Origin of the sequence: Ralstonia mannitolilytica (assembly GCF_905397375.1) — a bacterium.
Lineage (GTDB): Bacteria > Pseudomonadota > Gammaproteobacteria > Burkholderiales > Burkholderiaceae > Ralstonia > Ralstonia mannitolilytica.
Genome location: NZ_CAJPVG010000005.1, coordinates 1 through 113,739 on the forward strand (window position 1 = coordinate 1; position 113,739 = coordinate 113,739).

Genomic DNA, 113,739 nt, shown 5'->3' on the forward strand with positions numbered 1-113,739 from the left:
GCCTGCGCGCAGCCGGTGCGGTGCTGCTCGGCCGCACCAACATGAGCGAGTTCGCGTTCTCGGGCCTCGGTCTGAACCCGCACTACGGCACGCCGCGCACGCCGGCCGACAACGCGCGAGCCGCCGGCGGCTCCACGTCCGGCGGCGCCGTCACCGTGGCGGGCGGCATGGCCGTCGCGGCGCTGGGCACCGACACGGGCGGGTCGATCCGCATTCCGTCGGCGTTCTGCAATCTGACCGGCTTCAAACCCACGGCGCGCCGCGTGCCGATGACGGGCGGCGTGCCACTGTCGACCTCGCTCGATTCGGCCGGACCGCTGGCGAACTCCGTCGATTGCTGCGCCATCGTCGATGCCATCCTCAGTGGCGAGACGCTCGACACCGATGCCGTGCCGCTGGCCGGCTTGCGCCTCGGCGTCACGCAGGACTACGTGGGCGCGGCCCTCGACGACACGGTCGCCAGGGCATTCGACCGCGCCGTGGAACAGCTCGAACGCGCAGGCGCACACATCGTGCGTTTCGAATTTCCCGAACTGCTCGAACTGCCGGAGATCAACGGCGGCGGCGGGCTCACGGCCGCCGAGGCCTGGGCGTGGCACCGTCCGCTGCTGGCCCGCGCCGAGGCCCACTACGACCCGCGCGTGGCCGCACGCATCCGCCGCGGCGAGCAGATGGGCGCGGCGGCGTACATCGACGTCATGCAGGCACGCGCACGCATGATTGCCGCCGCACGCAAGCGCCTGGCCAACTTCGATGCGTGGCTGATGCCGACGGTGGCCATCGTGCCGCCCGAAGTCGCCCCGCTCGAAGCCGACGACGCACAGTTCTTCCGCACCAATGCACTCGCGTTGCGCAACCCGAGCGTGATCAATTTCCTGGACGGCTGCGCGCTGACGCTGCCTGCCCACGCCGCTGGCGAACTGCCGGCGGGCTTGTCGCTGTGTGGTCTCGCGGGCGACGACGCGCGCGTCCTGCGTGTCGGCCGGGCGGTGGAGGCTGCGCTGCGTTGATCGGCTAGCACGAACCTGCCGCCTGCCGCTGGGCCACGCGGGCGGTTCTCTTCAATCACCACGAAAAAGGCGCGCCGCAGACGCGCCCGGCCCTACTCACGCCTGCGTTTCGTCGCACAAAGCGGCACAACGAAGCGCCGGCAAGCTCTCACGCTATCGGAGGAAACCATGTCGCAAACCCAAGCCCTGCCGGCCCACCCCACGGATCCGGCCAGCAGCCCCCCTGAAGACGCCGCGCTGGAGGCCACCTACCGCCGCATCGCCATGCGGCTCGTGCCCTTCCTGGTGATCCTGTTCATCCTCGCGTGGATCGACCGCGTGAACGTCGGCTTCGCCAAGCTGCAGATGCTGCAGGACCTGCAGTTCAGCGAAGCCGTCTACGGCTTGGGTGCCGGCATCTTCTTCATCGGCTACTTCCTGTTTGAAGTGCCGAGCAACCTGCTGCTGGAAAAGATCGGTGCGCGCAAGACGCTCGCCCGCATCACCATTCTGTGGGGCCTGGCCTCGATGGCGATGATCTACGTGAAGACGCCCACGTCGTTCTACGTGATGCGCTTCCTGCTCGGCATCTTTGAAGCGGGGTTCTTCCCGGGCGTGGTGCTGTACCTGACGTACTGGTTTCCCTCCGCACACCGTGCGCGCATCAACGGCCTGTTCATGACGTCGTTTGCGATTGCCGGTGTGGTGGGCGGCCCGATTGCCGGTTTCATCATGAGCCGCATGGAAGGCGTGGGCCACCTCGCCAACTGGCAATGGCTGTTCCTGCTTGAAGGCATTCCGTCGGTGCTGGCCGGCTTCGCGGTGCTCGTCTGGCTGCCCGAAACACCGCGCCAGGCCAAGTGGCTGTCTGCTGCGGAGCAAGACGCCGTCATCCGCGCCGTCGAGGTGGAGAACCGCGACCCCGCAAAGCACGCCTCGTTTGGCGCGGCGCTGGCCAACGCCCGCGTGTGGATCTGCGCGCTGATCTACTTCTGCGTCGTCAGCGGCAACGCCACCATCGCCTTCTGGACGCCGTCGATCATCAAGGAGCTTGGCGTGCAGGGCAATTTCCAGATCGGCCTGATCGCGGCCATTCCGTTCATCGCCGGCACGATTGCGATGGTCTGGAACGGCGCGCATTCCGACCGTACCGGCGAGCGCCGCATGCACTGCGCCATCGCCGCTCTCATCGCCAGCGCCGGCCTCGTCGCCACCGGCGCGCTGCTCGGCACTCCGCTGCTGGCGCTGCTGGCCCTGACCGTCGCCGCCATCGGTATCCTCGCCGCGTTCCCGGTGTTCTGGTCGATCCCCGCTGTCTTCCTGGCCGGCACCGCAGCCGCAGGCGGCATCGCCCTCATCAACTCCATCGGCAACCTCGCCGGCTTCGTCGCGCCGTACATGATCGGCTGGCTGAAGACCAGCACCGGCCACCTCTCCGCCGGCCTCTACTTCGTAGCCGCGCTGGAGCTGGGCGCCGCCGTCCTGGTCATCCTGGGCACGCGCAAACACTAAGCCCCAACAGCAAACAGACCATCGTCGCGCCAACCCCCGCGCCGCGATGGTCTGGCCGTTGACGTTCCTGCCCTAGATGGCGCCTTGAATTTCTGTTGCAGGGAGGAAAAAGGAAGGAGGCCTGTCTGAGCGCAGCGAGTTTGCCTCCTTCCCCTCCCTGCGACAGAAATTCAAGGAGTGGGGCGCCATCTCGGGCACGCCTTTCTTTGCTTACCTTTCTTTGGCAAGACAAAGAAAGTAAGTCGGCCCCGGCAGGGGACGAAACAAGCGATGCACCATCAACAACAAAACCCCGCAAGCGGGGTCCCAAACCCCACCGCGCGTTACGGTCTTCAACTGGCCACCTTGTAACCCATCCGGAACCCACCCCAGTGGCGGCCCCTGACGTAAATCGGTGCCGACACATCCTTCATCATCACGAACGTCCCGTTCCCCATATCCCGCCGATAGGTCTGCAGCAAGAACGCCTCGGTATTGCGCGCAGCCCCCAGCCCCGTGCGGTCAGTAAAGAGCCGCCGGTTGCGGCTGTTCGCAGCATTCCATGCCGGATCACTGCCCTGCGGCTGCGAGAACTTCAGGTTGTGCGTGGGCAGATAGCCGTTGTTGTCCACCGCGGCACAGAACACCACCCGCGGGTCCAGCGCGAGCAGCGGCTCCTGCACCGCAGGCAGTGCGCGATCGGTCAACGCGGTAAAGCGCGTCAGGTACTGCGGCGGGTCGGTATTCGGCACCGGCTGATACGCGCGGTCGAACAGGTCGGCCTCGCTGATATCGCCACGCGCCAGTGCCGATTCAAACAGCACACCGATCTTGCGCGCTGCCGCCTGCACGGCCTCGATGAAGGGCGTGTCGGCGCTCTTGACGCCGGTCGACGCCGTCAGCCGGATCAGCGTTTCCGAAGCGCCCAGCAGACCGGCCAGCTGCTGCTGCGCGCTGTCGATGTTGTGGCTCGACTGCTTGACGCCCTCGGCCATGGCGTCCACCTCGTGCGCGAGTGACGCGCATTCCGCCTCGATGGCGGCGGTGGACTCGGCAATGCTGGTGGCTTCGGCGTCAAAGCGTGCGATGGCCTCGCCGGCCACGCCGATCACCGCGCCGATGGCCTGCGTGCCCGCGTCCACGCGCTGCGCGCGCGACACGTTGGCGCTGCTGTCGCCGATGAGCTTGTCGGTCTGGCCGGACAGATCGGCCAGCGTGGTCTCGATACGCCGCGTGGCGTCGGCCGTCTGTCCTGCCAGCTGCTTGACGGCACCGGCCACCACCGCGAAGCTGCGGCCCGATTCTCCGGCGCGCGCCGCCTCGATGGCGGCGTTGATGGCGAGCAGGTTCGTCTGCTTGGCAATCTGCGAGATCTGTTCTGCAGCCTGGGCCACCTGCGTGAGCGCCTCGCGCAGGGCGGCAACCTGCTGCTCCATGCTGGCCACGCCGACGGCCAGTTCGCGTATGTCCCGCAGCGACGCATCGACCGTGGCCCGCGAGCCGCTCACCTCCTCGCTGGCGTGCGAGGCCACTTCACGCGCGTGGCGCGCTGCCACGGCGATGTCGTGGTTGCCGCGCATGGTGGCATCGGCAGCGGCGCGCAGCTGGTCGAACACGTCGGCCTGGCGGCGCAGGCGCGCAGCCACGTCCTCCACATTGCCGGACACCTCGCAGATGCCGATGCCGACGCGGCCGGCTTCTTCGGCAATGCGGGCCACCAGGTCAGGAGAGGCATTCGGGCCGCGGCCCCAGGCGAATGGCTTCACTTGCGTTGGTCTCCGGTTGTTGTTGTGTCGGCCCCACGATGGCGCGGGGCAACCCTCTACGGGGGTTATCGGCGCCGGCGGGCGCCCACTTGAGTGACGCTACCTGCCCGGGCTTACGCAGGCATTACGCGAGTGCCGCGCGGCCCCGGCGCAGCCGCGCCTCGTAGGCCTCGGCCGTCATGGGCGGCCCGAACAGGAAGCCCTGCAGCTTGTCGCAGCCGGCGGCCTGCAGGAATTCCGCCTGCTCCAGCGTCTCGACGCCCTCGGCGGTGACGCTCATGTCGAGCGACGCAGCCATCGCCACCACCGCGCGCGAGATCACGACCGAATCGCGATGGCGCGGAATGCCCGAGACGAACGACCGGTCCACCTTGAGGTTGTCGATCGGAAAGCGCTGCAGGTACGACAGCGAGGAGTAGCCCGTGCCGAAATCGTCGATGGAAATGCGCACGCCCAGCGCCGTCAGGGCATCGAGCATCGGCATCACGGCGGCGGTGTCGCGCATGAGCAATCCCTCGGTGATCTCCATCTCGAGCGCGCTGGCGGGCAGGCCGGCCTCGTCCAGGCAACGCGCGATGGTCGGCACCAGCCCCTCCCCGAACTGGCGCGGCGAGAGGTTCACCGCCACGAAGAACTCCGGCATGCAGGTGGCGCGCCAGTGCGCAGCCTGGCGGCATGCCTGTGCCAGCGTCCACGCGCCGATGTCGTTGATGAGCCCGGCGTCTTCGGCCACGGGAATGAACTCCGCGGGCGACACCTCGCCGAGTTCCGCACTGTGCCAGCGCAGCAGCACCTCGGCGCCGACGATGTCCATCGCTGTGGCGTCGACGATCGGCTGAAAGCGCAGCGAGAGCTCGCCCGCACCGAGCGCGCGGCGCAGGTGGTGCTCGAGCTGGAAGCGCCGCTGTGCACGCTGCGACAGGCGCGCGGTGTACACGCGGTGCTGGTTGCGCCCGTTCTGCTTGGCGTTGTACATGGCGGCATCGGCGCTGCGCAGCAGCGTGGCGGCATCGGCGCCGTGCTCGGGGTACAGCGCAATGCCGATCGACGCGCCAAGGTAGTACTCGATGCCGCCGGTGGAAAACGGCTGCGCGATCGCGCGGACGATGCGCCTGGCCAGCCGCTCGGCCTCGCCGAGCGAGCGCACGTCGTCGAGCAGCACGACGAATTCATCGCCGCCGAGGCGGGCCAGCGTATCGCTCTCGCGCACGCAGCCCGACAGCCGTTGCGCGACGATGCGCAGCAGGTGGTCTCCGGCCTCATGGCCGGCCGTGTCGTTGACCTTCTTGAAGCCGTCCAGGTCGAGAAACAGCACGGCCACCTGGCGGTGCTCAGACGCGGCCCGGTCCATCACGGCCTGCATGCGCTGTGAGAAGAACGCGCGGTTGTACAGGCCGGTGAGCGCATCGCGCTGCGCCAGGAACGTCAGCTGCTGCTGCGCGGCGCGCGCGGGCCCGATGTCGTTGAACGAGATGAGCACGGCCGATGGAGCCTCGTCGCCGGGGCGGATGATCGGCAGCACGTTTTCGTGCACCCATACGATCTCGCCGTCCACCAGTTCGAGACCGATGGTCAGACCCAGCAGCGGACGTCCGGTGTTGAGCACCACGCGCGTGGGGCGCTCGTCAAACGGGATCTCGGTGCCGTCTTCGCGCAGCGAACGCCGCATCAGCGCGAGATGGCTGGTGCCCACCGGTGAGACGGGGCCCGCGCGCAGGATGCGCCGCGCGCTCGGGTTGCACGCGAGGATGGTGCCGTCGGCCGCCTGCACGACGATGCCCTCGGTCAGGTTGTCGACGGCCAGGCGGTAGCGCTCTTCGCTCTCCTGCAGCTCGCGCGCGATATGCGCCTTCTGAATCGCCACACCGACGATGTCGGTGATGGCGTCGAGCAGGCCCATCGCATCGGCCGTCGGCGCGCGCGGCGTGTCGTAATAGATGCCCATCGCGCCGATCATCTGCGCGTTGTCGCCGCGGATGGGCGTGGACCAGCACGCGCGCAAGCCGAGCGGGACCACCAGGTCGCGGTAGTCGTCCCACAGTGGATCGGCGAGGATGTCCTCCACCACCACGCGCCGGTTGAGGTACATGGCGGTGCCGCAGGAGCCGTGCGCGGGGCCGATCGCCAAGCCCACGAGCCCCTGCGAGAGCACGGACGGCAGCGACGGCGCGACGGCTTGCGTAACGTGCTCGCCGTCGCTGCACAGCAGCACGGAACACATGGCGCCGTCGCCAAGCAGCCCTTCCACCAGCCGGCATACCTCGGCGAGCAGGTCAGGCAGCGGAACATTGCGCGAGCTCAGTTCGAGCACGGTTTTCTCGCACCGCAGCAGTTCCTTGGCGCGCGCGGTTTCCGCGGCCAGGGCGCGGTAGTTGGCTTCCGATTCGCGCAGCGCCTGTTCGGCCTGCTTGCGCTGCGTGATGTCGCGCGCCACGACCTGGATGGCGGTGCGCCAGCCAAGCTGCACCGGGGCGGAGAGCACCTCCACCTCCACCGGCGTGCCATCGCAGCGCAGCAGCGTCTGCTCCACCGGCGGCAGACCCGCGCCGTGTTCGACCATCCAGACGCGCCGCTGGCGGGCCAGTTGCACCGAGTTATCGTGGACGAATTCATCGAGCTCGCGGCCGACGATATCCCGCGCGCTCTGCCCACCCAACAGCCGAACGCCCGCCTCGTTGATGAAAACGATGATGTCGTCCGCCACGATGTACAGCGCATCCGGCATTTGCCGGACGAGTGCCTCGTAACGATCGTCAGCGAGCGGCAGCGGCCTGGGGGCGTCCGGGACGGTCGCATCCTGTCCGGGACGGTCAGGCCGCTCGGTGGAAGTGGCGTCCATATGGCCTGGGCTGTTTTCTGAGATATCGACCAAGGCAGCCGGAAAGTTAAGGCGTTCGGATGGGGCTCCCCACTACAGAGTGGGACAAACGACCGAGGCGCCGACAGCCGGCACGCCGGTTGCGGCACAATGCCGGCACCACACCGAACAAGTGCGCACACCGAAGTGGGCCCTATGCAATCGTTTTCGTCCTCTGTCGGCCACGTGGCCGGCCTCGTTTCGCGCCGCACCCTCCTCGCCGACGGCCTGGCGGAAGCGGCCGTGCAATTCCGCGACGGGCGAATCGTCGCATGTGACGCCCAGCCGACGCGCGGCATGATCGACTGCGGCGACCTGCTGGTGCTGCCCGGCATCGTCGACGTGCATGGGGACGCCTTCGAACGCGCCGTCATGCCGCGCCCCGGCGTGGCCTTCCCGTACGAAACGGCCCTGGCCGACGTCGACGGCCAACTACTGGCCAACGGCATCACCACCGAGTTCCACGGCGTCACGTATTCGTGGGAAGGCGGCTTGCGCGGCCGCAGCTATGCGCTGCGCATGCTCGATACGCTCGACGCCATGCGCCCGCACCTCGGCGCGCAGCACCTGATGCACCTGCGCTTCGAGCTGCACCATGCCGACGGCGTGGCCGACGCACTGGCCTGGATGGAGGCCGGGCGCGTGCATTTCCTGTCGTTCAACGACCACCTGCCCGTCATGCGCGACAAGCTGGGCGACGCGCGCAAGCTCGGGCAGTACGCCGACCGCGCCGAATGCGACGTCGACACGTTCCTTGTCCGGTTCCATGCAGCGGCGGCCAACGCCGGCAAGGTGGACACGGTGACCGCCACGCTGGCCCGGGCCGCCCGCGAGCGCGGCATCCGCATGGCCTCGCATGACGAGCCCGACGTGGCCACGCGCGACGCGTTCCACGCGCACGGATGCACCGTCACCGAATTTCCGCTGACCGAGGCCGTCGCCCGCGCCGCGCGCGCACACGGCGGCCACATCGTGTTCGGGGCGCCCAACGTGGTGCGCGGCGGCAGCCACAACGGCGCGCCGGATGCCACGGCCATGGTGGCTGCGGGGCTGGGCACCGTGCTGGCCTCGGATTACTACTACCCAGCGCTCCTGGCCGCGCCCTTCAAGCTGGCAGAGCGTGGCGTGGCAAGCCTGCCGCAGGCGTGGAAGCTCGTGGCCGCGCATCCCGCCGAAGCGGCAGGGCTGGCCGACCGCGGCACGCTCGCCACAGGCATGCGCGCCGATGCCATCGTCGTGGACGACCGCCGCCCCGGCCTGCCGCGCGTGGTGGCCGCCGTGGTGGGCGGCCGTCTGCGCCACGCCGCGGGGCATCTGCCGCTGATCGGCTGAACGCGATGCCAGCGCTGCCGCCCCTGCCCACGGCCTGGCGCTACGCACTCTATCTGCTGCCGCCCGAACCCTGGTACACGCTCGGCACCCGGTGGCTTGGCCGCTGCGCGCGCAGCAATACCGTCATCGAAGCACACCTGCGCGAGCCCTTGGCCCGCGACGCCGGCATCGACCTCGCCACGCTCGACCGCTGGACAGACGCGCCGCGCCAGTACGGCCTGCACGCGACGTTCAAGCCGCCCTTCCGCCTCGCCGCCGAGCACACCGTGGATGAGCTCGACGCGGCGCTGCGCCGGTTTGCCGCGCAGCAGCAGCCCTTCACGATTGCACCCACGCTGCACACGTTGCGCGGCTTCCTCGCGTGGCGCCTGCGCCATGGCGATCCCGCCCGTGACGCCCTGCACGCCCTCGCAGACGCCTGCGTGCGAGAGTTCGACGCGTTCCGGGCCCCACCCCCGCCCGCAGAACTGGCACGCCGCCGCCGTGTGGGCCTGTCGGCGGCGCAGGAACGCCACCTGCAGCGCTGGGGGTATCCGTACGTCTTCGATACGTTCACGTTCCACATCACGCTGACCGGCCAGCTGGGCCACGCCGAACAGCTTGCGTGCTATCGCGCCCTGGAAGCCACGCCGGTGGTGCTGCCGGCGGCCATGCCGGTCGACCACATCGCCGTGTTCACGCAGCCCGAGGCGGGCGCGCCTTTTACCGTGGCGCGCGTTTATCGGTTCGATGGCAGCGTCGAGTCGTTCGGGCCTGAGCAGGAAGCGGCATGACGCTCCACGACATGGCGCTCCGCATGGCCGCCGCACTGCTGGTGGGTGCGCTGCTGGGGGCCAACCGTAGCCTGCATGGCAAGTCGGCGGGCGTCCGCACGCTTGGGCTGGTGTCATTGGGCGCGGCCCTGGCGGTGGCGTTTTCCGCCAACGGGTTCGGCCCGGACGGCGTGACGCGCACCGTCCAGGGCGTGATGGCCGGCGTGGGCTTCCTGGGCGCCGGCGTCATCATCCACCACCCGCACAACGAACGCGTGCAAGGGCTGACCACCGCTGCCTCCATCTGGCTTGCCGCCATGCTGGGCGCGGCATGCGGCGGCGGGCAATACGCGCTGGTGGCAATCAGCTTCGTGCTGGCGCTGGCGCTGCTGGTGCTCGGCGGGCCCATCGAGCGCCGGATCCAGCGGCCACCGCGCGGCGGCCCGCGCTAGCGCTGGAGATCGACCACATCGATGGTCTGCGTCTGGCCGTGCTGCTCGACCTCCTGCCGCATCACCACGCCGGCTTCGGGGCAGTACCAGTCGGTGAGATGCGCGACGGTCGGTTCCGGCTCGATGGTTTCGTTGCCGAGCCGCAGCACGCCCAGCCTGGCGGTGCGGGTGTAACGGATCGGCCGGCATTGCAGGATGCCGACCACCGTGTTCATCGGCTGCGCCGGCCCGACCTGGCGCTCCGACACTTCCACCCTGGCGTGCGCGGCGCGCATGCGGCCCACGGAAATGCCCAGCCGCGGCGATACCACGTCGAAATCGAAGCTCGACTCGTACGTATCGCCGGGCAGCATCTCGGCCTCGGGTGCAAGCCCGGCGCCGTAGAGGAACATGCCCGAGATGGCGGTGCTCACCGTGCCCACGAGGTCGGCGTGCTCGCTTTGCGCAAAGACGTGCCCGTTGATGCTGACCACGCGGGTGACGACGCCCGCTTCGTCCACGAGCAGTTGGTGATCCTGTACCGTCTCGACCGGCCGCCCGCCAAGCGCCACGAGCCCCGACTTGGCATAGATGTGCAGGCCGATCTCGCAGCCATCCTGGATGTCGTGGTTGACGTCGTGCAGCGTGAACTCGACGATCATCGGCGTCTTGCCGTTGCCGTCCAGGCGCAGCCGGGTGCCATCGTGCACCCACGGCGCCGTGCACAGACCGGCGGCCTGCACGGGCAGCGCGACACACGCGAGGACCGCCGCCGCCCACAAAGAAAAACGCCGATGCATCGGGTGATGCATCAGCGTCTTCATGCACGTCGAGGACACCGGCTTACTTCTTCGCGCCGTCGGTGTACGGGTCGGTGGCCTTGGCACCCTGGCTGTACGGGTCGAACTTGTCGCCCGCCTTGGCACCCTGGGTGTACGTATCGTACTTGCCCTTTTCAACGTTGGCCGGCTGTGCGCCCGGGTTCAGCGCGCTGGCCGTGCTGTCGTTCTTGTTAGCGCCCTGGCTGTATGGGTCGAACTTGTCGCCCGCCTTGGCGCCTTGGGTGTAGGGATCGAACTTGTCGCCAGCCTTGGCGCCCTGGGTGTAGGGGTCGAACTTCTTGTCGGTCTGCGCGTGGGCCATGCTTCCGATGGCTGCCACGACAGCAGCCGCTGCCACGAGGGTGAGACGTTTGTACGGCATCTGAAGCTCCTTTCCTATGGGTCGTTTGGGCTGATCACGTGGTGCAGCCTCGTTTTGAACGTACCCCGATGCCACCTCACGGCCAGACCATGGCGGCGGCGCCGGGAAACCCCCTCTCCTCGTCGTAAGCTATGGCAAGCGCCCAGGAAAGTCAACGAACAGGAATCGCCTGTTTCTTGGGCCGATGCACACCGTTTAACGATGTTCAGGCCGGCGGATCGCATGGGGGCCGGCCACGGCAATCAGCGCCATGGTCAGCGCCACGACCGACAGGCCCCAGCGCAGGTCCGAGCGGTGCGCGATCAACCCGATGATGACCGGGCCGACCAGCAGGCCGACATAGGCAAAACGCGCCACGGCGGCAATGCCCTCGGCCGCCGGCACACCCGGCAGGCGCGATGCGGTGATGAAGAAGATCGGCACCATGTTGGCCGCACCCACGCCCATCAGCCCGAACCCGGCCAGCACTGCCGCCGGCGCCGGCCACAGCAGCGCCAGCAGGATGCCCGCCGTGGCCAGCACACCGCTGGCACGGAGCACGCGCATGTTGCCCCAGTGGCCGCGGGCGACATCCCCGCCGAACCGTGCAAGCGCCATGCCGCCCGAGAACGCTGCATAACCCGCGCTGGCAATGGCCTCGGGCGATTGCGCAATCTCGCGCATGTACACGGTCGTCCAGTCGTACATGGCGCCTTCGCCCACCAGCCCGAAGAAGGCCAGCAGGCCGAGCACGAACAGCGTGCGCCCCGTGGTGGGATGGGCCGGCTCGCCTTCGGCATGCACGTGATCGGGCAGCATGAACGGCCCCGCGCACAGCGCCGTGGCCATGGTGACGAGCGCCATGCCGCCGCAATGCACCGCCGGCGGCACACCAAGCTCGAGCAGCACGCCGCCTGCCGCCGCACCCGCCATGCCGCCCAGGCTGAACATGCCGTGCAGAGACGAAATGATCGGCTTATGGTGGTTGGCCTCGACCGTAGCCGCCTGCGCGTTCATGGCCACGTCGAAACCCGCGTTGGTGATGCCGAACAGCAGCAGCACAGCCAGCAGCGTCGGGTAGGTCGGCATCAGCATGATGAGCGCCGTCATGACGCCGAAGGCCATGCCCGCCTGCACGCTGGCGCGGCGCGTGCCGATGCGCGCGGCCCAACTGCCCGCGAACTTCATCGCCACGATGGCGCCTGCCGCCACCATGAACATCGCCAGCGACAGCGACGCCTCGGACAACCCGAAGCGCGCCTTGACCGTGGGAATGTGAATCCCCCACGTCGCAAACGTTGCACCGTTGACGAAAAAGAGAGCCATCGTCGCCGCGCGGGCCGACAGGGGGAGCCGGCGTGGCGAGACGACGCCGGCGCGTTGCACAAGTTCGGAAGACATGGAAGCGGCTGGAAGACATACGCGCGGCGCCAACCCGTTGCGCCGCCAAGTCGTCATGCTACCGCGCGCCGCCCAAGAGTGTATGACGGCGGGCCGGGCGGCGCCCGCGTCACGAAGGTGACCGATGCGCGGGTATGCCGCTTGCGTCACCGCCCGTGCACCCCCGCATCCTGGAGACCCGCCATGCCTCGCGTGATCTGGAAAGGCGCCGTGAGCTTCGGCCTCGTCCACATTCCCGTCGCGCTGTATCCGGCCACCCGCAGCGACGATCTCGACTTCGACTGGCTCGACCGCCGCACCATGGACCGCGTCGGCTACAAGCGCATCAACAAGGCCACCGGCAAGGAAGTGCCGCGCGAGCAGATCGTGCGCGGCTTCGCCTACGAGAAGGATCGCTACGTCCTCCTCACCGACGACGACATCCGCGCCGCCAACCCGGTGTCCACGCAAACCGTCGACCTGCTGGCCTTCGTGGACGCGACCGAGATCCCGTTCCTCTATCTCGACACGCCATACTTCCTGGCGCCCGACCGGCGCGGCGAAAAGGTGTACGCGCTGCTGCGCGAGGCCATGGTGCGTTCGCAGAAGGTCGGGGTGGCCAACGTCGTGCTACACACCAAGCAGCACCTGGCCGCGCTGATCCCGCTCGGGCCTGTGCTCGTGCTGCACACGCTGCGCTGGTCCACCGAGGTGCGCGACTGGTCGGAACTCGACCTGCCGGCCGAGGGCGCCAAGGCCGCCAAGCTCACGGCCAAGGAGATCGAGATGGCCGAAAAGCTCATCGAAGACATGAGCGACACCTGGGATCCGACGCAGTACCACGACACGTTCCGCGACGACATCCTCGCGCTGGTCGACCGCAAGGTGCGCGAGGGCCGCACCGAATCGGTCGAGCCGATGGAGGCCGAGCACGCACCGCCTGCCACCAACGTGATCGACCTGACCGACCTGCTGCGCCAGAGCCTCGCGCGGCGCGGCAAGGGCAAGGCCGCTTCCGAAGGCGAGGAAGACGAGGCGCCGCCGCGCAAGCGTGCGCCGCGCAAGGCCGCCGCCAAGACGGCACGCAAGACCGCCGCGCGCAAGCGCGCATGAACGACCGGAGCCGACGCCATGCCACGCCATCTCGCCGACTACCGCCGCAAACGCGATTTCACCCTCACGCAGGAGCCCTCCGGCGCGCGCCGCAAGGCCGACGAACAACGCAGACGCGGCGACGACGGCGCGCTGCACTTCGTCATCCAGAAGCACGACGCGCGGCGGCTGCATTACGACTTCCGCCTCGAACTCGACGGCACGCTCAAGAGCTGGGCCGTACCGAAGGGCCCGAGCCTCGACCCGCACGACAAGCGCCTCGCGGTGCATGTCGAAGACCATCCGCTCGACTACGCCGACTTTGAAGGGCACATCCCCGAAGGCCAGTACGGCGGCGGCGACGTGATCGTGTGGGACCGCGGCACGTGGCGCCCGCACGGCGATCCGCGCAAGGCCTATCGCGAGGGCAAGCTCAAGTTCGAACTGGACGGTGAAAAGCTGCACGGCGCGTGGGCGCTGGTGCGCACGCATCTGCGCGCCACCGGCCGGCAGCCGAAGGAGCAGTGGCTGCTGATCAAGGAACATGACGACCACGTGCGCGCCGCGGCCGACTACGACATCACGCGCGCGTTGCCCGGCAGCGTCATCAGCGGCAGGCATGTCGGCGAAGAGGCGCCGCAGGCGCGTGCCGCCAGGACGCCCGCCACCGAAGCCCCCGCCGATACCGCAGTGCAGCCGCCCGCCGGCGCCGTGCCGTCCGCGCTACCGAAGACGCTGGAGCCGCAGCTGGCCACGCTGGTCGATGCACCGCCCGCGCACGGCGACTGGGACTACGAGGTCAAGTTCGACGGCTACCGCATCCTCGCGCGCATCGACGGCGAGAGCATCCGCCTGTTCAGCCGCAACGGACGCGACTGGACGGCCAAGCTGCCGCGCCAGGTGCGCACACTGCCTGCGCTGGGCCTGCGCGAGGCATGGCTCGATGGCGAGGTCGTGGTGATGGGCGAGCGCGGCGTGCCCGACTTCCAGTCGCTGCAGAACGCGTTCGAAACGTCGCACGCCGAGCACATCGCGTATTACCTCTTCGACCTGCCGTTCTGCAACGGCATGGACCTGCGCAACGTGCCGCTGCGCGAGCGGCGCGCGTTGCTGCAGCGCATCCTGGACGCGGCGCCGGGCGACCTGGACCGCGAGGCCGTGCTGTTCTCCGGCGCCTTCAACGCGCCGCCGGAAGACCTGCTCGCCTCGGCATGCAGCATGTCGCTTGAAGGCGTGATCGGCAAGCGCGCCGATGCGGCGTATCGCTCGGGCCGCAGCCCTGCATGGATCAAGCTCAAGTGCGGGCGGCGGCAGGAGTTCGTGATCGGCGGCTACAGCGCGCCCAAGGGCAGCCGCAGCGGCTTCGGCGCACTGCTGCTCGGCGTGTACGACAACGCGGGCAAGCTCCAGTACGCGGGCCGCGTGGGCAGCGGCTTCAACGAGACGAGCCTGCGCGCGCTCCATCACGAACTCACCAGCCTGGCGACCGACACGCCCCCGTTTGTGAACCCACCCACCGGCTCCGACGCACGCGACGTGCAATGGGTCAGGCCCGAGCGCGTGGCCGAGGTCGCCTTTGCCGAATGGACGCGCGAGGGCATCGTGCGGCAGGCCGTCTTCCAGGGCCTGCGTGACGACAAGCCGCCTCGCAGCATCGTTCGCGAAACCGCCAGAGCGCCCCGTGCAGGCGGCCGCAAGGAGAAACCCGCCGTGAGCACCGCCCAGACGCGCCCCGCCGAACGCAAGATCCGCGCGGGCGCGGAGCGCATCGCGGGCGTCGACGTGACGCACCCGGACCGCGTCATCGAAAAGGCCAGCGGCACCACCAAGGCCGATCTGGCGCGCTACTACGCGAGCGTCGCCGACTGGATGCTGCCGCACCTGCGCAACCGGCCCACGTCGCTCGTGCGCGCGCCCGACGGCATCGAAGGCGAACGCTTCTTCCAGAAGCATTCGGCGGCGCTCAAGCTGCAGGGCATCACGCAGCTCGATGCGTCGCTGGACCCGGGGCACCCCTCGCTGCTGGCGATCAACTGCGCGGAGGCGCTGGTCGGCGCGGTGCAGATGGGCACGGTGGAGCTGCACACCTGGAACGCACTCGCCGATCGCATCGAACAGCCGGACCGCATCGTCTTCGACATCGACCCGGACCCCGCCCTGCCGTTTGCACGCGTCATCGAGGCCACGCAGCTGACGCTGGCGATGCTCGACGAACTCGGGCTGAAGGGCTTCCTGAAGACCAGCGGCGGCCATGGCATGCACGTGGTGGTGCCGCTCACGCGCCGGGAGTCGGCCGGCTGGGAAGCGCTGAAAGGCTTTGCGCAGGCCGTGGTCCAGCACATGGCCGCGACCTTTCCGGACCGCTTCGTCGCCAAGATGGGGCCGCGGAACCGCGTGGGGAAGATCTTCATCGATTACCTGCGCAACAACCGTGGGGCGAGCACGGTCGCGGCGTATTCCGTGCGCGCACGCACGGGGCTGCCGGTGTCGGTGCCGATCCGGCATGACGAACTGCAGACGCTGCAGTCTTCTGCGCAGTGGACGCTGCGTACGCTGCCCGACCGCCTGGCCAAGCTCAAGGACGACCCTTGGGCCGATTACGCCGGCACGCGCCAGTCCGTCACGTCGGAGATGCGCAAGCGCATCGGCCTCAAGGCCTGAGCGAGGTGGGCCCACCGTCACAGCTGGGCGGTTGTGCGCGAATTGGCCGGTGAAGGGCCCCGTGCTTGTCGGCCGAAGTGTCGGGCTGCTGCGTTAACATGCCTGCGTCTGCACTTGGCACACGTGTCTTGCGCTCCCCAACCCGCCCCCCCGATGGCCCGAATTCGTCCGACCCGCTTGCTGTTCCTGTCGCGCCGTGTGCTCGCCTGCGCGATGCTCGTTACCGTGGCCGCCGCGCCGCTGGCCCACGCGAAGAAACCGAAACCGCACGGCGCGCATGCTGCGCCGCGGCCCACCGCGACCCAGGTACGCCAAGCTGCGCACAACCCGGCCGGGCTTCCCGCCAACGTTGCCTTGGCGTTTGCGCGCGCCCACATCCCCCTCGATGCGGTGAGCGTGTTCGTTATCCGCACCGGCAGCGACACACCCATCCTGCAATGGAATGCCGACACCGGCATGAATCCGGCGTCGACCATGAAGCTGCTCACCACCTTTGCGGGGCTGGATCTGCTCGGACCGAACTTCCGCTGGAAGACGTCCGCGTACGCCGACAGCGCCCCCGTCAACGGCACGCTCAATGGCAATCTGTACCTGCGCGGACAGGGCGACCCGAAGCTGATTCCGGAAGAGCTCATCAAGCTGGTGACCGATATACGCCGCGCCGGCGTGGACGAGCTGGCCGGCAACATCGTGCTCGATCGCACGTACTTCGAGAACGGCCTGTCCGAAGCCCCGCCGCTCGACGGCGACAGTGCGCGCGCCTACAACGTCGCGCCCGATGCGCTGCTGTATTCGTTCAAGACGCTGACGTTCACGCTCACGCCGGCGGGCGATGACGGGTCGGGCGGAAACGCCGTGAACATCGACGTGTCGCCGCCGCTGGCGCAACTGCAGATCGACAACCGGCTGCGCGCCACGCGCGGCGGCTGCGGCGACTGGAAGACCCTGTCCGGCGCCAGCATCAGCACGCAGCCCGATGGCCATGTGCTCGCGAGCTTCGACGGCCGCTATGCCGCCGCGTGCGGGGAGCGCGTCTACAACCTCGCGGCGCTCACGCATGCCGATTTCATCTGGGGCGGTTTCCTGGCGCTGTGGCAGCAGGCCGGCGGCACGACGCGCTTCACCCCCGGCCTGCGCGAAGGCAAGGTACCGCGCCAGGCCGTGCTGCTGGCCACGCACTACGGCCCCACGCTGGCCGAAGTGGTGCACGACATCGACAAGTATTCGAACAACGTGATGGCGCGCCAGCTCTTCCTCACCATCGGCGCGGAGATCGGCCGCAAGCCCGCATCGGTGCGGCAGTCGACCGAAGTCATCCAGCGCTGGCTCGCGCGGCAGAACCTGACGATGCCCGAACTCGTGATCGAGAACGGATCGGGCCTGTCGCGCATCGAGCGCATCAGCGCGCGCAACATGGGCCGCCTGCTGCAACAGGCCGATGCCAATCCGAACGGCGGCATCCTGCGCGATGCCCTGCCGGTGGTGGGCGTCGACGGCACCATGCGCAACCGCCTCACGCGCGCGGGGGTGGCTGGCAATGCCGAGATCAAGACCGGTACGCTCAATGACGTGCGCGCCATCGCGGGCTACGTGGAAGGCGAAGGCGGCCAGCGCTTCGTGGTGGTCAGCATGATCAACCACCCGAACGCCGGCGCCGGCCAGGCCGCGCACGATGCCCTGCTGCAATGGATCTACCAAGGCGCACAACGATGACGACACACGCGGCACTCCTGGGCATCACCGGCACCTCGGGCAGCGGCAAGACCACCCTGGTCGAGCAGCTGATCGCGCGCTTCGTGCAGGACGGGCGCCGCGTCGCGGCCATCAAGCACACGCATCACGGCTTCGATCTCGATTCGCCGGGCAAGGACTCGTATCGGATGCGCGATGCCGGCAGCGCCGAAGTGGTGCTCGTGGGCGGCGAGCGCCTCGTGCTGATGCGCGAATACACCCACGCGCACGAGCCGGAGCTGGCGGACGTGCTGGCGCTACTGGCGCCCGAAACCGACCTCGTCATCGTCGAAGGCTACAAGCGCAGCACCTTCCCGAAGATCGAGGTCTTCCGCCCGTCGCTCGGCCGCGCCCCGCTATGGCCCGAGATCGGCGGCGTGGTGGCCGTCGCCACCGACGCGCGCGATGCCGTGCAGCCGCCCGCGGGCGTGGCTGTGCTCGACCTGAACGATGTCGATGCGGTGTACCGCTTCGCCGCCGCGCTGGTGAAGTAGTCCACGCGGTGTTGCGCCCAACAAAAAACGCCCGCGGCAATCGCGGGCGTTTCGTTTGGCATGGGGTGTGCGCTCAGTGCACCAGGTTGTCGGCCAGCAGGCGTTGCAGCACGTTGCTGGCAATCAGGCGATGGCCGCCGGTGGTCGGGTGCACGCCATCGGCAAAGAGGTAGGTCTGGTCCGCCCCCGTCGCCACCAGCGTGCTCGACGAGCAGAACAGCGAGCTGCCTGCCGCGCTCGCCGGCATCTTGTTCGGATCGCACGCCGGCGTGCTTGTGTTGGTGAAGCCGAACATCGCGCCGTTCTGGATCACGGCAGTCAGTTGCGAGTTGAAGTCGATCACGCGTGCCGACGTGCCGGCCAGACCGTTCTGCAGCGTCGTGTTGAACACGCCCACCAGCGTATGCAACAGCGCCTGCGCCGCAGGGCCTTGACCCACACCTTGCGGCGTGAGGCTGCTGTCGGGCAAGTTGAACACGTACAGTTGCGTCGCGTTCTTGCTGATCATGTCTTTGATGTAGCCGACAAGTTCCGTGGCGGCCTGCTGCACCTGCGCCGCGGCAACGGTGGGCGTGACGGTGGTCGGGTTGGCCGCCACGGCGGCGGCCCAGTAGAAGATGTCGTTGTTGCCGCCAAAGACGAACACCACGTCGCTGTTGCCGTTGAAGGTGTTGTTGCTGGCCGCGTAGAAGTTGGCCAGCTGCTGCTTGATCGGGTACGTGAGCGCACCAGCGCCGTTGTTGTGGCCGATGCCGTTCGGGTCCGTCACGCGCGAGCCGCCCTGTGCATAGTCGAAGCAGCCGGGTTTCGGGCAGCTCTGCACCTGGTTGGCGTAGCCCATCACGGCCGGCGTGAGCGCGACGCCCATTTGCGAGGCCACGGTTTCCGCCCAGACCGGGCCAGGGTTGGTGGTGAACTTCCCGCCGCCCACAGCCTGCGCGACTGGCGTGTAGGTGCCGGCGTCGCTCAGGCTGTCGCCGAACACGACCATGCGCTGCACCCTCGCGATGTTGCTGTTGCCACCCTGATCGGATTCGCCGCCGCAAGCCGCCAGGCCCAGCGCGAGTGCCGCCGACGCGACGCCCATCCATTGACGCAACTTCATGTCTGTCTCCCGTGTGGATTTTTTTGGTCTGTGGTGCCGCGGTGCAAACCTGCGCGCGCTTGAAGCACGCGGAACGACACACAACGCCCAAGTGTAGCGAGGTTGCCTGGCGGAAGGCGGGACCCCGCCCCGGAAGAATTAGAGGTTGCCTTCGAACGCGGCGGCGGCGCGACGCAGGCGGTCGTTGACGGCCGCCCAGGCGGGGGTATCGGCTAGGGTTTCCACCCAGATGGCGTCGTAGCCGCCACGGTCGAGCTCGCGCAGGAGTGCGTAGAGCGCGTTGGCGTAGGCCGCAGGCGTGGCCGGCGCGGCACGCTGGTCGCAACCCTCGGGCAGCGCCACCGGCGCACCGAGCCAGACGATGCGCTTGCCGGCCGGCAGCGCGGCAAGGCGCGCGGGCACCTCGGCGGCAGAAAGGAGATACAGCGGCGTGCGCGGCGCATAGTGCGCCTTCAGCGTGCCCGACGCGCGCGGCGCGGCAGCATCCGGCAGCGCGGGCACCTCGCCCGTGACACGTTCGATGTCTTCCGGTGTGATGGCACCCGGGCGCAGCAACACGGGGCCAATGCCCTGGTCCAGCCGCGAGAGGTCGATGATGGTCGACTCGATCCCGACGTCGACGCCGTCGCCTTCGAGCACGAACACCGTATCGCCAAATTCATCGCGCACATGCTGCGCGGTGGTGGGGCTCACCTGGCCGAACTTGTTGGCCGACGGCGCCGCAATGCCGCCACGTCCGCGCTTGAAGCGCGAGAGCAGCGCCTGCGCCACCGGATGCGAAGGACAACGCAGCCCGATGCTGTCCTGCCCCCCTGCCACGGCGGCCGGGATGTGCGGCGCGCGCTTGAGGATCATCGTGAGCGGGCCGGGCCAGAACGCTTCGATCAACTGCAGCGCAATGCCGGGCACTTCGTCCGCCCAGTACGAGATGTCTGCGCCGTCCACCACGTGAACGATCACCGGGTGGTTGGAGGGCCGCCCCTTGGCGGCGTAGATCTTCGCGATCGCCTGCGGGTTTTCCGCATCGGCGCCGAGGCCGTAGACGGTCTCGGTCGGGAAAGCAACCAGTTCGCCGGCCTCCAGCCTGCGCGCGGCCTCGTCGAGGCGTTCGCGCGGGGGCATGACGATGGGCGCGGTCGGCCTGTGCATGGCGATGCTCCTGCTCACTCCGCCCGCAGGCCCAGCACATGCGCGGCGTGGCGGAACGCCTCGTCCACCACCTCGGGCGACGTGCCGACGCAGTTCACGTGGCCCATCTTGCGGCCGGGGCGCGCATCGGCCTTGCCGTACAGATGCACCTTCGTGCCGCTGTGGCGCATGACTTCGTGCCAGGCCGGCGTGCGCTCCAGACCGTATTCGAACCACACGTCGCCCAGCACGTTCAGCATGCGGCCTGGCGAATGCTGGCGCGTGCTGCCCAGCGGCAGCCGTGCCATGGCGCGCACCTGCTGCTCGAACTGGCTCGTCTCGCACACGTCCATGGTGATGTGGCCCGAGTTGTGCGGTCGCGGCGCCATTTCATTGGCGACCAGCGAGCCGTCCTGCAGCACGAAGAACTCCACGCACAGCACCCCGACGTAGCCCATCTCTTCGGCGATCATGGCGGCAGCCGCACGGGTGCGCGTGGCAATGTCGTCGGAGACGCTGCGCGACGGCATGATGGTCGAGAACAGAATGCCGTCACGGTGTTCGTTCTCGGCCAGCGGCCACGTGGCGGTGGTGCCGTCGGCGGCGCGGGCAGCCAGCACCGACACCTCGTACGCCAGCGGCAGCCTCTTCTCGAGCACGCACGGCACGTGCTGCATGGCACCCCACGCTGCGCGCAGCTCTTCGACGGTGGAGACACGTGCCTGGCCCTTGCCGTCATAGCCCATGCGGGCGATCTTCAGGATGCCGGGCAGCAGATCAGCGGGCAGCTGGTCGATATCGGCATCGTGCTGGATCACCCAGCTCGGTGCCGGCTGGATGCCCGTGCGCGCGGCGCACAGCGCGAAGAATTTCTTCTCGGCGATGCGGTTCTGCGCGATCGACACGCAGTTGGCGCGCGGAGCAACGAAGGCGCCCAGCTGCTCCAGGCGGTCCAGGGCCTGTGCCGGCACATTCTCGAATTCGGTCGTGACGGCCGGGCACAGCGCGGCCATTTCGGCCAGCGCCGCCTCGTCGGTGTAGCCGGCGCACAGGTGGCGCTCGGCAATGGTGCCGGCGGGGCTGTTCGGGTCCGGGTCGAGCACGCAGACCTTGTAGCCCATCGCCTGTGCGGCATGCGTGAACATGCGGCCGAGCTGGCCGCCGCCTAGCATGCCCAGCCAGGCATCGGGCAGGATCGCGTTGGGAACGTTCAGCGCGCGGGATTCCGGCGTGTGGGCTTGCGCCAGGCGCGGGTTCAGGTCGTCGGCCATGAATCGGGTCGTGGTTGGCTTAAGCACCGTGCACCGGCAGCGTCATGCCGCGTGCCACTTCGGTCTGCTGCGCGCGGAAGGCTTCGAGCTTGTCGGCCAGCGCCGGGTCGGTGGTGGCAATGGTCGCGATGGCGGCAAGCGCTGCGTTGGCCGCGCCCGCTTCGCCAATGGCGAACGTCGACACCGGGATGCCCTTGGGCATCTGCACGATGGAGAGCAGCGAATCTTCGCCGCGCAAATACTTGGACGGCACCGGCACGCCGAACACCGGCACGATCGTTTTGGCGGCGATCATGCCGGGCAGGTGCGCCGCCCCGCCGGCACCGGCAATGATGGCGCGCAACCCCCGGTCGCGTGCGGCTTCGGCGTAGCGGAACATCTCGTCCGGCATGCGGTGCGCCGAGACGACCTGCGCCTCGAACGGAATGCCGAACTGGGTGAGCATGTCGACGGCGTGGCGCATCACGTCCCAGTCGGAACTGGAGCCCATCACCACGCCAACGAGCGGAGCAGATTGCTGTGCGGTCATCGTCATGGCTCCAGGATCAGCGCAGCGACTGCCCGGTCAGGCGGGTCAGCGCTTCGCGGTACTTGTCGGCGGTCTTTTCGATCACGTCGGCGGGCAGTTCGGGCGCCGGCGCCGTCTTCGGCCAGGGCTTGCCGTCGATGCGCACGGCCTCGAGCCAGTCGCGCACGAACTGCTTGTCGAACGACGGCGGGTTGGTGCCCACCTGGTACGAATCGGCCGGCCAGAAGCGCGACGAATCGGCGGTGAGCGCCTCGTCCATCAGCGTGAGCGTGCCGTTCTCGTCGAGGCCGAACTCGAACTTCGTGTCGGCGATGATGATGCCGCGCGTAGCGGCAAAGTCGGCCGCCTCCTTGTACAGGCGGATGCTCACGTCGCGGATCTGCGCGGCCAGTTCCTTGCCGATGCGGCGCTCGACTTCGTCGAAGGCGATGTTCTCGTCGTGCTCGCCCACGGCGGCCTTGGCGGCGGGGGTGAAGATGGGCTCGGGCAGCTTCTGCGCATTCTGCAGGCCGGCCGGCAGCTGGACGCCGCAGACGGCGCCCGTGGCCTGGTAGTCCTTCCAGCCGCTGCCCGCCAGGTAGCCGCGCACCACGGCTTCCACCAGGATCGGCTTCAGGCGCTTGACCACGATGGCGCGGCCGCGCACCTGGTCGACTTCATTCGGGGCGACCACGGTTTCCGGCGCGATGCCCGTTTCGTGCGTCGGCACGATGTGGCGCAGCCTGTTGAACCAGAAATCCGACATCTGCGCGAGCACGCGGCCCTTGTCCGGAATCGGCTGGCCGAGAATCACATCAAACGCCGACAGACGGTCGGTAGTGATCATCAGCAGCTTGTCGTCGCCGACGGCGTAGTTCTCGCGCACCTTGCCGCGGCCGAGCAACGGCAGGCTGGTGATCGACGATTCGTAAAGGGCGGAGGCGGCTGTGGGGTTGTCAGATGCGGCGGACACGGCGGAACCCAGTGGAAGGTCAAAAAACGTGGAAGGCCGACATTATACGTGTGGGCCCCATGCAAAACGGCTGGCGCACTGCCAGCCGTTTCACTTTGACGCGGCGCGCGTGCTTATTGCACCACTTGCGCCAGTTCGCCGTTCTGGTACTTCTGCGCCATCACGGACAGGCTGACCGGTTTGATCTTGCCGGCCTGGCCTTCGCAGCCGAACTGGATGTAGCGCGCCTTGCAGACCTGCTTGGCGGCTTCGCGCGCGGGCTTGAGCCATTCGCGGGCGTCGAACTTGTCCGGGTTTTCGGCCAGGAACTTGCGCACCGCGCCCGTCATGGCCAGGCGGATGTCGGTGTCGATGTTGATCTTGCGCACGCCGTACTTGATGGCTTCCTGGATCTCTTCGACCGGCACGCCGTACGTTTCCTTCATCTTGCCACCGTACTGGTTGATGATGGCCAGCAGCTCCTGCGGCACGCTCGACGAGCCGTGCATCACGAGGTGGGTGTTCGGGATGCGCGCGTGGATTTCCTTCACGCGGCTGATCGCCAGGATGTCGCCCGTGGGCTTGCGCGAGAACTTGTACGCGCCGTGGCTCGTGCCGATGGCGATGGCCAGTGCGTCGAGCTGCGTCGCCTTGACGAACTGGGCGGCTTCTTCCGGATCGGTCAGCAGCGCCGAATGGTCGAGCTTGCCTTCCGCGCCGATGCCGTCTTCCTCGCCGGCCATGCCGGTTTCCAGAGAGCCCAGGCAGCCGAGTTCGCCTTCCACGGTCACGCCGACCTTGTGCGCCATCTCGACGACCTTGCGCGTCACCTCGACGTTGTAGTTGAAATCGGCCGGGGTCTTGCCGTCTTCGCGCAGCGAGCCGTCCATCATGACCGAGCCAAAGCCCAGGTCGATGGCGCCCTGGCAGATCGCGGGGCTCTGGCCGTGGTCCTGGTGCATGACCAGCGGGATTTCCGGGTAAGCCTCGACAGCCGCCTGGATCAGGTGCTTGATGAACGATTCGCCGGCGTATTTGCGGGCGCCCGCGCTGGCCTGCAGGATCACCGGCGCGCCGGTTTCCTTGGCCGCTTCCATCACGGCCTGGACCTGTTCCAGGTTGTTCACGTTGAACGCCGGCAGGCCGTAGCCGTTTTCAGCGGCGTGGTCGAGCAGTTGGCGCATCGAGACGAGTGGCATGGTTTTCTCCTATGGGTCGATCTGTATTCGGTCTCAGGAACGCATCTTGTTTGCGTAGCAAGCAGCGTTCCGTGGTGTGCGTCAGTGCATGCCGACGCGGACAATCTTGAGCGTGTTCGTGCCCCCCGCCTGCCCCATCGGCTCGCCGACGGTCAGGACGATGAAGTCGCCGCGCTGCACGACGCCACGCGCGACCAGCAGTTCTTCGGCCTGGTGCAGCGCTTCGTCGCGGTCCATGCTGCTGGCCAGCGGCAGCGACTGCACGTTGCGGTACAGGGCCATCTTGCGCTGCGATGCCACGTTTGGCGTCATCGCATAAATGGGAATGTTGATGCCGTGACGGCTCATCCAGAGCGCCGTGGCGCCGGAATCGGTCAGCGCCGCAATCGCCTTGACCTGCAGGTGGTGCGCCGTGAACAGCGCGCCCATGGCGATCGACTGGTCGATGCGGGTGAAGGTCTGGTCGAGGAAGTCGGCGTCCAGATGCACCGGCTGCGACTTTTCCGCTTCCACGCAGATGGCAGCCATGGCCTCGATCGTCTCGACCGGATAGCGGCCGGCAGCGGTTTCGGCCGACAGCATCACGGCATCCGTGCCGTCGAGCACCGCGTTGGCAACGTCGGACACCTCGGCGCGCGTCGGCACCGGGTTGACGATCATCGATTCCATCATCTGCGTGGCGGTGATCGTCAGCTTGTTGGCTTCGCGCGCCAGCTTGATCATGCGCTTCTGTAGCGCCGGCACGGCCGCGTTGCCCACCTCCACGGCCAGGTCGCCGCGCGCGACCATGATGCCGTCGGACGCGGCCAGGATCTCCTCGAGCACGCCGGGGCGGATGGCCTCGGCACGCTCGATCTTGGCGATCATGCGGGTCTTGTGGTTGTGCGGCGCGCCGGCCACGGCGGCCAGCTGGCGCGCCATCTCCATGTCGGTGGCGTTCTTCGGGAAGCTGACCGCGACGTAATCGGCGCCCAGCGCCATCGCGGTCTTGATGTCTTCCATGTCCTTGGCCGTCAGCGCCGGCGCCGACAGGCCGCCGCCCTGGCGGTTGATGCCCTTGTTGTTGGAGAGATCGCCGCCCACCTTGACGATGGTTTCGATCTCTTCGCCCACCACGCGCTCGACCTGCAGCACGATCAGGCCGTCGTTGAGCAGCAGCAGGTCGCCGGGGCCGACGTCGCGGGGCAGTTCCTTGTAGTCGAGGCCGACGCGCTCCTGGTTGCCGAGTTCGCAACGCGCATCGAGCGTGAAGCGATCGCCGGGGTTGAGCGTGATCTTGCCGTTCTCGAACTTGCCGACGCGGATCTTCGGGCCCTGCAGGTCGGCCATGATGGCCACTTCGCGGCCCACCGAGCGCGCCGCCTCACGCACCAGCTCGGCGCGTGCCACGTGGTCTTGCGCGGTGCCGTGCGAAAAGTTGAGCCGCACCACGTCCACACCGCCCGCGATCATCCGCGTGAGGATTTCCAGCGTGTTGGATGACGGGCCGAGGGTGGCGACGATCTTGGTGGCGCGGGTCATGGGCGGCGGTGTCTCGTTGGTGGGATGGGCGAAGGAAGCGAGGGGCCCTCAGGCCTGCGCGGTCTGGCTTCGGGCACGCTGCTCCAGGATCTCCACGGCCGGCAGCGTCTTGCCTTCCAGGAACTCCAGGAATGCGCCGCCGCCGGTGGAGATGTAGCCCACCTTATCGGCGATGTTGTACTTGGCGATGGCCGCCAGCGTGTCGCCACCACCCGCGATCGAGAAGCCCGACGAGGCAGCAATGGCCTCGGCCAGCACCTTGGTGCCGTTGCCGAACTGGTCGAACTCGAACACGCCGACCGGACCGTTCCACACGATCGTGCCGGCGGACTTCAGCTGCTCGGCGAGCCGCGCGGCCGTCTTCGGCCCGATGTCGAGGATCATGTCGTCGTCCGCCACATCCTTCACGTCCTTGACGGTGGCGGCTGCCGTGGCACTGAATTCCTTCGCGCAGACCACATCGACCGGGATGGGCACCGACGCGCCGCGTGCGGCCATCAGGTCGATGATGGCCTTGGCATCGCCCACCAGGTCCGGCTCGGCGAGCGACTTGCCGATCTTCAGGCCCGCCGCGAGCATGAACGTGTTGGCGATGCCGCCGCCGACGATCAGGTTGTCCACCTTGTCGGCCAGCGACTTGAGAATCGTGAGCTTGGTCGAGACCTTGGAGCCCGCGACGATGGCCACCAGCGGGCGGGCCGGCTGGCCCAGCGCCTTGCCCAGCGCGTCGAGCTCAGCCGCCAGCAGCGGGCCGGCGCAGGCGATGGGGGCAAACTTGGCAATACCGTGGGTGGTGGCTTCCGCGCGGTGGGCGGTGCCGAACGCATCGTTGACGTAGAGATCGCACAGCTTGGCCATCTTCTGGGCCAGTTCGTCGCTGTTCTTCTTCTCGCCCTTGTTGACGCGGCAGTTTTCCAGCAACACGACCTGGCCGGGCGCGACATCCACGCCGTCGACCCAGTTCTGGACGAGCTTCACGTCACGGCCGAGCAACTCGGACAGGCGCTTGGCGACCGGTGCCAGCGAGTCTTCCGGCTTGAACTCACCCTCGGTCGGGCGACCCAGGTGCGAGGTGACCATCACGGCGGCGCCAGCGCCCAGGGCCGCCTGGATGGCCGGCACGGAGGCGCGGATGCGGGTGTCTTCGGTGATGTTGCCGGCATCGTCTTGCGGCACATTCAGGTCGGCGCGGATGAACACGCGCTTGCCGGCAAGCTTGCCTTCGGAGATGAGATCGGACAGACGCAGGACGTGAGGCATGGCAGCTACGGAAGAATCGCGGAAAACGGCGATTTTACCCGATGCGCCTGGTCAAAACGTGCGTTTCGCGGCGGCGTCCTGCCGGCTCCACCGTCCTGCCGAGGCCGATCGGCCGGGAGCCTGCAGGACGCTATGCCGGCAGCGGCGTGCGGCGGCGCAGCCACATCCAGCTTTCGGCGGAATACACGGCCAGGCCGATCCAGATCAGCACGTAGCCCGTCACCTTCGGCCCCGCGAAAGGCTCGTTGTACAGCCACACGCCGAGCAGCAGCTGCAGCGTTGGGCTCACGTATTGGAGCAGGCCCAGCAGCGACAGCGGAATACGCCGCGCGCCGGCGCCAAACAGCAGCAGCGGCAGCGCCGTCAGCGGGCCGGCCAGCGCCAGCAGCAGCTGGACGTGCGGCGATGCGGCCAGAAAGGCGTTCTGGTGCTGTGCCGCCAGCCAGCCGAGGTAGGCCAGCGCCAGCGGAAACAGCAGCAGCGTCTCGAGCGTCAGCCCTTCGAGCGCACCCAGTGGCGAGGTCTTGCGCAACAGGCCATAGAAGCCGAATGAAAATGCCAGCGCCAGCGCAATCCACGGCAGCGTCCCAGCCTGCCAGGTGAGCCACGCAACGCCGGCCGCGGCCAGCGTCACCGAGATCCACTGCACCGGCCGCAGCCGCTCGCCCAGCACCAGCGCGGCCAGCATCACAACCACCAGCGGGTTGATGAAGTAGCCGAGGCTCCCCTCCAGCACGTGGTCGTGGTTGACCGCCCAGATGTACGTCAGCCAGTTGGCCGCCAGCAATGCCGTGCTGGCGGCATACCGCCCCACCACGCGGGGCTGCGCGCGCAACGCCCACAGCCACGCCCAGTGCCGTTTCACCAGCAGGATCACCACCATCACCGCCAACGACCAGATCACCCGGTGCGACAGGATCTCCACCGGCGACACCGCCTTGAGCAGCTTGAAGTACAGCGGGAACAAGCCCCACATCGTGTAGGCCAGGAAGGCGAAGATCACGCCGTTGCGGGTGGAAGCGGGCACGCTTGTGTCTCCATGAGGGTCGGTTCACGTCGGAATGGACGCGTTGATTGGGCGCAGCTTCTATCCCCAGAGCCGCAGCACGGTAAACACGCCCATCCCGACGAAGATCATGCCCAGCATGCGCCGCGTCGCCACGTAAAACACCGTGGCTGCAATGCCGGCCATCAGGCGCGGGTTGTTCCAGCTCGGATCGAAATGGCCCTGGTTCCACAGCAGGTCGGGCAGCACGATGGCGATGAGCGCGGCCGCCGGCGCAAAGCGCAGCGCGTGCTGCAGGCGCGTGGGCAGCGCCATGCGGTCGCCCACCGCCAGAAAAAGCGAGCGCGTGAAAATGGTCACCACCGTCATGCCCAGAATGACCAGCCAGATCTCCAGCGTGCTCATGCGTCCTCCCGCTCGCCGCTCGCCTGTGCGGCGCGGCGGCGCTGCCATTGCAGGCGTGCCGCGGCTTCGTCGCCCGCCAGACCGGCCGCCATCGCGCCGGTGACGGCAATCACCAGGCTCAATCGATATGGCAGCTTGAAGGCGATCAACGCCAGCACCGCGGCCACGGCCACCGCCATGAGCGTGGCACGGGAACGAATGGTCGACACCATGACAGGAATCAGTGCGAGCGTCCCGGCCAGCGCCAGGCCCCACGCATCCGGAAAGAGGCTCGCCGCGACGATGCCCAGGATGGACGACACCTGCCACACCACGAAATTCAGCAGGACCATGCCCCAGTAATAGCCTTCCTTACCGGCTTCCCGCGCGGCCGATGGATACCGCTGGGTGAACAGCACGAACGGCAGGTCGCCGTTGAACGACCCGAGCACCACGCGCCGCACAAAGGGCAGATGGCCGAAATGCTGCATCAGCCCCGCGCTGAAGATGATGAAGCGCACGTTGACGATGAACGCCGTGAGCAGCACCGTCCAGATCGGCAGCCCGGCCGCCAGCAACGGCAGTACGGCCAGCTGCGACGAGCCTGCATACACCAGCAGCGACATGCCGATCGCCTGCGGGATGGTCAGCACCGACTTGCTCATCGCCACGCCCGTCACCGCACCCCACGCAAAGACCGGCAGTGTCGAGGGCGCATAGGCCCGCAAGCCGGCAATGAAACCGGCGCGCTCGTCGGCGTCGATCGCCAGCCAGCGGCGTTGCAGCGCCGCGCCCCACCGCACTAGCGCCATGATGCCCCCAAAAGCGGCGAATGCATCTCTTTTTGCGCGACCGTACTGCGCGCGCAGTCAGCGCCTGAATGCACGGGAAAAGGCGGGAACGTCGGGGGCGACATGGAAGGCTCGGAGGAAACACGCGATTATACTTTTGATGTTAAGCATCTGCTTAACGCCGATGCGCAGACGCCCCCCGCGCGTGACGATTCACGCCGTGCACCACGCAGTGCAACAATCGGCGTTGGCGGGGCCGCGCCCACCCCTTACAATTTCGCCTTTGTCGGCACTTCAAGCGTGGCTGACTCCCGTCAGACCACGCCGGCACTCCTCACTCACCATGACGACGCAAACCGCTTCCACGATCGAAATCGGCGCAGACGACCTGCCGCTGCACTGCCCGACCGCCAAGACGCCGGCCTGGAACTACCACCCGCGCGTGTTCCTCGACATCGCCGATACGGGCGAAGCCAAATGCCCGTACTGCGGCACCGTCTACAAGCTGGCTCCCGGCGTTGAACTGAAGGGCCACCATTGAGCCGTCTTCCCCTGCAGCACCTCCGGCGCGACGTGCGTCCGGCAAACCGTGTGGCGAACGGATGATGCGCAAGATTCTCGTCATCGCCCCCAACTGGATCGGCGACGCGCTGATGGCGCAGCCGCTGCTTGCGCAGTTGAAGGCGCGGCACCCGCGCGCGCAGATCCACGCCGTCGCACCGAAGTGGGTGGCGCCCGTGCTCGCGCGCATGCCGGAAATCGCGCGTGTGCTGCCGACCGACCTGGCGCACGGCAAGCTGCAGCTCGGCAGCCGCACGATGTTTGCGCAGCAGCTCAAGAACGAAACGTTCGACGCGGCCTACGTGCTGCCGAACTCGTTCAAGAGCGCCCTGATTCCGTGGCTGGCCGGCATTCCACTGCGCATTGGCTACAAGGGTGAATCGCGGCTGGGCGTGCTCAACGTGCGCTACCCGAATCCGCCCAAGGCCGAGCGCCCGCCCATGGTCCAGCACTACGCGGCGCTGGCCTTCAAGCCTGGCGCCAAGCTGCCCGACACGCTGCCCGATCCGAAGCTGAATGTGGATGTACAGCGCGTGGCGACCACGTCGGCCAAGTTCGGCATTCCCGGCAATGCACGGCTGATCGCCTTCTGCCCCGGCGCGGAATACGGCCCGGCCAAGCGCTGGCCCGCCGAGCACTTTGCTGAACTCGCACAGATGCTGCGCCGCTCGTTCCCGTATGCGCAGATCGTCGCGCTCGGGTCCGGCAAGGATCGCGAAACGGCCGACGCCATCGTCGAGCGCGCCCCGTTCGTGCGCAACCTCTGCGGCGAGACCTCGCTCGACGAGGCCATCGAACTGCTTGCCCGCGCCGAGGCCGCCATCTGCAACGACTCCGGCCTGATGCACGTGACCGCCGCCCTGGGGCGCCCGCAGGTTGCCGTGTTCGGCTCGAGCGACCCGCGCCACACCCCGCCGCTGTCACCGGCTGCGAGTATCATGTGGCTCCATCTGGAGTGCAGCCCGTGCTTTGCGCGTGAATGCCCGCTGGGCCATCTGCGCTGCCTGCGCGACATCGGCCCCGAGATGGTGTTTCATGAACTGCGACGGCTGCTGCAGCCGCTTTGACGCCATTGCATACGGCCTTTCCGCACGCCTCCTTCCACGCCACCACCATGCCACGATTTGCCCGCCTGTTCGAAGCCGCCGAGGACATCCTCGAAGCCTATCGCGAAGCGCTCAAGCGCCGCGATGCCGATGGCGCGCTCAAGCTGTGGCTGGACGAAGACTCGGTGAGCTTCATCCTGCCCGACGGCCAGCGGCTGCACGGCCATGAGCAACTGCGCGGCTGCCTGGATGCGCTGGTCGAAAAGAACCCGGTGTGGATCGAGTGCCTCAGCCAGCAGGTGCATTCGTCGCTGGGCGTGTCGATCTTCGAGTCGACCGAGGCGCTGCGCTTCTCCGCCACGGCCACCGAAGCCGACCTGTACGTGCATACGACGTACGTGCTGATGCAGAACCACGAAGGCTGGCGCATCGCGCACGTGCATTCCAGCCAGGCCGCTGAAGAGCGCGTGGCGGCGTCCATCTCCAGCGTCACGCACTCCCTGCACTGAGCCGGCCGCGCGCGGTGTGGCAGCCGATTTCTTCCGATGAGTCCCCCGTCTCGCCACGCTGCTCCCCTTGAGCTGGATCTGGGCGCCCTGCTTGCGGGGCCGTTCGAGCCGCACGCGTTCCGCTCGCCGTGGTGGCTGATCGGCGGCAATGCGCAGACGATCGTGCCGGCGCGCCTGTGGCGCTTTCCGCGCATCACGTATCGGCGCGAGCGGTGGGACACGCCGGACCACGACTTCATCGACCTCGACTGGACCACGCACGGCACGGATGCCCATGCGCCGCTGGTCGTCATGTTCCACGGCCTCGAAGGCGACTCGCGCAGCCATTATGCGCGGCTGCTGATGGACGCGCTGCGTGCGCGCCGGTGGCCGGGCGTCATCCCGCATTTCCGCGGGTGCTCGGGCGAGATGAACCTCGCGCCGCGCATGTACCACTGCGGCGATGGCGCGGAGATCGCGTGGATCGTGGAGCGCCTGTATCGGACGGTTTGCCAGCCGCAGGGCCGCAAGCTGCTGGCGGTGGGCATCTCGCTGGGCGGCAATGCGCTGCTGCGCTATCTCGGCGAACACGGTGCCGATGCGCGGTGTGTGAGCGCGGCGGCGACGGTCTCTGCGCCGCTGGACATGCGCGCTGGAGGCGCGGCGCTGTCCAAGGGCTTCAACATGGTCTATACGCGCATGTTCCTGCGTACGCTCAAGGCCAAGGCGAATGCCAAGCTGGAGCAGCACCCGGGCCTGTACGACCGCGCCGCCATGATGGCTACACGCACGCTCGGCGAGTTCGATAACCTCGTCACCGCGCCATTGCACGGCTTCCGTGATGTGCTCGACTACTGGACGCGCGCGTCGTCCAAGCCCGTGCTGCGCGACGTGCGCGTGCCGACGCTGGTGCTGAACGCGCGCAACGACCCGTTCCTGCCCGGTCGCCACCTGCCCGGCCCGGCGGACGTGTCGCCGGACATCGTGCTGGACCAGCCACTGCACGGCGGCCATGTCGGCTTCCTGCTGCGCGACGGCCGCGGAGGCCACGCCGGCCGCATCGACTGGATGCCTGCACGGCTGCTGCGTTTCTTCGATGACGTGCTGGGCCGGCAGCCCCATGCGGGAGAAGCCCATGGATGAGATCGTCCGCCAAGCCATGGCCAAATGGCCCAACGTGCCGGACTGCTTCGGCTGGCTGGCGCTGGACCGGCGCGGCCAATGGCGCATGCGCAACGAGTTCGCGCAGGCCAACAAGCTGTCGGGCGACCCGATCCGCCACGCGCCGCTCATCGACTTCATCGTACGCAACTACACACACGACGAGGCCGGGCGCTGGTTCTTCCAGAACGGGCCGCAGCGCGTATTTGTGGAGCTCGACTACACGCCGTGGATCGTGCGGCTGTCCGCCGACGGCGCCGTGCCGACCTTCACGACCACCACTGCCGCCGCCTTCACGCCAACGGGCTGCTTTGCCGACGAGGGTGGCAACGTGCTGCTGTCCGGCCGTGTGGCCGGGCACGACGCAGAAGACACCATCGCCCTGCTGCACGACCATGACCTGGAGCCGTTTTCGTCGCTCGCGCAATGGCATGGCGACGCCTGCGGCGCCGCGCTCGGCACGCTTTCCATCAACCACGCCACGTTCGACATCGAGCCGATCCACAGCGCCGACGTCGCGCGGCGCTATGGGTTCGTCCAGCATCCGGCCGGCTAGCGTGGCGCCCTACTTGGGCAGCGCCTTGTCTTCGACCTTCTCTTCCTTGTATTGCCGCTCCATCTGGTGCAGGCGCGCGTCGACCTCGGAGAGCGTGTAGAAATCGGCATCGCCCGCGTCGCGCGCCAGCTTCAGCTGCTCGACCGCAGCGCCCCAGGCACCGTCGCGCGCGTATTTCTCGGCCAGCGCCCGGTGTTGCTCGACGCGCTTGCCCTTGTCGGCATAGGCGCGGGCGAGCAGATCCCACCAGATGGACTGCGCGGTCTCTTCGCGCGTCTTGTCCTTGAGATAAGGGATGGCGTCGTCGGCGCGGCCGGCGGCCAGCAACGTCTGCGCATAGGTGATGCCCACCGCGCGTGAGAGCGGATATGCAGCCAGTGCGGCACGCGCGAGCGTCAGCGCTTCCGGCATGCGGTTGCGGGCGCGCGCGAGCTCGATGGCCGTGACATCGAGCTCGACGCTGCCCGACGTGATGCCCGGGATGTTGCCGTACAGGCGGCGCGCCTCCTGCAGCGCCTGTTCAGCGGCGTCCAGCCGACCCGCCATCTGGTTGGCGACCGCAATGCCGTACCACAGCGCCGCGCGCTTCTCCACCGGGGCATCGGGCGCCGATGACAACTGCGAGCGCATCGCGTTGCTCACGTCGATATAGCCGCTGGTGGACGTTTCTTGCAGCACGCGCGCGCGTGCCCTGGTGAACCCGAACTCCGGCCGGCGCGGCTGGCGCGGGTGCGGCAGGCCGCGCGCGCGGTCTTCCATATCGGCGATGCGCTCGCCGGTCAGCGGGTGGGTGCGCGCATAGCCGGGGATCACGCCGGTATCTGCGATGTTCGTCACGCGCTGCAGCCGGCGGAAGAAATCGGGCATGCCCTCTGGGTTGTAGCCCGCGCCGGTCAGCAGCGTAAAGCCGACGCGGTCGGCCTCGCGCTCGGCGCCGCGCGAGAATGCCAGCTGATTCGAGACCGCGGCAGCCTGCCCGCCCATCGCCACGGCCTGCGCCGCATCGCCGCTCTTGGTCGCGGCCAACCCGGCCAGCAGGATCGACGCCAGCGCGATCCACATCGACTCGCCCGACTTGTCGATGCCGCGCGCAATGTGCCGCTGCAGGACGTGGCCGATCTCGTGGCCGAGCACGGAAGCCAGTTCGGATTCGCTCTCCGTGGCCACCAGCGTGCCGGTGTTCACGCCGATGAAACCGCCGGGCAACGCAAACGCGTTGATGCCTGGGTCGCGCACGGCAAATAACTCGAAGCTCGACGCCGACGTGCTGCCCGCCACGTGCTGGCGGCGCGCGGCGTCGATCAGCTTGTAGCCGATGGCGTTGAGGTAATCGGTGATGAGCGCATCGGGCACGTAGTCCGGATCGCGCCGGATCTGCCGCATGACGCGGTCGCCCAGGCGGCGCTCCATCTCGGGCGACAACGACGCGGTGGACGGATCGCCCATGTCAGGGAGCTCGTACGTCGGCGCATCGACGACGGCGGGCTCTTTCGGCAGATACGGCGACTGCCGGCCGATCTGCACACTGCGGTTCAAATTGCTCTGGACCTGGTCAGCGGCCGCCGCTGAGCCCAGGCCCGGATTGGCCGTTGTGGCAGGCGCTGGCGCGGCCCCTTGCGCCAGGGCCTGCAGCGGCAACGGCAACGGGGCCAGCCAGATCGACAACAACACGGCAGCCGTGAGCTTGCGCGCTCGCGGACGGGACAGAAAAGGCGTCATACGGAAAGCACAGTGCGCGGAATCCGCGTGGCGAAGTCGCCAGCGGCTGGGTGCTTGCTATCATAAAACGCTTCGCATTCTGCCCCGCAAATCGGCGGTTTCCACCATGTCGCAACTCACCCACTTCGATTCCGCCGGACAAGCCCACATGGTCGACGTCGGCGACAAGGCCGTCACGCATCGCGTGGCCGTCGCCACCGGCACGATCCGCATGCTGCCCGAAACGTTCGCCCTCGTCCGCGACGGCACCGCCAAGAAAGGCGATGTGCTTGGCATTGCGCGCGTTGCGGCCATTCAGGGCTCCAAGCGGACGTCGGACTTGATCCCGCTGTGCCATCCGTTGGCACTGACGAAGGTTGCCGTCGAGTTCGAGCTCGATGAGGCCGCGCACAGCGTCCGCTGCACCGTGCGCGCGGAGACGCGTGGGCAGACCGGGGTGGAGATGGAGGCGCTGACCGCCGTGCAGGTCGGCTTGCTCACGATTTACGACATGTGCAAGGCCGTGGATCGGGGGATGGTGATTGGGGATGTGCGGCTATTGGAAAAGCATGGGGGGAAGTCGGGGGATTGGGTGGCGAACTGACACACAAAAAAAGAAGCGCCGGGTGAGCGCTCTTTTTTGTCGCGTTAGGTTTCGGTATTTTCCCTAGCCGGTACCCCAGTCTTCGATTGGCTGCACGGCTTGGTGCCTGTGCCAGCAAGGACCCACGTTATTACGTTCGGACTCGTCGTACTGTCAGGCGTGGCCGTGACCGTGCAGCTTCCCACAACGGCTGATCCGCTCATGGTGATGACGCCCGAGGCACCCAGACTTAGCGTCACATTCGGGGGCTTCGGAAGCCCTGTGTACCCCGTGTGCTCCTTTAGGAGGTCCTCGGTATCGCATGTTCCCGCAATCGTCCCGCTATTCTTCTGGGCACATTCGGCAATTGCAAGCTTCAATGGTTGAATTTGCGTATACACGTCCGCCCACCTGGAACGCGTCACGTAGTCTTGATACTGTGGGACCGCAATAGCGGCCAGAATTCCGATAATCGCCACCACAATCATGAGCTCAATCAGCGTAAAACCCCGCTGGTGCCGAGAAACGTTTTGATATTTGACTCGCATCGATACTCCATCATCAGTGAGTTTCATCTCGCACGGAGGAGATGAAGCGAGTCGAGATTAATGGAAGTCGCGCTGGTCTATTTCACTCACAACGAATTTTTACCAACACGTAGTCCGATTCTTAAAAAGAAAAGCGCCTGCATGAGGCGCTTGGAAAAAACGGGTTGATCGCCACCATTGCTCAGCTTGAGCCAGTAAGCAACCCATCAGACTTCAGGCGCGAGCAAAACGTTTTCAAGCTTTCGGCATAGCGCAGGCAAGCCTGCCTCAGGGTCGGAGTTTGCGCGGGAAAATCCGTCCAGTAGTGGTGATACAGGCGGTGAACTTGCGTGACGGCCTCGTCGTTCTTCCCTTGAAACGCCAACGCAAGTGCATAGCGCTGAACCGGCGCTGGGCCGGGATAGAACTGTGCCGCCTGGCGTTCAAGCGCCGCCATGACAGGCGCCATCTCCGGACTAACTGAAGCATTCATGGCGATGGCCAATGTCGCGTAGGGCACCAGCAACAGTTGCCCGCTACCCTGGTATCTTGCCAACTCTTTCGCGACGCCATCCTGGGTGAAATAGAGCCGCTCCACCCCCTTGTAATCTGGCCAAAGACGGACGACTAACGCCATGCCGCAAATGACGATAAACCCGGACAGCATCCTGGTCATTCCCGGAGAGGGAAACCGCAGATCGTTGCCGTCCAAGTATCCCAGCACAAAGGCAAAGGGGAACAAAAAGAAGACGTAATGCAACGGGTACTCCAATAAGGAATGTACGAGCATGACCGCAACCAGAGCAAACAAAAACGCCGTATCCGGTTCGCACAAGCGCTTACGGAGGCCCAGCACCCAGAACCCCAGCGGGATCAACACCGCGAGCAGACCCGCCAAGCCGACCTTCGCCAGGAGATCCAAGGCGATATTGTGTGCATTCATCGACATCTCGACGTGGCCCAGCGTCTCGGTTTGCACGAACTGGTTCCATGCATAGTCGCCCCATCCGCCTCCTAGCCATGGGTGGGCAAGAAAGATGTGCCAAGCATGCTTCCAAAGTAACGGGCGCAAACCCACCCCCGCCTCAAAGCGCTCCCCCATCGAGCCTGGGAGATCGAAGGTCCAGATGCTGTTGGCTGCCGCAATCACCCAGTTCCAGCCTTGGAACGCCACCGCCAGCATGAGCATCGGGCCAACTAAGATGAGTAGCCGGGCCGGCCAGATGCGAGTTCGGGATTCCGCATTAAGTGACATGCCCGCAAGGAAACCGACCACAGCAATATGCAGCCAAGCCATTCGCGAAAATGTCAAAGCCATACCGAGCAGCAACAGCAGCACGGCCAGCACCAGAAATGCTCGCCAGCGCGGATACCGATACGCCAAGAACAAGCAAGCGGCCAACCCAAAGCTCAAATACGTTGCGACCTGGTTAGGTTGGTTCAGGTTGCCCCACATACGCCTGGCCGTGCCCGATGGCAGCATCGAAAAAAACGCGCTGGGCAAGTTCGGAACGCGGAACAGCTGAAACAGTTCAACGACGACAGTTAGCAAACCACCAACGATGACGGCAGTTCCTACAGCAACCAGCACGCCCTGCATACTGCGGCAGCGTGCACCCAACCCACAAATGACGACCGATCCAAGCAACACGACGATGGCGCCAAAGGAAAAAAACGGATTCAAGGGCGGGGCAACAGCGAGCTGGGCAATCAGCACCACGATCAGCGCTAACGGCGCCAGCGCAATGCTGGGCAACCCGGTCGGCCGCTTCCACGCGACGGACAGCACCAGCACAGCCACAACAATCCAGCAAGCTGCTGCCGCGGATTCTGAATAGAACGTTGGAACAGGGTAGGTGTGGGGCGCTACCAAGAAAGGGATGCTCCAGCACGCTCCGAGAGCGAGCCAGATCGGGCACAGGAGAATGGGGAATCGACGCATTCGGAATGCCGCCAAGCAACGCTGCAAAAAAAGAGCGCCCGGAGGCGCTCCTTTTATTTTAGGCCGAGTAGTGTAGTTTAACGGCACTCAGCCGGTGCGTACTTGCTGGCCAGACTGCCCTTCTGGACGTTAGTGACGCTTGTGGAATTGGCCGTTTGGCAAACCCACTTGATAGGATTGGTGGGCGGTGTGGTCGCGGACACAGCACTCGTGCCATCCAGCGGCGTCAAGATAACCACGTTAGCGCCCGAAGCAGCCACGTTGCTATTGTATGCGATGGAAATCGCGCCGGTATTCGAAGCAATAGAGATGCTGCTCACGTTTTTCATGCCGCTCGGCTGAGTATAGCCATTGGACAGATCTCCCGTAGCATTGGCAGCATTGTCTGCCACGACTACCTTGGCCGCTGCAGCCAACGACAACCCTTCCGTCACACGCGCACGGATCGTGTAGTCCTGATAAGCCGGAATGGCGATAGCAGCCAAAATACCGACGATCGCGACCACGATCATCAGTTCGATCAGCGTGAAACCCTTCTGGACACGCTTGTTCAGACGACGCATCGACTTCATGAATTTTCCCCCGGAAAAATTTGGTTAAGGATGATGCGGGCCTATTAGAGCAGGGACTGTGCCAAGCCGAATTCACGAATTTCGACTGGAAAACTGACGCTATTCCGGCGATTGCCGGCGCGTGGCGTGACATTTTTTGACACATCATGACGGGGATCGTCAATTTTTATGGGCGTCACACCACATCTGCGGTGTCAGCCAAAAAGACAAGGCGCCCGCAGGCGCCTTCCACTGAGCCCCTAATGCGCTAGCGGCATTCGGCAGGCGCGTATCGAGCCTCGAGCGTTGGCGTGGCAGTCCGGGTGACGTTGAGCGGCATCTGCTTGCCCTTCGCCGAACACGCCCACATCACCAGCGTCGGAGGTGGTGCGCTGGCGCTCAGGTTGACGTACGTGGACGAAGCCGCGCCCGAATACGGCGTAAGGATCAACTGATTCGACCCCGCTTGGGCCACCGCTGATGAGAACTGGATCGTGATCTCGCCGTTCCCGCTATTCACTTGCATGCCGGAGACGTTCTTGCCAATAGGCAGCGAGGCCCATCCCAGCGATAGATCGCTCTGTGAGTTGGCGGCGTTCTCAACCACCAAAGCCTTGGCTTGAACCGCGACAATCAATCCTTCAGTCACCCGCGACCGAATCGTATAGTCCTGATACGCCGGGATCGCAATCGCCGCGAGAATCCCCACGATCGCCACGACAATCATCAATTCGATCAAGGTAAAGCCGTCGTCAGACCGGCGCCTTGTTCCCTTGCAGTGCTTGAAGCCCATGACCTCTCCCAAAGGCATTTTGTTATCCGAACACCCCTGTGCACACACTATGCCAACGCGTACACCATACTTGGGAGGAAAGAACTGGCGCGCCTTGTTGAGAACTCGGGCCAAATCTGACGGTTGTTGGCAAGAGTTGCGACAAATCCCGTCATCACCTACTTTCGTGGGGAATTGTTTGAACTAGGCCTGCCGTAACGCCCGCCGACTCAGCCACCACCCCACCAGCACCACCACCAACGCCCCAGCACAACCGACCACCACATCCGCATGCGGCACGGCACTCTCAAACCATGCTGCATCCACCGGATCGGTCACGAGCATGTCGCCGGCCAGGTACCCCAGCAGCGCCGCCCCCAGCGTGACGATGACCGGAAACCGCGCCATCACGCCCACCAGCAGCGTGCTGCCAAAGACAATGAGCGGAATCGACAGGCCAAGCCCCAGCACCAGCAGCAGGAACGTCGTCCCCGGCGGACCCTTCTCCGCCGCGGCGGCCACGGCGACGACGTTGTCGAGCGACATAACAAAGTCGGCGATCAGGATGGTCTGGATGGCGGGCCACAGGCCGTCGCGCGGGTGCCGGTCAGCGGCTTCCTGCTCCGCCTCGGTCAGCAGCTTTACGCCGATGTAGACCAGCAACACGGCGCCAATCGTTTTCAGGTACGGCAGCGCGAGCAGCTTGACGGCCAGCACGGTCAATACGATGCGCAGCACGATGGCGCCGGCGCTTCCCCAGAAAATGGCCTGCTTCTGCTGGCGCTTGGGCAAATTGCGCGCGGCGAGCGCGATGACGACCGCGTTGTCGCCCGACAGCACGATGTTGGTCAGGATGATGGAGCCGAGGGCGAACCAGAATGCGCTGGAGGTGAGCGCCATAGTGTTCCCGGATTGTGCTTTGTTGATGGACGGGGACCTGCCTTGAGCCCGCTGCAGTTGAGCTTATACACATGTCGTGCCCGCTACGCACGGCGCGATGACGGTGCGGCGCACAAACAAAAACGGGAGGCCAGGCCTCCCGTCTCCGTGTTACCGCAAACCTTGCCGATTACAGCAGCGACTTCAGCAGTCGGCCCATTTCGGACGGGTTCTTGGTGGTCTTGATGCCGCACTCTTCCATGATGTCGAGCTTGGCTTGCGCAGTGTCGGCACCGCCCGAGATCAGCGCGCCGGCGTGGCCCATGCGCTTGCCCGGAGGCGCGGTCACGCCAGCGATGAAGCCCACCACCGGCTTCTTCATGTTTTCCTTGATCCAGTAAGCCGCGTTGGCTTCGTCCGGACCACCGATCTCACCGATCATGACCACGGCGTCCGTTTCCGGATCGTCGTTGAACATCTTCATCACGTCGATGTGCTTCAGGCCGTTGATCGGGTCGCCGCCGATACCGACTGCCGACGATTGGCCCAGGCCCAGCGCGGTCAGCTGGCCCACGGCTTCGTACGTCAGCGTGCCCGAGCGCGACACCACACCGATGCGGCCCTTCTTGTGGATGTGACCCGGCATGATGCCGATCTTGATTTCGTCCGGCGTGATCAGGCCAGGGCAGTTCGGGCCCAGCAGCAGCGTCTTGCTGCCAGCCTTACGCATCTTGTCCTTGACCATCATCATGTCGCGCACGGGGATGCCTTCCGTGATGCAGACCACGAGGTCCAACTCGGCTTCAACGGCTTCCCAGATGGCGTCAGCGGCGCCTGCGGGCGGCACGTAGATCACCGACACGGTCGCGCCGGTCTGCGCCTTGGCGTCCTTGACGGTTGCGTAGATGGGAATGCCTTCGAAGTCTTCGCCGGCCTTCTTCGGGTTCACGCCGGCGACAAAGCAGTTCTTGCCGTTGGCGTAGTCGCGGCAGCCGCGCGTGTGGAACTGGCCGGTCTTGCCGGTGATCCCCTGGGTGATGACCTTGGTGTCTTTGTTGATCAGAATCGACATGCTGTAATCCTTTTATGCAGCGAGCCGCGCTGTCGTACTTTTCGTACTTGGGCGCCGCTCACGTTCGCGTAGGGTTCGTTCAGCGGGCGGCTTACTTGCCGGCGGCTGCGGCCACGACCTTCTGGGCGGCCTCTTCCATCGTGTCAGCGGCGATGATGGGCAGACCCGAGTCGGCCAGCATCTTCTTGCCGAGGTCTTCGTTGGTGCCCTTCATGCGCACGACCAGCGGCACCGACAGCGACACAGCCTTCGACGCAGCGATCACGCCTTCGGCGATCACGTCGCAGCGCATGATGCCGCCGAAGATGTTCACCAGGATGGCCTTCAGGCCCGGGTTCTTCAGCATCAGCTTGAAGGCTTCGGTCACCTTCTCGGTGGTGGCACCGCCGCCCACGTCGAGGAAGTTGGCCGGCTCGCCGCCGAACAGCTTGATGGTGTCCATCGTGGCCATGGCCAGGCCGGCGCCGTTCACGAGGCAGCCGATGTTGCCGTCCAGCGAGATGTAGGCCAGGTCAAACTTCGAGGCCTCGATTTCGTTCGCGTCTTCTTCATCCAGGTCGCGGTAAGCCACGATTTCCGGGTGGCGGAACAGCGCGTTCGAATCGAAATTGAACTTGGCGTCCAGCGCGATGACCTTGCCTTCGCCGGTCAGGATCAGCGGGTTGATTTCCGCCAGCGACGCGTCGGTTTCCCAGAATGCCTTGTACAGGCCTTGCAGCGCCTGGCGCGCTTGCGGGATCGAGGCGTCAGGAATGCCGATCTTCTTGGCAATGTCGTCCGCATCGGCGTCCTGCAGGCCGGCTTGCGGGTCGATGATCAGCGTGTGGATCTTCTCCGGCGTGTGGGCAGCGACCTCTTCGATGTCCATGCCGCCTTCGCTCGAGGCCATCAGGGCGACCTTCTGCGACACACGGTCCACCACCAGCGACACGTACAGTTCCTTCTTGATGTCAGCGCCCTCTTCGATCAGCAGGCGGTTGACCTTCTTGCCTTCCGGGCCGGTCTGGTGCGTCACCAGCTGCATGCCGAGGATGTTGGTGGCGTATTCCTTGACTTGGTCGATGCTCTTGGCAACCTTCACGCCGCCGCCCTTGCCACGGCCGCCCGCATGAATCTGCGCCTTCACGACCCACACCGGGCCGCCCAGATCTTCAGCGGCCTTCAGAGCCTCGGCCACCGAGAAGGCCGGAATGCCGCGCGGAACCGGCACATTGTATTTGCGCAGGATTTCCTTGCCTTGGTACTCATGGATATTCATGCGTGTTTCCTTTGCTAGGCTGGATGAGTGTGATGAATGTTGAAAACGCGAGCGGTGCGGGCTTTGTCAGGACGACGGCTCCGACGACGGCTCGGTGACTGGCGGTAGGATCTTGGCTTCGGGCTGGTAGGCGAACCAGCGCGGATAATGCTTGCGGACCACCTCGCCCTCGAAATGCAGGGCATGGCAGCCGTGAAGTTGGTATGGCGGCGTTTCACCGGGCTCGATGGGCCGATGGTCGTTGGAATTGTCGCGCACCGGAAAGACATCGCCCGCAAACGCCTGGATGGCGGCAGTCGGCAGCACGCCGCACAGCTCGGTCAGATGCGTACAGCCCGCCACGCCACCCAGTCTCTCACGCGCGGCCTTTCGGAAACCCTTCATCAGGTTCAGGCCGATGAGCTTGCGATAGGCCGGGCCGATCGTGTCGCAGTGTGTGGGATACGGCACCCAGTCGGAGCACGCTTCGGCATCCACCACGTTCATGCGGGTATCGATGGTCACGCGCAGCCACAGGTCGTGCAAAGGCTCGCCTTGAGGACGGATGCCTCCGCTGGCCAGCGGGATGTCGCGCGGTTTGGTGTCGGTCAGGCGCGCCTCGATGTCCCACAGGCCGTCTTCCCGCAAATAGGCCTCCACCGTGATGGCACGGCGGTGGCGCATGACGCGCGGGACGGGGGCAGACAGAGGCATGGACCAGACAGACCGATAGGACCGATGGAGCAGGCGCGCGCGGATCTCGCGCATCACCCACGGGACGTGGACGGCAGCGCATCAGCCGCCATACACGAACACAACCCGCCCTGCCACCGGAGTAGAGGGCGGTATCGAAGCCCGGGATTTTAACACGTCGTCACGACCGGACTGGACCGCGTGCTGCAATGCAATGCCAGAAGCGTTGCAACAACCCGCCGCGGACGCCCCCCCTGCTTGATGGCGCGGCCAGATTGTCCGGCCGGATTGTTGCACGATCAGCGACGTTCAGGACGAATCGTCACCGTCGTCTAGCAATTCGTCTGCGCCGGCGATGATGCGTGACACCACCGACCGGGAAAACCCGCGCGCCACCATGTAGCGCACCTGTTTTGCCCGTTCGGCCGGATCGCCAGGCGGCCGGCCGAAGCGCTTCTCCCACAGCGCCCTGGCCCGTTCGGCCTCGGTACTCTGCAGTTGCGCTTTCACTTCACCGAGCGTCTCATCGCCGAGTTGGTGTGTTTTCAGTTCCTGCATCAGCCGCGCTGTTCCATAACGGCCAGCGCGGCGGTGCACCAGGCTCTCGGCGAAGCGTGTGTTGGACAGCCAGTTTTCGCCTTCCAGCCAATCCAGCAGCGCATCCACTTCTTCGGCGGTTTCCGCATGGGGCGCCAGCTTGCGGCGCAGTTCGGCCCGGCTGTGCTCCCGCCGGGAGAGGTAGCCCAGCGCACGCGCCTTCAGCGACAGGGGTTGACGCGGCAACGGCATCGGTTTCACGCCCAAAGAAAAACGCCCACCGTTGGGGGACGGCAGGCGTGTCAAATCTCGATAGGACCGCCGATCTGCGCCGACGGCCAACCCAATTACTCTTCCTCGACTTCCTCGGCCACCGCGACGGCGCCCATCGGCGTCACGCCCAGATGCTCACGAACCTTGTTTTCGATCTCGCGGGCCAGATCCGGGTTCTCGCGCAGGTATTCGCGGCAGTTGTCGCGGCCCTGGCCGATGCGCTCGCCGTTGTAGCTGTACCAGGCGCCGGACTTCTCCACCACCTTGGCTTCCACGCCGAGGTCGATGATTTCGCCCTCGCGCGACACGCCCTGCCCGTAGAGGATGTCGAAGATGGCCTCGCGGAACGGCGGCGCCACCTTGTTCTTGACGACCTTGACCTTCGTTTCGTTGCCGACCACCTCGTCGCCCTTCTTGATCGAGCCGATGCGGCGGATATCCAGGCGCACGGAGGCGTAGAACTTGAGCGCGTTACCGCCCGTGGTGGTTTCAGGCGAGCCGAACATCACGCCGATCTTCATGCGGATCTGGTTGATGAAGATCACCATGCAGTTGGTGCGCTTGATGGTGCCGGTCAGCTTGCGCAGCGCCTGGCTCATCAGGCGGGCCTGCAGGCCGGGCAGCGCGTCGCCCATTTCGCCTTCGATTTCCGCCTTCGGCACCAGGGCAGCCACCGAGTCGATGATGATCAGGTCGACCGAGCCCGAGCGCACCAGCGCGTCGGCGATTTCCAGGGCCTGTTCGCCCGTGTCCGGCTGGGAGATCAGCAGGTCCGGCACGCTCACGCCGATCTTGTCGGCGTAAGTCACGTCAAGCGCATGTTCGGCGTCGATGAACGCGCAGGTGCCGCCGAGCTTCTGCATCTCGGCCACCACCTGCAGGGTCAGCGTGGTCTTGCCGGACGATTCCGGGCCGTAGATTTCGATCACGCGGCCGCGCGGCAGGCCGCCGACGCCCAGCGCGACGTCCAGCCCCAGCGACCCGGTGGACACCACCTGGACCGGCTCCACTTCGGCATCGCCCATCTTCATGATCGAGCCCTTGCCGAACTGCTTTTCGATCTGCGCGAGCGCGGCAGCCAGCGCCTTCTGCTTTTCTGCGCTCATCGTGGCCGCCTTCTTGCCGTCTTCCATGGTCGTCCTTCGTGCAAATTGGTGTATAAATGGGCCGCGAGGCTTGTGATTCCAGCGGTTGTCTGCAACAGCGGGCCGCAAAACGCAGCCGACTTCATGACTCTAGCGCCGCCAAGACTACAGCACGGCGAATTCGGGATACTGTATAAAAAACCAGTGGTTTTGACAAGTCTCCCGACGTTCGTGTCGCGCAAAAACCATGTGGCGGGCGGCATGGGCGAACAGACACGTCGCCCGAGCATCGCGGGGAGACACGCATGCGCATCCTGATTGCCGAAGACGACGCCACGCTGGCCGACGGGCTCACCCGTTCGCTGCGCCAGGCGGGCTATGCCGTCGACCGCGCCGCCGATGGCGCCGCCGCCGATGCGGCGCTGTCCGCCCAGACGGCCCAGACCTATGATCTGCTGATCCTCGACGTGGGCCTGCCGCGCCTGTCGGGGCTGGAGGTGCTCAAGCGCCTGCGCTCGCGCGGAGCGATGCTGCCGGTGCTGATCCTGACGGCCGCCGACAGCGTCGAGGAACGCGTCAAGGGCCTGGACCTGGGCGCCGACGATTACATGGCCAAACCCTTCGCCCTATCCGAACTGGAAGCGCGCGTGCGGGCACTGGTGCGGCGCGGCACGGGCGGCGGCGCCACCCTCGTGCGGCATGGACCGCTGGCGTTTGACCAGGTCGGGCGCATTGCCTACATCCATGACCAGGTGGTGGAGCTGTCGGCGCGTGAGATCGGGCTGCTGGAAATCCTGCTCGCGCGCGTGGGGCGTCTGGTGTCGAAGGAACAACTCGTCGACCACCTGTGCGGCTGGGGCGAGGAAGTCAGCAACAACGCCATCGAGGTGTATATCCACCGGCTGCGCAAGAAGATCGAGGTGGAGGGCGTGCGCATCGCCACCGTGCGCGGGCTGGGCTATTGCCTCGAGCGCATGGCCAGCCCCACCACCACGGCCGCCGCCCATGGCTGACCGCCTGGCCTGGCCGTGGCGCCGCTACCGCTCACCGCGCGCCCCGCAGGCCAGCGCCAGGCCCGAGGCTGACGACCGCGACCTCGCCGACACCCTCCCCCACCTCGAAGACGACGCCACGCGCCCGGTCGCCCGATCGCTGTTCGGCGAAATTCTGGACTGGATGCTCGCGCCGCTGCTGCTGCTCTGGCCGATGAGCATTGCGGTGACGTACCTGGTGGCCAAGTCCATCGCCAACGCGCCGTACGACCGCGCCCTGGAATCGAGCGCCATCGTGCTCAGCCAGCAATTGCGCGAGGTCAACGGGCGCATCACGCTGCAGTTGCCGATTTCGGCACGCGAGATCCTGCGGGCCGACGAGACCGACAACATCTACTACCAGGTGCTCGGCACGAACGGCGAATTCGTCTCCGGCGACCGCGACCTGCCGCTGCCGCCCGAAGAGGACGCCAGCGCCGGAGGCCTCGTGCAACTGCGCGACGACCGCGTGCACGGAGCGGACATCCGCGTCGCCTATACGTATGTGCAGAAGCCGGGCGGCAAGCCCGCGCTGGTGCAGGTGGCCGAGACGCTCGACAAGCGCGCGCAGCTGGCCAACGAGATCATCAAGGGCGTGATCCTGCCGCAGTTCGTGATCCTGCCGCTGGCGGTGGTGCTGGTGTGGTTCGGGCTCACGCGCGGGCTGGCGCCGCTCAACGCGATTCAGGAGCGCATCCGCGCGCGCAACCCCGGCGACACGAGCCCGATCGACGAAGGCGCCGCGCCGCAGGAACTCACGCCGCTGGTGGCCTCGTTCAACGAGCTGCTGGGGCGGCTTGAGCAATCGGTGCAGACACAGAAGCGCTTCATTGCCGATGCCGCCCACCAGATGAAGACGCCGCTGGCCGGGCTGCGCATGCAGGCCGAGCTGGCACAACGCGAGCAATCGCCCGACGAGCTGCGCCGCACGCTCGCGTACATCGCCGACAGCTCGGACCGCACCGCCCACCTCGTCAAGCAGCTGCTTTCGCTGGCGCGCATGGAGAACATGGGCGCGACCGACGGCCTGGTGCCGCTCGACATCTGCGCGCTGTCGCGCCAGGTGGTGGCCGACTGGCTGCCCAAGGCGTGGGCCAAGCGCATCGACCTCGGCTACGAGGAGCCCGGGCCGCCGGTCATGACCCCGGGCAACGCCACCATGCTCGCCGAGATGCTCAACAACCTGCTCGACAACGCGATCCGCTACACACCCGACGGCGGCCGCGTGACGGTGCGCGTCACCACCGCGCCGTTCGAGCCGTTCGTCTTCATCGACGTGGACGACACGGGCCCGGGCATCCCGGTGGCCGAGCGCGAACGCGTGATGCAGCGCTTCTATCGCATCCTGGGCACGCAGGCCGAAGGCAGCGGCCTGGGTCTGGCCATCGTGCGCGAGATCGTCCAGCAGCACGGCGGCGACATCGAGGTGCTGGACAACGTCTATCAGAGCGCGCCACGGCTGGCGGGCGCGCGCTTTCGCATCACGCTGCATCGCTGCGCGCCGGGCGAGGAGCCCGCCGCATGAGCATCACGCCCGGAACCCCCGCGCGCCGACGCTGGATGACGAACATGCGCTGGGTTGCCGCGCTGCTGGCGATCTGGTTTGTGGTGACTTACGTCGTGGCGTTCTTCGCGCGCGACCTCACCATGCGCTTCTTCGATTGGCCCTTCGCCTACTGGGTCGCGGGCCAGGGGGCGCCCGTCGTCTATGTGCTGATCACAGTGCTGTACGCGTGGCGCACCAACCGCGCCGCCGATGCTGCAGCGCAAGATACCGAGGCGCCGCAGCACGACGCCTATGCGCCGCCTCCCCCACCTTCCATTTGACGCGCTGAGGCAGCCCTGGCTGGTTGCACTGGCTGGCGCACGCAAGCGCCGCAGCCTCGCGTATACCCCGATGAAATTGCTGCGTTCGCTGGGGGTGCATGTCAGAACGCAGTAAGTTTCGCTTCCCACAATCGTTCACAATTCCGCGGGCGACTGTGTTGCGTTGTCATGTCCATGCCCAGCGGGACGACCTATGAAAACAGGAGACAACATGGCAACCGTGCAGAGTGCACCGAACGCGCCCGTCGGGCGTGTGCAGCCCGCACCCATGACGAAGGAGGAGAAGAAGGTCATCTTCGCCTCGTCGCTGGGGACGGTGTTCGAGTGGTACGACTTCTATCTCTATGGGTCGCTTGCGGCCATCATCGCCAAGCAGTTCTTCTCGGGACTGGATCCAACGGCGGGTTTCATCTTTGCACTGCTCGCCTTTGCGGCGGGCTTTCTGGTGCGCCCGTTCGGCGCGCTGGTGTTCGGCCGCCTGGGCGACATGATCGGGCGCAAGTACACGTTCCTGGTCACCATCGTCATCATGGGCACGTCGACGTTCATCGTCGGCCTGCTGCCGTCCTACGGCACGATCGGCGTATCCGCGCCGATCATTCTGATCGCGCTGCGTCTGCTGCAGGGCCTTGCGCTCGGCGGGGAGTACGGCGGTGCCGCCACGTATGTCGCCGAACACGCCCCGCACGGCCGCCGCGGCGCCTACACGTCGTGGATCCAGACGACCGCCACGCTGGGCCTGTTCCTCTCGCTGATCGTCATCCTGGTGGTGCGCGAACTGACCGGCAAGGCCTTCGACGACTGGGGCTGGCGTATCCCGTTCCTGGTGTCGATCCTGCTGCTCGCCACCTCGGTGTACATCCGCCTGTCGATGAGCGAGTCGCCGGCATTCCAGAAGATGAAGGCGGAGGGCAAGACCTCCAAGGCCCCGCTGACGGAAGCCTTCGGCCAATGGCGCAACCTGAAGATCGTGATCCTGGCGCTCGTCGGCCTGACCGCCGGCCAGGCCGTGGTGTGGTACACGGGCCAGTTCTACGCGCTGTTCTTCCTCACGCAGGTGCTGAAGGTCGACGCGTTCACGGCCAATGTGCTGATTGCCGTGGCGCTGGCCATCGGCACGCCGTTCTTCGTGTTCTTCGGCGCGCTGTCCGACCGCATCGGCCGCAAGTGGATCATCATGGCCGGCTGCCTGCTGGCGGTGCTGACGTACTTCCCGCTGTTCAAGGCGCTCACGCACTACGCCAACCCAGCGCTGGAGCGTGCCCAGCAAACGGCGCAGATCGTCGTGAAGGCTGATCCGAAGGAGTGCTCGTTCCAGGGCAGCCCAATCGCGCGGGAAGTCGATTTCCGCTCGTCGTGCGACATCGCCAAGCGCACGCTGGCGCAGTCGTCGGCCAGCTATGAGACGGAAGAAGCCCCGGCCGGTACGGTCGCCACGGTGACGATCGCCGGCAAGGAGATCGCCTCGCTCAACGCCGGCCGCACGGCTGACGGCCAGAGCTTCGACGCCGAAAGCAAGGCCAAGATCGCCGACTTCAAGAAGCAGGTGGCGGAATCGCTCAAGGCCGCGAACTATCCGAGCAAGGCCGATCCGGCGCAGATGAACACGGTCATGGTGCTGGTGATCCTGGTGATCCTTGTGATCTATGTGACCATGGTCTACGGCCCGATCGCGGCGATGCTGGTGGAGATGTTCCCGACGCGCATCCGGTACTCGTCGATGTCGCTGCCGTATCACATCGGCAACGGCTGGTTCGGGGGCCTGCTGCCGACCATCTCGTTCGCCCTCGTGGCCCAGAACGGCAACATCTACCACGGGCTGTGGTACCCGATCTGGATTGCGGCCATCACGTTCGTGATCGGTGCGCTGTTCGTGCGGGAAACCAAGGACGTGGATATCTATCGCAACGACTGAGCGCAATCAGGGGCTTGACAACCTCGCCGAAGACGGTACAATCCCGCTTCTTCGGCGAATTAGCTCAGTCGGTTAGAGCGACGGAATCATAATCCGCAGGTCCGGGGTTCGAGTCCCTGATTCGCCACCAATACCCAAAAGGGCTTTGCAATCAATAGGTTGCAGAGCCCTTTTGCCATTCGGTGGGTCACTTGGTGTGTCACATGCACAAGTTGCCCCGCCTCTATCAGTCCCGTCATGGGGTCTACTACTTGCGAATCATTCGCAACAAGGTCAAGACCCGCCTCTCTCTGGGGACAAAGGATTTCCGCGTTGCTAGACTGTTCGCCTTACGGTTGAACATGGAACTAGCAATGTCCACCCCCGACTTTGATCCTGACAAAATCCGCAAACTAGACATTGAAGTCAGCCCAACAGGTGGGGTGAATTTCAAGGACGTGAAACCTCACGACCTGGACACCATATCAGCCGTACTGGATAAGCTGGGCCTGCGAGAACAATATGCGCAGGAGGCGATCAGCTCTGTACTCGCTCACTCGGCGCGAGCCTCTTTGGAAAAGTCTGCCGTTGGCATGCCCCAAGGGGAACGGGTTACACCAAAGAGCAAATCATTCAGCGAAGTGGTGAAGCTCTATCTGGTTGAGAAGAAGCTGGACAATGTCCCCAAGACACTCTATGACAAGGAACGCATTTACAATGAGTTCCAAGGGTTCTATGGGGACTTAGATATTAACCAGTACACCCCCAATGAAGCAGTGAGCTACAAGAACCGCCTATTGGCTGAAGGCAGCTCTGCCAGCCAAATCAATTCCCGCCTCTCATTCCTACGGTCCCTGTTTGAATATGCGGTAGGTAACAATCTCTACTTTTCCGCCAATCCGTTTGAGAAGGTCAAGATCTCAAACAAGACAAAGCTCAAACAACAGGTTCGGTCATACAAGGAATTGACCACTGAAGATCTGCAATCGATCTTCAATGAGCCGGTCTATCGTGAATTCATGCATAGCCCGGACTACTACTGGCTACCTTTCCTTGCTCTCTATACAGGCGCACGTCAAAACGAATTGGCGAGCATGACTTTTCAGCATATCTACCAGCATGAGGGAGTTTGGGTCTTCGATATCACCGCCGACATAGCCAAAAACAAAAATTCCATTCGCATGATTCCGATGCACAAAGCCATTCTGGAATCTAAGTTCCTGGAATATTTGGATGAAATCAAAGCCACCAACAAAGTGGGATATGACATGGTATTTTTCCCAGACAAGCTACCCACCGAAAGTGGAAAAAATGGCTTCGGCAAAAATATTTCCCGGCGCTTTGGTGACTACTTGGACCTGTTGAAGATCACAGACGATAGAAAGACTTTCCACTCGCTTCGCTCAAATTTTATCAATGGAATGACAAATTTGAACATTCACCCAGCCATTATTATGGGATTGGTTGGACACTATGAGCAGGAAAAAGTGGACCTATCCTCCCCTCACTTTGAGAACTACCAGAAAAAAAAGCCAATTCATGTTCTCAAAGACGTGATCGATAAATTGGAATACCCGCTCAAAAACTGGCACTAACCTCTAATCCAAAATAACGAAAGGAGTTAATTTTGTCACACGGCGATTGGGATAAAGAACTTGTGGCGCTGCGAACTCGCCTTTGGAAAAAAAGAGTCAAAGAAGAGGCTGGATTTGAAGGAAAGAGAGATCAGGATTTCATTGATGCGTGCAAGTATGGAAACACCAAGCTCGTTGAGCTGGGTGAAATGAATTGGGATGGATACCTCTCTGGCAGGAACAATCCTGTCTATAAAACTGTGGACGCTGTAGAGAAGGTATTGCCAGGTACAGCACTCAACTTCTACTTCGGTCCCAAGCGATTGTTCCTTTGGGGAATTCTTCACGGTGATGGCGAGGACAATTTAATCGAAGCGCGGAAGCTCTTGGAGAGCGCCCTCACCAACGAATATGGTTCCGGTCATGTGCAGCAGTGGGATCTCGGTCAGAAGGTGTTTTGGTTTATTCTGCCTATACTTGCCTTCCCAGTGGCTCCATTCGTGGAACAAATGACCAAGGAAAAGAAAATCGTTGACGGTGAAGAAAAACCTCTTATCCGATTAGATGAGGAGTTACCATGGTCTGATATCCAGCACCTTGTAGATAGCGGCGCAATCAATCCACCAATGAATGGTGAGGAAATTTTCCTATCCTCGCTGCTGGCTGTCTGTGACGACACCAGAAAGCTCTACACGCTAGAAAACATATTCACCACCTTTGGTACCAAGCTGGTGGGTTACGCGTTTGATCAATACAAGCGAGGTCAAGACTTAAGCTTTTCGGCAGAATTCATTGTGACAGCACTTGGTTTACTGCCACTAGCCAAAGCAGCAAACAACAATAGAATCAAATCCATTGCCAAAACTCTCATTGAAGGATTGATGCTCGGCGCTATCGACTACGAGATCCCAGAATTGGCACCTGACCTGACCGATTTTGTAAAACGAAAAATTATTTCGTAAGTCAAACTGACCAAGATAAATGCCACCCCGTGTGGCATTTTCTATGAGCCTTCAGGCTCACTTGTTTTTTTCTCCCTTGTAGTTCCAAGTGCCTTTCCTCTCATTGGCCTCCATAAGGGTTCCAAGGAAGCGCCGTTCAGTAGCATTCAGCTTAAGATTGCCGCCTTTTTCCTGAAATGTCGTCACAAACTGGGCTAGTGTCTTGATCAACCGATGGAGGTCCAAACGCTCCATTTCCAAGAAAGCCATGACCTGGTAGTGAGCATTCACAATCTGATCGTCGTCTTTCTTCTTCCGGGTTCGCTCATATGAGTAGAGGTATGTGACGTATTGATTCATGGACTGAAATCCATGCCTCTTTGATTCCTCGATTAGAAAACGATCTATTCTGACTGATTTTGTCTCCATAATTTGACTCCCAATAGATAAATCTTAATCTGTATTTTTTGGAAGTCAAATTGTGACCAGGGTGTCCTAGCATTGAAGCCTTTTAATATAAGGCTTGGAGTGCGTTAGCACATAGGGAAAAGTCGCAGACTATTCCGTGTGTGCTTTGTTTTTCTGGGGTTGGATTTTTCTTGTAAAAGTAACGTCATCTCTACGATAGGCTCCATTCCAGAACCCATCCATACGATACGAGAAGGAACCCATATTTTTTCTCTGTTTTTAGGCTCTCACATGACTCTCTCGAAGAGGTTGAAAAGTGGAGGTCGCTCATAGGTTGAAATATGGAACCCATAGATAGACTCCAGACTGGAATCTAGCCACGCGATACTGAACACCTCCCGCATAGAGTTGACAAAATGATTTCTCTTGATAGGTTATTAAATAGACCACATTCAGGAGACCCATTATGGCAATACAACGAGTCGGTGAAAAACTAATCAAAAGAAGTGTTTTTGTAGAGAAGGATGACTATGAACTGATAGTGAAGTATTCAGAGCTAAGAGACCAGTCCATTTCAGCCGCCTTCAGAGAACTGATGTCGCAATCAAGAATGTATATTCTTGGCAGGATTGAGAAAATTGAGCAAGAAAAACTTCTAATCCAAGAGGCAATCAGAAAACATGAGGCAGTGGTATCAATTAAGGACGATACAAAGCTTGAATCGAAACCAGACCAGTTCGCAGACTATCGAGCACCTGGGCAGGCCGATAGTCTCCCCTCCGAAAATAACCAGTTCTAGGCTAATGAATAGAATAACAAAAAAGCACCCTTGGGTGCTTTTTTGTTAGAACGATCTACTTCTATTTAAAATATCCCATACTTCCTTCAAAAGCCTGCCATTCCATAGGGGGAACCACCCTAGCACCTTCCTCGTTCAGATAGAGGTCTGTATAGCCCTCAAATGAGCGCGTAGGGGTATAAATATGGATATTGATGGTGCCACCTGCTTTGAAGTCCTCTCCCTTGTTATTTTCCACCAACAAGAGAATCAGGTGAGTGGCATTGATACTAGCCAAGGTTGACTGAATGTCGTCAAGGTTTGCCGTAGTGAAATAGTCTGCACGACAGGCATAGTAAGTCTCACCCCTGACGTCCACACCCTCATTGATTCGATTAAGGGTCTGCTGCTCAAGGCTGCCGACAAAATCTTTGATGTGCTCAAAGATAGGAAGGTCTGGGGTATACATTGAAATTCCGACCAAAGGAATAGGTTTCCCTAGCTTGCCAATTACAAACTATACCGCAAATTTTCCAAAAAATCTAAAATTTGATCACTAAAATTTCCAAATCACCGCAAACGCGTCGATATACCAATATTTCGCCGCTCACTACATTTATGAACTCGGCTATCGATTATTATTATAAAGCAATATTCATCAAGATCAAGTCGAAGTAGTTTGCGGAAGCTTTACTCTAAACTACAAGCCAAATTCAGCAACCGACACGGACAAAACCACTGGTGGCACCAATCAATTTTGATAGCTTCTCTGCCTCCCAGCTCATCAACGAACACTTGCTTTCGGAATGGCTAGATCAACCAGTATCTACGCTTCAAAAATGGAGAGTGAGTGGCATGGGACCGAAGTACGTGAAATTTAAGAATGGCTCTGTTCGCTACCAAGTTGGCACGATAAGGAAGTGGATTGAGGAGCAAACCGTTTCCCATACCACCCAGCGGAAGCCCCCAAATCACAAGTAGTTAGATCCCACTCCCCTCACGCATTTGACAAGTTGACTCTTTACGCGAGAATTAAAAGTAAAGAGGTCAGATATGAAAGAAGAGCCTGAGTTGGTGGTTCAGCTAAATGGAGACAAGCATTGGGTACTTAATGGAGAACTTCACAGGGAAAATGGTCCGGCTATGGAGTTAGCCAGCGGAACCCAAAAATGGTATCTAAATGGAAAGATGCACCGTGAGGACGGTCCTGCCGCGATATATAGCTACGGTTCTCAACAATGGTGGATTCACGGCGAGCCACACAGAGAAGATGGACCTGCCGTGGAATATGATGATGGCAGTAAAGAATGGTACATATATGGAGAGCAATTGACCGAAGAGGAATTTAACTCTTGGGTTCTCCAAAAGAGGCTCCACGCCAACCTGTTAGATAGATCCACAAAAGGCAGAAAAATTAAGGTTTAAGTGGGAATCGCCAATTTTTTTCGCTATTGCTCCTTCTCCAAGGAGTGCCGTCATTTTGATGATGCGCTTCGCGTATATTTCTTAAATTTTGACCCTGCGGGACCAGTTTTACTAGAACCCCATGAAGGGGTAATTATCTGATATACACCATAGTGAACCCAGACGTCTAGTCATGTAGTTATGATTTAGCTATATGCCTTGACCCATTTTTCAACCAAATCACGGTGCTTGGATTGGGTTGATCGAGATAAGCCAAATTTTTCAAGTTGGACCATGGTAAAAGATCTACCTGCTTGCTTGGCTCTATGGATGGCCAACTTGATCTTCTCTTCTACTTTCTGCGTTCGTTTCTCATGGCTATAAGTAGCTCCTTCTCGCTGCTTTTCTTGCAGAAGCATACCTTCAGGAAGGTCCATAACTCCTCTATTCTTGAAATAGTCACCTTTATGCCTCCAAGTCCAGTCAGCGATAGACCTCGCTGTTGATAGAACTTCCTTGGCGGGCAACATACCTCCCGGTAGATCAAAGAACTCTTGATTAACCTCATGAGCCTTGAAAATAACCTGCTCGAAAAAATCAGAATAAGAGCGATTCATTTTCACCGCCATGTATGCCCATAGCCTTACGGTGTCAAATAGAGTGGAGTTTCGCCCCTCTATGTTCCAGGCAAGGTCTATTCTCTTGCGAGCAGGAGTAAGGTCGACATATTCCCCAAAATCAGCTAAATCGTAGCTGACCTTGTGAATGATGGTGCACCAGTAGGTATGTAGTGGATTCCTGGTGAACTTGCCTACATAGGCAGGATCAGCACCGGGTATAGCATGAGTCAAGGCACTATCTACGTTCTCATAGAAGCGCTTTGGGTGGGCTCTCCCCGCTTCCGTGAAGATAACGGGGGTTTTCAGTTCCCAAAGATAGTGGCTATGAGTTGTGGCTGGATTGACGGTTACGATAGTAGGTGGTGGAAGCCCCAAATCCTCCCATAGATAGGCACTACCGGGCTTGTCTACGTCTATAACAATGTACTTCCTGTAAATCTGGTTGTGTTCAATATACCTGAAACCAAGGGCACTATTCTTTGACCTGAATTTAGTTCCCTCTTCAAAGGAATCGGTGCTTCTAATTTTCTCTGGCAAGCTTAAAACAAACTCTTCAATCATAAATTCTCCAATCGTTTTGACTGATTGAAGAATCTATGGATTCAGATACTTGACAATTTCTTTGAAATACGTAATATTGTTTATCGTAGTATCTGGTTGCCGCTCTGGAAAAGCTAATTCTTCAACCAAAATCAAATGCTCAAGTTAACCGCTTGGGCATTTTTCACTTGTACATACGAAATAAAATCCCTCCTGTCAAATCAAACCGATCAAAAAGAAAAAGCCAGCAAACAAGAAGTGCTGGCTTTTTTTGGTGCTGACACAACAAATTAGCACCGGATGATTATCTAATGCTAACAGGTCCAATTGAGTTGTCAACTCCACTTTGACAATTAAAAATTCCCTTGTAACCTATATAGATAAATACAAAAACAAGGGACGATATGAAGAAAATAACAAGAACAATGATCGCATTGCTTGCCGCACTACTACCAGGCATGGCAATGGCAGCAAATCTATTTGATGTCCCACAAGGCGATATTTCCATTAAGGTCCTTGGGGCAATCTTTGGGAGTTTGGTTGACTCTGGCAATGGGGCTTCCGGCTCAGATCCATTATTGAACGGAATCAAGATCTTCAATGGCGGTTGTTTGATTATCGGGGGTATTTTAGCTGCGTATACTATATTGGCCGGGACCTTGAACACAGCACATGATGGAGAGATGTTGGGGAAGAAATTTTCATCTGTCTGGATTCCCGTTCGTTATTCAATAGGTACAGCCCTCGTCCTTCCCGTAGTCGGTGGTGGTTATTGCGTCATGCAGGCGCTTGTTATGTGGTTGGTTGTTCAAGGTATCGGTTTAGCTGATGGTGTCTGGTCAGCCTTCATGAGCAATCCTACTTCTTCCGCCAACACCAATATCACTGCACAAAGAGAGAAGATTCTAACCGTAGCAAAGAGTGCTTTCCAAAACTCTGTTTGCTGGCGTGCCTATGCGAGAGCAATCAGTGAATCAAACTCGATCTTGAAGTGGGGTAAATACAATTACACCATGACACCAACTTCAAAAGGCTATGTCTATGGTGACAGCACTTCGGTTTGGAATGTTAACGGGTGCGGAGAAGTTAATTACCCTCAACCTATCAAGCGAGACACCACAATAAGCAATAGCCGAATCCCTTCAACCAATAGCGGATACCTGGGGGATCTTGGAACGATATTTGCCCCTATGGATATAAGCCCTATCAGTCAGGCGCAAAACTCCCAATTGGATATCCTTGTGAGTTCCATGGATAAATTGGCGGCAAAAGTCATTGCTACAGCCCCAAAGCCAACGGCAGATGGCATGTACGGTGCTTCAATGACACCAAGCGAAGCTCAGGCTTACTATAACGAGATTGAGGCAGCAACAGATGACTATATAAAAGGAATAAAATCAACAGCCAATGGCTTATCTACCGGTGATGCCTACAGCAAAATTCAAGCAACAGCAAACAATCAAGGCTGGATTTTAGCAGGAGCCTGGTTCACCAGAATCATTCAAATGAATGACTCAATCAACAAGGCAGTGAATTCCATGCCAACCAGCAAAGCTGGATCAGGGGGTGTGAAAGATAGTGCTATTTTTGGCGACGCAGAAAAGTACATGGCTGCCTCAAATATGGTATTTCGAGCTGCCCCTAATGCACCAAGCGCAACCTCTCCCGATACCAATTCTGATTCGAACAATACAACTGGCGTAGAGCAATCAGACAAAGTGGGGGAAATTGAAGCAGTAGTCACCTCATGGCTTACCACTATCAATCTCTATGAATTGAAGAACGATTCACGCCACCCTCTTATCATCATGAATGAGCTTGGCAATAGATTGGTGGCACTATGCTTCTCAATTATGGGTGGTTTGGTCGGATTGGTCACACTAGGCAGCTTCATAGGAAAATTCTTTGGTGCTGCTGGGGCTATCAACAACGCAATAGGAATCATGAGTTGGTTTGTGGACGTTCCAGTGAAAATTCTCATGGGAACAGCCATGATGACTTCCTACATACTACCCAACATGCCTTTCATAATTTGGATAGGCTGTATTACAGGCTGGGTATTGTTGGTAATCGAAGCGATTATTGCAGCGCCTCTATGGGCAATCATGCACCTTCATCCAAATGGCGATGATCTAACAGGTCGCGGTGGTAACGGGTACTCCTTAGTTCTGTCATTGCTTCTTAGACCAGTGCTTATGGTGTTTGGTATGGAAGCTGCAATTATCATTTCTTCCGTCATTGGTGAGTTTATCAACAAGACCTTCTTTGAAGTGTTCGCTCAGAATACAGGAACCTTCACAGGCTGGTCGGCTATTACAGCCCTAGCAATGGGCACCGTCGCCTACTGCATCATAATGTTCATTTTCATTCGTAAGTGCTTTGGAATCATTCACCAACTTCCTGATCAGTTATTACAGTGGTTAGGTGGGCCTACAGGTTCTGCTCTAGGACAGTTCGCAGGTGAATTCTCTGGTGCCGCTGATAAAGGCAGTGCTGCTGGAAGTGCGGCTGCTGGCTTTGCAACCAGTGGGGCAGGCAAGTTAGCTGCGGCTGCTGGAAAGAAAGTTGGAGATAAAATAGGAAAGGAATTCAATGACCGTGCTAATGATGTTGCCAGAGAAGATGAGGGGTTTAAGGCAGAGAATGGTGCTAATGCTTTAGCAAAGCGAAACAGCAACAAATCTATGCGTCCAAACGTTGATCTAAATGCCACCTTCAAAGATAACTGGTCTGCATTCAAGAGGGCTGAAACCAATAGGGAAGCATACAACGAGGCCTTTGATAAGGTAGGTTCAAGCTCACCTGATAAGGAAGCGGCTCAAAATGAGTTTGCTGATCTATTCAGCAAATCAGAGCAAGACAACCATAGAGCCTATGGAGGCTCTGCTATTAAAGCAGCAGGTAGGATCGGTGAGAAGCTTGTAAAGCAGAACTTGGACCGAAATCTAAGCAATAACCCAGACAACGAACTTCCACCAGAGAAGAAACCCGATTAAACAAAAAGCACCCAATTGGGTGCTTTTTCCTCTTGACAAATCAGATACGAGTGTTATCTGTTAAATGTCAATAGGGAAATTGAAATGATCGAAAGAAAGACTAATGTTGTTATGGGAATGCTTCATTCGTTCGCTTTGGAGGCAACGCGAATGAAGGCAATCGAAATGATAGCCAACGCCCAATGCGTTCAGGAGGAAGAGCGAATTGATATTGAGGCGATCAAAAAAACAGCAAATGAATTTCTATCGGAGTTGGAAAAAATCCCATTCACCTCAAGAGATATCGAGTTGTTGTTTTATCAAGGGCGCTCAGGCGGCCCTATTTGATTAAATTTCCTTTTGGGCGTTTTGAATTATCTTCGTTATTTCGCTTAGAACCTCGTTGACAACGGCAAATTTCCCATTGGCCTTTGCGGCGGTGTTTTGCCAACTACCGGACTCACAAGAGATCGTTACGGTGTCGCCCTCCCTAGGGGTTACGGAAACAGTGTTCTGAACTTCGTTGAATTCAATTTTCATATCGGCGTCCTCAAATTTTCTTGATTACCTGTTCGCTTGGTGTGCTGCATGCCTCACACCATTCTACAAACTCTAGCACGTCCAGGTACTGCTCACCACGCTCCACCTTGGACACGTAGCTCTGCCCCTTGCCGAGCTTTTCAGCAAGTTGTACTTGGGTCAGGCCAGCCTCACGGCGCACCTTCCTGAGCACCCTGCGGACAGCCTCATAGCGTCGACCATAGATCATCAACCCATGCTATAGTCTGAACTAGAATAGTCGATTTGAGACTATTTGCGGTGCCGCTAGGTGCGTTGGGAGAGTATTGACATGCGCAATTTGTTTTCTTACCTCATGAGTAAAGGTAGGAGAACTTTATGGACGATTGGGAAGAGCGATTGATTGATTGGTTGCTGGATAAAGCTGCCTGGTGGATCAAGGTCGTTATTACGGCATTGTGTATTTCGTGGTTTGCATGCGGAGTTTCGATTGCTGCCTTTGGGGCTCTAGCACTGCTGACTTCTAATAAGGGGGTGGATTTTTCCGCATGCGGCTTCCTTCTAGGTGGCTTGGGATCAGCAGCCTTCGTGCTTATTTTTCTTTTTAGAACATGGGCTGGTTATTGGCCCTTCTATACGATCTGGAAAGAGAAGAGGAAGATCAGAGCCAAGAATTTTCTGCCAGTCGCCAAGAGAGAAAACTCAGATCAAGTCTAAATATTTGATTTTTTTGGAAATGTACGCTAGCGTACAATTAACACTTGACAAAAAGGTCTAATTATGAGTGATTTCTTGAATTATACTGCTGGCTTGCATGCCTTGGAGAAAATAGGCGAACAAGGACGTGCCATTGATAAACAGAATCGCGCCCTTCGTGAAGCCAATGATGATCTCCACCGTGCCAAATATAACGAAGATATTTCACGCATTGAGGCTGATCGCATAAAGAAAGAGAATAACGAGTACAAGGCTCTGCTATCCAAGCCCTTCGCTGAAATTGCGGCCAAAGATGGGCGTTTCAAAGAGAACTACGAAAAGCAACAGGAGTTGTTGGCAGCATGGATTGTTTCCCAGCGTGCTTTCAAAGAGGTGGCCATGAAATACGGTCAAGCCATGGGGAAATCCAGTGAAGAGGTCCTTTCCGAATTTCAGGCAGCCAAAGAGACTGTGCTCAATGATCAGTCTAACTTCGGTAATACTGTGGACGAAACCGAGAAGAAGGCCTACAAGCGCTATCTGGACAAAGAGCAAGGATAACGAATTGGAAGACAACCAAACTGAACCACCTCCCCCAGATCAAGCATGGGAAGCATTGCTCAGCACACCAGAAAGCGAAATTTTCCTAAATTATGAAATTGAAAAAGCAAAGCAGTTTATTGATAACCCGTCGAAACAATAAAAGCACCTTTTGGTGCTTTTTCTATTTCGGGAAGGGTTTTTGTCAACTATAAAAAGTTACAGTTGACTTTTCTGCCACCACTGATGCAGCATTACTTTGTCGTTACAATCCAAATACCTCTTCATGTCGAGATACCAATGAAAACAGAGGCATACGTAGAACACGGGAAATGGGTTACTGACCATATCGCACCTATCAATGCGATCATGACTATATCCACAGCTATCCTCATACCTATCCTAGACTTCTTGCGCCCCTACTTTCCCTACATTGGTTATGTGGCCGGCCTAGCAGTGCTTGTGTTCCTCGCACTGCTGATCATGAAGGTGCTGGGGTTTCCAAAGGAGCGCCAGCTACATTCCAGTATTGTCCTCTGCTCTGGTGTATGTGCAGCAGCTTTTAGTGTAGGGGCTATTGCCAGTGCTCGCCATGCTGATCAAGGCGGGGCAATAGCAGCCAGTGCTCCTTGGGCCGCGCAGCTCCAACAGACCTTGTTGGATATCAAGAATGGCAAGAGTGACGATCCTCGTGTGGAACTCAAAAACATAGGTGTGGAGTGGAAATCAGGAAACCTACTACAAGCCTCCAAGGACGGAGATTTGCGTGTAGTTGAGTTGTTCCTGAAAGGTGGTATGCCGGTTTCTGCTGGCTTCAGTGATGGCGGACAGCTACCGTTTTATGTGATTATGAACAACTATCCGAAGGCGAAGGAACAGTTGGCTCTATTCAAAAAATATGGGGTCGATTTGAATGATAAGAATCTTGCTGCCCCATATAGCCCGCATTTTGTCGCTCCAATGGAAGATTGGAAGCATATCGAAAAGGCTCCAAATCTGTATGCCGTTGCCAAGATTGAAGGACATGAAGAAATGGCCTCCTACCTTGAAGAACTGGGCGTGCAGACTGATAGCTATCCAGATTGGAAGAAAAAACAAGATTATTACAAAAGACGGTATAGCAAGTGCTCCGTATTGGGTGGTTGCACAATAGTTGAACCTTAATCCGTCTTCTCAACAGCAGCAGAAGCTGTAGAATTTTTTACTCAACAAAAGCGATCTATATTTGAGGTAGCTATGCAAGTCTACGAGGGAGTGTTAGCAGAGCTTGGGCCCAGTGAGCCCACAAACCGTGGTGGTAGGCGTTACCTTTCCATAAAGATTGGGAATCATGTCATTAAGAATGTACAGGTAAACCCAATGCTTGACGCCATTCTTCGTGGCGAGGTAAATGCTCGTGGAGACCAGAAAATCTATGTGGCACGGTATCAATTCAAGAATGCAATAATTGGAATTGAAACCGCAGAAAAGAAAGTTTATAAGCTGAAATTCTCGTGGTTCTGGTGGCTAATCTTAGCCGCTTGTGGAGTTGTGCTGACACCCGTCTTGGTAGGTTTCTTGATTTTGTTTTTCGCTATCACGGCATTTCCATTAGGACGAAGCCTTAAAGAAATCAAGGCGGACTATGAGGTATAAAAAAGCACCCATTGGGTGCTTTTTTATTGTGGGGGCGGTGATTTATATTGGAAGCCGCGAAACACGCCTTACGATAATCCGAGCTTTTCTTTAAATTCATTTATCTTATTTTGTATTTTTTCAATTTTCCCTTTATCTTCCGCCGATAGTTCTCTTTGCTTCTCCACAGATCTCCAATTTTCCAAAACTCTTTCGAAATCCCTCAAATTTTCCTCATCCGCCTTTCGTTGGACTTCATTTCTCTTGTCTTGGGTTTTCTGCGTATAGCCCAATACCCCCTTGATTTCAGCGTCCAAGTTATTTCCAAATTTGCTGTGGCCGTCTTTTACTAATTCTTGAGTCTGCCTTGCTTCGGAGGTTACTTGATCAGGTGTTTTTCCCAATGCTTGACCATATTGCATAGCAATCTCTGCAAATGCCTTTTGGGCCAAAATACACTGCGCGAAAATTTCCCGCTCTTTCAAGTAGGTATCTTTGAAGGCGGGAATTCTTTGGGCGATTTCTGCCATGGGACGAGATAAGAGAAATTCAATGCTCTCAAGCTCTTGAACCCTTCTCTCCAAATCCATTTCTCTGCCAGAAGGAGCAGGAAGATAGTTATCTTGTACTCTGGCTCTTCGTAGCTGCTCTTCAAGGTCAGCAATGCGGGAATTTTGATCGTCTATCGTTCTATTCTGACGATCCTGAATTCGTTCGCTTTCCCCAAGCTTCTCCAGAGCGTGAAGCGTTGCTGCCGTCTTGAAAAATTCACTCATGGGCTGTTCCTTTCACTTGGGTATATGATCAATGGAGTCTGCGAGTTGAATACCTAACTTGGTACGCTCCTCTTTCTCCCTGGCAGCCATAGCATGTCCACGGGCTACGAGTTCTGCCCTGCCTTGCTCATAGGTGATCAAGCCTTCCTCCCTACGCCGCAGTAGGTCATAGCCAAAATCAGACACCTTGATATTGTCCACAGCAAGTATGGCTACAGCCTGACGGGCCGCCCATGACTTCAATGGTTTGTGTTCTTCGCTCATGGCCATTTTCGAATAAAGTCACTCATCCATAGCCCTTAGAACTTTATTCAATGCCTCTTCTTTCTTTTTTCTGAGCGACTCATCTTCTTCTTTTTTTGATTCACTATAACCCAGAACGCCCTTAGCCTCCGAACTCAAATTATTTCCAAACTTGCTACGACCATTTTTTATAACTTCCTGTGCTTGCTCTGCCTCAGCAGCTACTTGTTCGGGGGTTTTACTCAATGCTTTACCGTATTCCATAGCAACTTCAGAAAATGCTTTTTGCTTCAAAATCCATTGGGCGAGGATTTCTTGCTCTCTCAAATAGGTATCTTTGAAGGCGGGATGTTTTTTGGCAATTTCCGCCATGGGGAGGGATAAGATCTTCTCAATCCCTTCAAGCTCCTGAACTCTTCTTTCCAAATCCATTTCCCGACCAGACGGCGCAGGCAGGGAGTTATCTGATGGCTTGGCCTTTCGTAGCTGCTCTTCAAGGTCAGCAATGCGGCTATTTTGCTCGTCTATCGTCCTATTCTGGCGATCCTGAGTCCGTTCGTTTTCCCCAAGCTTCTCCAGAACGTGAAGCGTTGCTGCTGTCTTGAAAAATTCACTCACGGTTTGCTCCTTTCGCTTGGGTATTTGTTGTGCTTAAGATAACAGGATCTATCGTCCTCAGGTGCCTTCACTTGCTGTTTGGGGGCGAACGTGTGACACTTGGTGCGTCACTTTTTCATTCGCAACCCCACTCACCAGAATGGCAAGTTGTTGATTTATCAGGGAATTCAAAAAAAGCCCGGAGTTTCCCTGATTCGCCACCAAATACCAGAAAGCCCTGCTTCAGCAGGGCTTTTTGCTTTTCTGCTGCCGTATCGGCAATGTCTCTCCCCTCCGTGTCCTGGCCTCCGATGTGCTCTGGCAGGCCCACGCGCAGTCTGGCGGGCGGGCATGGCCGCGCCGATACTTCAGCGTGCGAGGAACACTACCGAATGGAGGTCGCATGATGCGGTTCGCAACGCTGGTCACCACCCTTGCCGCCGCCGGCATCACGGCCTGCACGACGGCAGCCTCGGGCCCCGCGCAGAACGCAAGGGACGCCCCCACGGCCAGCCAGGCCCAACCGGGCAGCAGCTGCCGCGCCCCGTTCTCGGACGATGCACTGATCGGCAAATCGGAACAGGCGGCGACCGCGCTGCTGGCCGGCTGCCTGTGGCGCGTGAGCGAGCGCGACGGCGAGGCGCTGCCCGGCACGATGGACTACCGCGAGGAGCGCCGCAACCTGGGCATCCAGGGCGGCAAGGTGATCTGGGTGCGGCGCGGCTAGGCTGACGCGGCGGCCTCGGCTTGTATGGGCACCGCGGCGGCCACACCGAGTATCCAGTCCGTCGTCAGCGCGGGCTGCGTCACGGGCAGCATGTGCCCGCCGTCCACCACCCGCAGGTTCACGCGCTCGAGCTTCTGCTTGAGCGCTTCGCCCTGGCGCTTGACGTTCAGGATGCGGTCGCCCCGGCCGTACAGCACGTCGACGGGCACCGTCATCGAGGCATAGCGGCGTTCCATGTCGGGCAGGTCTTCCGGCGCGGCCACGAGATCCGACGATGCCGCATAGAACACGTGCGGACGCAGCCCCAGCAGGCCGCCGCCCTTGAACGGGAAATCCTCCGGCATGGCCTCGGGCGCAAACACGGCTGAAATCGCCTTGCGCGAGTTGAGGATCGACAGCGGAACGGCCAGCGTCCACGACACCAGCCTGCGCGCCAGCGGCGACGTCAACGCCAAGCCCTTGAACGCACCGGGCGGCGCGTGCTCGTTGTGCGTGAGCGGCGCAATGAGCGCAAGCCGACGAACCGACTGCGGATGATTCAGCCCCACCGCCAGCGCGATCGCACCGCCCAGCGAGTGCCCGACCAGCACCGGTTGGTCGAGGCCCAGTTTTTGGATGCACTGGGCGACTGTGCGTGCCTGCGCGTATATGTTCGCCGTCGAGGCCGCCCCGCGCAGCGAGCGTCCGGAGCCGGGCCGGTCGATCACGATCACGCGGTGCGATTGCGCCAGCCGCTCCAGATCGAGGTAGGCGAAGTTGCGCAGGTTTCCGCATAGGCCATGCACGAACACGATGGCAGGACCCTGGCCGCGGTCGGTGTAGTGTACGCGGTCGGCCCCGATATCGATGAACTTGCCTTCGGGCGGAAACGCCTTGGTTACGCGACGTGCGATGACAAAGGTGAACGCCACCGGCGCTGCGATCACGAGCGCGACGGCAATCAGGACGGTCTGGATCACGATGCCCCCGTGACGTTAAGCGGCTTGTGCCGCGCCCATCGGTTGCGCGCGGCGCTCGAACTGCATGGCGCTGTCGGCCAGCGAGCCGAACTTCAGCATCATCAGGTCACGCGCGTAATTCTGATACGACTTCCACGGCTGCTTCGTGCCCTGCTTGGGCAGGATGCTGGCAGCACGCTGGATATAGCCCGACGTCAGATCGACGGCCGGTTCGCGGCCCATGGCCTCATCGTCCAGACGCGGCATGCAGGTGTCGAAGCCGCCCGAGCGCATGTGGTTGAGCAGCCGGCACACGTACTGCGCGATCAGCTCGGCCTTGAGCGTCCACGACGCGTTGGTGTAGCCGAACGACGACGCCAGGTTCGGCACGCCGCTGTACATCATGCCCTTGTACGACACCGTGTCAGCCAGGTTCACCGCACGTCCGTCGACGCTGATGGACGCCCCACCCAGCACCTTCAGCTTGAGCCCCGTGGCCGTGACGACCACGTCTGCATCGAGATGCTCGCCGCTCTTGAGCTGCAGGCCGGCGGGAGTGAAGCGGGCGATTTCATCGGTGGCGATCGACGCCTTGCCGGCGCGGATCGTCTTGAACAGATCGCCGTCCGGGACGAGGCACAGGCGCTGGTCCCACGGGTTGTAGCGCGGCGTGAGGTGCTTGCGTACGTCGAATTCCGGGCCGAGCTGTTTGCCGGCCATGCGGATGATGAAGTGCTTGAATGCCTGGGGCTTGCGGCGCGCGAGGCTGTAGAAGTACATCGTGAGCAGCACGTTCTTCGCGCGCACGAGCCGATGTGCGAGGCGCGCAGGCAGCCACCTGCGCAGCTGGTTCGCGACGGCATCCCGCTCGGGCCGCGACACGATGTACGTGGGCGAGCGCTGCAGCATCGTCACGTGCCCGGCGGTCTGGGCCATCGCTGGCACAAGCGTGACGGCCGTTGCGCCGCTGCCGATCACCACCACGCGCTTGCCTGCGTAATCGAGGCCCTGCGGCCAATGCTGCGGATGCACGATGCGCCCGCGGAATGCGTCCATGTCGGGCCATGTGGGTGCATGGCCTTCCTCGTAGTCGTAGTAACCGCTGCACATGTACAGGAACTTGCACGTGAACTGCACCGGGTCCTCGCGCGTGCCATCGCTGCGCAGCGCCCGCACAGTCCAGCGCGCGGCGGTGGAATCCCAGCTCGCGCCCGTCACCTTGTGACGGAAGCGGATCGACTTGTCGATACCGAACACACGCGCGGTGTCGCGGATGTAATCGAGAATCGTCTGGCCGTCGGAGATGGCCTTGTTGCTGTGCCACGGCCGGAAGCTGTAGCCCAGCGTGAACATGTCGGAGTCAGACCGGATGCCGGGATAGCGGAACAAGTCCCACGTGCCGCCGATCGTCTCGCGCGCTTCCAGGATGGCAATCCGCGCCCATGGGCAACGCTCGCGCAGGTGATATGCGGCGCCCACGCCTGACAGGCCCGCCCCGACGATGAGCACGTCGAGGTCGGTGTCCGAATCAGATGGGTGGCGGGTGCGCTGTTCAATGGGCTCCATGCGGTCTCCTGTTGGCGGCACGGCGGCTTCCGCCTTAATCTGGTGTGCATTGTCACCACTTTAATTTTCGCGCGCGATATCGTCAAATAGCGGAATGGAGAAAACACTTGAAACGCCCAGGAAAGGTCGCCCATACGCGGGTGTGGCGCCCGAGGCACGTGCAGCGGAGCGCCGCGACGCGCTGATCCGTGCCGCCACACGGGTGTTCGGAACGGTCGGCTTCCGCAAGGCCACCGTGCGGGCCATCTGCCAGGAAGCCAAGCTCAACGACCGCTATTTCTATGCCGCCTTCGACAGTACCGAGGACCTGCTGCGCGCGACATACCAGCAGCACGCCGACGACCTGCGCGCCCGAGTGGCGCAAGCCACTGCCGCCGTGGACGGCACCCTCGAAGCGCGCATCGATGCCGGCCTGCATGCATTCTTCGCGTTCCTGAGGGACCCCTGCGCGGCGCGCGTGCTGCTGCTCGAAGTGATGGGCGTGAGCCCCGAAACGGATGCGACGTATCAGCGCAACCTGCTCGAATTCGGCAGGCAGATCATGGAGAACGTTCCAGCCGCCGCCCCTGACGATGCCGACCGGCGTGCCGACCAGCGCATCATCGGGCTGGCCCTGGTGGGCGCCATGACCAACGTCGGGGCAGCGTGGCTGCTGACCGGCTATCGCGATCCCGAAGAGAAGATGGTGCGCAACTGTCGGCAAGTCCTGCTCGGCACGTTGCGCGCAATGACGGGCGCATAGCACACGCCGCGCGATCTTTCTTAACGTGCGTGCCGTATCGTTATCATCTCGAGCAAACGATCCGCCACGCCTTCATGACCGCACCCCGCTCGCTGTCCATCGGCATCGCCGGCGCCGGTAACGCCGGCCTGGCCGCCGCCATTGCGTTTGCCCGCCACGGACACGACGTGCACGTCTTCGAAAAACACCCGCAATTGACAGCGATGGGTGCGGGCCTGCTCATCCAGCCCCAGGGCATCCGCGCGCTCGAGGCACTCGGCGTGGGCTGCGCGCTCGAAGGCATCGGGGCGCCGATCGACCGGCTGATCGGCCTGAGCCATCGCGGCTGGCGCCTGCTCGACATTGACTATGCCGAGACGCCGGGCCGAGCCGTCACGCGACACGCCCTCTCGTCGATGCTGTACGACGCCGCGCTGCATGCCGGCGCCACGTTCCACTTCGGTTGCGCGATCGCACAATTGCAAGCAGACGGCCCGCGCGCACGCGTGGCGCACACGCACGGCGAATCGGCGTTCGACCTGTTCGTGATTGCGGATGGCGCCGCTTCGGCATTGCGCGAGCCGGCAGGCCTGGCCGGCCCGTCAAGCACCTATCGATGGGGCACGCTATGGTTCCAGGGCTGGGTCGACGGCTGGAACCCGCGCGTGCTCCAGCAGCGCTTTCGCGGCACGCGCGAGATGATGGGGCTGCTGCCTACGGACGTCGACGGCAACCGCACGCGCCTGTCGATGTTCTGGAGCCTGCCCGGCGATGCCGTGCACACCTGGCGCCAGACCGACATCGCGCACTGGAAGGCCCATGTGCTGAGCCTGTGGCCGCAAGCCGCGCCGATGGTCGAGCAGATCGGTTCGCATGACGACCTGCCGTTTGCCGTCTATCGCCACACGTGGCCGCGCGCGCTCGCCAAACCGCCCTATTGCGTGATCGGCGACGCCGCGCACGCCATGAGCCCGCAGCTCGGCCTCGGTACGACGCTGGCCGTGCAGGACGCACTGGCATTGGCATCGTGCGTGCAAGCCCATGGTCCGACCGACGGAGCCCTCGCCTACCACGCGCGCCGCCTGCGCACCGTGCAGGCGTACCAGACGCTCAGCCGCGCGCTTACACCGTGCTTCCAGGCGCAATACGGCGGCTGGTTGCGCGACGTGGTGTTCACCACCGGGCTGCGCATCCCCGGCGTCAGATGGTTGATGAAGCGCAGCCTTGCGGAACCGCCCGCGCGCGACGCGGCCTTCGCGCCAGCGCCGGTCACCTCACCAGCCAGCGGAGAGCCGCAGGCCTGAACAGCTTTTGCCCTGTCACCATGGGCCTGCTGCCCACGTTCCTCCCCGAGCACCAGTTCAGCGAACAGCATCGCATCGGCATCGATGCGGCGCCCGGCTGCGTGCTCGATGCCGAACGGATCGCCGAGGCGCCCGACGTACGGCCTACACGTCCAGAATGACCAGCGTGCCTGCGCTGCCGGCATCGACGCTGTGCGGCACACCGGCGGGCACCACGTACAGTTCTCCAGGGGAAACCATCACTGCCTCGCCGCCAATGCGCAGCCGCAGTTCGCCGTCGAGCACGAGCAGGCCTTCGGCGTAGTCATGCGCTTCGTCGGGGTATGGCGTACCGTCCATGCGCAGGACCTTGAAGTTGCCGCCGCCAAACCGCTCCACCACGTGGGAAGACCATGCATGGGGCAACGCGTCGGCAACGGCATTGAGATTGATGAGCGGCACGTCGACCTCGGCACGGAAGAAGAAGCGCCGAGCATAGCAGCCACCGCAGAAACAGCAAGGGCGGCGCCGCACGTCTTGCGGCACCGCCCTGGCGCGACAGCCAGACCGGCCGGCGCCTACGCGTCGTATGCCTCGACGCCGATATCGGCCATGGTGCCGAAGCCCTCCGCGGCCTTGAGGTGATCCACACGATAGCCGTGCTTGTACACCGCCACCAGGCGCACTTCGTTGGTTGGCTCGATGTTCAGCTTCATGCGGATACGCGAGACGTGGCTGTCGATCGTGCGCGTGTATTCCGATGAGTTGCGGCCCCACACCTGGCCAAAGATGTGGTCTCGCGACAGTGTGCGGCCCACGTTCGAGAACAGCAGCAGCGCAAGCTGGAACTCGATGGCCGTCAGCGCGACGGGCTGACCGTGCAGCGTGACCTGCTGGCGCTGGGGGTTGAAGTGATACGGCCCCAACTCGAACGGCAGGCGGCCATACGGAATCGGATACGCGCGACGCAGCAGCGCATCGACGCGCGCACGCAGCTCAGAAATGCGGAACGGCTTGGCGATGTAATCGTCAGCGCCCTGCGTGAGCGCGCGCACCAGGCTCTTTTCGTCTTCCTCGGCCGTCACGAACAGAATGGGGAGCACCTCCTTGTGACGGCCCCGTACGACGCTCAGCACATCGATGCCGAGCATGCCCGGCGTATGCCAGTCGAGGATCAGCATGTCGTACGAGCAGCGCCCGAGCATGCGCAGCAGCGTGGTGCCATCGGTATACGTGACGACTTCGTGGTCGGATTGGGACAGGATCTGGACGATGACTTCGCTTTGGAAGGGGTCGTCTTCGAGCAAGGCGATTCGCATGTTCGGTTCCATGAAAGTTTGCCCACATGCGCGCCAGAATGGCGGCGCCCCTGGCCGGCGCCCGGTCCGCCGTGCTTTCACGCGATCCGTTGCATGTGTTACGTGTTTTCGATTTTCATGGCGAGGTCTGCCACGGACCATGAGAAAAGTCCCAATTTGTGAACATGCTTGCAGACCATTTTCGAGCGTGTCTTGCGCGGGAGATGCGAAAAAAAAGCCCGGACAACGGGGTCCGGGCGGCGGTGTTTCTCACATGTGACGGGATCAGAAACACCCAAGGGTCTCGTATGCCAGACACGTGCAGCACACCGGGGGACGCGCTGCAACGTCACGGGGTAACGTCAAGGAGGGGATTCCGACGTATTTGTCCGGCAAACGGGAGTGACATGATGCCTCGCGCAGCCGGCAAGCGCGTCGCCCGTGACAATATTTGACATGTCCTTCCCCCGGGCGGCGAACCGGGCATCACGTCGGATCTGCGTTCTCAAGCTCCTGGCGGATCGATTCGGTCAACATGTCGATCAGCAGGCGAACGCGCTTGGGCACGAAGCGAGCAGACGGCGTAACGAGGTGGATCGGCTCCCCGCTCGTGGCGTAATCGGGCAGCACGCGCACGAGGCGTGGCAGCGGCGCATTGGCTCGGGCCACGGCGCTTGCATACAACGGCAGCGGGCCGATGCCGGTGCCGGCCGCGATCAAGGTCTCGAGGTACGAGAGGCTGTCGGCGTTCAGGCGGGCGCGCACGGCAACCGTCTTCAGCCCATCGGGGCCGACGAGGCGCCATTGCGTTTCGCCGCGCCCGCTGCCGCGAAAGTCGAGGCAGCAGTGATCGGCCAGGCCTTGCACGGTCTGCGGTGCGCCGCGGCGCTGCAGGTAATCCGGCGAGGCGAACAAGCCGATACGCAGCACGCCGAGCGGGCGGGCCACCAGCGAGCTGTCTGCCAGGCGCCCGACACGCACCGCCAGGTCGAAGCCCTCCTGCACCAGGTCGACATTGCGCGGGGTGAGCACGACGTCGAGGTCGATGTCCGGATACTGCTGCATGAAGCGTGCGGCCACAGGCGCCACCAGCAACCGCCCGACGTCTTCCGACGACGTGAGACGCACTTTGCCGCGCGGCACATCCTGGAGCTCACCGGCGCAGGTGGTGGCGCGTTCGATCTCTTCCAGTGCGTGCGACGCCACCTGATACAGGCTCTGGCCCGCATCCGTCAGATGCAGCGTGCGTGTGGTGCGCTGTAACAGTCGAACGTTCAAATCCTGCTCGAGGGCCGCAATGCCGCGGCTGACCGACGACTTCGGCAAATCGAGCCGCGCCGCCGCCGCGGTGAAGCTCCCCGCCTCCACGACGCGCACGAACAGCGCCAGCTGATTCAGATCCATGGGTTTCCTCCTGATTGGGGCGCCCGCCGGCTTGTGGTTTTCATTGTCTCGCCGTGAGCAACATTTTTTCCCACAATAACCGACTAGTGCAAACAGGGCAACTACCCTACATTCGGGATATGACAAATCCCCAAACCCAGGAGAACGACATGGAAACCCTCGTGCAAGCCCAAGTGCAGCGCGGCCGTCGGGTGGAGCGCATCATCACGGGCCGGCCGACCTCGGATGGCGCCGGCGTGAAGCTCACCCGCGTGCTGACGAACAACCTGCAACGGCGGCTTGACCCGTTCCTGATGCTCGATGCATTCCGCAGCGATGACCCGAACGACTACCTGGCCGGCTTTCCCGACCATCCGCACCGCGGCTTCGAAACGGTGACGTACATGATCGCGGGCCGCATGCGCCACCGCGACAGCGCCGGGCACGAAGGCCTGCTGCAGCATGGCGGCGTGCAGTGGATGACGGCAGGCAGCGGTGTCGTGCACTCCGAAATGCCCGAGCAGGAAGACGGCGTGATGGAAGGCTTCCAGCTATGGCTGAACCTGCCCGCACGCGACAAGATGACGACGCCGTGGTACCGCGACATCCCGTCCGAAGAGATTCCGGAGTTCACGACGCAGGACGGCGTGGCCGTGCGCGTGATCGCCGGGGAGTCGCAAGGCGTGCGAGGCGCGATGACGCGCGAAGCGACGCAGCCGCTGTATCTGGACATCACGCTGCCGGCCGGGGCGTCGTTCGCGCAGCCGCTGCCGGAAAAGCACAACGCGTTCGTCTACGTGTTCCGCGGCAGCGCGATGGTGGGCGATGCGAAAGCGCCGGGCAACGCCGGCCTGCAGCGTGTGGACGACAAGCAGATGGCCATCCTGGCCAACACGGAAGGCAGCGACGGCGTGGACATCCGCGCGGACGATGCGCCGGCGCGCGTGCTGCTGATCGCGGGCAAGCCGCTGAACGAGTCGATTGTGCAGTACGGCCCGTTCGTGATGAACACGCAGGAAGAAATCTTCCAGGCCGTGCGTGACTTCCAGGCCGGCAAGTTCGCCTGAGCCTCAAAGAAAAACCGCCGCTCGGTTTCACCAGAGCGGCGGTTCGTCCAGCAGCGCGATCTGCTCGCGCAATTCCAGCACCCGGTCCTGCCAGTAACGTTGCGTGTTGAACCACGGAAACGCGGCAGGGAACGCCGGATCATTCCAGCGACGCGCCAGCCACGCGCTGTAGTGCAGCAGGCGCAGCGTGCGCAACGCTTCCACCAGATGCAGCTCGCGCGTGTCGAACTCACAGAAGTCCTCGTAGCCGGCGAGCAGGCTGGCCAGCTGCGACTGCATCAATGCGCGATCGCCTGAGAGCAGCATCCACAGATCCTGCACGGCCGGGCCGGTGCGGCTGTCGTCGAAATCGACGAAGTGCGGGCCGGCCGAACGCAGCGGGTCGCCTTGCCGGGCGTCGTCTTCTTCGATCCAGAGGACGTTGGAGGCGTGGCAATCGCCGTGCAGGCGCAGCAGTGAGACGTCGCCCGCGCGGTCGTAGCAGCGGCGCACGCCATCAAGTGCGGCGTCGGCGACGCTGCGCCAGGCGGGCAGCAGATCGGACGGGATGAAATCGTGTTCGAGCAGCCAGTCGCGCGATTGCACGCCGAAGGTGTCGATGTCGAGCGCGGGCCGCGCCATGAACGGACGCTGCGCGCCGACGGCGTGGATGCGGCCAAGGAAGCGCCCCATCCATTCGAGCGTGTCGTCGCGGTCGATGGCGGGCACGCGGCCGGCGCAGCGCGGGAAGATCGCGAAGTGCCAGCGCCCAAACGCGTGCAGCGTGCGGCCATCGATTTCCAGCGGCGCGATCACAGGGATTTCCGCCGCCGCCAGTTCCGCCGTAAAGGTGTGCTCTTCGACGATCTGCGTGTCGGTCCAGCGGCCCGGCCGGTAAAACTTGACCACCACCGGGGCGCCGTCTTCCACGCCGACCTGGTACACGCGGTTTTCGTAGCTATTGAGCGCGAACATGCGGCCGTCCGGCATCAGCCCGACCTCCGCCAGCGCATCCAGGATGCTGTCGGGCGTCAGGCCGCCGTATGGCGCTTCGGCGGATGCGGGCAGGCCGCTGTCGTCGCTGCCGTGCATGAACGTCAGCCTTTGCGGCCGCCGAGCAATGCAGCGGCCTTGGCGAACAGGCCGTTGAACGGCTGCTTGGCCGGCTGTGCGGTCTTCTGTGCAGGTTGCGCGGCTTGCGTGCTCTGCGCACGACGCGGATGGCCGCCCTGCCCGTTGCCTTGCGCCTGCCCTTGGCGCTGGCCGCGCGCCTGCGATTGGCCATTGCCGCCGTTGCCGCCCCGCGGCTTCGGTGCCGCCTGGCCGTCGCGCTGACCTTGCGCCTGGCGCTGGCGGTTTGCGCCGCCATTGCGGCCTTGGCCTTGGTTCTGCCCCTGGCCACTGCCGGTCGATTCACGGCGCGGCTCGCGGGGCTCTCGCGGAGCACGCGGTTCGCGCGGCGCGGCATTGCCGCCAGCGGCTTGGCGCGGCTGGCCGCGACCACCGCCCGGGCGACCGCCACGCGCGTTGTTGCGCCCATTCGGAATCGGCTCCGGCGCAATCGTCGGGTCCGGCTCGAAGCCTTCCAGCACGGTACGCGGCAACTCGCGCTTGATCAGGCGTTCGATGTCGCGCAGCAGGCCGTGCTCGTCCACGCAGACCAGCGAGATCGCCTCGCCCTGCGCACCCGCGCGGCCCGTGCGGCCGATACGGTGCACGTAGTCTTCCGGCACATTCGGCAGGTCGAAGTTGACCACGTGCGGCAGTTGGTCGATGTCGATGCCGCGCGCGGCGATATCGGTGGCGACCAGCACGCGCAGCGTCCCGGCCTTGAACTCCGTCAGCGCGCGCGTGCGTGCCGATTGGCTCTTGTTGCCGTGAATGGCCAGCGCGGGGATGCCGTCGCGGGTGAGCTGCTCGGCCAGGCGGTTCGCGCCATGCTTGGTGCGCGTGAAGACCAGCACCTGGTGCCAGTCGTTGTCGCGTACAAGCTTGGCGAGCAGTTCGCGCTTGCGCTCGCGGTCAACCGGATAGATGCGTTGCTCGACCGTCTCGGCCGTCGTGTTGCGGCGCGCGACTTCAATCAGCGCCGGCTTGTCGAGCAGACGGTCGGCCAGTTCGCGAATGTCGTCGGAGAACGTGGCCGAGAACAGCAGGTTCTGACGCTTCGGCGGCAGGATGTTGAGGATCTTGCGGATGTCGTGGATGAAGCCCATGTCGAGCATGCGATCGGCTTCGTCCAGCACCAGCAGTTCAATGTGCGACAGGTCGATGGTGCGCTGGCCGACGTGGTCGAGCAGACGGCCCGGCGTGGCCACGACGATATCGACGCCGCGCTTGAGCGCATCGATCTGCGGGTTGATGCCGACGCCGCCGAACATCACCATCGACTTCAGCGGCAGGTATTTGCCATAGGCGCGCACGCTTTCTTCCACCTGCGCGGCAAGCTCACGCGTGGGCGTCAGCACCAGCGCCCGGATCGGGAAGCGCATGCCCTGCGGCGTCTGCACCTTGTTGGGCTGCGATGCAGACAGGCGGTGCAGCAACGGCAGCGTGAAACCGGCGGTCTTGCCGGTGCCGGTCTGTGCGCCGGCGAGCAGGTCACCGCCCTTGAGGATGGCGGGGATGGCCTGGCGTTGAATCGGAGTGGGTTCTGCGTAGCCGAGTTCGGCCACGGCACGTACCAGCTTGTCTGACAAGCCGAGTTCGGAAAACGACATGGAAAAGCGATTGGACCGGCGTGTCCCGCGCATTCGTTCGTGCGCCAATCGTGGACAAAGCCTGGGTAGGTGACGGGGCGACTGGACCCCGGGGACTGCGAGAAGGGGCGTAGTTTAGCAGGATGCGGGGTGGGGGGTTTTGTTGGTGTTGGTTTTCGGGTTGTGGTGCATCCGTTGTTTCGTGCCCGGCAGGGCACGAAACACGGATGGACCAGCGCCCCCCTTCATCCCCCCCGCAAAGCCGCCAAGGGCGCATTCACCACATCCCCCAGCCGCTCAGCCAACGAATACCTGGCCATATAGCGCCGAAAGTGCGCCAGAAACGCCGTCTCCGCTGGCGTCAACCGCCGCTCCTTGTGCCACAGCAAGTACAGGTCGATATCCGCCACCCCTTCCTCCGGCGGCAAGCGCCACAGCCTCTGCTGCGCGAGATCGTCCGCCACGATGTGTTCCGGCAAGCAGCCGATCCCGTAGCCGGCGAACACCAGCCGCTTGATCTCGTCCAGGCTCGGCGAGGTGGCGACGATACGACCGGTGAATCCCTTCTGATCGCGAAACACCGCCAGCGGCGAGAGCGCATCGCCGAGCTGATCACTCATGAAGGAGACGAAGTTCTCGCCGAGCAGGTCGTCGATCGACAGCCCGGTGCGCCCGAACAACCGGTGGTGCCGTCCGCAGAACACGGCATAGCGCTGGCGCAGGAACAGTTGCCGCTCAAGCTTCTCGGCCGGCGTCCGGCACAGGCTCAGCCCAATGCCGGCGCGCTTTTGCGCCAGTGCATCGAGGATGTCCGCGCTGCGCATCACGTCCACCTGCAGATCGACGCGCGGGTGATGCCGATGAAACGCCGCGAGGCATTCGTCGTACACGCCCGATTGGATGCGGCTGACGGTCAGCAGATGCAGCACGCCGCTTACATCGTCCTGCGGCTCGCCGAGTTCGGAGCCGAGCCGCGCGACGTTGCCGTAGACATCGGTGGCAATGCGCAGCACATCTTCGCCCGCGCGCGTGAGGCGGAAGCGCGAGCCGCGCCGTTCGATGAGCGTGTGACCGAGTTGGCCTTCCAGGCGCCGTAGCGCGAGGCTCACCGCCGGCTGGGTGATGTGCAGCCGTACCGCAGCCCGGCTGATGCTGCGCTCGTGGACGATGGTGAGGAACGTGCGCAGCAGGTTCCAGTCGAGCCGGTCGCTGACGAGTGCGGGGTCGAAGGCAGACGGTTCCATGATGGCCGGTCGTTCCTCTGAATATGAGTTGAATTTATGCGAAGAATAAGTATTCAGAATTTGACTAATACCCGTCAACCGGCAATAAACACGCATCGCCGCCTCGATGCGGCGAGTAAAAAAACTTGCGAGGAGCACCACCATGCAACTGTCTCAACCGAGCGGGCGCCAGCCTGCGCGCGCGGCCACCGCCGCCTTTGTCGGCACCATGATCGAGTGGTACGACTTCTACATCTACGCCACCGCCGCCGCGCTCGTATTCGGGCCGCTGTTCTTCCCGGGCGGCGATCCGTTCCTGAGCACGCTCGCGTCGTTCGGCACGTTCGCGGTGGGCTTCTTCGCCCGGCCGCTCGGCGGCGTGGTGTTCGGCCACTGGGGAGACCGCATCGGCCGCAAGAAAGCCCTGATGATCACGCTCACGATGATGGGCCTGGCGACCATCGGCATCGGCCTGCTGCCGACGTACGCCACCGCCGGCGCCATCGCCCCGGTCCTGCTCGTGGTGCTGCGCGTGGTGCAGGGCATTGCGGTCGGCGGCGAATGGGGCGGCGCGGTGCTGATGGCCGGCGAGCATGCGCCCCAGGGCCGGCGCACGTTCTTTGCCTCGTTCGCGCAGCTGGGCAGCCCGGCCGGGTTGATCCTCTCGCTGCTGGCGTTCCGCCTCGTCACGTCGATGGAGAAAGACGCGTTCATGGACTGGGGCTGGCGCCTGCCCTTCCTGGCAAGCGCGGTGCTGCTGCTCGTGGGCGTGGCGATCCGCCTTGGTGTGAACGAATCGCCCGAGTTTGCGCAGATGCAGGCGCAACGCAAGACGGCCAAGCTGCCGATCGCCGAGGTCTGGCGCACGGCGCGCGTGCCGCTGCTGCTGTGCATCGGCGCCAACACGATCGGCATCGCGGGCGTGTACTTCACCAACACGTTCATGATTGCGTACACGACGCAGTACCTGTCGCTGCCCAAGACGCTGATTCTCGATTGCCTGTTTGCCGTGGCGATCATCCAGTTCCTCGCGCAGCCGCTCGCGGCGTGGCTCTCCGAGAAGCTCGGCGGCGCGCGCTTCCTCAAGCTGATGGCGCTGCTGGCGATGGCCTCGCCGTATCCGATGTTCCTGCTGGTGCAGACGCGCCACGCTCCGCTGATGGTGCTGGGCATTGCGCTGGCCGTGGTGTGCATGGCGAGCTTCTATTCGGTGATCGCGGGCTTCGTGTCGGGTGTGTTCGAGACACGCGTGCGCTACTCGGCGATCTCGCTGTCGTACCAGGTATGCGGTGCGGTGGCGGGCGGGCTCACGCCGCTGGTCGGCACCGTCCTCGCGCAGCGCTTTCACGGCCAGTGGTGGCCGCTGGCGGTGTTCTACACGCTGCTCGCCGGTGTGTCGCTGCTGTGCATCGCGGCCATCGATGCACGCCAATGCGGCCGCGCACCGGCTGCCGATGCGGTGAACGCGTAACGATCTCCATCCACCTGCTTCACCATGCTCACGTTTTTCCATCCTGAACAGCTCCTGCACCACCCGCAGAGCTACTACTCGCGCGGCAAGATGCGCACGCCGCAAGAGGTGCCCGACCGCGCCATCCACCTGCTGCAGGCGGCGCGCGATCTCGGCTTCACCATCACGCGACCCGAAGACCATGGCGTGGCGCCGCTCACCGCGGTGCACGGCGAGCCCTACCTGCGCTTCCTGCAGAACGCCCATGCCGAATGGCAGCGGCTGCCCGAAGACTGGGGCGACGAGGTGATGTCCAACATCTTCGTGCGTGAACCGAACGCGCTGCGCGGCGTGCTGGCCCAGGCGGCACGGTACCTGGCCGACGGCAGTTGCCCCGTGGGGGAGAACACGTGGCGATCGGCCTACTGGTCTGCACAGAGCGCAGCGGCCGGTGCGCAGGCCATCCTCAACGGCGAGCGCATGGCGTATGCGCTGTGCCGCCCGCCGGGGCATCACGCCCGACGCGAGGCCGCTGGCGGTTTCTGCTACCTGAACAACGCTGCCATCGCCGCGCAGGCGCTGCGCGGGAGGTTCCAGCGCGTCGCCATTCTCGACACCGACATGCACCATGGCCAGGGCATCCAGGAAATCTTCTACGACCGCGCCGATGTGCTGTACGTCTCCATCCATGGAGACCCGACCAACTTCTACCCCGTCGTCGCCGGTTTTGACGACGAGCGCGGCACCGGCGACGGCCTGGGCCTGAACGTGAACCTGCCGATGCCGCATCGCTCGCCGGAATCGGTGTTCTTTGACAAGCTCGACCAAGCGCTGGCCGCGCTGGCACGCTTCGAGCCTGACGTGCTGGTGCTCTCGCTCGGCTTTGACATCTACCGCGAAGATCCGCAATCGCAGGTGGACGTGTCCACCGAAGGCTTTGGTCGTCTTGGGCAGGCCATCGGCGCGACCGGCTTGCCGACGCTGGTGGTGCAGGAAGGCGGGTATCACCTCGCCACCCTCGCACAGAACGCCGCAGCATTCTTTGGCGGGCTTCAAGCGCCGCTTCGGCCGGCCGGCTGACCTCCCGCCCGGGCGCAAGCGCTTCGGCCCTGCGCCGAATGTTTGCGCCCACTCTCCATGCGGGGCCCGTCCCACCGGCGTCCCCGCCGAAACCTCTCCCCCTCTAGAGTGCTTGCTCGAATCGCACGCTTGGCGTTTTCAAACGTCTGTTCCTAACATGCCCGAGCAACACAAATACACATGTTTGAATCGTTCGTTCGAGCGCTGCAATGCAGCAATCGCGCGCCGGTATCGGACCAAAACAAGAGGTTGGAGACATGGGACGTCCTGGAGCAGGAGACACCAAGGGCCGCATTCTGGAAGCCACCGAACTGCTGTTCATCGAGTTCGGCTACGAGGCGATGTCGTTGCGGCAGATCACGGCGCGCGCCAAGGTCAACCTGGCCGCGGTCAACTACCACTTCGGCAGCAAGGAAGCGCTGATGCAGTCGGTGCTCGGACGCCGGCTCGATCCGCTCAACACGCGCCGGCTCGCCCTGCTGACCGCCTGCGAGGAGCGCTGGACGAAGGAGCAGCTTTCCTGCGATCACGTGCTGGGCGCGCTGTTCGTGCCGGCCTTGCAGATGGCGCGCAATCCGGAAACGGGCGGCCCCGCCTTCCTGCGCCTGATGGGCCGCGTGTACTCCGACACCTCGCCGTTCGTGCAGAACTACCTGCTTGGCCACTACGCGCCGGTCTTCGATCGGTTCTTCGAAGCCTTCTCCCGTGCGTTGCCGCACGTGCCGCGCCCGGAACTCGGCTGGCGCCTGCACTTCGCGCTCAAGGCGCTGGCAGGCGTGCTGGCGGGTGACGACCTGAACAACCTGCTGCCGCTGTTCACGCAGGGCAAGCCGATGAACGATGCATCGCTGCTGGCACGCCTGACCGCGCTGGTGGTGGCCACATTGAATGCGCCGTTGCCGGGCGAGGCGGGAGCGCTGGACCAGGTGGTCGAGCTGGCCGAAGCGCAGGTGCCCACACCGGTGGCACATGCCGACGACGCGGCCGGCGGCAACGATGGCGGCCACGGCGGCGCCGGCCGTCAGGGCGGCCGCCTGACGGAGCGCAGCGCCACGCCGGCCACCGCATCGCCATTCCCGGGCGATCTCTTTGGCCGCACGCCTGGCGCACGCACCGCCATGCAGCAACACGACGGACTGAACGCCGATGAACACGGCGATCACGACGACGAGGCCGACACCTCGGCTGCACCGACCGCACGCACACGGGCCTTGGCCATCCGCCGCAGCAACGCGGCGCGCGCGATCTTTCCGGCCAACCCGATGCGCCCGTGGCGCAGTCCGGGAGCCTGACCGCCCCGGTACTCGCCGCGCGGCGCCGTCGCGCCCAGGCACGGCAGTCGCTCGGGCGCTGGCGTGATGCCGCCCGCCGACACGTACGGCACATGAACGCATCCAACGGAGACCCTCATGACGACGATCTGGATCGTCCTGCTTTGCATCGCCGCGCTCGGGCTTGCCAGCATGGAAGCCTCGGCGCTCGCCTGGCTGATCATGACCGGCGTGTGGCTGGCCGCCGGCGCGTGGCTCGGCCTCGTGGGCCCGGCGGCGACCACCGTACTCGCCATCGTCTTCGTGCTGCCTGCGCTGGTGCTCGCGATCAAGCCGCTGCGCCGCGCTCTGATCACCCGGCGCGTGCTGGCGATGTTCCGCAAGATCATGCCGGAGATGTCGCAGACCGAACGCGACGCCATCGAGGCCGGCACGGTCTGGTGGGATGCCGAACTGTTCTCGGGCCGGCCGAACTGGTCGCGCCTGCTGTCTTCACCGCAGCCTCGCCTGTCGCCCGAAGAACAATCGTTCCTCGACGTGGAAACCGAGAAGCTCTGCGACCTGGCCAACGACTGGGAGAGCACGCAGATCTGGCAGGACATGTCGCCCGAAGCGTGGGCGTACGCCAAGGAGGCCGGCTTCCTCGGCATGATTATCCCGAAGGAGTACGGCGGCAAAGGGTTCTCGGCCTATGCGCACTCGCAGGTCGTGATGAAGCTGGCAACGCGGTGCTCGGCGGCCACCGTGTCCGTCATGGTGCCCAACTCCCTGGGGCCGGCCGAGCTGCTGCTGCACTACGGCACCGAGGCACAGAAGAACCACTACCTGCCGCGCCTCGCCCGCGGTGAGGAGATTCCCTGCTTTGCGTTGACCAACGCGTATGCGGGATCCGATGCGGCGGCCATCCCGGATGTCGGCGTGGTCTGTCGCGGCATGCACGAAGGCCGCGAGACGCTTGGTTTTCGCGTGACCTGGAGCAAGCGCTACATCACGCTCGGCCCCATTGCGACGGTGCTGGGCCTGGCCTTCCGCGCGGTCGATCCGGATGGCCTGCTCGGCGGCGACAAGGAGCCCGGCATCACGTGCGCGCTCATCCCGACCCAGCATCCGGGCGTGAACATCGGCCGCCGCCATTGGCCGCTGAACGCGGTGTTCCAGAACGGCCCGAACTGGGGCAAGGATGTGTTCATCCCGATCGACTGGGTGATCGGCGGGCAGGCGCAGGTCGGCCGCGGCTGGCGCATGCTGATGGAATGCCTCGCTGCGGGCCGCGCGATCTCGCTGCCGTCGTCCAACGTGGGGCTGGCCAAGCTGGCGGTGCGCAGCACGGGCGCCTATGCCGCCGTGCGCCGCCAGTTCCGCACCCCCATCGGCAAGTTCGAGGGCATCCAGGAGGCGCTCGGCCGCATGGGCGGCAATCTCTACATGATGGATGCGGCGCGGCGCCTGTCTGCGCTTGCCGTGGACCTCGGCGAGAAGCCTTCGGTCATCTCCGCCATTGCCAAGTACCACGTCACCGAACGGGCGCGCGATGTGGTCAACGATGCGATGGACATCGTCGGCGGCAAGGGCATCTGCATGGGGCCAAACAACTTCCTGGCGCGCGCGTATCAGCAGGTGCCGATCGCGATCACGGTGGAAGGCGCGAACATCATGACGCGCTGCCTGATCATCTTCGGGCAGGGCGTGATCCGCTGCCATCCGTACGTGCTGCGCGAGATGACCGCCGCGCAAGGCGCCGACTCGCCCGAGACGCTGCGCGCGTTCGATGCAGCGCTGTTCGGCCACGGCGCCTTCATCGCGGGCAACTTCGTGCGGGCGTTCCTGCATGCGCTGTCGGGCGGCCGCGTGGCGCCGGCGCCAGGCAACGCCGCGCCCGAGATGCAGCGCTATTACCGCGCCGTGAACCGCTTCTCGACGGCGCTGGCACTGCTGTCGGACGTGGCGATGTTCACACTGGGCGGCACACTCAAGCGCCGCGAGAGCATCACCGGGCGCCTTGGCGACATCCTTTCGCAGATGTACCTGGTCTCGGCTGCACTCAAGCGCTTCGAAGACGAAGGCCGCCCGGCCGAAGATGCACCGCTCGTGCATTGGTCGGTGCAGGATGCGCTGGTGCGTGCGCAGGACGCGCTCGACGGCGTGCTGGCGAACTTCCCGAGCGCGGGCATCGCCGGATTGCTTCGCGCGATGATCTTCCCGTTCGGTGCCCCGTATCGCAAACCGTCGGATGCGCTTGCGGCGCAGGTGGCCGAACTGATGCAGACGCCGGGGGCCGCACGCGATCGCCTGCTGGCCGATTCGTACTGCCCCACGCCCGACATCGACCCGATCGCCTACGGCGAAGAAGCCTTCCGCCTGCAGCCGACCGTGGACGCCATCGAGCAGCGCCTGAAACCCGCCATCCGCGAGGGGAAGCTTCCGCCCGTGCCGCAGAGCCTCCCCGACTTTGAAGCGTGGACCGCACAAGCCGTGGCACAGAAGCTCATCGACGAGGCGGAACGCAAGCAGTTGTGCGACTACGCGCGCTTCGGCGAACACGCCGTCGCCGTGGATGACTTCCCGCCGGACTTCAACCTGCTGGCCGACCTGCAGCGCCGCAAGGATGCGCTCGACGCGTTGCAGACCACCGAGCGCCGCGCGGCGTAACACCACCAACGCGCCACCACACAACCACAACGATGCAAGACAAGTACCTCGATTTCGTCGGTTCCAGTTTCGGCAAGTGGCTCTCGGCCAACCTGGGCCTGCCGCAGCCGGTGCCGCTGCGCCGCTATCGGCCGGGAGAGCCGGAATTCGTCGGCCCGTTCCTGGTGGGTGCGGCACCGGGCGGCGCGATGCGCGAGGTGCTCGCCGCGCTGTTTGCCGGGATTGGTGTGCCGACACGCTTTCATGAAAGCGATCCGGAATGGCTCGGCGCGGCCAACCGGCATGGGCAGATCACAGGCCGCTTCGTCGCGCCGACGGGCAAGGACGGCGATGCGTTCGACCGCATCGGCGGCATCGTCTTCGATGCAACGAGCATCACCTCCATTGACGGGCTCGACGCGCTGTACCACGTCTTCCACGACGGTGTGCGCGCGATCGGACGCTGCGGCCGCGTAGTCGTGATCGGACGCCCACCCGAACGCTGCAGGACACCGGAGGCCGCCATTGCCCAGCGTGCGCTCGAAGGGCTGACCCGTTCGCTCGGCAAGGAAATCCGGCGCGGCTGCACGGCACAGCTCGTCTACGTTGCGGCAGGCGCCGAAGGCGCGGCGGAATCGACGTTGCGCTTCCTGCTGTCGGCGCGCTCGGCCTATGTGTCGGGGCAGGTGGTGCGCGTTGGCGCCGCGGTGCCGCGCTCGGTGGATTGGCAAAAACCGTTGGCCGGGCGCACCGCGCTGGTCACGGGCGCGTCGCGCGGGATCGGTGCTGCCATTGCGCACGTGCTCGCGCGCGACGGTGCGCGGGTCCTGTGTCTCGACGTGCCAGCCGCGCAGGACGGGTTGAACAGCGTCGCCCAGGAGATCGGCGGCGAAGCGCTGGCGTATGACATCGCCGCGCCGCAGACGCCTGCCCTGCTCGCACAGCAGATCGCCGCGCTCGGAGGCATCGACGTCCTCGTGCACAACGCCGGCATCACGCGCGACAAGACGATCGCCCGCATGACCGAAGCCGCATGGCGGGCCGTGCTCGACATCAACCTGGCAGCGCAGCTGCGCATCAACGAGGCGCTGCTCGCGGCCAACGCGTTGCGCTCGGGCGGCGCCATCGTCTGCGTGTCGTCCATCAGCGGCATTGCGGGCAACCTCGGGCAGACCAACTACGCGACGTCCAAGGCAGGCGTGATCGGCCTCGTGCAGGCGAGCGCGCCGCTGCTGGCCGAACGTGGGATCACCATCAACGCCGTCGCGCCCGGCTTTATCGAGACGCAGATGACGGCGGCCGTACCGTTCGCAATCCGCGAAGCGGGCCGCCGCATGAACGCGATGAGCCAGGGCGGCCAGCCGGTCGACGTGGCCGAAGCGATTGCGTGGTTTGCAAACCCCGCCTCGAACGGTGTGACCGGCAACGTCGTGCGCGTGTGCGGCCAAAGCCTGCTCGGAGCCTGAGACGACCATGCGCGCCACCCCCACCGCACGCCTGCCCGCCACGCCGTTCACTGCCACGCAGACGCTGGTGACGGAAGCGCCGTCGCCCGGCACGCTGGCATGGCGGGCGCTGCTGTCGCAACGCAAGGGCAAGCGCGGCGGGCCGCTGCCGCGCCGCACGCTGGTCCGCCAGGAGGTGCCGCTCGATGCCGCGCACATCGCGCAATACGGGGCGGTGTGCGGCTTTTCGCCGGCGCACGGCGTGCCGATGACGTATCCGCATGTGCTGGGCTTTCCGCTGCAGCTCATGCTGATGACGGAATCGGCGTTTCCGTATCCGGTGATCGGCCTGGTGCACCTGTGCAACACGATCCGGCAGCACCAGCGCCTGCAGATCGGCGAGCGCGTGCGGGTGGAGGTGCGCCCGCGGCGGCTGTTCCAGCATCCGCGCGGACAGGCGTTCGCCATCGAGACGGCCATTGTCCGGACGGGCGCGGTGGTGTGGGAATCGCTGTCCACGTATCTGCGCGTTGGCGTGCAATCGCCGCAGGGGGCGCCGCTGATTGCGCTGCCCGCGGCGCAAGGTCTGTCGCCCGACGGCCACTGGGACGTGCCTGCCGACACGGGCCGCCGCTACGCGGCCGTATCGGGGGACTGGAACCCGATCCACGTCTCGGCCATCGGCGCGAAACTGTTCGGCTTTGCGCACCCGATCGCACACGGCATGTGGACGAAGGCGCGCGCCGTGGCGGCGTTGCTGCCGGCCACGCCGCTCACGGCAGGCGAGGTCGTCGCCGAGTTCAAGACGCCGCTTTCGCTGCCGGGCGCGGCCACGCTGTGGCAGGCCGAAGCCGCGACACCCGGGCGCGCCTTTGAGGTGCGCAACATCGCGGGCGACAAACCCTATTTGCGCGGCGTGCTCACGCTGCTGCCGGCACAACAGGAACACACCGGAGACTGAACCCATGCTCGTGAATGCGCAGGGCAGCGCGCAGGTGCGCCGCGTCGCCATCCTCGGCGGCAACCGCATCCCGTTCGCCCGCTCGAACACCGCCTACGCCACGGCATCGAACCAGCAGATGCTGACCGCCGCCATGCAGGGCCTGATCGACCGTTTCAACCTGCATGGCCAGCGGCTTGACGAAGTGGTGGCCGGCGCGGTCATCAAGCACGCACGCGACTTCAACCTGGCGCGCGAGACGGTGCTCTCCACCACGCTGGCCAGGCAGACGCCCGCCTACGACGTGCAGCAGGCGTGCGGCACCGGCCTCGAAGCCGCCATCCTCATCGCCAACAAGATTGCGCTGGGGCAGATCGACGTGGGCATTGCCGGCGGCACGGATACCACGTCCGACGCGCCCATCGGCCTGAACGAAAAGATGCGCAAGGTGCTGCTGGAGGCCAATCGCGCCAAGTCCACCGGCGCACGCATCAAGGCGCTTGCCGGGCTGCGGCCGTCGATGTTCGTGCGCCCGCTGCTGCCGCGCAACAGCGAGCCGCGCACGGGCCTGTCGATGGGCGAGCACTGCGAACTGATGGCCAAGCGCTGGGGCATCCGCCGCGAAGACCAGGACGCCCTCGCGCTGCGCAGCCACCAGAACCTGAGCGCCGCCTACGAGCGCGGCTTCTTCACCGACCTGATGACCGCCCACCTCGGGCTCGACCGCGACAACAACCTGCGCACCAACCTCACCATCGAACAGCTGGCGAAGTTGCAGCCGGTGTTCGACCGCAGCGAGGCCGGCACGCTGACCGCAGGCAACTCGACCCCGCTGACCGACGGCGCATCGTGCGTGCTGCTCGCCAGCGAGGAATGGGCGCGCACGCACAACCTGCCCGTGCTCGCCTACATGACCTGCGCCGACACGGCCGCCGTCGACTTCTTCAGCGGCACCCCCGAGCAGAACGAAGGCCTGCTGATGGCGCCGGCCTATGCCGTCTCGCGGATGCTGCAACGCGCGGGCCTGACGCTGCAGGACTTCGACTACTACGAGATCCACGAGGCCTTTGCCGCGCAGGTGCTGTGCACGCTCGCGGCGTGGGAGTCGCCCGAGTACTGCCGGGAAAAGCTCGGCCGCAGCAGCCCGCTCGGCAGTATCGACCGCAGCAGGCTGAACGTGAACGGCAGCTCCCTCGGCACCGGCCACCCGTTTGCCGCCACGGGCGGGCGCATCGTCGCCACGCTCGCCAAGATGCTGGCGCAGCGCGGCAGCGGGCGGGGGCTGGTGTCGATCTGCGCGGCAGGCGGCCAGGGCGTGGTCGCCATCCTGGAGCGCCCCGAAAACATGTCGCATTGAACCGACGGGCCTACGGGAACGGCCCGCTCATCCAACCCGCGCGGCACATAACAAAACCATGCCGCGTTTCATGGACGGAGACACCATGAACACCGTTGCCGACCGCAGCAATCTGACCGACCGCATCTGGCTGAAGTCGTATCCCGAAGGCGTGCCCGCCGAGATCGACCCCGACCGCTACCACTCCCTGGCCGAGGTGTTTCGCGAATCGGTGGAGAAATACCGCACCCGCGTCGCCTACGTGAGTGTCGGCACGGAGATGACCTACGACCAATGCGAACGCCAGGCGAAGCACTTCGCGGCATGGCTGCAGTCACGCGGCGTGAAGAAGGGCGACCGCGTGGCAATCATGCTGCCCAACAGCCTGCAGTACCCGGTGTGCCTGTTCGGCACGCTGCTGGCCGGCGCCATCGTCGTCAACGTGAACCCGCTGTACACGGTGCCCGAACTGGCGCACCAGTTGCGCGATTCCGGCGCGCAGACCATCGTCGTGCTGGAGAACTTCGCGCGCACGCTGGAGCAGGCCTTGCCTGGCACCCAGGTGCGCAACATCGTCATCACCGGCATTGGCGACCTGATGGGCGGCGCGCTCAACCTCAAGGGCCGCGCGCTGAACTTTGTGATGCGCCACGTGCAGAAGCAGGTGCCGCCGTACACGCTGCCCTCCCCCGTCTGGCTGCGCGATGCGCTCGCCACGGGACGCTCGCGCACGCTGCAGCCGGTGCAGCTGGAACCCCAAGACATCGCCTTCCTGCAATACACCGGTGGCACCACGGGCGTGGCCAAGGGCGCGATGCTGACCCACCGCAACATCATCGCGAACCTGCTGCAGGCGGAAGTGTGGTCCAAGGGCATGCTCTCGGATGAGGCGGAGACCAACGTCACGCTGCTGCCGCTGTATCACATCTTCTCGCTCACGGTGAACCTGCTGATGTTCATGACCATGGGCGGGCGCAACATCCTGATCGCCAATCCGCGCGATACCAAGCGCGTGCTGTTCATCCTCCGCAAGGAACGCTTCTCGGGCATCGCGGGCGTCAACACGCTGTTCAACGCGCTGCTGGAAGACCCGGAATTCGCCAACCGCGACTTCTCGGCCATGAAGATCACCATCGGCGGCGGCATGGCCGTGCAGCGCGCGATTGCAGAGCGCTGGAAGAAGGTCACCGGCCACACCATCGTCGAAGGATATGGGCTGACGGAATGCTCGCCGGTCGTGTCGATGAACCCGCCGGACATCACCGAGTTCAGCGGCACGATCGGCCTGCCGGCACCGTCCACGGAAGTGCGCTTCAAGCGCGACGACGGCACCATCGCACCGATCGGTGAACCCGGCGAGCTGCAGGTGCGCGGCCCGCAGGTCATGCGCGGCTACTGGCAGCGCCCGGACGAGACCGCGAAGGTGATCGACGCCGACGGGTGGTTCTCCACCGGCGACATCGGCGTGATGGACGCCAACGGCTACATCCGGCTGATCGACCGCAAGAAGGACATGATCCTCGTCTCGGGCTTCAACGTGTACCCGAACGAAATCGAGGACGTGGTGGCGCTCCATCCCGGGGTGCTCGAGGTGGCCGCCATCGGCGTGCCGGACCCGGTGGCGGGCGAACGCGTGAAGATCATCGTCGTGCCACGCACCGGCGCGCTCACGGAAGCCGCGCTGCTCGAACACTGTCGTGCGCATCTGACCGGCTACAAGATGCCGCGCATCGTCGAGTTCCGCCACGAAGAACTGCCCAAATCGACCGTCGGAAAGATCCTGCGCCGCGAACTGCGCGATGCCGACCCCGACATCCAGCGCGCCCGGGCCGCGCAGGCACAGCAATGAGTACAACGACCATCGCACGGGAGACCCGCATGCAGCTGCGCACCCTCGTCCTGGTGGCCGCACTGGCCTGGAGCGCGGCGGCCCAGCCGCAGACGCCGGAGGCCTCTGCCCCAGCCGCCGGCACCGCAACGCCGTCCGCCGCCATCGGCAGCTTTGCCGCCATGGACGTCGCCAGGCAGACGGCATGGCTCGGCAGCCAGGTCCACGCCAATGCCTTCGCCAACTGGTCCGACGAGGACATCCTCGCCATGGCCCAGGCCATGAAGCCCGAGACGCTGGTGCGCTGGCTGCGCGCCGAAGTCGCCAAGCTGCCCGAGTACGAATACCGCATGCGCCGCCAGGAGCGCGTGAAAGAACAGTGGCAAAGCCAGCCCTCCCTCATGCTGGTGCGCTACCGCAACGCGCCGCGCCAGGTGTATGCGCGCTGGCTCAAGGGCGGCGCGCATGCCGGCCAGGAAATCCTCTACGACGAGACTGTGCGCAAGGACGAGATGTACGGCCACCTGGGCGGCGTCTTCGGCTTTGCGGCCATCTGGAGTGCGCTGGATGGCGCGCTGGCGAAATCGCAGTCCAACCACACGGCGCGGGAGCTGGGCCTGCAGTTCATCGTCGATTCCGTCGAGCGCGACGGACGCGCGCATGTCGCGGCCGGCGGCACCGGCAAGTTCAACGACGCCCGGGTCGTCACCGAAAACGGCGAGCGCATGCTGCGGCTGACCTGGGATGCGCCCGGCGGGCCGCCGGCGTTCTACGCCAAGCGCGTGAGCCTGTATTTCGACCTCCGGAACCCATGGGTTCGCATAGAAGAATCGTGGGACGAATCGGGCAACCAGCTCGAGAAAATCGTCATCGAAAGCGTGACGCGCAAGACGTGGAGCGACCAGACCTTCAACCCCAAAAACCCGGAATACAAGTTTTAGTGCACCGCCCGCGGACCGTTGTGCACCAAGGCACCGCCGGCCGGCGGACGGTATGAAACGAGACTAGGGGAAACCCCTTGTTGCGTGCGTACCAGCTAGAGGAAAGCTTCGGTCAATCCGGCGAAAACGCTGCGTTATGCTGCGAAAACACAAATCGCCCCACCCGGCGAAATAACAATCCCATCCAGAGAGACAACCACATGAACCGCACTGCCCGCCGCTTTGCCGCAGCGCTTGCCTGCGCTGCCGCCAGCACCTTCGCTGGCTCCCTGGCCCATGCCCAATCCACCGCCGAGGCCAATGTCGCCGCAAGCGCCAGCACGGGCGCCGAAGGCTCCGGCGGCGGTGGCGGCGGGTTCGGCAAGTTCATGGACGACTACGTCTGGGGCCGCAACGTGATGGCGATGGGCTGGTTCTACATCCGCCCGATGGACTCCGCCACGCCGCTGACGACCACCACCAGCGCGCTGGGCCTGGGCACGTACCAGTCGCCGGGAACTGACGTGAAAGTCAGCAACGCCAACACGCTGTCGCTCACGTTCACGCACTTCTTTACCGACAACCTCGCCGGCACGTTCGTGGGCGGCGTACCGCCGAAATTCAACCTCTACGGCAGCGGCAACGTGATCGCGCCGGTGCCCGTCGTCGGTCCGCTCACACTCATCAACCTGGGCCTGCCGCAGAACAACCCCGTCGCGACCGTGCGCGAGTGGAGCCCGGCCATCGTCGCGCAGTACTACTTCGGCACCAAGGAGAGCAAGTTCCGCCCGTTCCTCGGTGCCGGCGTGAGCTACAACTTCTTCACCAACCTGCGCCTGAACTCGAACTTCGTGAATGCGCTGCAGAACCTCGGGCAGGTCCTGCAGCTCGGCATGGGCCAGGTCCCGACCGGGCCGGCCAAGGTGACAGCGGAAACGTCGAGCTCCTGGACGCCGGTGGCCAACGTGGGCGTGTCGTATGAATTCGCCAAGAACTGGACTGCCATCGGCACCGTGTCGTACCTGCCGCTGAAGACGACCTCGACGATCACGATCCGCAGCCAGCAGGGCCAGGTGCTGGCCGTCAACAAGACCGACATCAAGGTCGACCCGATCGTCTTCGGGCTGGCGATCGGTTACAAGTTCTAAGTGGCCGACCGGCCGGCCGGCCGTGCTGGCCGGGCCATTGATCCACGGCAAACGCCACCTCCGGGTGGCGTTTTTCGTTGCGGCGCGACCCGATATGATGGCGGGAGTTTGCTGCCGCCCTTCTGGCCAGCCGTCCCACCTTTCCTGCCCCGCCCATGACCCAGCCTTCCATCGCCATCGTCGGAGCCGGCATTGCCGGTGTTGCCTGTGCCAATGCGCTCGCCGCGGAGGGCATCGCCGCCACGGTCTACGAGCGTGCCGGCGGCGTGGGCGGCCGGCTGGCCACCACGGTGCTGCCCGAGGGGGCGCCCGCCTATGCGTTCGACCACGGCGCGCAGTCGTTCAACGTACGCAGCGAGGCCTTCCGCCGCGCAGTGGACGCGGCCCGCCGGCAGGGCTCGGTGATGCCCTGGCCGGCACGCTGGGGCCATCGCACCGCAGACGCGCTGCAGCCCGACACGCGCGACGAAGCCCGCTACGTCGGCCTGCCCGGCATGGGCGCGCTGGTGCGCAGCCTCGCCACGCCGCTCGACGTGCGATTCGGCCATGCCGTCACGCGCGTGGCCCACGACGGCCGCCGCTGGACTCTCGAGCGCCACGGCGCGGAAGCCGTCCACGCCGACATCGTCGCCCTCGCCCTGCCGGCGCCCGAGCTGCCGGCGCTGTTCCATGGCGCAACGCCGGCCTCGTTGCAGGAGACCATCGCCCCGGTCGGCTACGCCCCGTGCTGGGCGCTGATGATGGGCTTCGCCCAACCGCTGAGCGTGCCCTACGACGGCATCCGCATCGACGATGACATGCTCGCCTGGGCCGCCCGCGACAATACCAAGCCGGGCCGCGTGATGGTCGACGAATCGTGGGTCGTGCATGCGTCGCCGGGCTGGTCTGCCGCGCACGCGCACGACACCCCGGAGCAGGCGCTGCACGCCATGCATGCCCGCTTTGCCGAGGTCTTCCCCGGCATGCCGGAGCCGGACGTGATGGCCGCGCACCTGTGGCCGCACGCGCTCGTGGAGCAGCCCGCCGGCGTGCCGTGCCACTGGGACGCCGCCACCCGCCTGGGCGCCTGCGGCGACTGGTGCGAAGGGCCGCGCGTGGAGGCCGCCTTCCTCAGCGGTGTCGCGCTGGCCGCACAGATTGCCGGGGCGCGATAGGAACCTACCTGCCGGCGTTACAATGTCGGGTTGTCTCGTGTTTCGTGTGCCGGGTCGCTCACCCGGCGGTGGCTTTCCCCTGACGACGCCATGCGCACCCGACGCCAAGTCCTCGCCCTAGCCTTTGCCGCCGCCGCTGCAGCGGCAACGGTTTCGCTGTCCGCCCGTGCGCAGGTGCTGCGCAATATCCCGGCGACGGCGCCGGCGGCCCAGTTGACCGTCAATTCGGCCAACACCGGCACGCTGAGCACCGGCAGCACCGGCCTGGTCCGCATCCTGCTGCTCGGTTTCGGCAGCAGCAGCGCCGATATCCGCTTCGCTCCGGGTGTGCGGATCCTGTCGCTGGACGGGCGCCTGCTGCCGCCGGGTTCGGTGGTCGGCCAGACGTTCAAGGTGCGCTACCAGCTCGACCTGTATCAGCAGCTGCTGACCGCCTGGGTGGTCAGCGACGAGGATTACAAGGCCGCGGTGGCCGCGCAGGCCCAGAGCCCGTCGCAATAGCGCAGTCCGCAACCCCACGAAATACGTGCCCCCAGGTCAACCACTGTGAACGGCACATGAAAAAAGTCTTCATCAAAACCTACGGCTGCCAGATGAACGAGTACGACTCGGACAAGATGTCCGACGTGCTCAATGCGGCTGAAGGCCTCGTCCCCACCGACACGCCCGAAGATGCGGACGTGATTCTCTTCAACACGTGCTCCGTGCGCGAAAAGGCGCAGGAAAAGGTGTTTTCCGAACTCGGTCGCGTGAAAGCGCTCAAGGCGCTCAAGCCGGACCTCGTGGTGGGCGTGGGCGGCTGCGTCGCGAGCCAGGAAGGAGCGTCCATCGTGGCGCGCGCGCCTTACGTGGACGTCGTCTTCGGCCCGCAGACGCTGCACCGCCTGCCGGAGTTGATCGCCGCGCGCCGCCGCACGGGCCGCTCGCAGGTCGACGTGTCGTTCCCCGAGATCGAAAAGTTCGACCACCTGCCGCCGGCGCGCGTGGAAGGCGCCACCGCGTTCGTGTCGATCATGGAAGGCTGCTCGAAATACTGCAGCTATTGCGTGGTGCCGTACACGCGCGGCGAGGAGGTCTCCCGCCCGTTCGACGACGTGCTCGCCGAGGTGGCCGGCCTGGCCGAACAGGGCGTGCGCGAAGTCACGCTGCTGGGCCAGAACGTCAACGCCTACATCGGCAAGATGGGCGACACGAACGAGCGGGCCGATTTCGCGCTGCTGCTCGAATACGTGGCCGAGATTCCCGGGATCGAGCGCATCCGCTACACGACGAGCCATCCGAAGGAATTCACCTCGCGCCTGATCGAGGCGTACGCGACCAACCGCAAGCTGGTCGACCACCTGCACCTGCCCGTGCAGCACGGCTCCGACCGCATCCTGATGGCGATGAAGCGCGGCTACACGGTCCTCGAATACAAGAGCATCATCCGCAAGCTGCGCGCGATCCGGCCGAACATCTCCATCGCCACGGACTTCATCGTCGGCTTCCCGGGCGAGACCGATGCGGACTTCGCCAAGACGATGGACCTGATTCACGAGATCGGGTACGACAACTCGTTCAGCTTCATCTACAGCCCGCGCCCCGGCACGCCGGCGGCCAACCTGCAGGACGACACGCCGCACGCGGTAAAGCTCGAGCGCCTGAAGCTGCTGCAATCGACCATCGACGCCAACATGGTCCGCATCAGCGAGGGCATGGTCGGCAGCGTGCAGCGGATTCTCGTGGAAGGCCCGTCGCGCAAGGACCCGACCGAACTGCACGGCCGCACCGAGAACAACCGCGTGGTCAACTTCGCCCTGCCCGATCTGCCGCAGGCGCGCCGCGACCAGCTCGTCGGCCAGATGCTGGACGTGCGCATCGTCCATGCGTATCCGCACTCGCTGCGCGGCGAAGTGGTGGCGGACGCGGTCAACTGATCATCGACACAGACCGATTTGATGAAACCGACCCTCGCTGAATTCACCGCGCCCAAGAACGACAACGCGCGCCTGCAGAACCTGTGCGGGCCGCTCGATGAGAACCTGCGGCAGATCGAGCAGGCGCTGGACGTGACGATCAACCGGCGCGGCAGCAAGTTCACCGTGCGCGGCGCCAACGCGCAAGGCGCAGCGAATGCCCTGGAAACGTTCTACAACGCCGCGCGCGAGCCGCTGTCGGTGGATGACATCCAGCTTGGCCTGGTCGAGACGCGCCAGGTGGCCGCACACGGCGCACACCTGCCGGCGTCCCACCTCGAAACGTCGGACGGCAACGACCTCTCGCCGGTGCTGCATACGCGCCGCACCGACCTGCACGGCCGCACGCCGATGCAGCGCCAGTACCTGCGCCACATCCTCTCGCACGACCTGTCGTTCGGCATCGGCCCGGCGGGCACGGGCAAGACCTACCTGGCCGTTGCCTGCGCGGTGGATGCTCTCGAGCGCGACGCCATCAAGCGCATCGTGCTGACGCGCCCAGCCGTGGAAGCCGGCGAGCGGCTGGGTTTCCTGCCCGGCGACCTCGCCCAGAAGGTGGACCCGTACCTGCGTCCGCTGTACGACGCGCTGTACGACCTGCTCGGCTTCGACAAGACGCAGAAGATGTTCGAGCGGCAGATGATCGAGATCGCGCCGCTCGCCTACATGCGCGGCCGCACGCTCAATCACGCATTCATCATCCTCGACGAAGCGCAGAACACCACGCCTGAGCAGATGAAGATGTTCCTCACGCGGATCGGCTTCGGCTCCAAGGCCGTCATCACCGGCGACACCACGCAGATCGACCTGCCGCGCGGACAGAAGAGCGGCCTGGTGGAAGCGCAGCATGTGCTGCGCGACGTGCGCGGCGTGGCAATGACCCGCTTTTCCAGCATCGACGTCGTGCGCCACCCGCTGGTGGCCCGCATCGTCGAGGCCTATGACGAATTCCATGCCCAGCATAAAGATGCATAAGGACGCCTGAACGTGGCCAAAGCGAACACCAAGACCAAAAGCAAGAAGATCCAACCTCAAGCCACCGGCCCGCGCGTCGACGTATTCGACGCCAAGGGCAAGCCGAAGACCGTGGACGCCAGCGCCCTGCGCATCGCGTTCGCCGACGGCCGCAGCCTGATCGTGAGCCTGCCGGACACGGCCGACGGCGCCATCACGCTCGTCGCCGAGCACTCCGATGCCAACACGCATGCCATGCTGTCGCTGCGCCCCGAGCACCACGACAGCATCACGCTGCAGATCGAAAGCGTCGAAGCCGATGCGACGCAGCCCGCTGAAGCCGAAGACATCGACGAGGCATTCGGCGGCGCAGAGATGCTCACGCTCGACCTGACCGTGCAGCACGGCGATGAACTGAAGGCCGCCGCCCGCAAGGCGCTGCCCAAGGAGCAGGACATCGAGGCGTGGATCGCGCCGGCGCTGTTTGCCGATGCGCAGCTCAACGTGCGCTTCGTCGGCGAGGAGGAGGGCCGCACGCTCAATCGCACGTACCGCGGCAAGGACTACGCCACCAATGTGCTGACTTTCTCCTACGCAGAGAACGAGGATGACCCGGTCTCGGCCGATATCGTGCTGTGCCACCCGGTGGTCGTGAACGAGGCGAAGGAGCAGGGCAAGCCGGTGCTTGCCCACTACGCGCACCTGATCGTGCACGGCGCGCTCCACGCGCAAGGGTACGACCACGAAGACCCCGCCGATGCCGAAGAGATGGAAGGCATCGAAACGCAGATCCTCGGCGAACTCGGTTTTGCCGATCCGTACGCCGATCGCTGAAGCGCATCGCCCCCCTGCAACGCCGGCTCCATGCCGGCGTTTTGCTTTGCGGGCCCGGATGTTTCAGTCCTGAATCGTCTCCCGGTTTGCCGCGCGTCCAGCCCTGACACCGGTTGGCGGCCGGTCCTCCGCCATTTGGCGCATGGGCGCGCCCGTCAAACCGCGCATGCGTACGGCTTTTGGCATCGGTCATTCGACACGTGCGCCGTGTCCGTACGGCCCATGGGCTCGCGCGACGTCGATTCCTATCCTCGACGCATAAGCCGCCACTCGAGCGTGCTGAATCCATCGGCGCGAACGAGCGCCATCGGGCCAACCCGCGCACAGACCGGCACGGCCCAGCGGGGAGGTCATCATGCGTCAACGCTTCATGGACAGCATTCCGTGGACCACGCTGCTCGTCGGCGTGGGTGTCGGCACCGCGCTAGCCGTCACGCCCGGAACGGCACGCGCCGATCACCGGCAGTCATGCTACGCAGGCATCGTCGTCGTATTCGACGGTGCGTGGCATCCGGGCGCCGTGGTGGGCTGCCGCACGGTGAACGTATCGGACAGCAACAATGTGGTCGGTGCGGAAATCAACCTGATGGTTGCGCAAGGGACGATCCGGCCGCGCGTGCAGGCCGTCGTCGGCAGCACGAGCGTGCAGGCACTCATCGGCGGCGGCTATGACTTTGCGAGCAGCAAGGCGCTGATGGGGGTGGGCGTCACGGGCGACCACTGGCTGGCGGGCCTCGACAAGGAGCTCGCCGGACGCTGGACAGCCTACGGCGGCGCGAGCACGCTCGGCCGGTATCACGGCAACTCGCACCCGGTGGCCGCCGCACCGGCTACCGCACCGACAAGCAACAACACCAGCCCGCCGCCCAACGACAACAACGCACCAGGCAAGCCCAGCCCGACGCCCGCTCCCGCACCCGGCACATCGCCGAGCCCCGGCCCGACGCCAGCACCCGGCCCCGGTGCGACGCCGACGCCGACGCCGACGCCGACGCCGACGCCGACGCCGACGCCGACTCCGACGCCGACTCCGACTCCGACTCCGACTCCGACTCCGACACCAACACCAACACCAACACCAACACCGACGCCGACGCCGACCCCGGCACCGGTTCCATCCCCGTGCGGAAGCTGCCACGGCGGGCATCATCATGGCGGCCATCACCATGGCCACGATCACGATCATGGCCACGACGGCGAGCACGGTCACCATGGCGGCAGCGGCGGCCCACACGGAGGAGACCACGGTGGGGACGGTGACCATGGCCGCCACAGTGGCGACCACGACCATGGCGGCGACGGCGACCACGACGGCCAAGGCCACGACCATGGCGGTCATCATGACCGGGCTGGCGATGGCGACCATGACCGCAGCCGCCATAGTGACGACACCGGACAAGGCGGTCGCAAAGGCGGCGACCACGACGGCGGCCATCATCGGGGCGACGATTAGCACCGCACTCGGGCCGGCCTCCGGAAGTGAAAATCCACGCACTTCCATAGAGCCGGCTGCCACCGGCTGTCATCTGGGCGCGAGGTCTTTTGGTGTATGCTGGCCCGATGTTTAACGACGCGCGACCGCGCCATGAATGATCCGTATCCCAGTCCGAAGCCAGCCGACAAACCTCGCTCGCTGCTGGAACGCCTGACCGACCTCATCTCGCCCGAGCCCGAATCGCGGGCCGAGCTTCTCGAAATCCTCCAAGACGCCCACGCGCGCAATCTCATCGACGCCGACTCCCTGTCGATGATCGAAGGCGTGTTTCAGGTCTCCGACCTGTGTGCGCGAGACATCATGATCCCGCGCGCCCAGATGGACGCGATCAACATCGCCGACGCGCCGTCCGAGTTCATTCCCTTCGTGCAGGAAGCCGCGCATTCGCGCTTTCCGGTGTACGAGGGCAGCCGGGACAACATCATCGGCATCCTGCTGGCCAAGGATCTGCTGCGCTTCTATACGGACGAAGGCTTCGACGTGCGCGACATGCTGCGCCCGGCCGTGTTCATCCCGGAGTCCAAGCGGCTGAACGTCCTGCTGCGTGACTTCCGCGTCAACCGCAACCACATTGCCATCGTCGTCGATGAATACGGCGGCGTGGCCGGCCTCATCACCATCGAAGACGTGCTCGAGCAGATCGTCGGCGATATCGAAGACGAGTACGACTTCGACCAGGAAGAAGACAACATCCTGCCCACCGCCGACGGCCACATGCGCGTGCGCGGCCTGACCGAGATCAGCCAGTTCAACGAGGCGTTCGGCACGCAGTTCTCCGACGAGGACGTCGATACGATCGGCGGGCTGCTGTCCAATCACCTGGGCCGCGTGCCGCACCGCGGCGAGAAGATCGTCATGGGCTCGCTGCAGTTCGACGTGCTGCGCGCCGATGCGCGCCAGGTGCAGGTCCTGCTCGTGCGCCGCGTCGCCTCGCCGGCCGGCGGCAGCGCTGCGGCCGCGTCTTCCGGTTCCAACCCCGCCTGATCCTTTCCGTGCCCGCTCTGTTCTCTTCGCCTGCCGCCGATTCGTCCCGCCGGCAGGACACCCCGGTCGTGCCGCTTGCACGCTTGCGTCTGGCCATGCCGCTGGCGGCGCTGCTCGGCGTCATGCACACGCTGTCGTTCGCGCCGAACCATTGGTGGTGGCTGCAGATCCTGTCGCTCGCGGGGCTGGCGGCGCTGGCCGAGCGCGCACCGCGTCTGCGTGATGCCGCGTGGGTCGGCTATGCCTTCGGGCTGGGCTGGTTCCTGTCTGGCATCTGGTGGCTCTACATCAGCATGCACGTCTACGGCGACATGCCGGCGTGGATGGCCGCGCTGGCGGTGCTGCTGTTCTCCGGGTACCTGGCGCTGCATCCCGCCCTGGCGGCGTGGGCCTGGCAATGGCTCACCCGAGGTCGACGCGGCGGCCAGTGGGCGGGTGCCGCATCGGCGCTCACGTTCGGGGCGGCGTGGGCGGTGACGGAATGGCTGCGCGGCACCGTGTGGACGGGCTTTCCGTGGATCAACGGCGGCTACGCGCATACCGATGGCCCGCTGGCCGGCTACGCACCGCTGGTGGGCGTGTACGGCATCGTGCTCATCGCCGCGGCGCTGGCGGGCCTGCTGTGCGTGGCCGCCGAGCGCCGCCTGCCCTGGCTGGCCGGCATCGCGGCCGCGATCGTGCTGGTCGCCGGCTGGCCGCTGCACGGCATTGCGTGGACGCAACCGGTGGGCAGGCCGATCTCCGTGCGCCTCCTGCAGGGCAACGTGCCGCAGGACGTGAAGTTCCAGCAGACCGGCATCGAGCGCTCGCTGGCGCTGTACACCAAGCTCGTCACCGAAAAGCCCGCGCAACTGGTGGTCACGCCCGAGACGGCGTTCCCGATCATGATCCAGGAGATGCCGCAGGAGATTGCGCTGGCCCTGCGCACGTATGCGGACACGACCGGCTCCAGCATCCTGTTCGGCGCCGCCAGCGAGGATTCGCGCGTCGATTACACCAACAGCGTGTTCGGCATCGGCCCCGACTTCCATGGCGTGTACCGCTACAACAAGCACCACCTCGTGCCGTTCGGCGAGTTCATCCCCTTCGGCTTCCACTGGTTCGTCAACATGATGAACATGCCGCTGGGCGACTTCCGCCGCGGCCAGCGCGTGCAGCCGCCCATGACGGTCGCGAGCCAGCGCGTCGCGCCCAACATCTGCTACGAGGATCTGTTTGGCGAAGAGATCGCTGCGTCGCTGCGGCACGCGGACCACCCCGCCACGATGCTCGCCAATGTGACGAACCTGGCATGGTTTGGCGACACGATCGCGCTGGACCAGCACCTGCAGATCTCCCGCATGCGAGCCCTGGAAACCGGCCGCCCGATGCTGCGCGCGACCAACACCGGCGCCACCGCCGTGATCCGTCCGGACGGCACCGTGCAGGCGCGCCTGCCCGCCTTCACGCTGGGTACGCTGCAGGCCGATGTGCAGGGCATGCAAGGCCTGACGCCGTTTGTACGCGCCGGCAACACGCCTGCGCTGGGCGTGAGCCTGCTGGTGCTGCTGGTTGTGCTGGCGCGCCGTCGGCGGGCGGCAGCGCACTGATCGACGACGGCCCGGAGGGCTTTGCAGCCACTTTCCGGGACGGCCGACAAAAAACGCTAAAATTCAACGTTTTACGGCGGGCACCGCAGCAAAACGCGCGGTGCCCGCCGCTGCATTCCACCGCCGCGCAGCACTGTGCTGCCTCGACGGACCTTCGGGACCACCATGCTTACTTTCCAGCAACTCATTCTCAAGCTGCAGTCGTACTGGGACGCCCAGGGCTGCGCCCTGCTGCAACCGATTGACCTCGAAGTCGGCGCCGGCACCTCGCACGTCCACACCTTCCTGCGCGCCATCGGCCCGGAACCCTGGCGTGCGGCCTACGTGCAACCGTCGCGCCGCCCCAAGGACGGTCGCTACGGCGAGAACCCGAACCGCCTGCAGCACTACTACCAGTACCAGGTGGTGCTCAAGCCGGCACCCGAGAACATCCTCGACCTGTACCTGGGCTCGCTGGAAGCGCTGGGCCTGGACCTGAAGCAGAACGACGTCCGCTTCGTCGAAGACGACTGGGAGAACCCGACGCTCGGCGCGTGGGGTCTGGGCTGGGAAGTCTGGCTCAACGGCATGGAGGTCACGCAGTTCACGTACTTCCAGCAGGTGGGCGGCCTCGACTGCAAGCCCGTCACGGGCGAAATCACGTACGGCATCGAGCGCCTGGCGATGTACATCCAGCAGGTCGAGAACGTCTACGACCTTGTCTGGACGGAATGGGAAGAGCCGGGCCCCAACGGCCCCGTCAAGCGCCGCCTGACCTACGGCGACGTCTACCACCAGAACGAAGTCGAGCAATCGACCTACAACTTCGAGCAGGCCGACACCGCCGTGCTGTTCCGCCGCTTTGCCGAGCATGAAGCCGAGGCCAAGCGCCTGATGGGCGTGCGCGAGGAAGGTGCGGCGGACGACGGCGCACCGGTCGTGCAGCTCGCCCTGCCCGCCTACGAGCAGGTGCTCAAGGCCGGCCACACGTTCAACCTGCTGGATGCACGGGGCGCCATCTCGGTGACGGAGCGCGCGGCTTACATCGGCCGCATCCGCAACCTGTCGCGTCTGGTCGCGCAGGCCTATTACGACTCGCGCGAGCGCCTGGGCTTTCCGATGTGCGGCACGGCCGCGGCCGGTGCCAAGACCGCGGAGGCCGCATGACCGCCGTCCGTGCACGGCGTGGATTGGCGCTGCTGACGGCCGCGGCCGTTGCTGCGCTGGCGCTGCCGACAGGCGTGGCACAGGCCGCGCGGCACCGCACTTCCAAGCCAACATCGGCCGAGAAGATCTTTGTCGTGCCCAGCAGCCTCACGCAGCTGTGCGTGGCCGATTCCAAACCGCTGCAACAGGCGCTGAGCACGGCATGGACGCCGCCGCCGCCCTCGCTCGACCAATGGACGAGCCTCGCGCGCACCATGGCGTGCGACCTGTCCGGCGCGCGCGATCTGGGCTGGCACCGCGTGCCGCTGCGCACGTATGCGACGGCCCTGCGCTTCCCGTTCACCTGGGTGGAATGGCAAGGCTCCGGTGCAAAGGCACAGCGCCGCGCGCGCGTCTTCCGCTCGTTGGGACAACTGCCGAGCCGGCTGGAGTTCAACGTATCGGGCACGCTGCAGGAAGTGCGCTACGACGCCCGCCGCGGCACGCTTTCCGCCCGCTTCCTGCGCCGCGACGCCGCCACGCCCGGGACCAACCCCGCGCCGATCGCGCCGCCGCCCCCGCCGGGCCAGTGCGCGGGCACGCAGTTGCAGTTCCAGCAGCAGAACGGCGTGTGGCTGCTTTCCGCCGTGGAACCCGTGCCCGGATCGCCTTGCTGAGCCCCCATTACGTAATTGCCGCCCATGGAACGTGAGCGGCGCAGAACAACGACGTCACCGATTTTCAACGCTATGTCCACCCTCCTGATCGAACTGCTGACCGAAGAACTGCCGCCCAAGGCGCTGGCCCGTCTGGGCGACGCGTTTGCGCGCGGCCTGTTTGATGGTCTGTCGGCGCAAGGCCTGCTTGAAGAAGGCGCTGCCGTGGAAGGCTTTGCCACGCCGCGCCGCCTGGCGGCATCGATCACCGGTGTGCGCCGTGCGGCGCCCGATCGCGAACTGCGCGAGAAGGTGCTGCCCGTGACGATCGCCTTCGACGCCGAGGGCAAACCCGCCGCGCCGCTCATCAAGAAGCTGGCTGCACTGGCCAAGACGGTCGGTGTGGAGACGATCGCTCCCGAGTCGCTCGAGCGCGCGCCGGACGGCAAGGCGGAGTCGCTGTTCTACCGCTACACCGCGCGCGGCGCCGTGCTGGCCGATGGGCTGCAGACCGCGCTGTCTCAGACCATCGCCAGCCTGCCGATCCCGAAGGTGATGACGTACCAGCGCCCGAACGGCGAGAACGTCCAGTTCGTGCGTCCGGCACACAAGCTCGTCGCCCTGCTCGATAGCGAGATCATTCCCGCGAGCGTGCTCGGCCTGCAATCGGGCAACGTGACGCTGGGCCACCGCTTCCTGTCGGCCGGTGAAATCGTCATCAAGGACGCTGCGTCCTACGCGAGCACGCTCGAAGCACAGGGCAAGGTCATCGCGAGCTACGCCAAGCGCCGCGAAGCCATTCGCGCCGAGCTGCTCAGGACGGCCGGCAACGATACGGTGGTGATGCCCGAAGCGCTGCTGGATGAAGTCAACGCGCTGGTCGAATGGCCCGTGGTCTACCCGTGCCACTTCGAGGAAGCGTTCCTCGCCGTGCCGCAGGAATGCCTGATCCTGACCATGCAGACGAACCAGAAGTACTTCGCGCTGACGGACGCCCAAGGCAACCTGCGCAACCGCTTCCTGATCGTCTCGAACCTGGCCACGAGCACGCCCGAAGCCATCATCGAAGGCAACGAGCGCGTGGTGCGCCCGCGCCTGGCCGACGCCCGCTTCTTCTTCGAGCAGGACAAGAAGAAGCCGCTGGCCGACCGCGTGCCGCTGCTCTCGCGCGTGGTCTATCACAACAAGATCGGCACGCAGCTGGAGCGTGTCTCGCGCCTGCAGGCGATCGCCGGTCAACTCGCAGAAAAGCTGGGCGCCGATGTCGCGCACGCCTCGCGAGCTGCGCTGCTGGCCAAGGCCGACCTGCTGACCGACATGGTCGGCGAGTTCCCCGAGCTGCAGGGCACGATGGGCACCTACTACGCCCGCCACGACGGCGAACCCGACGACGTGGCGCTGGCCTGCTCGGAGCACTACCAGCCGCGCTTTGCTGGCGACGCGCTGCCCAGCTCCGCCACCGGCACCGTGGTCGCGCTGGCCGACAAGCTCGAAACGCTGGTCGGCATCTGGGGCATCGGCCTGCAACCGACGGGCGAGAAAGACCCGTTCGCGCTGCGCCGCCACGCGCTCGGCATCCTGCGCATGCTGATCGAGAAGCCGCTGACGCTGACCATCGACGACGCGTTGCAGACGGCTGCCGCGAGCTTCGACGGCATCGCGGCCGTCAAGCCGGACCTGGCCGCCATCACGGACTTCCTGTACGACCGCCTGCGCGGCTATCTGAAGGACAAGGGGTACAGCACCAACGAGGTGGAAGCCGTGGTCAGCCAGCGCCCGCAACGCCTCGATGACATCGTCGCGCGCCTCGAAGCCGTGCGTGCGTTTGCCGCCCTGCCGCAGGCCGAATCGCTGGCTGCCGCCAACAAGCGGATCACGAACATCCTGAAGAAGACCGACGCGGCCATCGGGGCGGTGCAGCCGCAGCTGCTCAAGGAAGACGCCGAGCGCGCCCTGCACGATGCAGTCGCCTCGTCCGAGCCGCAAGTGGACAATGCCTTTGCGCGCGGCGATTTCACCACCGCCCTGAAGACGTTGGCCGGCCTGCGCGAAGCGGTCGACACCTTCTTCGACGGTGTGATGGTGATGGCCGACGACACCGCGCTGCGCAACAACCGTCTCGCGCTGCTGGGCCAGCTGCACGGCCTGATGAACCGCGTGGCGGACATCTCCAAGCTGGCCGCCTGAGCCTCGTCCGGAGCCTGCCATGCCGCATGTCCCCAAGCTGGTGATCCTCGACCGCGACGGCGTCATCAACCTCGACAGCGATCAGTTCATCAAGTCGCCCGACGAGTGGATCGCCATCGACGGCAGCCTGGAAGCCATTGCCGAACTGAACCAGGCCGGCTACCAGGTCGTGGTGGCGACCAACCAGTCAGGCATCGGGCGCGGGCTGTTCGAGGCCGCCGCACTCAACGCGATGCACGAGAAGATGTACAAGGCGCTCGCCACGTTCGGCGGGCGCGTCGATGCGGTCTTCTTCTGCCCGCACACCGCCGCGGACGCGTGCGAATGCCGCAAGCCCAAGGCCGGCATGCTGCGCGAGATTGCCCGGCGCTTCGACGTGGACCTGTCGGGCGTGCCCGTGGTCGGCGATTCGCTGCGCGACCTGCAGGCCGGCGTGGAGGTTGGCGCCGTGCCGCATCTCGTGCTGACCGGCAAGGGCGCCAAGACGCGCGATGCCGGCAACCTGCCGCCCGGCACCCAGATTCACCAGGACCTGCGCGCGTTCGCGCGCGCGCTGCTTTCGCCCGCACCGCACGGCACGCCGTCACGGGCACCCTGAACCCGCACCATGACCTTCATCCGCTCGCTGCTGTTCCTGGTCTACCTGATCGTCTATACGCCGCTGCATGCGGTGTTCTGCTTCATCACGTTTCCGTTTCTGAATCCGCATCGGCGTTTCTGGGTCGCGGCCGCGTGGACCAAGATCACGCTGTGGGTGGCAAGCTGGCTCGTCGGCATCCGCTGGAAGTACGAAGGCTGGGAACACGTTGAGGCGGCCGTCGCCAGCAACAAGCCCATTGTGCTGCTCTCCAAGCACCAGTCTGCGTGGGAAACGCTGGCGTTTCCGGCCACCATGCCCCGGCCGCTGTGCTATGTCTTCAAGCGCGAACTGCTGTACGTGCCGTTCTTCGGGTGGGCGCTTGGCATGCTGAAGATGGTGCACATCAACCGCAAGGACGGCGCCAACGCGTTCGCCTCGGTGGCGCGCCAGGGCAAGGCGCGCATGGCCGACGGCGCGTGGATGATCATGTTCCCTGAAGGCACGCGTACGCCGGTTGGCGCACCCAATCCGCGCTACAAGAGCGGCGGCGCGCGCTTTGCCGTCGACACCGGCGCATGGGTGCTGCCCATCGCGCTCAATTCCGGGCGGCTGTGGCCGCGCAACGCGTTCCTCAAGCATCCCGGCCTGATCACGGTGTCTGTCGGCCCCGCCATTTCGAGCGCCGGCAAGACAAGCGATGAGCTCAACCGCGAAGTCCAGACATGGATCGAAACCGAAATGCGTAGAATCGACGCCGACAGCTACCGCGAGCCCGCATGAAACTGCTGCGCCCACCGACTTCGCCCACCGCCGCCGACAGCGCTCAGCTCGAGCTGCCGTTGCTCGCGCCCGAGGCGCCGTCGGAGCCTGGTGCGCCGTCGGACGCCAGCCTGCTCGCGCCGCCGGCATTCGACCCTTCCACCGTGCCGTTGGGCCCCAACCAGCGCCGGCTGGCGCTGGGCGAACGCGCGCTCGTCTACAACCTGAAGCGTTCTTCGCGGCGCACCATCGGCTTTGTCATCGATGACCGCGGCTTGTCGATCACGGCGCCGCGCTGGGTCACGCTTGCCGAGATCGAGCACGCCATCGCCGAAAAGCAGAAGTGGATCTTCGCCAAGCTGGCCGAATGGCGCAGCAGTGCCGCACGCCGCGTGCTGCCGCCCATGGCATGGGAAGACGGCGCAACGCTGCCCTTCCTCGGCAAGACGATCACGCTCAAGCTGGAATCGCCCATCGGCGCGCTGATGTTCGATGCCGACACGTGCATGCTGCACCTTGGCCTGCCGCCCTCCGCGACCGAACAGCAGATCAAGGACCGCGTGCAGGGCTGGCTGCAGACGCAGGCGCGGCGCCTCTTCGGCGAGCGCCTCGACGTGTATGCCGAGCGCCTGGGCGTGCGGCACAGTGCGTATGCGCTGTCTTCGGCTGCCACGCGCTGGGGAAGCTGCACGGCCGACGGCAAGATCCGCCTGAACTGGCGGCTCGTGCACTTTCCGCTGAGCCTGATCGACTACGTGGTCGCGCACGAACTCGCGCATCTGAAGGAGATGAACCACAGCCCCCGCTTCTGGGACACGGTCGAGTCGATCTTCCCCGAGTTCCGCGAAGCGCGCGAGCAGCTGCGCTCGCATCCGCCAGAATACCTGCCAGCGTTTTGATTCGCTGGCGCAGGGGTGGTCGGACCGGGGGGCTCTGCACGTTGGGCAACACCCTCCTACAATATCGCCTTCCCCCGCAGTCCCCACGAAGGAAATCCCATGCGAATGCTTCACACCATGCTGCGCGTCGGCGACATGCAGCGCTCGATCGACTTCTACACCAAGGTGCTCGGCATGCAACTGCTGCGCACCAGCGACAACCCCGAATACAAGTACTCGCTCGCCTTCGTCGGCTACGGCCCGGAAGCCAGCAACACCGTCATCGAACTGACCTACAACTACGGTGTGAGCGAGTACGAGCTCGGCACCGCGTTCGGCCATCTCGCCATCGAGGTGGAGAACGCCGCGGAGGCCTGCGAGCAGATCCGCAAGGCCGGCGGCAAGGTCACGCGCGAAGCCGGCCCCGTCAAGGGCGGCAGCACCATCATCGCCTTCGTGGAAGATCCGGACGGCTACAAGATCGAACTGATCCAGGCCCGCTCGATGCCCGATGGCAACCGCCACTAACCTCACGCGCCGGCCCCTGGACGCCACCGCCATCAGCCTGATGGTGGTGCTGTGCATGTGCTGGGGCTTTCAACAGGTTGCCATCAAGGTGGCGGCGCACGACGTCGGGCCCGTCATGCAGGCCGGCGTGCGCTCGGCGATTGCGTCGGTGCTGGTGCTCGCCTTTGCAATGTGGCGCGGCACGGCCCTCTCGGTGCGCGACGGCACGTTGCCCGGCGGGCTCGTGGCGGGCCTGCTGTTCGGCGTCGAGTTCCTGTGCATCTTCATCGGCCTGAGCTACACCACGGCCTCGCGCATGGCGGTGTTTCTCTACACCGCCCCGATCTTCACCGCGCTCGGCCTGCACTTCTTCGTGCCCGGCGAGCACCTGCGCCCGCGTCAGTGGACCGGCATCGGCATCGCCTTTGCAGGGATCGTGCTGGCCTTTGCCGACGGCATCCTGCACCCTGCCGCCGGTCCGTCCACGTCGTTGGGCGATGCGCTCGGCGTGGCGGCAGGCGCGCTGTGGGGCGCGACGACCATCGTCGTGCGGGCGAGCAAGCTCTCGGAAGCGCCGGCCGCCAAGACACTGCTGTACCAACTCGCGGTGTCCGCCGTGATGCTGATGGTGATGGCCGCCGGCACGGGGCAGATCGCCACGGCCAACCTCACGCCGACCGCGCTGGCGAGCCTGGCCTACCAGGCCGTGCTGATTGCGTTCGCGAGCTACCTGACGTGGTTCTGGCTGCTGCGCCGCTACCTGGCGTCGCGCCTGTCGGTGTTCTCGTTCCTGACGCCGCTGTTTGGCGTGGCCTTCGGCGTCTTGCTGCTGCACGAGCCGGTGGGCCTGCGCTTTGCGCTGGCCGCGGTACTGGTGCTCTCCGGCATCCTGCTCGTCAACCTTCGGTGATATCCGGGAAGCTGCCGGCGATGCGCTCGGCCGGCAGCGCGTTGGCCACCGCCACGAAGTCCTCCACCGGCACCTCTTCGGCGCGCCGTCCCAGATCGAAGCCGAGCGCATCGAAATCGACCACGTCGCGCAACGCGCCCAGCGTGTTGCGCAGCACCTTGCGCCGCTGCGAGAACCCCATCGTCACCACCGTGCCGAGGGCGCGCATGTCGACCGGCGCATACGGCGATTTGCCGGCCGGCCACGGGATCATCCGCACCACGGCCGAATCGACCTTCGGTGGCGGATTGAACGAGCCCGGCGGCACATCGAGCACCGGCTCCATGTAGTACCGCACCTGCAGCATCACCGACAGCCGGCTGAACGCCTTGCTGCCCGGCGCGGCCACCATGCGGTCGACCACTTCCTTCTGCAGCATGAAGTGCTGGTCGCGCACGCGGTCGGCAAACGCCGCGAGGTGGAACAGCAGCGGGCTCGAGATGTTGTACGGCAGGTTGCCGACGATGCGCAGCGGCCGCCCCGCCTCATGCAGCGCGCCAAAATCGAACGCCAGCGCATCGCCGGCATGCACGATCAGCCGATCGCCGAAACGCTTCTGCAGGCGCGCGACGAGGTCGCGGTCCAGCTCGACCACCTGCAGCGTGCGCACGCGGTCCATCAACGGTATGGTCAGCGCGCCGAGGCCGGGGCCGATTTCAACGAGCACGTCGTCGGGCTGCGGATCAATGGCGGCAACGATGGCGTGGATCACGCCGTCGTCGACCAGGAAGTTCTGGCCGAAGCGCTTGCGGGCCTGGTGCCCCTGGTGTACGCCGGTCGTGGATCGTGCCATCGCGAAACTCGTGTCGGGAAAGGTGAAATCAGGAACGTAGATCGTGCCGGGCCATGGCAATGGCAGTGTCGATCGCCTCGATCATGCTGCCGAAGTCGGCGCGGCCGGTGCCCGCGAGGTTCAGCGCCGTGCCGTGGTCGACCGACGTGCGCACGAACGGCAGCCCCAGCGTGATGTTCACGCCATGGCCGAACGTGCCGTACTTGAGCGGCGCCAGGCCTTGGTCGTGATACATCGCCAGCACGCAGTCGGCATCGGCCAGCAAGCGCGGCTGGAACAGCGTATCGGCCGGATACGGGCCCCGCGCGTTGATGCCGCGTGCCAGCGCCCGCGCAATGGCCGGCTCGATCACCTCGATCTCTTCGCGGCCCAGATGCCCCGATTCGCCGGCGTGGGGGTTCAGCCCGGTCACGAGGATGCGCGGGGCGTTCAGCCCGAAGCGCGCACGCAAATCACGCGCGACGATATCGAGCGTCTCGTCGAGCACGGCCGGCGTGATCGCGTCCGGCACCTCGCGCAAGGGCAGATGCGTCGTCGCCAGGGCCACGCGCAGCATGGCGTTGCCGTGCGCCGGCTGCGGGCCGGCCAGCATCATCACCACACGCGGCGTGCGGCTGCGCTCGGCGAGATATTCGGTGTGGCCCGTGAAGGGCACCCCGGCATCATTGATCGTGCTCTTCTGCACCGGTGCCGTGACCATTGCGTCATAGCGCACGCCGTCGGGCGCGGGGGCCAGGCAGCCGTCAATGGCGGCATCGAGCAGCTCCAGCACGTAATGCCCGTTGGCGGCATCGAGCACGCCCGCTCGCGCCGGCGCGCCGAGAGGACGTTCCACGATCGTCAACGCCGTCGACGCCACGCGCCAGAAATCGCCCTGCCCGAGCGCGTCTGCACGCGCCTGCAGCAAGGCCGCATCGCCGATCACGTGCCAATGCACGTCGGCATAGCGCGCCGGGCCCTGCCGCGCGATGTGCAGCAAAGCCGCCACGGTGATGTCGGGACCGATGCCGGCGGGCTCTCCGGTGGTGATGGCGATGTTCAGCATGGAACGTTCATTGCAACGTGTTCGGTCGGTAAAAACGCCACGGCCGCCCGCAGGCGGCCGTGAGCGATGCGGACATCCGCCAGCTTACTGCTGACGGTTCACGCGATACTCCACGTGCGCCGTATCGCGCAGCTCGCGGAGCCAGTCTTCGTACGCAGCCTGGATCTTCTGCTCGCGGATCACCGAGCGCGCATAGTCGCGCTGGCGGTCCACCGGCACTTCAGCCTCGCGGCGGCCCTCCACCTGGATCAGGTGCACGCCGAACTGGCTCTGCACCGGCTGCGAGATATCGCCCGGCTTCAGTTCGTTCATCGCGTGTTCGAACTCCGGCACGAGCTGGCCCGGCGACACCCAACCCAGCTCACCGCCCGCGCTGGCCGAGCCATCCTGCGAGTAACGGCGCGCCGCATCGCCAAAGTCGTAGCCGTGGACGATGCGATCACGCAATCCCGCCAGCTGGCGGCGTGCATCGTCTGCCGACATGGTCGGCCCGGTCTTGATCAGGATGTGGCGCACCTGCGTCTGCTGGACCTTGGCGGCGATGGCCGTGCTCGGGGCGCGCTTCTCCAGCAGCTTCAGCACGTGGAAGCCGGCGGGGCTCTCGACGACCTGGCTCGCCACCTGGCCGGCCTTCATGTCGACGACCGCGTTGGCGAACACCGCCGGCAGGCGACCGATCGGGCGCAGCCCCAGCTCACCACCTTGCGCGGCATCCTGGGCCGCGGAATTGTCACGCGCCAGTCTGGCGAAATCTGCGCCGCCCTGGGCTTGCCTGAGCAGGCCTTCTGCCTTGCTGCGAGCCGCCGCCTTCTGCGCATCCGTGGCGTCTTCGGGCACCGGTACGAGAATCTGCGCGACGTTGTATTGCTCTTCGCCGGCGGGTGCCGCGCCACCGCCCTGCTGCGCGAGGTAGTTGTCGATCTCGCCGTCGTAGACCTGCACCTTGGAGTCGACCTCGCGCTCGCGCAGGCGCGCCAGCAGAATCTCCTGGCGCAGGTCGGCGCGGTATTTGTCGTACGGCATGCCTGCCTCCGCCAGCTTGCCCTTGAGCTGCGCCACCGACAGGTTGTTGCGCTGGGCCACGCTTTCCACGGCGCGGTCCACGTCGGCGTCGGACACGCGGATGCCGCTCTCCTTGGCTGTCTGTGCCTGGACGCGCTCCAGGATCAGCTGCTCGAGCACCTCACCGAGCAGGTTGGCGCGCGGGGGCAGCGGACGGTTCTGCGCGCGGAAGGTCCGCTCGACGAGGTCGGCGCGGTTCAGCAGTTCGCGGCGGGTGATGACGTCGGTATTGACCACGGCCGCCACCTCGTCGACAAGCTGGCTGCGCTGCGTGCCCGCGGCGGTCGGGCCCGGCAGCGTGCCCTGCAGCAGCGGCTGCGTCGGCGACGAGCCCGGGTTCGCAAAGATGCCGCGCACCGCGGGCGCACCCTTCTTTGTCGATTGCGCCTGCTGGGCATGAGCCGCGGGCGACAGCATGGTCCCGGCCATGAGCGCGACCAGCACGCCAGTCGCCACACGCAGGCGGCCCAGTGGAGCCACGCGCGTGGCAAAAGCGGTCGATTGGAAAGCCATGATGTCGTTATTCATATTGATCCAGCACGGACGGCGTAATCGGCTGCGCGGACACCGGCTGGTAGCCGGGCACGTTCAAACGGATCACATCGATCGGATTGTTCCCCACCTTCGACAGGCCCTTGAATTCGATCTGGGCGAAGATGTGTGTCGTGTAGCCCGATACGGCATTGCTGTAGCGCTGCACGGCGAGCCGGCCCACCCAGCAGTCGGCCACGTATTCGAAGCCAAGGAGCATATCCGACGGCTTCTTCGCATCCATGTCGTAGCCGATGCGGCCCAGGCCGTACAGGCGCCGCGTGATCGGCCACTGCGCAGAGATATCGGCCTGCTCCAGCGGCAACTGACCGGTGTTGGCGTCCTGCCGGTAATAGCGGTAGCCGAGGTTGATGACCTTGTTGGCCTCGGGTTTCCAGCTGAACGCCACGGTCGAACGCATGATGCGGTCGATGTCCTGATTGTACTGAAGGTTCGTATCGAAAAAGATGCCGCGGAACATCTGGATCGTGGTCGCGCCCAGAAGGTCCGAGTAGCGGCGCACCGACGTCGGCGCCGCGCCTGCCAGCGTGACGCGCTGCCCCTCGAAGTCGATCCGCTGCGCAATGGTGGCGCGCAGGCGCTCGATGCCGGATTCGGCCTCGATGAAGCGCGTGGTCACACCCGCGGTCAGCTTGTTGTTGTCGGCAATGCGGTCGTAACCGGTGTACGGGTTCTCGGTGAAGATCTGGCCGAGGTTGTAGTCGGACTGGCCGGTATCGAACAGCGGAATCTGCGACTGGTCACGGTACGGCGTGTACACGTAGAACAGGCGCGGCTCCAGCGTCTGGATGTAGCTCACGCCGAAGAGCTTGGACACCATCGGCGCATCGCGCTCGAACGTCATGCCCGAATCGAGCGAGAACGTGGGCAGCGTGCGGTTGATCTGCGTGTCCTGCGTGTCGCCGGCGGGGCGATCGAGGCGGTACGCCGTGGTGTTGAGGATGAACTTCGGCGTGACGTACCAACCGGGGCGGACGATCGGGTAGCTGATCGTCGGCTGCATGAAGAGGCGCTCGCCCTGCACGGTGTTGGCCGTGGGGATCGAGAATCGCGTGTAGTCGGTCTGGAAGTTGATGTCGAACCCGCCGATGTCGTACCGGTTGTACATCAGGTTCAACTGCGGCAGGCGCTCGTACGGCGGGGACAGCGGCGTGGTCTCGGTCGACAGCGTCTGGAACTTCTGCACGCGCGCCGTCGCGAGCCAATCACCGATGGAATACGTGACGCCGCCTTCCTGCGTGTACTGGCGCTGCGTCGCCGTGACGATGCTGCGCCCGAGGTCATCCGGATACGTGTTGTCGGAGACCTTGTTGTAGTTCACGTAGGCGTTCAGCCCCGGCGCCAGGCGCTGCGTGTGCTGCAACGCGATCGACCAGCGGTCGCGGTCGGCCTCGCGATCGTTAGGCAGGAATTCGCCGCGCAGGACGCCGCCGTAGCTCGAGCCGAGATAACGGTATTCCGCGCCGAGCTGCAGGCCGCGCTGCGTGAGCAGGCGCGGATACAGCGTCAGGTCACGGTTCGGCGCGATGTTGAAGTAATACGGCAGCGTGACGTCTGCGCCGCTGCGGCTGTTGTAGCCGAACACCGGCGGCAGGAAGCCGCTGCGCCGGTCGTCGTTGAGCGGAAAGTCCATCACCGGCGCGGCGAACACGGGCACCCCAAAGAAGTGCAGCACGCCGTTGCGGCCTGTGCCGACCTGGCGGTCGCTGTCGATGTCGATGCGGCTTGCGCTGAAGTACCAGTCGACGTTGTCCGGCGAGCACGTCGTGTACGTGCCGCGCGTGATGCGGCTGTTGTCCTTGTCCAGGAAGTCGATGCGCTCGGCCGTGCCGTGGCCGCCCGTGGTGTGAAACTCGTAGGCCGGCGTGCTGATGGTGCCTTCGTTGGCCGTGACCTTCAGCTTGGCATCCGGCCCGGTGACGAGCGTGCCGTCGCGGAAGATGCGCACGTTGCCGGTGGCGGTGGCGACGTCGGTGTCCTGGTTGTAATCGAGGGTGTCACCCTTGATGACGGCACCGTTGCGGCGCAGCTCGCCGTGGCCGCGCAGGTGGATGTCCTCGTTCGTGCGGCCGTCCATCGTGTCGGCCGCCGTGAAGGTGGGGACCGTGTTGTCCGGACGCTTGATGGGCTCGGCCATCTTGGGCACCAGCGGGCTGCCGCCCGGGGTGGTGGGCCCGGACGTGGCCAGGGCCGTGACGGATGAAGCCGGTGTCGCCGCAGACGCGGTCGATTGCGTCGGGTCCGCACTCTGCGCCGCGGACGTCGCCGTCCAGACACCGGCCACGGCGAACACCAGCGGGCGCAATGCCAGCGTGTTGCGCCGGTGGGCGGTTCGCTGGTCGGGCGCGGCAACAGCAGGGCGCTGCCGGTTTTTCCTGGCTCGGTTCGGTTCGGTCATGCAGATCGGGAACAGGGCTGCGCGCGCAGGCGCGCACGGGGGCACATCATCGTCGGTGTCCCGCCGCTGCGCGCGGCCCCGACAGGGCTGGCGCTCGCTCGCGGCGAAACTCGGTCGGGTATTATACGGGGCTTCCTTCCAGCCCCATTCCAGCGTTCTCTCAGCATGGTTTCGACCCCTGGCGCCACCACCGGCGCGACCGACGCACGCCTGACCCAACTTCGCGACTGGCTCGGCACATTGCCCGCTGCGCACGGCCTGCGCATCGACACGCTGCAACCCGCTTCGGCCGATGCCAGTTTCCGCCGCTATTTCCGCCTGGAAGGCGCCGGCGGCACCTTGATCGTCATGGACGCCCCGCCGCCGCAGGAAGACTGCCGACCGTTCGTCCACGTGGCCGGCCTGCTCAACGGGGCTGGCGTGCGCGCGCCG

Annotated in this window: 110 protein-coding genes and 1 tRNA gene (1 of these 111 only partly in view); 64 read left to right on the forward strand and 47 right to left on the reverse strand. The window is 64.1% G+C overall.

The window, feature by feature from the left end:
- A partial coding sequence (locus tag KHN96_RS11570) for an amidase (protein WP_211888717.1) occupies positions 1-1,010 on the forward strand: 1,010 nt, incomplete at its 5' end.
- A 168-nt stretch (positions 1,011-1,178) separates the two neighbouring features.
- On the forward strand, positions 1,179-2,501 hold the full coding sequence (locus KHN96_RS11575; protein WP_062739497.1) for an MFS transporter: 1,323 nt from the start codon (positions 1,179-1,181) through the stop codon (positions 2,499-2,501).
- A gap of 332 nt (positions 2,502-2,833) precedes the next feature.
- Here the strand turns inward: KHN96_RS11575 and KHN96_RS11580 are convergent, their stop codons facing one another.
- Both KHN96_RS11580 and KHN96_RS11585 read right to left on the reverse strand, forming a co-directional pair.
- Positions 2,834-4,246, reverse strand: a complete 1,413-nt coding sequence (locus tag KHN96_RS11580) for a methyl-accepting chemotaxis protein (RefSeq protein WP_062739496.1) — start codon at positions 4,244-4,246, stop codon at positions 2,834-2,836.
- 124 nt (positions 4,247-4,370) lie between these two features.
- Positions 4,371-7,085 carry a sensor domain-containing protein gene (locus tag KHN96_RS11585; RefSeq protein WP_062739495.1) on the reverse strand — a complete coding sequence of 905 codons (2,715 nt, stop codon included), beginning with the start codon at positions 7,083-7,085 and terminating at the stop codon, positions 4,371-4,373.
- Between the two features lie 174 nt (positions 7,086-7,259).
- Here KHN96_RS11585 and KHN96_RS11590 point away from each other — a divergent pair, with 174 nt between their 5' ends.
- From KHN96_RS11590 to KHN96_RS11600, 3 genes are read left to right on the forward strand one after another with little or no spacing between them, the layout of a single operon-like run.
- Complete coding sequence (locus KHN96_RS11590; protein ID WP_045786075.1) at positions 7,260-8,435, forward strand: alpha-D-ribose 1-methylphosphonate 5-triphosphate diphosphatase; 1,176 nt, start codon at positions 7,260-7,262, stop codon at positions 8,433-8,435.
- Positions 8,436-8,440: 5 nt separating this feature from the next.
- Positions 8,441-9,208, forward strand: a complete 768-nt coding sequence (locus KHN96_RS11595; protein WP_062739494.1) for a DUF1045 domain-containing protein — start codon at positions 8,441-8,443, stop codon at positions 9,206-9,208.
- On the forward strand, positions 9,205-9,639 hold the full coding sequence (locus KHN96_RS11600; RefSeq protein WP_045786073.1) for an MgtC/SapB family protein: 435 nt from the start codon (positions 9,205-9,207) through the stop codon (positions 9,637-9,639). Before KHN96_RS11595 ends, KHN96_RS11600 begins: the two co-directional genes overlap by 4 nt.
- Here KHN96_RS11600 and KHN96_RS11605 read toward each other — a convergent pair.
- The 3 genes from KHN96_RS11605 to KHN96_RS11615 form a co-directional block, all read right to left on the reverse strand.
- Positions 9,636-10,442 (reverse strand): hypothetical protein, encoded by an 807-nt coding sequence (locus tag KHN96_RS11605; protein WP_045786072.1) that lies wholly within the window; start codon positions 10,440-10,442, stop codon positions 9,636-9,638. The two genes, KHN96_RS11600 and KHN96_RS11605, sit on opposite strands and share 4 nt — an antisense overlap.
- Before the next feature lie 19 nt (positions 10,443-10,461).
- Positions 10,462-10,821, reverse strand: a complete 360-nt coding sequence (locus KHN96_RS11610; RefSeq protein ID WP_045786071.1) for a hypothetical protein — start codon at positions 10,819-10,821, stop codon at positions 10,462-10,464.
- Between the two features lie 195 nt (positions 10,822-11,016).
- Positions 11,017-12,201, reverse strand: coding sequence for an MFS transporter (locus tag KHN96_RS11615; RefSeq protein ID WP_062739016.1), 1,185 nt, complete (start codon positions 12,199-12,201; stop codon positions 11,017-11,019).
- A 183-nt stretch (positions 12,202-12,384) separates the two neighbouring features.
- Between KHN96_RS11615 and ku the strand changes: the two genes are divergently transcribed.
- The 4 genes from ku (at position 12,385) to mobB (ending at position 18,158) form a co-directional block, all read left to right on the forward strand.
- On the forward strand, positions 12,385-13,293 hold the full coding sequence (ku, locus tag KHN96_RS11620) for a non-homologous end joining protein Ku (protein WP_045786069.1): 909 nt from the start codon (positions 12,385-12,387) through the stop codon (positions 13,291-13,293).
- An 18-nt stretch (positions 13,294-13,311) separates the two neighbouring features.
- Positions 13,312-15,933, forward strand: a complete 2,622-nt coding sequence (gene ligD / locus KHN96_RS11625; RefSeq protein WP_062739017.1) for a DNA ligase D — start codon at positions 13,312-13,314, stop codon at positions 15,931-15,933.
- Positions 15,934-16,086: 153 nt separating this feature from the next.
- Positions 16,087-17,646 carry a D-alanyl-D-alanine carboxypeptidase/D-alanyl-D-alanine endopeptidase gene (gene dacB, locus KHN96_RS11630; protein WP_062739018.1) on the forward strand — a complete coding sequence of 520 codons (1,560 nt, stop codon included), beginning with the start codon at positions 16,087-16,089 and terminating at the stop codon, positions 17,644-17,646.
- Positions 17,643-18,158, forward strand: a complete 516-nt coding sequence (gene mobB / locus KHN96_RS11635; protein WP_045786066.1) for a molybdopterin-guanine dinucleotide biosynthesis protein B — start codon at positions 17,643-17,645, stop codon at positions 18,156-18,158. Before dacB ends, mobB begins: the two co-directional genes overlap by 4 nt.
- Before the next feature lie 73 nt (positions 18,159-18,231).
- Here the strand turns inward: mobB and KHN96_RS11640 are convergent, their stop codons facing one another.
- The 11 genes from KHN96_RS11640 to KHN96_RS11690 form a co-directional block, all read right to left on the reverse strand.
- Positions 18,232-19,263, reverse strand: coding sequence for an SGNH/GDSL hydrolase family protein (locus KHN96_RS11640; protein ID WP_045786065.1), 1,032 nt, complete (start codon positions 19,261-19,263; stop codon positions 18,232-18,234).
- Positions 19,264-19,401: 138 nt separating this feature from the next.
- Entirely contained in the window at positions 19,402-20,412 is a 1,011-nt protein-coding gene (locus KHN96_RS11645) for an L-threonylcarbamoyladenylate synthase (RefSeq protein WP_045786064.1), read from the reverse strand.
- A gap of 14 nt (positions 20,413-20,426) precedes the next feature.
- Positions 20,427-21,662 (reverse strand): 5-(carboxyamino)imidazole ribonucleotide synthase, encoded by a 1,236-nt coding sequence (locus KHN96_RS11650; RefSeq protein ID WP_045786063.1) that lies wholly within the window; start codon positions 21,660-21,662, stop codon positions 20,427-20,429.
- A gap of 19 nt (positions 21,663-21,681) precedes the next feature.
- On the reverse strand, positions 21,682-22,191 hold the full coding sequence (purE, locus tag KHN96_RS11655; RefSeq protein WP_045787789.1) for a 5-(carboxyamino)imidazole ribonucleotide mutase: 510 nt from the start codon (positions 22,189-22,191) through the stop codon (positions 21,682-21,684).
- 16 nt (positions 22,192-22,207) lie between these two features.
- Complete coding sequence (locus KHN96_RS11660; protein WP_233902524.1) at positions 22,208-23,143, reverse strand: phosphoribosylaminoimidazolesuccinocarboxamide synthase; 936 nt, start codon at positions 23,141-23,143, stop codon at positions 22,208-22,210.
- Between the two features lie 113 nt (positions 23,144-23,256).
- Positions 23,257-24,321 carry a class II fructose-bisphosphate aldolase gene (fba, locus tag KHN96_RS11665; protein ID WP_045786061.1) on the reverse strand — a complete coding sequence of 355 codons (1,065 nt, stop codon included), beginning with the start codon at positions 24,319-24,321 and terminating at the stop codon, positions 23,257-23,259.
- Positions 24,322-24,402: 81 nt separating this feature from the next.
- Entirely contained in the window at positions 24,403-25,842 is a 1,440-nt protein-coding gene (gene pyk, locus KHN96_RS11670) for a pyruvate kinase (protein ID WP_045786060.1), read from the reverse strand.
- A 48-nt stretch (positions 25,843-25,890) separates the two neighbouring features.
- Positions 25,891-27,102, reverse strand: coding sequence for a phosphoglycerate kinase (locus KHN96_RS11675; protein WP_062739019.1), 1,212 nt, complete (start codon positions 27,100-27,102; stop codon positions 25,891-25,893).
- Positions 27,103-27,232: 130 nt separating this feature from the next.
- Positions 27,233-28,129 (reverse strand): EamA family transporter RarD, encoded by an 897-nt coding sequence (gene rarD / locus KHN96_RS11680; RefSeq protein ID WP_062739020.1) that lies wholly within the window; start codon positions 28,127-28,129, stop codon positions 27,233-27,235.
- Between the two features lie 60 nt (positions 28,130-28,189).
- Positions 28,190-28,513 (reverse strand): AzlD domain-containing protein, encoded by a 324-nt coding sequence (locus tag KHN96_RS11685; protein WP_045786057.1) that lies wholly within the window; start codon positions 28,511-28,513, stop codon positions 28,190-28,192.
- A complete protein-coding gene (locus KHN96_RS11690) occupies positions 28,510-29,304 on the reverse strand; it encodes an AzlC family ABC transporter permease (RefSeq protein ID WP_045786056.1) in 795 nt (264 codons plus the stop codon). Before KHN96_RS11690 ends, KHN96_RS11685 begins: the two co-directional genes overlap by 4 nt.
- Positions 29,305-29,626: 322 nt before the next feature.
- Here KHN96_RS11690 and KHN96_RS11695 point away from each other — a divergent pair, with 322 nt between their 5' ends.
- The 5 genes from KHN96_RS11695 to KHN96_RS11715 all read left to right on the forward strand — a co-directional run bounded on the left by KHN96_RS11695 (position 29,627) and on the right by KHN96_RS11715 (position 33,095).
- Positions 29,627-29,824, forward strand: a complete 198-nt coding sequence (locus KHN96_RS11695) for a zinc-finger domain-containing protein (RefSeq protein ID WP_045786055.1) — start codon at positions 29,627-29,629, stop codon at positions 29,822-29,824.
- 61 nt (positions 29,825-29,885) lie between these two features.
- Positions 29,886-30,911 carry a lipopolysaccharide heptosyltransferase II gene (gene waaF, locus KHN96_RS11700; RefSeq protein WP_062739021.1) on the forward strand — a complete coding sequence of 342 codons (1,026 nt, stop codon included), beginning with the start codon at positions 29,886-29,888 and terminating at the stop codon, positions 30,909-30,911.
- A gap of 47 nt (positions 30,912-30,958) precedes the next feature.
- Positions 30,959-31,399, forward strand: coding sequence for a YybH family protein (locus KHN96_RS11705; protein ID WP_045787788.1), 441 nt, complete (start codon positions 30,959-30,961; stop codon positions 31,397-31,399).
- Positions 31,400-31,435: 36 nt separating this feature from the next.
- Positions 31,436-32,521 carry a YheT family hydrolase gene (locus KHN96_RS11710; protein ID WP_062739022.1) on the forward strand — a complete coding sequence of 362 codons (1,086 nt, stop codon included), beginning with the start codon at positions 31,436-31,438 and terminating at the stop codon, positions 32,519-32,521.
- Positions 32,514-33,095 (forward strand): DUF2946 family protein, encoded by a 582-nt coding sequence (locus KHN96_RS11715; RefSeq protein ID WP_062739023.1) that lies wholly within the window; start codon positions 32,514-32,516, stop codon positions 33,093-33,095. The genes KHN96_RS11710 and KHN96_RS11715 overlap by 8 nt, the downstream gene beginning before the upstream one ends.
- 9 nt (positions 33,096-33,104) lie before the next feature.
- Here KHN96_RS11715 and KHN96_RS11720 read toward each other — a convergent pair whose 3' ends face one another.
- Complete coding sequence (locus tag KHN96_RS11720; protein ID WP_062739024.1) at positions 33,105-34,814, reverse strand: beta-barrel assembly-enhancing protease; 1,710 nt, start codon at positions 34,812-34,814, stop codon at positions 33,105-33,107.
- A 106-nt stretch (positions 34,815-34,920) separates the two neighbouring features.
- Here KHN96_RS11720 and moaC point away from each other — a divergent pair, with 106 nt between their 5' ends.
- Positions 34,921-35,397 carry a cyclic pyranopterin monophosphate synthase MoaC gene (moaC, locus tag KHN96_RS11725; protein ID WP_045786050.1) on the forward strand — a complete coding sequence of 159 codons (477 nt, stop codon included), beginning with the start codon at positions 34,921-34,923 and terminating at the stop codon, positions 35,395-35,397.
- Between the two features lie 44 nt (positions 35,398-35,441).
- On the opposite strand, the gene KHN96_RS11730 is transcribed toward moaC, so the two are convergent.
- The 10 genes from KHN96_RS11730 to recA form a co-directional block, all read right to left on the reverse strand.
- Positions 35,442-35,951 carry a pilin gene (locus KHN96_RS11730; RefSeq protein WP_316872147.1) on the reverse strand — a complete coding sequence of 170 codons (510 nt, stop codon included), beginning with the start codon at positions 35,949-35,951 and terminating at the stop codon, positions 35,442-35,444.
- Between the two features lie 154 nt (positions 35,952-36,105).
- Positions 36,106-37,845 carry a PglL family O-oligosaccharyltransferase gene (locus KHN96_RS11735; protein WP_062739025.1) on the reverse strand — a complete coding sequence of 580 codons (1,740 nt, stop codon included), beginning with the start codon at positions 37,843-37,845 and terminating at the stop codon, positions 36,106-36,108.
- Between the two features lie 77 nt (positions 37,846-37,922).
- Positions 37,923-38,417 (reverse strand): pilin, encoded by a 495-nt coding sequence (locus KHN96_RS11740; RefSeq protein WP_115043844.1) that lies wholly within the window; start codon positions 38,415-38,417, stop codon positions 37,923-37,925.
- 247 nt (positions 38,418-38,664) lie between these two features.
- Positions 38,665-39,189, reverse strand: coding sequence for a pilin (locus KHN96_RS11745; RefSeq protein ID WP_062739049.1), 525 nt, complete (start codon positions 39,187-39,189; stop codon positions 38,665-38,667).
- 183 nt (positions 39,190-39,372) lie between these two features.
- Positions 39,373-40,068 carry a TerC family protein gene (locus tag KHN96_RS11750; RefSeq protein ID WP_062739027.1) on the reverse strand — a complete coding sequence of 232 codons (696 nt, stop codon included), beginning with the start codon at positions 40,066-40,068 and terminating at the stop codon, positions 39,373-39,375.
- A gap of 169 nt (positions 40,069-40,237) precedes the next feature.
- Positions 40,238-41,119, reverse strand: coding sequence for a succinate--CoA ligase subunit alpha (sucD, locus tag KHN96_RS11755; protein ID WP_045786045.1), 882 nt, complete (start codon positions 41,117-41,119; stop codon positions 40,238-40,240).
- A 91-nt stretch (positions 41,120-41,210) separates the two neighbouring features.
- Entirely contained in the window at positions 41,211-42,377 is a 1,167-nt protein-coding gene (gene sucC, locus KHN96_RS11760) for an ADP-forming succinate--CoA ligase subunit beta (protein ID WP_062739028.1), read from the reverse strand.
- A gap of 66 nt (positions 42,378-42,443) precedes the next feature.
- On the reverse strand, positions 42,444-43,070 hold the full coding sequence (locus tag KHN96_RS11765; RefSeq protein ID WP_062739050.1) for a DUF2889 domain-containing protein: 627 nt from the start codon (positions 43,068-43,070) through the stop codon (positions 42,444-42,446).
- Positions 43,071-43,358: 288 nt separating this feature from the next.
- Positions 43,359-43,838: a recombination regulator RecX gene (gene recX, locus KHN96_RS11770; RefSeq protein ID WP_045786043.1), complete on the reverse strand. Its 480-nt coding sequence runs from the start codon at positions 43,836-43,838 to the stop codon at positions 43,359-43,361.
- Between the two features lie 95 nt (positions 43,839-43,933).
- Entirely contained in the window at positions 43,934-44,992 is a 1,059-nt protein-coding gene (gene recA / locus KHN96_RS11775; protein ID WP_045786042.1) for a recombinase RecA, read from the reverse strand.
- Positions 44,993-45,249: 257 nt separating this feature from the next.
- Between recA and KHN96_RS11780 the strand changes: the two genes are divergently transcribed.
- The 7 genes from KHN96_RS11780 (at position 45,250) to KHN96_RS11810 (ending at position 52,232) form a co-directional block, all read left to right on the forward strand.
- A complete protein-coding gene (locus tag KHN96_RS11780; RefSeq protein WP_045786041.1) occupies positions 45,250-45,957 on the forward strand; it encodes a response regulator in 708 nt (235 codons plus the stop codon).
- On the forward strand, positions 45,950-47,500 hold the full coding sequence (locus KHN96_RS11785; RefSeq protein WP_045786040.1) for a sensor histidine kinase: 1,551 nt from the start codon (positions 45,950-45,952) through the stop codon (positions 47,498-47,500). The genes KHN96_RS11780 and KHN96_RS11785 overlap by 8 nt, the downstream gene beginning before the upstream one ends.
- Positions 47,497-47,802, forward strand: a complete 306-nt coding sequence (locus KHN96_RS11790; protein ID WP_045786039.1) for a DUF4212 domain-containing protein — start codon at positions 47,497-47,499, stop codon at positions 47,800-47,802. Before KHN96_RS11785 ends, KHN96_RS11790 begins: the two co-directional genes overlap by 4 nt.
- A 211-nt stretch (positions 47,803-48,013) precedes the next feature.
- Positions 48,014-49,717: an MFS transporter gene (locus tag KHN96_RS11795; RefSeq protein WP_045786038.1), complete on the forward strand. Its 1,704-nt coding sequence runs from the start codon at positions 48,014-48,016 to the stop codon at positions 49,715-49,717.
- A gap of 53 nt (positions 49,718-49,770) precedes the next feature.
- Positions 49,771-49,847 (forward strand) — tRNA-Met (locus KHN96_RS11800).
- Positions 49,848-49,920: 73 nt separating this feature from the next.
- Positions 49,921-51,291 carry a site-specific integrase gene (locus tag KHN96_RS11805; RefSeq protein WP_115043842.1) on the forward strand — a complete coding sequence of 457 codons (1,371 nt, stop codon included), beginning with the start codon at positions 49,921-49,923 and terminating at the stop codon, positions 51,289-51,291.
- Between the two features lie 32 nt (positions 51,292-51,323).
- Positions 51,324-52,232 carry a hypothetical protein gene (locus KHN96_RS11810; protein WP_147282525.1) on the forward strand — a complete coding sequence of 303 codons (909 nt, stop codon included), beginning with the start codon at positions 51,324-51,326 and terminating at the stop codon, positions 52,230-52,232.
- Positions 52,233-52,289: 57 nt separating this feature from the next.
- Here KHN96_RS11810 and KHN96_RS11815 read toward each other — a convergent pair whose 3' ends face one another.
- Positions 52,290-52,571, reverse strand: a complete 282-nt coding sequence (locus tag KHN96_RS11815) for a hypothetical protein (protein ID WP_115077070.1) — start codon at positions 52,569-52,571, stop codon at positions 52,290-52,292.
- Between the two features lie 514 nt (positions 52,572-53,085).
- On the opposite strand from KHN96_RS11815, the gene KHN96_RS11820 reads away from it, so the two are divergent.
- Positions 53,086-53,418 (forward strand): hypothetical protein, encoded by a 333-nt coding sequence (locus KHN96_RS11820; protein ID WP_009239063.1) that lies wholly within the window; start codon positions 53,086-53,088, stop codon positions 53,416-53,418.
- 61 nt (positions 53,419-53,479) lie between these two features.
- Here the strand turns inward: KHN96_RS11820 and KHN96_RS11825 are convergent, their stop codons facing one another.
- Positions 53,480-53,866, reverse strand: a complete 387-nt coding sequence (locus tag KHN96_RS11825) for a hypothetical protein (RefSeq protein WP_115043836.1) — start codon at positions 53,864-53,866, stop codon at positions 53,480-53,482.
- Between the two features lie 584 nt (positions 53,867-54,450).
- Here KHN96_RS11825 and KHN96_RS11830 point away from each other — a divergent pair.
- Entirely contained in the window at positions 54,451-54,822 is a 372-nt protein-coding gene (locus tag KHN96_RS11830) for a hypothetical protein (protein WP_009239066.1), read from the forward strand.
- A gap of 185 nt (positions 54,823-55,007) precedes the next feature.
- Here KHN96_RS11830 and KHN96_RS11835 read toward each other — a convergent pair whose 3' ends face one another.
- Positions 55,008-55,982 (reverse strand): replication initiation protein, encoded by a 975-nt coding sequence (locus KHN96_RS11835; RefSeq protein WP_115043834.1) that lies wholly within the window; start codon positions 55,980-55,982, stop codon positions 55,008-55,010.
- 135 nt (positions 55,983-56,117) lie between these two features.
- Between KHN96_RS11835 and KHN96_RS11840 the strand changes: the two genes are divergently transcribed.
- The 3 genes from KHN96_RS11840 (at position 56,118) to KHN96_RS11850 (ending at position 59,284) form a co-directional block, all read left to right on the forward strand.
- Entirely contained in the window at positions 56,118-56,255 is a 138-nt protein-coding gene (locus KHN96_RS11840) for a hypothetical protein (RefSeq protein WP_181817639.1), read from the forward strand.
- 110 nt (positions 56,256-56,365) lie between these two features.
- On the forward strand, positions 56,366-58,957 hold the full coding sequence (locus KHN96_RS11845; protein WP_115043832.1) for a DotA/TraY family protein: 2,592 nt from the start codon (positions 56,366-56,368) through the stop codon (positions 58,955-58,957).
- 150 nt (positions 58,958-59,107) lie between these two features.
- Entirely contained in the window at positions 59,108-59,284 is a 177-nt protein-coding gene (locus KHN96_RS11850; protein WP_009239069.1) for a hypothetical protein, read from the forward strand.
- A gap of 202 nt (positions 59,285-59,486) precedes the next feature.
- On the opposite strand, the gene KHN96_RS11855 is transcribed toward KHN96_RS11850, so the two are convergent.
- On the reverse strand, positions 59,487-59,705 hold the full coding sequence (locus KHN96_RS11855) for a helix-turn-helix domain-containing protein (protein WP_009239071.1): 219 nt from the start codon (positions 59,703-59,705) through the stop codon (positions 59,487-59,489).
- Between the two features lie 128 nt (positions 59,706-59,833).
- On the opposite strand from KHN96_RS11855, the gene KHN96_RS11860 reads away from it, so the two are divergent.
- From KHN96_RS11860 to KHN96_RS11880, 5 genes are all read left to right on the forward strand, one after another.
- Positions 59,834-60,172 carry a hypothetical protein gene (locus KHN96_RS11860; RefSeq protein ID WP_009239072.1) on the forward strand — a complete coding sequence of 113 codons (339 nt, stop codon included), beginning with the start codon at positions 59,834-59,836 and terminating at the stop codon, positions 60,170-60,172.
- Between the two features lie 75 nt (positions 60,173-60,247).
- The gene (locus KHN96_RS11865; protein WP_244855870.1) at positions 60,248-60,712 is read left to right on the forward strand and encodes a hypothetical protein; all 465 of its coding nucleotides are present in this window, start codon (positions 60,248-60,250) and stop codon (positions 60,710-60,712) included.
- A 4-nt stretch (positions 60,713-60,716) separates the two neighbouring features.
- Positions 60,717-60,854 carry a hypothetical protein gene (locus KHN96_RS11870; protein WP_181817638.1) on the forward strand — a complete coding sequence of 46 codons (138 nt, stop codon included), beginning with the start codon at positions 60,717-60,719 and terminating at the stop codon, positions 60,852-60,854.
- A gap of 137 nt (positions 60,855-60,991) precedes the next feature.
- Entirely contained in the window at positions 60,992-61,855 is an 864-nt protein-coding gene (locus KHN96_RS11875; protein ID WP_009239074.1) for an ankyrin repeat domain-containing protein, read from the forward strand.
- A gap of 195 nt (positions 61,856-62,050) precedes the next feature.
- Entirely contained in the window at positions 62,051-62,326 is a 276-nt protein-coding gene (locus KHN96_RS11880; protein ID WP_037031204.1) for a hypothetical protein, read from the forward strand.
- A gap of 68 nt (positions 62,327-62,394) precedes the next feature.
- On the opposite strand, the gene KHN96_RS11885 is transcribed toward KHN96_RS11880, so the two are convergent.
- From KHN96_RS11885 to KHN96_RS11900, 4 genes are all read right to left on the reverse strand, one after another.
- Complete coding sequence (locus KHN96_RS11885) at positions 62,395-63,081, reverse strand: hypothetical protein (protein WP_009239076.1); 687 nt, start codon at positions 63,079-63,081, stop codon at positions 62,395-62,397.
- 12 nt (positions 63,082-63,093) lie between these two features.
- The gene (locus KHN96_RS11890) at positions 63,094-63,345 is read right to left on the reverse strand and encodes a hypothetical protein (protein ID WP_025584740.1); all 252 of its coding nucleotides are present in this window, start codon (positions 63,343-63,345) and stop codon (positions 63,094-63,096) included.
- A gap of 18 nt (positions 63,346-63,363) precedes the next feature.
- Positions 63,364-63,942, reverse strand: coding sequence for a hypothetical protein (locus KHN96_RS11895; RefSeq protein ID WP_009239077.1), 579 nt, complete (start codon positions 63,940-63,942; stop codon positions 63,364-63,366).
- A gap of 115 nt (positions 63,943-64,057) precedes the next feature.
- Positions 64,058-64,252, reverse strand: a complete 195-nt coding sequence (locus KHN96_RS11900) for a hypothetical protein (RefSeq protein ID WP_147282524.1) — start codon at positions 64,250-64,252, stop codon at positions 64,058-64,060.
- Between the two features lie 72 nt (positions 64,253-64,324).
- Between KHN96_RS11900 and KHN96_RS11905 the strand changes: the two genes are divergently transcribed.
- On the forward strand, positions 64,325-64,648 hold the full coding sequence (locus KHN96_RS11905; protein ID WP_062739029.1) for a hypothetical protein: 324 nt from the start codon (positions 64,325-64,327) through the stop codon (positions 64,646-64,648).
- On the opposite strand, the gene KHN96_RS11910 is transcribed toward KHN96_RS11905, so the two are convergent.
- Both KHN96_RS11910 and KHN96_RS11915 read right to left on the reverse strand, forming a co-directional pair.
- Positions 64,645-65,607: an alpha/beta fold hydrolase gene (locus tag KHN96_RS11910; RefSeq protein ID WP_062739030.1), complete on the reverse strand. Its 963-nt coding sequence runs from the start codon at positions 65,605-65,607 to the stop codon at positions 64,645-64,647. The two genes, KHN96_RS11905 and KHN96_RS11910, sit on opposite strands and share 4 nt — an antisense overlap.
- A 15-nt stretch (positions 65,608-65,622) precedes the next feature.
- The gene (locus tag KHN96_RS11915; RefSeq protein WP_045785870.1) at positions 65,623-67,152 is read right to left on the reverse strand and encodes a flavin-containing monooxygenase; all 1,530 of its coding nucleotides are present in this window, start codon (positions 67,150-67,152) and stop codon (positions 65,623-65,625) included.
- 94 nt (positions 67,153-67,246) lie between these two features.
- On the opposite strand from KHN96_RS11915, the gene KHN96_RS11920 reads away from it, so the two are divergent.
- From KHN96_RS11920 to KHN96_RS11930, 3 genes are all read left to right on the forward strand, one after another.
- Entirely contained in the window at positions 67,247-67,894 is a 648-nt protein-coding gene (locus KHN96_RS11920; protein ID WP_062739031.1) for a TetR/AcrR family transcriptional regulator, read from the forward strand.
- A gap of 74 nt (positions 67,895-67,968) precedes the next feature.
- Positions 67,969-69,177 (forward strand): FAD-dependent oxidoreductase, encoded by a 1,209-nt coding sequence (locus KHN96_RS11925; RefSeq protein ID WP_062739032.1) that lies wholly within the window; start codon positions 67,969-67,971, stop codon positions 69,175-69,177.
- Between the two features lie 20 nt (positions 69,178-69,197).
- Complete coding sequence (locus KHN96_RS11930; protein ID WP_180964297.1) at positions 69,198-69,338, forward strand: hypothetical protein; 141 nt, start codon at positions 69,198-69,200, stop codon at positions 69,336-69,338.
- Here KHN96_RS11930 and KHN96_RS11935 read toward each other — a convergent pair.
- From KHN96_RS11935 to KHN96_RS11945, 3 genes are all read right to left on the reverse strand, one after another.
- Positions 69,322-69,618, reverse strand: coding sequence for a cupin domain-containing protein (locus tag KHN96_RS11935; protein ID WP_045787766.1), 297 nt, complete (start codon positions 69,616-69,618; stop codon positions 69,322-69,324). The two genes, KHN96_RS11930 and KHN96_RS11935, sit on opposite strands and share 17 nt — an antisense overlap.
- A gap of 116 nt (positions 69,619-69,734) precedes the next feature.
- Entirely contained in the window at positions 69,735-70,475 is a 741-nt protein-coding gene (locus KHN96_RS11940) for a response regulator transcription factor (protein WP_045787765.1), read from the reverse strand.
- 465 nt (positions 70,476-70,940) lie between these two features.
- Positions 70,941-71,858: a LysR family transcriptional regulator gene (locus tag KHN96_RS11945; RefSeq protein WP_062739033.1), complete on the reverse strand. Its 918-nt coding sequence runs from the start codon at positions 71,856-71,858 to the stop codon at positions 70,941-70,943.
- Positions 71,859-72,007: 149 nt separating this feature from the next.
- Between KHN96_RS11945 and KHN96_RS11950 the strand changes: the two genes are divergently transcribed.
- Complete coding sequence (locus KHN96_RS11950; RefSeq protein ID WP_062739034.1) at positions 72,008-72,904, forward strand: pirin family protein; 897 nt, start codon at positions 72,008-72,010, stop codon at positions 72,902-72,904.
- A gap of 27 nt (positions 72,905-72,931) precedes the next feature.
- Here the strand turns inward: KHN96_RS11950 and KHN96_RS11955 are convergent, their stop codons facing one another.
- The 3 genes from KHN96_RS11955 to KHN96_RS11965 form a co-directional block, all read right to left on the reverse strand.
- Positions 72,932-73,975, reverse strand: coding sequence for a serine/threonine protein kinase (locus KHN96_RS11955; RefSeq protein WP_062739035.1), 1,044 nt, complete (start codon positions 73,973-73,975; stop codon positions 72,932-72,934).
- 5 nt (positions 73,976-73,980) lie between these two features.
- A complete protein-coding gene (locus KHN96_RS11960) occupies positions 73,981-75,603 on the reverse strand; it encodes a DEAD/DEAH box helicase (RefSeq protein ID WP_062739036.1) in 1,623 nt (540 codons plus the stop codon).
- A 224-nt stretch (positions 75,604-75,827) separates the two neighbouring features.
- Positions 75,828-76,826: a LysR family transcriptional regulator gene (locus tag KHN96_RS11965; protein ID WP_062739037.1), complete on the reverse strand. Its 999-nt coding sequence runs from the start codon at positions 76,824-76,826 to the stop codon at positions 75,828-75,830.
- Between the two features lie 142 nt (positions 76,827-76,968).
- Between KHN96_RS11965 and KHN96_RS11970 the strand changes: the two genes are divergently transcribed.
- The 26 genes from KHN96_RS11970 (at position 76,969) to KHN96_RS12095 (ending at position 107,418) form a co-directional block, all read left to right on the forward strand.
- The gene (locus tag KHN96_RS11970; RefSeq protein ID WP_045785862.1) at positions 76,969-78,276 is read left to right on the forward strand and encodes an MFS transporter; all 1,308 of its coding nucleotides are present in this window, start codon (positions 76,969-76,971) and stop codon (positions 78,274-78,276) included.
- Positions 78,277-78,300: 24 nt separating this feature from the next.
- On the forward strand, positions 78,301-79,335 hold the full coding sequence (locus KHN96_RS11975; protein ID WP_062739038.1) for a histone deacetylase family protein: 1,035 nt from the start codon (positions 78,301-78,303) through the stop codon (positions 79,333-79,335).
- A 257-nt stretch (positions 79,336-79,592) separates the two neighbouring features.
- Complete coding sequence (locus KHN96_RS11980; RefSeq protein WP_062739039.1) at positions 79,593-80,627, forward strand: TetR/AcrR family transcriptional regulator; 1,035 nt, start codon at positions 79,593-79,595, stop codon at positions 80,625-80,627.
- 117 nt (positions 80,628-80,744) lie between these two features.
- Complete coding sequence (locus KHN96_RS11985) at positions 80,745-83,255, forward strand: acyl-CoA dehydrogenase (RefSeq protein ID WP_062739040.1); 2,511 nt, start codon at positions 80,745-80,747, stop codon at positions 83,253-83,255.
- Between the two features lie 32 nt (positions 83,256-83,287).
- Positions 83,288-84,700 (forward strand): 3-oxoacyl-ACP reductase, encoded by a 1,413-nt coding sequence (locus KHN96_RS11990; RefSeq protein ID WP_115043828.1) that lies wholly within the window; start codon positions 83,288-83,290, stop codon positions 84,698-84,700.
- A gap of 7 nt (positions 84,701-84,707) precedes the next feature.
- Positions 84,708-85,640 (forward strand): MaoC family dehydratase, encoded by a 933-nt coding sequence (locus KHN96_RS11995; RefSeq protein WP_062739042.1) that lies wholly within the window; start codon positions 84,708-84,710, stop codon positions 85,638-85,640.
- 4 nt (positions 85,641-85,644) lie between these two features.
- Complete coding sequence (locus tag KHN96_RS12000; RefSeq protein WP_045785856.1) at positions 85,645-86,976, forward strand: acetyl-CoA C-acetyltransferase; 1,332 nt, start codon at positions 85,645-85,647, stop codon at positions 86,974-86,976.
- Between the two features lie 85 nt (positions 86,977-87,061).
- Complete coding sequence (locus KHN96_RS12005) at positions 87,062-88,804, forward strand: AMP-binding protein (RefSeq protein WP_062739043.1); 1,743 nt, start codon at positions 87,062-87,064, stop codon at positions 88,802-88,804.
- A gap of 29 nt (positions 88,805-88,833) precedes the next feature.
- Positions 88,834-89,724, forward strand: a complete 891-nt coding sequence (locus KHN96_RS12010; protein WP_045785854.1) for a DUF1571 domain-containing protein — start codon at positions 88,834-88,836, stop codon at positions 89,722-89,724.
- Positions 89,725-89,924: 200 nt separating this feature from the next.
- On the forward strand, positions 89,925-90,851 hold the full coding sequence (locus KHN96_RS12015; RefSeq protein WP_062739044.1) for an OmpW/AlkL family protein: 927 nt from the start codon (positions 89,925-89,927) through the stop codon (positions 90,849-90,851).
- Positions 90,852-91,006: 155 nt separating this feature from the next.
- Positions 91,007-92,005 carry an NAD(P)/FAD-dependent oxidoreductase gene (locus KHN96_RS12020; RefSeq protein WP_045785852.1) on the forward strand — a complete coding sequence of 333 codons (999 nt, stop codon included), beginning with the start codon at positions 91,007-91,009 and terminating at the stop codon, positions 92,003-92,005.
- Between the two features lie 90 nt (positions 92,006-92,095).
- On the forward strand, positions 92,096-92,506 hold the full coding sequence (locus KHN96_RS12025; RefSeq protein ID WP_045785851.1) for a hypothetical protein: 411 nt from the start codon (positions 92,096-92,098) through the stop codon (positions 92,504-92,506).
- Positions 92,507-92,562: 56 nt separating this feature from the next.
- A complete protein-coding gene (gene miaB, locus KHN96_RS12030) occupies positions 92,563-93,921 on the forward strand; it encodes a tRNA (N6-isopentenyl adenosine(37)-C2)-methylthiotransferase MiaB (protein WP_062739045.1) in 1,359 nt (452 codons plus the stop codon).
- A 21-nt stretch (positions 93,922-93,942) separates the two neighbouring features.
- Positions 93,943-94,935, forward strand: a complete 993-nt coding sequence (locus tag KHN96_RS12035; RefSeq protein ID WP_045785849.1) for a PhoH family protein — start codon at positions 93,943-93,945, stop codon at positions 94,933-94,935.
- Positions 94,936-94,941: 6 nt separating this feature from the next.
- Positions 94,942-95,748, forward strand: coding sequence for an rRNA maturation RNase YbeY (gene ybeY / locus KHN96_RS12040; protein WP_115043826.1), 807 nt, complete (start codon positions 94,942-94,944; stop codon positions 95,746-95,748).
- Between the two features lie 355 nt (positions 95,749-96,103).
- Entirely contained in the window at positions 96,104-97,201 is a 1,098-nt protein-coding gene (locus KHN96_RS12045) for a hypothetical protein (RefSeq protein ID WP_244855871.1), read from the forward strand.
- Between the two features lie 132 nt (positions 97,202-97,333).
- Positions 97,334-98,227, forward strand: a complete 894-nt coding sequence (locus KHN96_RS12050; protein WP_045785845.1) for a CorC family transporter — start codon at positions 97,334-97,336, stop codon at positions 98,225-98,227.
- Between the two features lie 68 nt (positions 98,228-98,295).
- Positions 98,296-99,816, forward strand: coding sequence for an apolipoprotein N-acyltransferase (lnt, locus tag KHN96_RS12055; RefSeq protein WP_062739048.1), 1,521 nt, complete (start codon positions 98,296-98,298; stop codon positions 99,814-99,816).
- Positions 99,817-99,981: 165 nt separating this feature from the next.
- Complete coding sequence (glyQ, locus tag KHN96_RS12060) at positions 99,982-100,962, forward strand: glycine--tRNA ligase subunit alpha (protein WP_045785843.1); 981 nt, start codon at positions 99,982-99,984, stop codon at positions 100,960-100,962.
- On the forward strand, positions 100,959-101,618 hold the full coding sequence (locus KHN96_RS12065; protein WP_045785842.1) for a hypothetical protein: 660 nt from the start codon (positions 100,959-100,961) through the stop codon (positions 101,616-101,618). Before glyQ ends, KHN96_RS12065 begins: the two co-directional genes overlap by 4 nt.
- 72 nt (positions 101,619-101,690) lie before the next feature.
- Positions 101,691-103,784, forward strand: coding sequence for a glycine--tRNA ligase subunit beta (glyS, locus tag KHN96_RS12070; RefSeq protein WP_062739051.1), 2,094 nt, complete (start codon positions 101,691-101,693; stop codon positions 103,782-103,784).
- 19 nt (positions 103,785-103,803) lie between these two features.
- Positions 103,804-104,382, forward strand: a complete 579-nt coding sequence (gmhB, locus tag KHN96_RS12075) for a D-glycero-beta-D-manno-heptose 1,7-bisphosphate 7-phosphatase (protein WP_045785840.1) — start codon at positions 103,804-103,806, stop codon at positions 104,380-104,382.
- Positions 104,383-104,391: 9 nt separating this feature from the next.
- Complete coding sequence (locus KHN96_RS12080) at positions 104,392-105,144, forward strand: lysophospholipid acyltransferase family protein (RefSeq protein ID WP_045785839.1); 753 nt, start codon at positions 104,392-104,394, stop codon at positions 105,142-105,144.
- The gene (locus KHN96_RS12085) at positions 105,141-106,022 is read left to right on the forward strand and encodes a M48 family metallopeptidase (RefSeq protein WP_045785838.1); all 882 of its coding nucleotides are present in this window, start codon (positions 105,141-105,143) and stop codon (positions 106,020-106,022) included. Before KHN96_RS12080 ends, KHN96_RS12085 begins: the two co-directional genes overlap by 4 nt.
- 99 nt (positions 106,023-106,121) lie before the next feature.
- Positions 106,122-106,529, forward strand: coding sequence for a lactoylglutathione lyase (gloA, locus tag KHN96_RS12090; protein WP_045785837.1), 408 nt, complete (start codon positions 106,122-106,124; stop codon positions 106,527-106,529).
- Entirely contained in the window at positions 106,513-107,418 is a 906-nt protein-coding gene (locus KHN96_RS12095) for a DMT family transporter (RefSeq protein ID WP_045785836.1), read from the forward strand. Before gloA ends, KHN96_RS12095 begins: the two co-directional genes overlap by 17 nt.
- Here the strand turns inward: KHN96_RS12095 and rsmA are convergent.
- From rsmA to KHN96_RS12115, 4 genes are all read right to left on the reverse strand, one after another.
- Positions 107,405-108,250, reverse strand: coding sequence for a 16S rRNA (adenine(1518)-N(6)/adenine(1519)-N(6))-dimethyltransferase RsmA (gene rsmA, locus KHN96_RS12100; RefSeq protein ID WP_045785835.1), 846 nt, complete (start codon positions 108,248-108,250; stop codon positions 107,405-107,407). The genes KHN96_RS12095 and rsmA overlap by 14 nt on opposite strands.
- A gap of 28 nt (positions 108,251-108,278) precedes the next feature.
- A complete protein-coding gene (pdxA, locus tag KHN96_RS12105) occupies positions 108,279-109,295 on the reverse strand; it encodes a 4-hydroxythreonine-4-phosphate dehydrogenase PdxA (protein ID WP_062739053.1) in 1,017 nt (338 codons plus the stop codon).
- 84 nt (positions 109,296-109,379) lie between these two features.
- Positions 109,380-110,870 carry a peptidylprolyl isomerase gene (locus tag KHN96_RS12110; protein ID WP_181817390.1) on the reverse strand — a complete coding sequence of 497 codons (1,491 nt, stop codon included), beginning with the start codon at positions 110,868-110,870 and terminating at the stop codon, positions 109,380-109,382.
- A 7-nt stretch (positions 110,871-110,877) separates the two neighbouring features.
- Positions 110,878-113,307, reverse strand: coding sequence for an LPS-assembly protein LptD (locus tag KHN96_RS12115; RefSeq protein WP_045785832.1), 2,430 nt, complete (start codon positions 113,305-113,307; stop codon positions 110,878-110,880).
- A gap of 165 nt (positions 113,308-113,472) precedes the next feature.
- Between KHN96_RS12115 and KHN96_RS12120 the strand changes: the two genes are divergently transcribed.
- Positions 113,473-113,739, forward strand: partial view of an aminoglycoside phosphotransferase family protein gene (locus KHN96_RS12120; RefSeq protein WP_062739055.1) — the beginning only. Its footprint extends 795 nt past the window's final position; the window shows 267 of its 1,062 coding nt (coding positions 1-267); the start codon lies at positions 113,473-113,475; the stop codon falls past the right edge of the window.

Coding starts and splice junctions, on each gene's coding strand:
- KHN96_RS11575 (WP_062739497.1), top strand. CDS start 1,179: ATGTCGCAAACCCAAGCCCTGCCGGCCCACCCCACGGATCCGGCCAGC.
- KHN96_RS11585 (WP_062739495.1), bottom strand. CDS start 7,085: ATGGACGCCACTTCCACCGAGCGGCCTGACCGTCCCGGACAGGATGCG.
- KHN96_RS11590 (WP_045786075.1), top strand. CDS start 7,260: ATGCAATCGTTTTCGTCCTCTGTCGGCCACGTGGCCGGCCTCGTTTCG.
- KHN96_RS11595 (WP_062739494.1), top strand. CDS start 8,441: ATGCCAGCGCTGCCGCCCCTGCCCACGGCCTGGCGCTACGCACTCTAT.
- KHN96_RS11600 (WP_045786073.1), top strand. CDS start 9,205: ATGACGCTCCACGACATGGCGCTCCGCATGGCCGCCGCACTGCTGGTG.
- KHN96_RS11605 (WP_045786072.1), bottom strand. CDS start 10,442: ATGAAGACGCTGATGCATCACCCGATGCATCGGCGTTTTTCTTTGTGG.
- KHN96_RS11610 (WP_045786071.1), bottom strand. CDS start 10,821: ATGCCGTACAAACGTCTCACCCTCGTGGCAGCGGCTGCTGTCGTGGCA.
- KHN96_RS11615 (WP_062739016.1), bottom strand. CDS start 12,201: ATGTCTTCCGAACTTGTGCAACGCGCCGGCGTCGTCTCGCCACGCCGG.
- ku (WP_045786069.1), top strand. CDS start 12,385: ATGCCTCGCGTGATCTGGAAAGGCGCCGTGAGCTTCGGCCTCGTCCAC.
- ligD (WP_062739017.1), top strand. CDS start 13,312: ATGCCACGCCATCTCGCCGACTACCGCCGCAAACGCGATTTCACCCTC.
- dacB (WP_062739018.1), top strand. CDS start 16,087: ATGGCCCGAATTCGTCCGACCCGCTTGCTGTTCCTGTCGCGCCGTGTG.
- mobB (WP_045786066.1), top strand. CDS start 17,643: ATGACGACACACGCGGCACTCCTGGGCATCACCGGCACCTCGGGCAGC.
- KHN96_RS11640 (WP_045786065.1), bottom strand. CDS start 19,263: ATGAAGTTGCGTCAATGGATGGGCGTCGCGTCGGCGGCACTCGCGCTG.
- KHN96_RS11645 (WP_045786064.1), bottom strand. CDS start 20,412: ATGCACAGGCCGACCGCGCCCATCGTCATGCCCCCGCGCGAACGCCTC.
- KHN96_RS11650 (WP_045786063.1), bottom strand. CDS start 21,662: ATGGCCGACGACCTGAACCCGCGCCTGGCGCAAGCCCACACGCCGGAA.
- purE (WP_045787789.1), bottom strand. CDS start 22,191: ATGACCGCACAGCAATCTGCTCCGCTCGTTGGCGTGGTGATGGGCTCC.
- fba (WP_045786061.1), bottom strand. CDS start 24,321: ATGCCACTCGTCTCGATGCGCCAACTGCTCGACCACGCCGCTGAAAAC.
- pyk (WP_045786060.1), bottom strand. CDS start 25,842: ATGACCCGCGCCACCAAGATCGTCGCCACCCTCGGCCCGTCATCCAAC.
- KHN96_RS11675 (WP_062739019.1), bottom strand. CDS start 27,102: ATGCCTCACGTCCTGCGTCTGTCCGATCTCATCTCCGAAGGCAAGCTT.
- KHN96_RS11685 (WP_045786057.1), bottom strand. CDS start 28,513: ATGAGCACGCTGGAGATCTGGCTGGTCATTCTGGGCATGACGGTGGTG.
- KHN96_RS11690 (WP_045786056.1), bottom strand. CDS start 29,304: ATGGCGCTAGTGCGGTGGGGCGCGGCGCTGCAACGCCGCTGGCTGGCG.
- KHN96_RS11695 (WP_045786055.1), top strand. CDS start 29,627: ATGACGACGCAAACCGCTTCCACGATCGAAATCGGCGCAGACGACCTG.
- waaF (WP_062739021.1), top strand. CDS start 29,886: ATGATGCGCAAGATTCTCGTCATCGCCCCCAACTGGATCGGCGACGCG.
- KHN96_RS11705 (WP_045787788.1), top strand. CDS start 30,959: ATGCCACGATTTGCCCGCCTGTTCGAAGCCGCCGAGGACATCCTCGAA.
- KHN96_RS11710 (WP_062739022.1), top strand. CDS start 31,436: ATGAGTCCCCCGTCTCGCCACGCTGCTCCCCTTGAGCTGGATCTGGGC.
- KHN96_RS11715 (WP_062739023.1), top strand. CDS start 32,514: ATGGATGAGATCGTCCGCCAAGCCATGGCCAAATGGCCCAACGTGCCG.
- KHN96_RS11720 (WP_062739024.1), bottom strand. CDS start 34,814: ATGACGCCTTTTCTGTCCCGTCCGCGAGCGCGCAAGCTCACGGCTGCC.
- moaC (WP_045786050.1), top strand. CDS start 34,921: ATGTCGCAACTCACCCACTTCGATTCCGCCGGACAAGCCCACATGGTC.
- KHN96_RS11730 (WP_316872147.1), bottom strand. CDS start 35,951: ATGAAACTCACTGATGATGGAGTATCGATGCGAGTCAAATATCAAAAC.
- KHN96_RS11735 (WP_062739025.1), bottom strand. CDS start 37,845: ATGCGTCGATTCCCCATTCTCCTGTGCCCGATCTGGCTCGCTCTCGGA.
- KHN96_RS11740 (WP_115043844.1), bottom strand. CDS start 38,417: ATGAAGTCGATGCGTCGTCTGAACAAGCGTGTCCAGAAGGGTTTCACG.
- KHN96_RS11745 (WP_062739049.1), bottom strand. CDS start 39,189: ATGGGCTTCAAGCACTGCAAGGGAACAAGGCGCCGGTCTGACGACGGC.
- KHN96_RS11750 (WP_062739027.1), bottom strand. CDS start 40,068: ATGGCGCTCACCTCCAGCGCATTCTGGTTCGCCCTCGGCTCCATCATC.
- sucD (WP_045786045.1), bottom strand. CDS start 41,119: ATGTCGATTCTGATCAACAAAGACACCAAGGTCATCACCCAGGGGATC.
- sucC (WP_062739028.1), bottom strand. CDS start 42,377: ATGAATATCCATGAGTACCAAGGCAAGGAAATCCTGCGCAAATACAAT.
- KHN96_RS11765 (WP_062739050.1), bottom strand. CDS start 43,070: ATGCCTCTGTCTGCCCCCGTCCCGCGCGTCATGCGCCACCGCCGTGCC.
- recX (WP_045786043.1), bottom strand. CDS start 43,838: ATGCCGTTGCCGCGTCAACCCCTGTCGCTGAAGGCGCGTGCGCTGGGC.
- recA (WP_045786042.1), bottom strand. CDS start 44,992: ATGGAAGACGGCAAGAAGGCGGCCACGATGAGCGCAGAAAAGCAGAAG.
- KHN96_RS11780 (WP_045786041.1), top strand. CDS start 45,250: ATGCGCATCCTGATTGCCGAAGACGACGCCACGCTGGCCGACGGGCTC.
- KHN96_RS11785 (WP_045786040.1), top strand. CDS start 45,950: ATGGCTGACCGCCTGGCCTGGCCGTGGCGCCGCTACCGCTCACCGCGC.
- KHN96_RS11790 (WP_045786039.1), top strand. CDS start 47,497: ATGAGCATCACGCCCGGAACCCCCGCGCGCCGACGCTGGATGACGAAC.
- KHN96_RS11795 (WP_045786038.1), top strand. CDS start 48,014: ATGGCAACCGTGCAGAGTGCACCGAACGCGCCCGTCGGGCGTGTGCAG.
- KHN96_RS11805 (WP_115043842.1), top strand. CDS start 49,921: ATGCACAAGTTGCCCCGCCTCTATCAGTCCCGTCATGGGGTCTACTAC.
- KHN96_RS11815 (WP_115077070.1), bottom strand. CDS start 52,571: ATGAATCAATACGTCACATACCTCTACTCATATGAGCGAACCCGGAAG.
- KHN96_RS11820 (WP_009239063.1), top strand. CDS start 53,086: ATGGCAATACAACGAGTCGGTGAAAAACTAATCAAAAGAAGTGTTTTT.
- KHN96_RS11825 (WP_115043836.1), bottom strand. CDS start 53,866: ATGTATACCCCAGACCTTCCTATCTTTGAGCACATCAAAGATTTTGTC.
- KHN96_RS11830 (WP_009239066.1), top strand. CDS start 54,451: ATGAAAGAAGAGCCTGAGTTGGTGGTTCAGCTAAATGGAGACAAGCAT.
- KHN96_RS11835 (WP_115043834.1), bottom strand. CDS start 55,982: ATGATTGAAGAGTTTGTTTTAAGCTTGCCAGAGAAAATTAGAAGCACC.
- KHN96_RS11840 (WP_181817639.1), top strand. CDS start 56,118: ATGCTCAAGTTAACCGCTTGGGCATTTTTCACTTGTACATACGAAATA.
- KHN96_RS11845 (WP_115043832.1), top strand. CDS start 56,366: ATGAAGAAAATAACAAGAACAATGATCGCATTGCTTGCCGCACTACTA.
- KHN96_RS11850 (WP_009239069.1), top strand. CDS start 59,108: ATGAAGGCAATCGAAATGATAGCCAACGCCCAATGCGTTCAGGAGGAA.
- KHN96_RS11855 (WP_009239071.1), bottom strand. CDS start 59,705: ATGATCTATGGTCGACGCTATGAGGCTGTCCGCAGGGTGCTCAGGAAG.
- KHN96_RS11860 (WP_009239072.1), top strand. CDS start 59,834: ATGGACGATTGGGAAGAGCGATTGATTGATTGGTTGCTGGATAAAGCT.
- KHN96_RS11875 (WP_009239074.1), top strand. CDS start 60,992: ATGAAAACAGAGGCATACGTAGAACACGGGAAATGGGTTACTGACCAT.
- KHN96_RS11880 (WP_037031204.1), top strand. CDS start 62,051: ATGCTTGACGCCATTCTTCGTGGCGAGGTAAATGCTCGTGGAGACCAG.
- KHN96_RS11885 (WP_009239076.1), bottom strand. CDS start 63,081: ATGAGTGAATTTTTCAAGACGGCAGCAACGCTTCACGCTCTGGAGAAG.
- KHN96_RS11890 (WP_025584740.1), bottom strand. CDS start 63,345: ATGAGCGAAGAACACAAACCATTGAAGTCATGGGCGGCCCGTCAGGCT.
- KHN96_RS11905 (WP_062739029.1), top strand. CDS start 64,325: ATGATGCGGTTCGCAACGCTGGTCACCACCCTTGCCGCCGCCGGCATC.
- KHN96_RS11915 (WP_045785870.1), bottom strand. CDS start 67,152: ATGGAGCCCATTGAACAGCGCACCCGCCACCCATCTGATTCGGACACC.
- KHN96_RS11920 (WP_062739031.1), top strand. CDS start 67,247: ATGGAGAAAACACTTGAAACGCCCAGGAAAGGTCGCCCATACGCGGGT.
- KHN96_RS11925 (WP_062739032.1), top strand. CDS start 67,969: ATGACCGCACCCCGCTCGCTGTCCATCGGCATCGCCGGCGCCGGTAAC.
- KHN96_RS11930 (WP_180964297.1), top strand. CDS start 69,198: ATGGGCCTGCTGCCCACGTTCCTCCCCGAGCACCAGTTCAGCGAACAG.
- KHN96_RS11940 (WP_045787765.1), bottom strand. CDS start 70,475: ATGCGAATCGCCTTGCTCGAAGACGACCCCTTCCAAAGCGAAGTCATC.
- KHN96_RS11945 (WP_062739033.1), bottom strand. CDS start 71,858: ATGGATCTGAATCAGCTGGCGCTGTTCGTGCGCGTCGTGGAGGCGGGG.
- KHN96_RS11950 (WP_062739034.1), top strand. CDS start 72,008: ATGGAAACCCTCGTGCAAGCCCAAGTGCAGCGCGGCCGTCGGGTGGAG.
- KHN96_RS11955 (WP_062739035.1), bottom strand. CDS start 73,975: ATGCACGGCAGCGACGACAGCGGCCTGCCCGCATCCGCCGAAGCGCCA.
- KHN96_RS11960 (WP_062739036.1), bottom strand. CDS start 75,603: ATGTCGTTTTCCGAACTCGGCTTGTCAGACAAGCTGGTACGTGCCGTG.
- KHN96_RS11965 (WP_062739037.1), bottom strand. CDS start 76,826: ATGGAACCGTCTGCCTTCGACCCCGCACTCGTCAGCGACCGGCTCGAC.
- KHN96_RS11970 (WP_045785862.1), top strand. CDS start 76,969: ATGCAACTGTCTCAACCGAGCGGGCGCCAGCCTGCGCGCGCGGCCACC.
- KHN96_RS11975 (WP_062739038.1), top strand. CDS start 78,301: ATGCTCACGTTTTTCCATCCTGAACAGCTCCTGCACCACCCGCAGAGC.
- KHN96_RS11980 (WP_062739039.1), top strand. CDS start 79,593: ATGGGACGTCCTGGAGCAGGAGACACCAAGGGCCGCATTCTGGAAGCC.
- KHN96_RS11985 (WP_062739040.1), top strand. CDS start 80,745: ATGACGACGATCTGGATCGTCCTGCTTTGCATCGCCGCGCTCGGGCTT.
- KHN96_RS11990 (WP_115043828.1), top strand. CDS start 83,288: ATGCAAGACAAGTACCTCGATTTCGTCGGTTCCAGTTTCGGCAAGTGG.
- KHN96_RS11995 (WP_062739042.1), top strand. CDS start 84,708: ATGCGCGCCACCCCCACCGCACGCCTGCCCGCCACGCCGTTCACTGCC.
- KHN96_RS12000 (WP_045785856.1), top strand. CDS start 85,645: ATGCTCGTGAATGCGCAGGGCAGCGCGCAGGTGCGCCGCGTCGCCATC.
- KHN96_RS12005 (WP_062739043.1), top strand. CDS start 87,062: ATGAACACCGTTGCCGACCGCAGCAATCTGACCGACCGCATCTGGCTG.
- KHN96_RS12010 (WP_045785854.1), top strand. CDS start 88,834: ATGCAGCTGCGCACCCTCGTCCTGGTGGCCGCACTGGCCTGGAGCGCG.
- KHN96_RS12015 (WP_062739044.1), top strand. CDS start 89,925: ATGAACCGCACTGCCCGCCGCTTTGCCGCAGCGCTTGCCTGCGCTGCC.
- KHN96_RS12020 (WP_045785852.1), top strand. CDS start 91,007: ATGACCCAGCCTTCCATCGCCATCGTCGGAGCCGGCATTGCCGGTGTT.
- KHN96_RS12025 (WP_045785851.1), top strand. CDS start 92,096: ATGCGCACCCGACGCCAAGTCCTCGCCCTAGCCTTTGCCGCCGCCGCT.
- miaB (WP_062739045.1), top strand. CDS start 92,563: ATGAAAAAAGTCTTCATCAAAACCTACGGCTGCCAGATGAACGAGTAC.
- KHN96_RS12035 (WP_045785849.1), top strand. CDS start 93,943: ATGAAACCGACCCTCGCTGAATTCACCGCGCCCAAGAACGACAACGCG.
- KHN96_RS12045 (WP_244855871.1), top strand. CDS start 96,104: ATGCGTCAACGCTTCATGGACAGCATTCCGTGGACCACGCTGCTCGTC.
- KHN96_RS12050 (WP_045785845.1), top strand. CDS start 97,334: ATGAATGATCCGTATCCCAGTCCGAAGCCAGCCGACAAACCTCGCTCG.
- glyQ (WP_045785843.1), top strand. CDS start 99,982: ATGCTTACTTTCCAGCAACTCATTCTCAAGCTGCAGTCGTACTGGGAC.
- KHN96_RS12065 (WP_045785842.1), top strand. CDS start 100,959: ATGACCGCCGTCCGTGCACGGCGTGGATTGGCGCTGCTGACGGCCGCG.
- glyS (WP_062739051.1), top strand. CDS start 101,691: ATGTCCACCCTCCTGATCGAACTGCTGACCGAAGAACTGCCGCCCAAG.
- gmhB (WP_045785840.1), top strand. CDS start 103,804: ATGCCGCATGTCCCCAAGCTGGTGATCCTCGACCGCGACGGCGTCATC.
- KHN96_RS12080 (WP_045785839.1), top strand. CDS start 104,392: ATGACCTTCATCCGCTCGCTGCTGTTCCTGGTCTACCTGATCGTCTAT.
- KHN96_RS12085 (WP_045785838.1), top strand. CDS start 105,141: ATGAAACTGCTGCGCCCACCGACTTCGCCCACCGCCGCCGACAGCGCT.
- gloA (WP_045785837.1), top strand. CDS start 106,122: ATGCGAATGCTTCACACCATGCTGCGCGTCGGCGACATGCAGCGCTCG.
- KHN96_RS12095 (WP_045785836.1), top strand. CDS start 106,513: ATGGCAACCGCCACTAACCTCACGCGCCGGCCCCTGGACGCCACCGCC.
- rsmA (WP_045785835.1), bottom strand. CDS start 108,250: ATGGCACGATCCACGACCGGCGTACACCAGGGGCACCAGGCCCGCAAG.
- pdxA (WP_062739053.1), bottom strand. CDS start 109,295: ATGCTGAACATCGCCATCACCACCGGAGAGCCCGCCGGCATCGGTCCC.
- KHN96_RS12110 (WP_181817390.1), bottom strand. CDS start 110,870: ATGGCTTTCCAATCGACCGCTTTTGCCACGCGCGTGGCTCCACTGGGC.
- KHN96_RS12115 (WP_045785832.1), bottom strand. CDS start 113,307: ATGACCGAACCGAACCGAGCCAGGAAAAACCGGCAGCGCCCTGCTGTT.